Raw genomic sequence first — 115343 nt, 5'->3', positions numbered from 1 at the left:
AAAACTATCCTGCGGATTTGCTGCGACGCAGGAAGACGACTATTTTCCTTTTGGCTGTAGGAAGGATCTTTTTTTCGAAATAGCCCTCCAAGGACGCACAGCTATTGGCCAGACTCCCCCGGCCAAACCATCACAAGGAAGAGAACATGGCTGACGTAAAAGCACCGCAGCGACTGGATCCGCAGGACATCGTGAAGTTATTGGTGGCGTTGCGCAGGGCGTTGAAGGCCAGGGTGGCCTGAGCGCCCTGGCAGTTCTGGTAGCTCTGATAGCTCTGATAGCTCTGATAGCTCTTGATTTTGTGGCGAGGGAGCTTGCTCCCGCTCGGCTGCGCAGCAGTCGTAAAACCAGCCAACGCGATGTACCTGCCAGCAGTTATTGGGGTCGCTTCGCAACCCAGCGGGAGCAAGCTCCCTCGCCACAGATACCTCATTTGCAATAGAGTGTGCAGGCACAAAAAAACGCCGACGCTTTGAAAGCCGTCGGCGTTTGAAACCTTGAAGGGGTTCGATGCTGCGTCGAATCAGAACGCCGGCAATACTGCGCCGCTGTACTTCTTGGCGATGAAGGCTTTCACTTCAGGGCTGGTCAATGCCTTGGCCAGTTTCTGGATGGCTACGCTGTCCTTGTTGTCCGGACGAGCCACCAGGAAGTTCACGTAAGGCGAATCGGCACCTTCGATCACCAGCGCGTCTTTGGCCGGGTTCAGACCGGCTTCCAGCGCGTAGTTGGTGTTGATCAGGTCCAGGTCAACCTGGTCCAGAACGCGCGGCAGCATGGCCGATTCCAGTTCCTTGAACTTGAAATTGTGCGGGTTCTTGGCGATGTCTTTCGGGGTAGCCAGAGCGTTTTTCGGGTCTTTCAACTCGATCAGGCCAGCCTTCTGCAGGAGGAGCAGAGCACGGCCGCTGTTGCTGCCTTCGTTCGGCAGAGCGATGGTCGCGCCGTTTGGCAGATCAGCCAGTTTTTTGTACTTCTTCGAGTAGCCACCGAACGGTTCAACGTGAACGCCGATCACAGTCACCAGGTTGGTGCCTTTGCCTTCGTTGAAGTTTTTCAAGTACGGCAGGGTCTGGAAGTAGTTGGCGTCCAGACGCTTCTGGTCAACCTGTACGTTCGGCTGAACGTAGTCGGTGAAGACTTTGATTTCCAGGTCCACGCCTTCTTTGGCGAGGGTTGGCTTGATCAGTTCCAGAATCTCGGCGTGTGGGACCGGGGTCGCCGCGACCACCAGTTTCTCGCCAGCCTGGGCCAGGCCCGCGGTCAGGGCAGCCGCCAGTGCGGTGAACAACAGAACCTTTTTCATGCAGTGTCCTTATCGAAAATCACGGTCGTCATCGACGACGGCTTGTTTAGTACGAGTGCCAGTGAAGTGCTATCGCTGGCGTGAAGCGGACAATACCGGGATTTTTTATTCCCGAACAATATCTTTTATTCACTTTCATATTCCATTTTGTACATACAGCTCTAGCTCGCGCATCGACCGCATTTTTGCGTTTGCCATGAGCAAGCTTCGCTCCTACAGAAGCGCAGCGTTTTTGAGAAGTTTCTTCAGGGCGTCCTTTTCGGCGGCAGATCCGCTGCTGAGGATTTGCTTCAGTTGCTGCTCGATCTGCACCAGTGGCGCAGGCAGATTCAAATGCTCCGGCAAGATCTCGTCCCCGGTGCTCACCAGCAGCGCAAAGTGAATGACGTTCTCCAGCTCTCGGGTGTTGCCGGGCCAGCTATGCGCCTCTAACAACTGTTGAGCCGCTTCGCTGATCAGCGGCACTGGCAAATCGAGTCGCTGGCTGTAGATGCCCAGAAAGTACTCGGACAAAGACAGGATATCGCCCACTCGCTCACGCAACGCCGGCAGTTCCAACTGCCCCTCGCTGAGGTAGTGATAAAGCCGCTCATGGAATTTACCGGCGGCCACGGCTTGCGCCAGGTCAATGCTGGTTGCAGCCACAAGACGCACGTCCACCGGGCTCGGTTGAGGCGCACCGACGCGGGTGACTTCATGGTTTTCCAATGCGGCGAGCAACTTGATCTGAATCGGCAACGGCAGGTCGCCGATCTCGTCCAGATACAGCGTGCCGCCATTGGCCGAGCCGAACCAGCCGGCGCGACTGCTTGCCGAACCGCTGTAACTGCCGGCCGCATAGCCGAACAATTCGGCGTCGGCGTAGGTCGGGCTGATCGCGCCGCAATTGACCGAGACGAATAACCCACCGCGATCACTGGCGCGATGGATGTGCCGCGCCAACAACTCTTTACCGCTACCGGTTTCACCACGGATCAATACGGAAATCGAACGCGGCGCCAGTTGCTCCAGCTCCTCGCGCAATTGCCGCGAGCGCGGATCAACGAACACCAGCGCCTTGGCGCGGATGCTCAGTGGACTTTTTTCTGCGTCGGGAAAGGTCAGCAGCGGCTGACCGAAGGCTTCAAAACTCATGGCAGGCTCCCGGCCAAAACCGCCGGGAGGCGGGGGCCGTTTTTAAAAAAAGAAAATACTCAAGCGCGGCGCAGGGCGTGATGTTCCATGCGGTTTTGCAGGCGATACAGATAAGCAAAACCCTGCTCCCAACGCTGGTGACCGGACTTCACGTTGATGTGCCCGGCACCCGACAGAATCCCCGCCTCGGCGCCCCAGTTACGGGCCAGTTCCAGGGCACGCGGTGCGCTGACGGCATTGTCGTTGTCGGAGCTGACGACCTGGCTCGGAAACGGCAAAAGGTGGGTCGGGATCGGTGCGAAGTTGCGCAGCGCCGGCGCGCAGGCCGGGCGCTCGACGTCTGCCGGCGCGACCAGCAAGGCGCCGCGCACCTGACGCAGAAAATTCAGCGGTGCAGTGGCCGCCCAATGCGCGACCGTGATGCAACCCAGGCTATGGGCAATCAGGATCACCGGCGTGCTGTCGGCGGCAATCGCCTCGGCCAGCGCCGCGACCCAGTCTTCACGACGCGGCGTCAGCCAGTCGGCCTGCTCCACCCGCGCGCTGTTCGGCAGGCTGTTCTGCCAGTGGCTTTGCCAATGATCTTCTGGCGATCCTTGCCAGCCCGGCACAATCAGGTAGCGAATTGATTCGTTGCGCATGGGGAACTCTCCTGCTGCGTGTCTGTTCCCGGTCGAGTATAGGGAGGAGAGTTATATTCGTTAAGGAATAAGAAGCTATTTATTAAGATCTACATCGAATATGAGACACGATCCATGTGGGAGCTAGCCTGCTAGCGAAAGCGGACTATCAGTCAGCATCAATGCCGTCTGATCCGCCGCATTCGCTAGCAGGCTAGCTCCCACAAAGGGTTTGTGTTTTGCCTGAGGAATAAAAAAGGGGCCGCACCCTGCCAAGGAGACGGCCCCGGAAACTCAAAATCTGTAGCGCAATGATTGGCGGAAACGGTTATCTAATAAAGGAATATTTAATTACGTTATTAGGCCTAAATCACATATGCCAATCACTCCCTAAGTCACAACTTAACGTCCCTTTGGGTCAAATTGATGACCAGCGTTTGAGTTTCCGGAAGCATCGATCAAGCCCGAGCCGCACGCACTTCCTGCGGTTCGACGGTTTCCTTGCGGACAAAGCGGTTTGCCCGCGCAAACGTACCGATATCGTTGAAGCGCACGCCCATCTCGCGCATCACCCTATGCGCCACCGGTGCCGTCATCTGGCGGATGTAAAACGGCTCCTTCACCACAAAGTGATGAATGCCGTGGGTGCTGCCGAAGTTGAAGCAGAACGCCTGCAACGGCCACAGCCACCAAGCGTTCAACACTTGTGTCTGTTGCATGACGTTGCCCGGCTCCACGTCGCCGTAGTAGTGCATGTTGGAGCTGACAAAGTGCAGGCAGAACGTACGCAACACGTTCGGGCCGATGATCACCACCGCCGCAATGTCGATTACCTGCATCACCGAGAGCGTGGTCGCCGACCATTCAATCGGTGCCCCGATCAGATGCGCAATGCCGTTGGCGGCGTGGAAGCCAAGAAACACGTACCACGCGCCCCAATGCACCAGCGCGAGTGGCGCATACACCTTCAATGCGCGCTTGATGATGCTGAACTTGTGTTCCCAGGTCTTGGCCCGCAGCATGCGGATGAACGCCGACATCACGTTATCGCCGACCATCAACAGCCGCGCAAAACCCCAGGGCTCGCCGTTGGTGATCGCCCGTTCTTCCATGTCGGTTTCCGTGCCGGAGACCTTGTGATGGTTGAGGTGCAGATGCCGACGAATCCACGGGTTGATCGTGCTCGGCCGCGCCAGCCACACCAGGCCCATCATCAGGTTGTGCGGCACCCGCTGTTTACGAAAGTACATGCTATGAATCAGGTCGTGCTCCAGCTCGTGGGTCAACGAGGCAAAGAACGCGTTGAGCAGCAGGCACACCCACCAGGCCATGTACCCGGTGAGGTAGAGCGCCGCAGAGCCAATCATTCCGGCCAGGGCGAAGGCCAGGATGCCCGCACCCAAGGCGTCCTGATGGTTGAGAATCGGGTAACGCTTGCGCAGTTCGACCCCTTTGGCCAGCACCACTTCGCGAATATGCGCAGATCGTTGGGCTGCATTCAGTCGCTGGGGACTTGCAGAAGTACCTTCCATGCTTCCATCCTCTGGTTATTGATGTTCGCATCCTGCCTTGTGAACCCTCACAACGCGGTAGCCGTGGACGCCAACCTGTTGACCGGAAGCGCCAATCAGCATGACTGAACCGACCTCCCTCGCCAGCTGGACCCGCGCCCTGCGCAAGCAACTCGATGCGCTGGGCCTCGACAGCACCGCCCTGTGTCACCAGGCGGGGCTCGACCCGCAATTGATGGACGACCCGAACGCCCGTTACCCGTTGTCCGGCACCACGCGCCTGTGGGAAATCGCCGTGCAGGTCAGTGGCGATCCGGCGATCGGCTTGCGCGTCTCGCGGTTCGTCAGCCCGACCACGTTTCACGCGCTCGGTTATGCCCTGGTGGCCAGCGGCAGCTTGCGGGAAGTGTTCGAGCGCATCGTGCGGTATCACCAGGTGGTCAGCGATGCCCTGGAGCTTGAATTGAGCCGCGCCGAAGATCGTTACCACTTCCGCCTGAAAATCCCGCCAGGCAACCCGGCGCCGGCATTCGAAGCCATCGACGCCTTCGCCGCCATTTACGTGCGCACCTGCCGCAATCGCCTTGGCCGAGACTATGCACCGCTGGCGGTGTACCTGCGCCGCCCGGAACCGGCCGACGCGCATCAATGGCACAAAGTCTTCCGCGCTCCGGTGTACTTTTCGGCGGTTGAAGACCGGCTGGAATTTTCTCTGGTGGATTTCGACAGCCACCTGGACGACGCCAATCCGGAACTGGCGGAACACAACGAAACCGTGCTCAAACGCACGCTGGCGCAACTCAAACCCCTGACCTGGGAACGCAAGGTTCGCGACGCCATTGAAGAACAACTGCCCGAAGGCGAGCCCAGCGCCGAACACATCGCCAAGACCTTGCACCTGAGCCTGCGCAGCCTGCAACGGCATCTGGCAGACGAGGGTTACCGGTTCGACACGCTGCTCAATGAAAGCCGCGAAAACCTGGCACTGCTGCATCTGCGCGACCCGCAATGCTCGTTGAGCGAGATCAGTTATTTGCTGGGGTTTGCCGACACCAGCAGCTTCAGCCGCGCGTTCAAGCGCTGGACGGGGATGACGCCGGGGCAGTTTCGGGATGGGTTGCGGTGACAGGATCCTGAAGGTGTCTGCCTGGACCGGCCCCATCGCGGGCAAGCTTCGCTCCTACAGTGGTTCTATGTGGATCACAATATCGCGGCCAATCGAAAAACCTGTAGGAGCGAGGCTTGCCCGCGAAGAGGCCAGGCCAGACACCGCAGTAATCCCTAACGCCCCCGATCCCGCCGCAACAACTTGCGCACCCGCGCCACCAGCTCGCTCACGGCAAACGGCTTGAGCAAATAATCATCCTCATGCAACTCCAACCCGCGCAAGCGATCCTCGATACCATCCATGGTGGTGAGAAACAGCACCGGCGTCTCACCGAGCTTGCGGATCTGTTGCTGCAACTGCCAGCCGTTGAGCCCCGGCAGCATGACGTCAAGAATGATCAGCTCATATTCGCCGGACTCGATGAAGCGGCGGCCGTCCATGCCATTGAGCGCCACATCCACCGAGTAACTCGCCTCGCTCAGGCCTTTGGCCAGGAGTTTGGCGGTCTCCGGTTCGTCTTCCACTAACAGCACACGCATGGCACACCTCGATTATCGTCGTCACAGGCTAAGCGCCTTCGCAGACAAAGCCCACCTATAACGCTGTGTTTCAAAAAATCGCCAACGCCCGCAATCGCTCGGCATCCAGAATTTCGATCTCGCCGTACTTCAGATTCAGAATCCCCTGGCCTTGTAACTCCTTGAGGAGCTGATTGGTGGTCTGGCGTGACAGCGACAACATTGAAGCCAGTTGTTCCTGCGGCAGTTGCAACACCCGTCGCGGCGGGTCGATTTCGCCGTAACCCTTGGCGATCATCAGCAGGCGATGCGCCAACCGCGCAGGCGCAGGCATCAGGCTCAGCTGTTCGAGGTTGATGAAGGTCAGGCGCAGTTTCTGGCTCATCAGCAATGCCAGTTGCCGCCAGTACACCGGTTGCTCATCCAGCAAGGCCAACAGCGCCGTTTGCGGGATGTGCAACAGGATGCACTGGCCCAGACCGAACGCATCGTGGGTGCGCGGCTGGCCGTCGAACAGACAGATTTCACCGAACCAGTGCGGCGATTCCACCAGGCTCAGCAACGCCTCCTTGCCTTGCTCGCTCACCGCGCCGATGCGCACCGCACCTTCGATCACGGCGTACAGGCCACACGGCGGATCACCGCGCTGGAACAGCCGCTGCCCCGATGACAGGCGTCGCACCTTGGCCGCGGCCAGCAGACTATTCTGTAAGGGAGCAGGTAAATGGCTGAACCATTGCCCCGTCATCAGACGCGAACGCCAAACCTGCATGTCCATCAAAACTCCTGGAGATTGTCGCCTGGCTGACAGAGCGAGAGGTGAACCCGGGGCATGATCAATCACCCTACAGGAGGAATAACAATGAAAAGCCTCGTTGACCATCTCAGTCAATACGCCGCCTACCACCGAGACCCGCGCAATATTGCCAGCCACTTTATCGGTATTCCGCTGATTGTCGTGGCCGTGGCGGTGTTGCTGTCCCGTCCACAATGGGCCGGAGGCTGGCTTTCGCCGGCGGTGCTGGTGGCGCTGGCGTCGGCCTGGTTCTACCTGCGCCTGGAATTGCGCCTCGGGGTGTTGATGGCGGTGTTGCTCGGTCTGTGCATCTGGGCGGGTCAAGTGCTGGCACAGCAAAGCACGCTGGTGTGGCTGGCGAGCGGAATCGGGATGTTTGTGATCGGTTGGGCGATTCAGTTTGTCGGGCATCACTACGAAGGACGCAAGCCGGCGTTTGTCGATGATGTGACGGGGCTGATTGTCGGGCCGTTGTTTGTGGTGGTTGAGCTGGCGTTTTTGTTGGGGATGCGGCGGGATTTGAAAGAGCAGATCGAGGCGCGGGTGGGTGGGGTGCGAGTCAATCCGAATCGCGCTGCTGCTTAAGACGCCTTCGCGGGCAAGCCTCGCTCCTACAGGTGAACGCAATACCCTGTAGGAGCGAGGCTTGCCCGCGATGCTTTTGCTTTAGATGTTGGCGACTTTCTGCCAGACCTTCGGCTTGAAGAACAAGGTTTCGCCCTTCGCCAGCCCGATCAGGCTGTCGTGATCCTTCACCACTTCAGCTTCGATCAGCTCGCTCTGGCCTTCGACCTTCAACGTCACCCGCGTCGTCGCGCCCAGCGGACGAATATCCCGCACCTCGGCAGCGTGGTGGTCGTCCAGCTCATGCCGCGACAGCGACACTTCGTGCGGACGGAACAGCACGTGGTTGTCCTCCCCCAGATGCAGACGGTTCGAATCGCCGAGGAAGTGATAAACGAAATCGCTGGCCGGGTTTTCGTAGACGTCGCCCGGTGAACCGATCTGCTCGATCACGCCCTTGTTCATCACCACGATACGGTCGGCGACTTCCATCGCTTCTTCCTGGTCGTGGGTCACGAACACCGAGGTCAGGTTGATGTCTTCGTGCAGCCGCGCGAGCCAGCGGCGCAGTTCTTTGCGGACCTTGGCGTCGAGTGCGCCGAAAGGTTCGTCGAGCAGCAGGACTTTCGGCTCTACCGCCAACGCACGGGCCAGCGCGATACGCTGACGTTGACCACCGGAGAGTTGTTCCGGGTAGCGATCCGACAACCAGTCCAGTTGCACCATGTTCAGCAGTTCGTGGACTTTCACGGCGATCTGGCTTTCGCTCGGGCGCTGGTTTTTCGGTTTCATGCGCAGGCCGAACGCGACGTTGTCGAACACCGTCATGTGCCGGAACAACGCATAGTGCTGGAACACGAAACCGACGTTGCGATCACGCACATCGTGGCCGGAAACGTCTTCACCATGGAACACGATGCTGCCCTTATCCGGGGTTTCCAGCCCGGCGATGATCCGCAGCAGCGTGGTCTTGCCGCAACCCGACGGGCCGAGCAACGCCACGAGTTCGCCGCTCTGAATGTCCAGGCTGATGTCATTGAGCGCCTTGAACGCATTGAAATTCTTGCTGACGTTACGCACTTCGATCGACATAAATTATTCCTCCGCGGCGCTGGCGCGCAGGCGGTTAATACGGTTTTCGCTCCACTGCTTGAGCAGCAGGATGAAGAGCGCCAGGATCAGCAACAGGCTCGCCACGGCGAACGCGGCCACGTGGTTGTATTCGTTGTAGAGGATCTCGACGTGCAGCGGCAAGGTGTTGGTCACCCCGCGAATGTGCCCGGAAACCACCGACACCGCACCGAACTCACCCATCGCCCGCGCCGTGCATAGCACCACGCCGTAGATCAGGCCCCATTTGATATTGGGAACGGTGACGTGCCAGAACATCTGCCAGCCATTGGCGCCGAGCAGACGCGCGGCCTCTTCTTCCTGGGTGCCTTGTTCCTGCATCAACGGGATCAGCTCGCGCGCCACGAACGGCACGGTGACGAAAATTGTCGCCAGCACGATGCCCGGCAGGGCGAAGACGATCTGAATGTCGTGATCCTGCAGCCACGGCCCGAACAAACCCTGCGCGCCGAACATCAGCACGTAGACCAGACCGGCGATCACCGGCGACACCGAGAACGGCAGGTCGATCAGGGTCACCAGCATGCTCTTGCCACGGAACGAGTACTTGCTCACGCACCACGCGGCGCTGACACCGAACACCAGGTTCAGCGGCACCGAAATCAGCACGGCGATCACCGTGAGCTTCAATGCGGACAAGGCGTCCGGTTCGAAGATCGCGGTGAAGAACGCGCCCAAGCCGTTTTTCAGACCCTGGGACACGACGATAAACAGCGGCAACACCAAAAACAGGATGAAGACCAGCCAGCACAGGCCGATCAGGATTCGCCGCGAAGTCGCACTGCCACGGCGGGCAGCGTTGGCCGAAGAGGCGGCCGCAATAGACGATTGGGACATGGTTCGCGCCTCCTTATGGGGTTTCGATGCGGCGTTGCAGCAAGTTGATCAGCAGCAACAGGACGAAGGAAACCACCAGCATCAGTACACCAATGGAGGTAGCGCCGGTGTAATCGTACTGGTCGAGTTTGACCATGATCAGCAGCGGCAGGATCTCGGTTTTCATCGGCATGTTGCCGGCGATGAAAATCACTGAGCCGTACTCGCCGACCCCGCGGGCAAAGGCCAACGCGAAACCGGTCAACCAGGCGGGCAGTAGCGCGGGCACCAGGATATGGCGGAAAACCTGCAACGGTTTTGCACCGAGGCACGCCGCCGCCTCTTCCACTTCACGGGGGATATCGGCCAATACCGGCTGTACCGTACGTACTACGAATGGAAGCGTTACAAAAGTCAGCGCCAGCGTGATGCCGAGGGGGGTATACGCGATCTTGAAGCCAAGGTCCGCCGCGAACTGCCCCACCAGCCCGGTCGGGGTGTACAGCGCGGTCAGCGCGATACCGGCCACGGCAGTGGGCAATGCAAAGGGCAGATCGATCATCGCATCGATGACTTTGCGACCCGGGAAGGTGTAGCGCACCAGCACCCAGGCCAACAGCGTGCCGATGATGCCGTTGATGATCGCGGCATAGAGCGCGGTGCCGAAACTCAGCTTCAACGCCGCCAGCACGCGGGGCGCCGAGATGATCGCCCAGAACTGATCCCAGGTGAGTTGAGCGGCATGCACGAACATCGCCGCCAGTGGAATAAGCACAATCAGGCTGAGGTACACCAAGGTGTAGCCCAGCGTCAGCCCGAAGCCGGGTATGACGGGGGAGATACGACGCGACATAAAAGTCCTTGGTTGAGAACGCGCAAAGCCCCGACGGTTAAATCGGGGCTCGTTTATGACCTACAGCAGATTACTGCGCCGAGTAGATCTGGTCGAACACGCCACCGTCGTTGAAGAATTTCGGTTGCGCGGTTTTCCAGCCGCCGAAGTCCTTGTCGATGGTCACCAGGTCCAGTGTCGGGAACTGCTTGGCGTATTTGGCGGCCACATCCTTGTCACGTGGACGATAGAAGTTTTTTGCCGCGATTTCCTGACCGGCCGGGCTGTACAGGTGCTTGAGGTACGCTTCGGCGATCTGCTCGTTGCCTTTCTTCTCGGCATTCTTGTCGACGACAGCGACCGGCGGCTCAGCGAGGATCGACAGCGAAGGCACGACGATTTCGAACTTGTCGGCGCCACCGTCTTCTTTCAGGGCCAGGAAGGCTTCGTTTTCCCAGGCCAGCAACACGTCACCCTGACCGTTGTTGACGAAGGTGATGGTCGAACCGCGAGCGCCGGTGTCCAGCACTGGCACGTGCTTGAACAGGGTTTGTACGTATTCCTTGGCCTTGGCCTCGTCACCGCCGTTGGCTTTCAGGCCATAGGCCCAGGCCGCGAGGAAGTTCCAGCGTGCACCGCCCGAGGTTTTCGGGTTCGGGGTGATGACCGACACGTCGTTCTTGACCAGGTCGCCCCAGTCCTTGATGCCTTTAGGGTTGCCCTTGCGCACCAGGAACACGATGGTCGAGGTGTACGGCGTGCTCGCTTCCGGCAGACGCTTCTGCCAGTCCGCCGGCAGGGTCTTGCCGAGCTTGGCGATTTCGTCGATGTCACCGGCCAGGGCCAGAGTCACTACGTCAGCGCGCAGACCGTCGATGACCGCACGGCCCTGTTTGCCCGAACCACCGTGGGATTGCTGGATCTTCACGTTGTCGCCAGCGTGATCTTTCTGCCAGAACTTCACGAACTCAGCGTTGTAATCCTGATACAGCTCGCGAGTCGGGTCGTAAGACACATTGAGCAGCTCGTAATCCTTTGCAACCGCGGAACCCGCAAAAAGGGCACTGGCCAGGGCGGCCAAAGCGAAATGACGAATCGACGACATGGTGAAAGCTCCTGGAATTCTTAGTGTGTTGGCTTTTTTTTATGGTTGCGGGAATCGGGTTGCCGGTTGTTTAGCTCGGTTTGTTGCTCGGGTTCTGCAAACGGAATTTTTCTTTGCGTTCGATCTGGACCACCTGAGCGTTGTGCACGGTGATTTCCACGGCGCCGAACCGCAGGTCGCGCAAGGCGCTCTGGATCTCACGCAAGATGGTGGCTTCGTCTTGACCGTCAACGCTACGCAGGGATGCGCTCATGGTGCTGCTCCTTCGACTGAGAGGTTGCCTGGCAGTGTCCGGCACTGCTTGCGGCGTGAGGCCAATAGTAGATAGGTGCGGATATTCTTAAAAAGACTATTTAAGAATGTTTATATAACCAGAATAAAATGTTTGCCGGGACGAGGATTTACGTGTGCGTGACGCATCAAAGATTCAAAAATCGCAACCATCTTTTGCCCATACGCGATCCCTGTAGGAGCATGGCTTGCCAGCGAAGAGGACCTTGAAATTCATGCAGATATCGAGGTCGCCTTCGCTGGCAAGCCATGCTCCTAGAGGGGGTCTGTGTGTGGCGGTAATTTTTGCTTGGTCAGTGGATTTCGGGCGCACACATCCAATCGAGTTGCTCAGCCGGAACCGGCCGTCCAAACCAGTACCCCTGCCCCAGATCGCAACTCTGTTCAAGAAGGAAACTCGCCTGCTCGACCTGCTCGATCCCTTCAGCATGCACCTGCATTCCCATGCTCTGCGCCAGGGCGATGATCACGCGCACGATGGCCCCATCGTCCTCATCCCACGGTAACCCGGCGACGAAGCCCTGATCGATCTTGAGCTTCTGCACCGGCAAACGCTTGAGTCGCAACAACGACGAATACCCAGTGCCAAAGTCATCGATGGCCAGCCGCACGCCGAGCTCGCGCAAGCGATGCATCTGCTCCAGCGCTACTTCCGGGTCGTCCATCACCGCGCTTTCGGTGACTTCCAGTTCCAGATACGCCGGATCCAGCCCGGTTTCATGCAGCACCTGCGCCACCTGCTGAAACAGCTCACGGCGAGCAAACAGTCGTGACGAAACATTCACCGCGACAAACGACAACACCACTCCGGCCTGCTGCCAAAGGCACATCTGCTGACACGCCTGGCGCATGACCCAGGCATCGATCTCGGCGATCAACCCGGTGCGTTCTGCAATGGGGATGAATTCCGCTGGCGACACCAGGCCCCGTTGCGGGTGCTCCCAGCGCACCAGCGCCTCGACGCCCACCAGACGACGGCTCTTGAGGTCGTGCACCGGTTGGTAATACACCCGCAACTCCTGCTGCTCCAGCGCGCGACGCAGTTCGAACGCGGTCTCGACCCGTTGCTGGGCATGAGCGGTCAATTCTTCGGTGTAGAGCGCGTAACCATCGCGGCCAGCGCTCTTGGCCTTGAACAAGGCCGAGTCGGCGTTACGCAGCAGTTGTTCAGCGCTCAAGGCATCGCTGGGGAACAGACTGATGCCGATGCTGGCGTTGATGAACAGTTGATGGCCGTCAATGTGGGACGGCTCCTTGAGACCGTCGAGGATGCGCTGAGCCAATGCCGCGGCATGCACCAACTGCGGACAACTTTCAGCCAACACGGCGAACTCATCGCCGCCCAGCCGCGCCAACGTGATGCCCGGGCCGAACATGGCCTTCAAGCGTTCGGCCACGGCCTTGAGCAGCTGGTCACCAATCGTGTGCCCGAGGCTGTCGTTGATCATCTTGAAGTGATCCAGATCGATCATCAGCAACGCGCAGCCGCGCTTGTGGATCTGCGCCGACGCCAATGCCTGCTCGGCACGGTCGGTGAACAGCAGGCGGTTGGGCAGATCGGTCAGCGGATCGTGGTGAGCCAGGTATTTGAGCTCGTGCTCGGAATCCTTGATCGCGCTGATGTCGGAGAACACCGCAACGTAGTGACTGAGCAGGCCCTGGTCGTCGTGAATCAGGCGGATCGTCTGCCATTGCGGGTAGATTTCACCACTTTTGCGGCGGTTCCAGATTTCCCCGCTCCATTCGCCGCAACTGTTCAGTGCCGCAAACATCGCCTGGTAGAACGCTGCCGGGTGATGGCCGGACTTGAACAGGCTGGGCTGCTGACCCAAGACTTCTTCGCGCTGATAGCCGGTGATTTCCATGAACGCCCGATTCACGTGGACGATCACCCCCTTGCTATTGGTGACCAGCACGCCTTCGCGGGTGCAATCGAACACGGCGGCCGCCTGACGCAAACGCTCGCGATCTTCTTGGCGCTCACGCAATGTGGTGCCGATGCCCAGGCAACGGAGCAAGCGCGCTCGAGCAATAAAGATCAACCCGGCGCTCAGCACGACCCAGGCGTAACCGTTGATCAGTTGCCACCGCAGCAGCTCGTCAGAGCTATCGAAGAAACTGTTCAATAAATAACCACTGAACTGCAGCCAGACTACGGAAAACAACAGGTAAAGCAGCGCTGCACGCAAAGCGTCGCGATAGGTGGCAGACATTCGGCCGTCCATGTCCCTACAAAAGGGTTGGAATTATAGGTTAAAGAAACATCCAGCCACTCTTATCTGAAAGGGCGACTGGTTTTATCTGTGGGCTTAGTGATAATGCAACGGCTGTTCTTTTCTTTTTCGAGGGCCCTATAGCCTATGTGGTACGAAGGTTTTCTCGGCTTGTCGCCCTGGTCACTGGTGGCAGTCACCCTGCTGATGACCCACGTTACGATTATCGGCGTCACGGTCTATCTGCATCGTTATTCAGCCCATCGCTCCCTCGAGCTCAATGCAGGGCTGAAACATTTCTTCCGCTTCTGGCTGTGGCTGACCACGGCGCAGAACACCCGCGAGTGGACCGCCATCCACCGCAAGCATCACGCCAAATGCGAAACCGTCGATGACCCGCACAGCCCGGTCATCAAGGGTTTATCCACCGTCCTGCGCAAAGGCGCCGAGCTGTACCGCGCCGAGGCGGAAAACCCCGAGACGCTGCGCATCTACGGCAAGAACTGCCCCGAAGACTGGATCGAACGCAACCTCTACAGCCGTTTTCCGCTGCTGGGCGTGGCGATCATGGCCGTCATCGACCTGCTGCTGTTCGGCACCATCGGTATCACCATTTGGGCCATCCAGATGATGTGGATTCCGGTTTGGGCCGCCGGAGTGGTCAATGGCCTGGGCCATGCCGTCGGCTACCGCAACTTCGAATGCCGCGATGCGGCGACCAACCTGGTGCCTTGGGGCATCCTGATCGGCGGTGAAGAACTGCATAATAACCATCACACCTACCCTAACTCGGCAAAACTGTCGGTGAAGAAGTGGGAGTTCGACCTCGGCTGGGCCTGGATCCAGGTCTTCAGTTTCCTGCGTCTGGCCAAGGTTCAACGGGTTGCCCCGATCGCCCACCGGGTCGAAGGTAAAGGCAGCCTGGACATGGACACCGCCATGGCCATCCTCAACAACCGCTTCCAGATCATGGCCCAGTACCGCAAATTGGTGATCGCGCCGCTGGTCAAACAGGAACTGGAGAAGGTCGATCACTCGGTCCGTCACCAGTTCCATCGGGCCAAACGCCTTCTCTCCCGGGAAACCAGCCTGCTCGATGACAAGCACCACGTACGCATCCAGACCATGCTCGAGCACAGCCAGGCGCTGAAGGTAATTTACGAGAAACGACTGGCCCTGCAGCAGATCTGGGTCAAGACCAGCTCAAATGGTCACGACATGCTGGCCGCCATCAAGGATTGGGTACACGAAGCCGAAGCCAGCGGGATTCAATCCCTGCGCGACTTTGCCGATCAGTTGAAAACCTACTCCCTGCGCCCTGCCGCTGTCTGACCCTGCTGAGGGGCTTGCCTGTGGCGAGGGAGCTTGCTCCCGCTCGGCGACGAAGTCGCCGTAAAATTGGCGACGCGTTTTAACCGAATAAACGCGTCGCCAGTACCGCCCGGCAGGAGCAAGCCCCCTCACAACCCAAGGCGGGAACTAAGCTCCAAATCCCCTATCTCAAAGACACTTCGCCACTACGGCGGGCTTTGTTGCGACCGCTGTCGAATACGCGGCACGCCCTTTGAGATTTGTGTCGATGGTCACCAAGAACCTCCAAGACTCATCCCTACCCCAGTGGCCCGAGGCCGCGCAAACCCTGATGGCGCTGATGCACGCCCAAGGCGAAGTCGCACGCCTGAGCGAACGCGAACAGCTGTTCAGCTCCCTGCTGGTCAGCGTCAACGCGGTGCTTTGGGCATTCAACTGGGAAACCCGTCAGGTGCTCTACGTGAGCCCCGCCTATGAACGGATTTTCGGCCGTTCCGCAGGCCTGTTGCTCTCCGACTCCAACCAGTGGCGTGACAGCATTTACCCCGACGATCTGGAGTACGCTGAGCGCAGCCTCGCCGAAGTGCTGGAAAAAGGCGCCGTTGAAGACCGCGAGTACCGCATCATCGCCGCCGACGGCCAAGTGCGCTGGCTCAGTGACAAGTGCTTCATCAACCGTCAGGCCGAACCGGGCCAGCCGCTGATCATCGTCGGCATTGCTGAAGACATCACCGAAAAGAAGCAGATGGAAAGCGAGCTGCATCGCCTGGCCACCACCGACGTTCTGACCCAGAGCAGCAATCGCCGGCATTTCTTCGACTGCGCCCATCATGAGTTCGAACTGTCTCGCCAACAGGGCGCGCCGCTGGCGTTTCTGCTGCTGGACATCGATGACTTCAAGGTGATCAACGACACTTACGGTCACCCTGAAGGCGACAACGTACTGCAACACATCGCCGAGACCGGTCGCGGGGCGTTGCGTCGCGGCGATGTGTTTGGTCGGATCGGTGGCGAGGAATTCGCCGCGGTGTTTCCCGGCTGCGCGCCAGACATGGCCATGCAAGTGGCCGAGCGTCTGCAACGGGAGATTCAGCGATTGAGCTTCACCCATGACCACCAGACGTTCGGCATCACCGTCAGCCAGGGCTTGACCAGCCTGACCGCCGAGGATGAAAGCGTCGAGAACCTGTTTGCCCGGGCGGATGCGGCGATGTATGAAGCGAAACGCCAGGGCAAGAACCGGATCATCTCCGGCTGACAGCGGGCTTTTGTGACGAGGGAGCTTGCTCCCGCTGGATCGCGAAGCGGCCCTAAAAAACAGGACTGCTGCGCAGTCCAGCGGGAGCAAGCTCCCTCGCCACACTGGCCCGCTCCTACAAGGGATCGGCTTACTTTTTGCGCAAACGAATCAGCTCCGGCAAACCAATCTGGAGCAACCGCGCCGTCCGGCTCTTGGCCAGCGCCTCAATGCCCTCATGCTCGGTCAGACGTGCCATCTGCGCCGCCATGTTCATCACCAGCGCCTCGCGGGAGTAAACCCCGCCGCCAAGCTGATACACCGCCGCAATCAGCTCTCGCAGCTCCAGAGGCAAGCGCCAGCGGGTGCGCAGCGCGGAACCGTACGCCGCGCCGAATTCGGCGAGGGCATCACCCACCTCCTCCCATTCATCCAGCTCGCCACCGGCCTGTTTCCATTCCTGCAAACAAAGCAGCAACGCCAGATCACCCAGGCGATGCAACATCCCTGCGCAATAGCACCGCTCCTGATCCAGATCCAGCAAGCGCGCCAGTGTCCGGGCATATTCAGCGGTGTGCAGCGACAGTTCCCAATAGCGCTCGGCATAGTCCGCCAACAACGGATCGCTGAGCCGTGCACTGCGCTTGAGCGCCAACCCCAGAATCAGGTTCATGCTCTGCCCGGTGCCCAATCGATGCAACGCCTGGGACAGGGTTTGTACGGCGACGCCATGATGCTGGGCCGCGCTGTTGGCGGCGGCAATCAGGACTGCGGTGATCTGTGGATCAATGCGGACTTCTTCTTCCAGGAGTTTCAGGTCAAGGCCGTTGGGATTAAGGCTACGTTTGACCGCCAGTTGCACGTCGGTCATCAGCGGCGCACCGTCGGCAAACTCACGACGACGCTCTAGGTACCCCGACAAGGTCATGCCGGGCGCCAACGTCGGCACTTCACAAGACACCTCTTCACCGGCGTTCAGCAACAGATCCTGCAGACGGTGAGTCAGGCTTTCCATGTTCAGGGGTTTGGTCAGATACGCCGCAGGCGCCAAGGGCAACGCTTCGCGCACACTGGCACTGTCGTTGCGGCTGCTCATCAGAATAAAAGGCAGCGGCGGATTGCGTTTGCGCTGGCGGACACTGCGCAGGACATTCAAGCCATCGACACCGGGCAACTCCCAGTCGACGATCACCAGGTCATAAGGATTTTCCGCCAGCAACTCCAGCGCCTGCTGACCATCGGCACACAGGTCGAGACGTGCATCACAACGCACATTTAACAGCACCTGCTTGAGCAGGTCGCGGGACCAAGGGTCAGCCTCGGCGATCAGCACACGTGGTACGGCGGGTAAAACCACAGCAGTCATTTGCACACTCCCTCGGCAATGCATGCACCTTAGTCAATGCTGGCCATTCGATACAGTGCGTTGTGTTTCAGGTGGCGTAAAAAAACCCGCCGAAGCGGGTTTTTTGTCGATCAGCTCACAAATCGATCAGAGCTCCGAGAAGCACTCTTCGATGATCGCCAGGCCTTTGTCCAGTTGCTCGTCCGGCGAGGTCAGCGGTACCAGGACGCGCAGAACGTTGCCGTAGGTGCCGCAGGACAGCAGGATCAAGCCCTTGTCGCGAGCCTTGGCCACAACGGCGGCTACCGCTGGAGCGTTCGGCTTGTGGCTGTCGCCATCAACGAACAGCTCGACCGCGATCATCGCGCCCAGGGCACGGACTTCGCCGATCACCGGGTACTTGGCCTGGATGGCTTTCAGGCCAGTAACCAGACGCTCGCCGACAGCCTTGCAGCGATCCAGCAGGTGCTCTTCTTCGAACACTTCCATCACGGCCAGGGCCGCGGCGCAAGCGATCGGGCTACCGGCGTAGGTGCCGCCCAGGCCGCCTGGAGCAATGGCGTCCATGTATTCGGCCTTGCCGCACACACCGGCCAGCGGGAAGCCGCCAGCGATGGATTTGGCGAAGGTGGTCAGGTCGGCAGCAACGCCCATCTGTTCCATGGCGAAGAAAGTGCCGGTACGGCCAGCGCCGGTTTGCACTTCGTCAGCAATCAGCAGGATGCCGTGCTGGTCGCACAGAGCACGCAGGCGCTTCATGAACTCTTTAGGCGCGACGTAGAAACCACCTTCGCCCTGAACCGGCTCGATGATAATGGCAGCGATATCACGCGGCTCGGCGTCGTTCTTGAAGATGCGTTCGATGCTGGCGATCGAATCGTCGATGCTCACGCCGTGCAGTTCGTTCGGGTACAGCGCGCGGAAGATGCCGCCTGGCATCAGGCCCATGCCGGCCGAGTAAGGCACGACTTTACCGGTCAGGCCCAGGGTCATCATGGTGCGACCGTGGTAAGCGCCGGTGAAGGCGATCACGCCAGCGCGGCCAGTGGCGGCACGCGCAATTTTCACGGCGTTTTCTACAGCTTCGGAACCGGTGGTGACCAGCAGGGTTTTCTTGGCGAAATCACCTGGGACCTTGGCGTTGATTTTTTCGCACACTTCTACGTACGGCTCGTAAGCCAGTACCTGGAAGCAAGTGTGGGTCAGCTTGTTCAGCTGCTCGGTCACCGCGGCGATGATTTTCGGGTGCACGTGACCGGTGTTCAGCACAGCGATACCGCCGGCGAAGTCGATGAACTCGCGACCTTCAACGTCGGTCACGGTAGCGTTCTTCGCGGACTCGGCGAAGATCGGGTGAATCTGGCCAACACCGCGTGGTACAGCGGCTTCGCGGCGTTTCATCAGGGATGCGTTAGTCTTGCTCATAAAGTCCTCATTCACCGCTCATCGGGCGGCGTGGTTCAAGGAAAATGCGGCGGGAGATGACTGCGGCAGCATTCGATGATCGACTGCCACAGCGCTCCAGGCCACAGAGAAATTTCCGTTTGTAACGCAAAAAGGGTCAGCGCTCTCGTGCCCTTTCCGCTTATAGCAATGCCTAGCCGGGCTGATTAGATGCCCAGGCAGAGGTATTTGATTTCCAGGTAATCTTCGATGCCGTACTTGGAGCCTTCACGGCCCAGGCCCGACGCCTTGATGCCGCCGAACGGCGCGACTTCGTTGGAGATCAACCCGGTGTTGACGCCGACCATACCGTATTCCAGGGCTTCCGCCACACGGAACACACGGCCCAGGTCGCGAGCATAGAAGTACGAGGCCAGACCGAACTCGGTGTCGTTCGACATCGCGATCACTTCGGCTTCGTCTTTGAAACGGAACAGCGGCGCCAATGGACCGAAGGTTTCTTCCTTGGCCACGGCTGCGTTGTTCGGCACGTTGGTCAGGATGGTCGGCTCGAAGAAGTTGCCTTCCATGCTCTTGCCGCCGGACAGCACGGTGGCGCCTTTGGAAACGGCGTCAGCAATGTGCTCTTGAACCTTGGCCACGGCTTTTTCGTCGATCAGCGGACCGGTGGTGGTGCCGTCTTCCAGACCGTTGCCGATCTTGAGTTTGGACACCGCCACTTTCAGCTTCTCGGCGAATGCGTCGTAGACCGAATCCTGAATGTACAGACGGTTGGCGCAGACGCAGGTCTGGCCGTTGTTGCGGTATTTGGAAATGATCGCGCCTTCGACGGCCTTATCCAGGTCCGCGTCGTCGAACACGATGAACGGCGCGTTGCCGCCCAGTTCCAGGGACACTTTCTTGATGTCCTTGGCGCATTCGGCCATCAGCTGACGACCGATTTCGGTCGAGCCGGTGAAGGACAATTTGCGCACGATCGGGTTGCTGGTCAGCTCGCTGCCGATGTCGCCGGCGCTGCCGGACACAACGCTGAACACGCCAGCAGGAATGCCGGCACGCTGGGCCAGTTCAGCCAGAGCGAATGCCGAGAACGGCGTTTGCGAAGCAGGCTTGAGCACCATGGTGCAACCGGCGGCCAGGGCCGGGCCGGCTTTACGGGTGATCATCGCAGCCGGGAAGTTCCACGGGGTGATTGCAGCGGTCACGCCGATTGGCTGCTTGATCACGATCAGGCGCTTGTCTGGCTGGTGGCCCGGAATCACGTCACCGTAGATGCGTTTGGCTTCTTCGGCGAACCACTCGATAAAGGAAGCGGCGTAAACGATTTCGCCCTTGGCTTCGGCCAGTGGCTTGCCCTGTTCCATAGTCATCAGACGAGCCAGGTCGTCCTGGTTCTCGATGATCAGCTCGAACCAGCGACGCAGCTTGTTCGCGCGGTCCTTGGCGGTCAGTGCACGCCAGGCCGGCAGCGCCTTGTCAGCGGCTTCGATCGCACGGCGGGTTTCGGCAGCGCCCATTTTCGGCACGGTGCCCAGAATTTCGCCCGTTGCCGGGTTGTTGACCTTGATCGTCTGACCATTGTCCGCATCGACCCAAGCGCCATCGATGAAGGCTTGCTGGCGGAACAACTGGGTGTCTTTAAGCTGCATGTCGGCTTTCCTTAACAGCACCGCGGCACGCGCGGAGCAAATTATGATTGTAGAAAGGCGCCTTATAGGCTGCCGTCAGGGAAATCATTCACCGGGCTGAAGCACATAAATAGCGCACGGAATGAACTCGTGCGGTTCAGCACCCAGACAAGAGCGTTTGAAATCTCAAACGAATCCTAGGATCAAAGGGGGTAAAGGACAATAGGCTGTTCGAAAAAAAGAACGAAAACGCCGCATTTGCCCAAATTTTCTGATCAACGTAGCAAACGCAGGTTACGCTTTGGAAAAGCGCTGTTGATTCAGCAGCATGGACGCCCGCAGTGCATATGAGTATCATGGCGCCCGCTTGCACCAGTAGCTCAGCTGGATAGAGTACTGCCCTCCGAAGGCAGGGGTCGTGGGTTCGAATCCCGCCTGGTGCACCATCTACTTGTTTCTGCCTGTCTCAAACAATCTGCGAAGCACTCCGCTGAGGCAGGTTGTGTGCGAACACGCTGAAAAGCTTCAATCAAACGCCCCGACTTGTTCGGGGCGTTTGCTTTTGTGCGGCCAGCAGACGAAAAACGGCTTTTCAGCCCATCAACACCAACAATTGACGAGCACGTCAATCGACCGTCGAAGCAAAACAACCGCAAAAGGATGACATCTCGCGATACGTGAGCTGTAGGAACATTCCTGTTTTTGGTTGCGGTATTGAATATCGCCATTCAGTGAGGCATTTTGAATGCGAGTTATGTTGAGTTGTCTGTGCTGAGTGAACTTATATAGACACAAACAATTAAGACCGCATTGAATACAGCCAGATCACGAGCTATTCGCGCTTTCAGGGCATTAGACCATCATGTCTTAGAACAGGCACATGGTTTCCTAACCATGGAATTTCGATGCCTGTAATAACACTCTGCAGCAGCTGAAAACCGTTGACCTGTAGATTATCGGATCCGACTCGACATCACTACTCACCAATAAATTTAAGAATTTCTGCGTATCCGAATTGTTTATTCGGATGATTCTCTATGTTTAATGGTTTTTGAATCCCCCGCAGCCATGTCTTCTTCGCATGACTGTACAATTTCAAGGTGGATGACACTGATGACGTGGCGCTCTGGCTTTTCTCTGGTTAATTATAAGTACTCCGTTAACAGACTGTTCTATGGCGATGGTGATAAAACTCACCAAAAAAGAAAAATCATTTTATTTGCCATTGCATCCTTCCTGATCTTGCCGCTCTTTTTCCAAATATCGAATGGCGTATTCCACGACACTTCATTTTATTTCAACAGTGGCGGCGAGTTGGCTTTATTACCAATACCGTTGTCAACCATTATGAGTTTTGTCGGGATAGTGCTTTTGGGTGGACTGACAAAAGCACGATTAACCCTGGCCGTACTTCTCCTCACGTGCTTGGGTATGTTAGCGGCCACCGCATTGCTTGCCGTAGACCACGGGAGCATAAAAAAATCAAAACTCATACTGTTGGCGCAGTACGTCCTGCCGATGTGCGCCCTCGTCCTTGGACAACAGTATGGCGTCAGACCTGGCGCTATGAACATTATGGCCAAGGCTTTCACTCTGATTCTCGTGCTAGCCGTTCCCGCTCAGCTGATATCCACATTAGCGTCTGGTCTGAATATCCTTTCGCCATCCCTGTTTTTATTTAGCGCTTATCAACATCTGCAATACATCCCGGTAATCTTCGTCGGGGCATTTTTGGTGGCTATTTTTACGTTATGGGAATTTCATTCCTATCGGCTGTTGCTATCGATACTGGCCGGGTTGATGGGTGCCTATGTTTCCTTTTCCCTGTCTATCCTTGCCATTGTTTTTTTGATTTCAGGGATGGTATGTTTTTCCGGTCGTACAATTTTACTGCGTAAAAAAGGTCTTTATGCTTCCGTCGCAACGCTACTGACTATTCTTATACTGGCGTGCTCCCTCGCATCAAATGATTCAGAGGCTTTAAAAGAAAAGCTTGGTGACTATACGCCATCGAAAGTTTCACAGGAAATTGATGAGGTTAGAAGCAACACCGATGAGGTAATATTTGAAACCCCATCGGAAGCTTCACCGAAAGCTGACGAGGTAGTATTTAGTACTCCACGAAATCTGACAGAGCGCGCGATGTACTTAACGTTTTACATGGAAGAAATCGTTCAGAACTCGAGCTCCATCCTTCTCGGACACCTTGAGCCACCAGACAGAGGCAGCTATCCAAGCGCGCATAATTATTATGTGGATTTTATTTATAATTTCGGCGTGCTCGCTATTATTCCTTTGTTGGGTCTCGCCGGATTTACGGTGTATTCAGTGATTCGCAACTTCCCCAGGATATTTATATCATCGAAAACTTTAGGTATCGCAGGTGTTGTTTTGTTTCTGCTGTTCGCAGACAACATGTTTAAAGTGGGTATGCGTCAGCCGCACCCAGGACTCATGACTTTCTACTTGTGGGGAGTATTGCTAGCGCTTTTGATGAGACTGGAAAGACGCAAGTTGTAAATTGTCTCTTGGCTCCCGGTCGGGAGCCCAAGCGCACAAAAAAGCCGCCGAAGCGGTTTTTTCATTCTGTCGTCCAGTCAAACTCGTCGTAGTCATCGTCGTCCTCGAACTCTTCTTCATCAAGGACGTCCTCCTCCAGAGCTTCTTCTGCCTGCTTCGCCAGAAGAAACTCCTTACGACTCTCAGTCACTGCTCGCCGCAGTTCTTCGCCCTTTTCCGGGCAGTTGAGCATTTGGGCGATGCGGTCGATTTTTTTTGCCACGGCATCCTCCAACGCATCGGCTATAGGCCGATAGTGCGCGCTTTCGGGTGTTGATGCCAAATCGCGGAACATCGTTCTCTTCAGTTTTTCTTCAATTCCTTGAGTCGGGCGTTGAGGTTTTCCTTGGGAAAGCGTTTGTGCAATGTCGCCATCAAGTCATCCGCCGCGTGTGTCTGACCGGCGTTCTGCAGGCGAACCACTTCAAGCAATTGCTCATCCAGGGTTTTCGCTGGGGCGGCTGCGCGCTTGCTGACTTTTGCTTCATCGGCCATTTCGGCATTGATCGATTCGCTCTGCGCAGGTGCCGCAAAATCTGCCATTGGTGCGACCGGGGTCGGGGCTGCCAGCGAGCGCGCAACCGACGACGGGGCCTGTGCGGCCTCTTTTTTGGCGACCGGTGCGGACGCTTTGGGCACGAAGTCGTAACTCGCGGGCTGTTCTGGAGTTCGTTGCACCAGCGCCAGCATCAATGCAACGCCGACGAGGCTGGCAAAGGCCACTTGCCAACGTGGTCTCTGGCAAGCCTGAACCCAGCGTTGCCACAGGTTCGGTTTCGGCACAGGGACTTCACGATGTGCGGCGCCCAGAATGAAGGCATCAAGATGGACCGGTGGTTCGCCAGTCGAATGCTCGCGGAAATGCTGAAGCACTTCGTCTTCTGGTGGTTTGCGGGCGTCAGTCATGTCAGTACCTCCTCGGCCAGCAGCCGACGCAGTTTTTGCTGGGCGTAGCGCAAGCGGCTTTTGACGGTCTCCAGCGGTGTTTCGGTGAGGGTGGCGATCTGCGGCAGGTCGAGATCGCCGTGGGCGCGCAGCAGGAATACTTCGCGCTGGTCGGTGGGCAGGGTTTGCAGGGCAACTTCGAGGCGCTGGCTATCGCGGCTCAGACTCAGCAGTTGTTCGGGATCGGCGGCGTCATCAGCCAGGGCGTGGGTCTGTTCGTCATAGCTATCGTGCAAGGGGTTGTGGATTCCGTGTTTGCGCCAGTGATCGATCAGGCGATTGCGGGCAATCTGGTAGAGCCACGTACGAAAATTCGCCCGGCCTTGTGGCTGACTGGTGCTGCGGATCAGGCTCAGCCAGGTTTCCTGGTAAACCTCCTCGGCCAGTTCGGATTTGCCGCTCAGACCGAGGAGGAACCGGTAAAGACCTTGCCGGTGACGGGCGTACAGAATCTCGAACGCTGGCCCGTCGCCTGAGCGATAGCGGGCCAGCAGTGATTCGTCGCTCGATTCGGGAGCAGACATGTCAGTTGTAGCCTCCTTTAAGCGGCTCACTGTTGGCGGCGGTCGTGGTCCGCAGGCTTTGCGCCAGCTCCACCAATTGCACGAACTCTGCACGCAGACCAAAGCGATCATCGCCTCGCGCACCGCGAGCCAGTGCTTCGGTGTCCTTCAGGCTGAAATCACCGGTGTAACGGCCATCCTTGAGCTGCTGGGAAAACGCCGCCACAGCCGCGGCAAATCGCAGGTCGTCACTGGCCTTACCTTCCGAACCACCTGCAATCGGACGTTCGATCAAGCGACTTTTCCCACCTTCGGACAGCTGATAACGCACACGCAGCATCGCCAATTCTCCGTTCATCCCGGAAACAACCGAATCGGACTTGCCATACCGCAACGGCTCCAACCACCCCTTCTCACCCTTCGGCACAATTTCGTACAACGCCGTGACCGTATGCCCTGCGCCGATTTCACCGGCATCGACCTTGTCGTTGCTGAAATCCTCACGCTTCAATGCACGATTCTCATATCCCAACAACCGGTACTCGCTGACCTGCGCCGGGTTGAACTCCACTTGCAGCTTCACGTTTTTTGCCACGACCGCGAGGGTCGAGCCGAGCTGATCCACCAGCACCTTGCGCGCCTCACGCAGATTGTCGATGTAGGCGTAGTTGCCATCGCCGGCGTCGGCCAGTTGTTCCATCAGGTGTTCATTGTAGTTATCTACACCAAACCCCAGGGTGGTCAGGGAAACGCCAGTCTTGCGTTTATCCACAGCCATTTGCTTGAGGCTGTCGAAGTCGCTGATGCCGACGTTGAAGTCGCCGTCGGTGGCCAGCAGGATGCGGTTGATGCCTTTGGGGATAAAGGCTTGCTGCGCCATTTGATAGGCCAGCTCGATGCCCGACGCCCCGGCGGTGGAGCCGCCCGCAGTCAATTGATCGATGGCTGTGCGAATTTTCGCTTTTTCCCGTCCGGAAGTGGGTTCGAGCACCACACGCGAGTCGCCGGCGTAGACCACCAATGACACCCGATCCTGCTCGCGCAATTGATCGACCAACAATTTCAGGGTGCTTTTGACCAACGGTAACCCCTCGCGCCGGTCCATCGAACCGGACACGTCCACCAGAAACACCAGGTTTGCCGGGGCCAATTCTGCCACTGCGCGGTCCGACGCCTTGATGCCGATGCGCAGCAAGCGCGTATGCGGGTTCCACGGTGACGGCGCCAGTTCAGTGGTCACGCCAAACGGCGAGCCATCGGTGGGCAAGGCGTAATCGTAGGGGAAGTAATTGACCATCTCCTCCAACCGCACCGCGCCCTCGGGTGGCAGGCGACCTTGATTGAGCAGGCGGCGAACGTTGGCATAGGCGCCCGTGTCGACGTCGGCGCTGAAGGTGGAGACTGGCGCTTCGGCCACGCTGTGAATGGGGTTATCCGCCAGCGCTTGATATTGCTCACGCTGCTCATCCTGATAACCCGGCGGCAAAGACTCAGGTGCAAAACTCGCCATGGGAGCCGGACGTACGCTGCGCTTGGCCATGGTCACATCGGCCATGACCGCCTCACTGCGCACCAGCGCACCTTGTGCGGGAGGCGAAACCACAACCGGAACGGCAGCGGAATCAGGTTTGGACGAAACACCGCAACCGGCAACGGCCAGCAGCAACCCGGCGGCGAAACCCTGGGCGGCCGGGCGGAGGATATGCAGAGGGAGAGACATGGGAGCTGACCTCAGGAGGAAATTGATCCATTCATCCTCTGAGACGGGTAGCCCCACCGGTTCGGGTTAACCCCGCCGAAAAAAACTTCAGCGGTGATATCGCCGCACCACGCTGCTGTTTTTCAGCACATGGCCTTTGATTTTTTCCAGCAGCTGCGCGCGGGTCAGGCCGGCGGGCAAGGCGTCCGGAGCAAGGTCGAGGGCGTAGAGCTGGATGATGTAATGGTGGGAGCTATCGCCGACCGGCGGGCAAGGACCGATGTAGCCGGTGGTGCCTTTGCTATTGCTGCCACCCACGCCTTCGAGGGCGGATTTGGCGCCGACACCGGCCGGAATCTGGCGGGTCGCCGGTTTGATGCCGTAGTGAACCCAGTGATCGGAACCCAAGCCTTTCTGGCCATCCGGATCGTGCATGACGATGGCGTAGCTCTGGGTGCCCGCAGGTCCAGCGGTCCAGCTCAGGGCCGGAGACTGGTTCTTGCCGCCACAGCCAGCTGCATCGCTGGCCGCCGCCGAAGTGAACAGGCGGTTGTCCGTCACACCGGGAATGCTGACGGTGAAACGTTCCTGGGCCTGCGCCGGAAACTGCACGCAAAGGGCGACGGCAACGGCCGCCAGCCAAGGGTTCAGTGAGGTCAATCGGGTCATACCGGAGCACCTTGTGCGGGTGGGGCCGTGGTCGGCGTGCAAACTATAGCCAAACCGTTCGTGCGGTGGCAGTGGGAATTGGCTGAACCACAGGATAAGCGCCAAACTCTTAAATGAAACGCCTGCCTGGAGAACGATCATGGCACTGCACCGCGTTGCCCGTTTTGCCGATGTTCCCGATAACCGTGGCCTGGAAGTCCGGATTGGGGACACCAAAATCGTCTTGCTGCGGGTCGGCGATCAACTACGCGCCTATCAGGGCGAATGCCCGCACGCCGGGGCGCCGCTGGCCGAGGGTGCGCTGTGTCACGGACGCCTGATTTGCCCGTGGCACAAGGCAGCGTACCGGGTCGAGGACGGTGCGTTGTGTGAACCGCCGTCGCTGGACAGTCTCAAGCGCTACCCTCTGGAAATGCGCGATGACGAAGTCTGGGTCGACGAAAACCCGCTTCCGGATGCTCATACCCCGCCGGCCGATGATGAACGTACGTTTGTGATTATCGGCGCCGGCGCCGCAGGCACGGCGGGTGCGGCGGCGTTACGCGAAAAGGGTTTCGGCGGCCGCGTGCTGCTGATCGACCGCGAACCTGAGGCCGGTTACGACCGCACCGTGTTGAGCAAATTCGTGATCGCCGGGGAGATGCCGCCAGAGGAAGTCCCACCGCTGCGTGATGACAGCTTTTATCGCGAGCAGCGCATCGATCGCATAAACGGTGAAGTGGCGAGCCTCGATGCCAACGCCCGGACCGTGCAGCTCAAGGATGGCCAGACATTGAGCTATGACGCCGCGCTGATCGCCACGGGCGGCACACCCAAATCGCTCGATTTACCTGGCGCCGACCTGCCGCAAGTGTTCTTGCTGCGCTCGAAAGACCAGGCACAAAAAATCCTGGCCGCCGCCCAACCCGGCCAGCGTGCAGTGATCATTGGCGACAGCTTTATTGCGATGGAATCCGCATCCGCGCTACGCGAATACGGCCTGGACGTCACCGTCCTGGCCCGCCACGAGGTGCCCTTCGCCAAACAGTTTGGCGAAACGGTCGGCAAAGCGATTCTTGCCCGCCATGTGGCCCACGGCGTGGTGTTCCTCACCGACAGCGAAGCCGCGCAGATTGAGGGCACAGACAAGGTTGAAGCGGTGAAACTGAAGAACGGTCAGCGTCTGCCGGCGGATTTGGTTTTAGTCGGCATTGGCGTCAGCCCGGCAACCGGACCGTTTAAAGATCTGCCCATGGAAAACGATCATTCCCTGAAAGTCGACGGCGGCATGGGCGTGACCGAAGGACTATGGGCGGCCGGTGATATCGCGACCTTCCCGCTCAACGGCCAGCCGCAACGGATCGAGCATTGGCGCCTGGCACAACAGCATGCACGGATTGCGGCGGCGAATATGCTGGGCGGCGACGAGCATTACCTGGATGTGCCGTACTTCTGGACCTGGCACTTCGGCAAAAACTACGACTACCTCGGTCACGCCGAAACGGGGGACGAGGTCGAGTTCAAGGGCGATCCGTACCACCCACCCTTTATCGGCCTGTTCGGCAAGAACGGCGTGGTGACCGCCGCCATCGCCTGCGATGAAGAGCGGGCAATGGCGATGCTGGCCGAGCGAATGAAACAGCCGCTGCCTGTTGACGAGGCGTGGCGGCTGATTCGGGACGTTTAGGCGTTACTGGACGACGCCAGCACTACCGAGCTTGCTCATCACAAAGCCGACAAACTCTTCGACGGTCATTTTCTGGCCGTTGAATTCCACTTGCTTGTTGGCGTAATGCAGCTTGGTGATGATGTTGTTGCCGTCCAGTTTGGCGAACTGCGTGCCGACCGCCATGGCACCGAACATGTCGGCAGTGGCCTTGGCCTGATCGGCTATGACCTTGGCGTCGGTCTGACCGTCGATTTGCCCTTGGACACTGAGCAAATCAACCAGCATCGGCTTGGATACCTGGATATTGACGTCCAGCAGGGCGATCAGCTGTTGGGTCAGTTGATCCGGTGGCAGGTCCATGGATTGTGGTTTGGTCAGGTCGAGCACCAGATTGGCGCGACTTTCACCGTTAGCGGTGGTGAACGACAGGTTCTCCAGAGCGACCTGCGGACCGGCCGCCAGCAGTTTCTCCAGACCAGCTTTCACCTGGGCCTCTTCGGCCGGGGTCAAGACCAGCTCGGGTGCCGGCTCGCCAGCGGCAGCCGCTTCGGCAGCGGCTTTTTCGTAGGGTTGCAGTTTGGTCTGGTAGATCTGCATCAACGACATCGTCGCCGGAATGTCGAGATTCTTCAGGCTCATGGCCATCTGTGCAGAACCCACCGATTTACCGTTCAACGACACTTCACCGATCTTGTAATCGGCACGCCCGGAAGCGCTGGTGCCCGACTCCTCGGTCTGGTTCTTCATTTCGAATTTCTTGATGCCCAACACCGACTGTTGCGCGCCGAACGTGGTTTTGCTGTCGGTCAGCTCGACGGTGTTCTCGCCGGTGTAGTAGCCGTAGGTACTTTTCACCAGGTTGCTGGCCAGGGTCAGGCCGCTCAATTCGACTTTTACCGGTGTCTGGTCTTCAGCCACGGTGGTCAGTGTGAAGCTGTCCATGTAGCCGTTGGCTTTGACTTTCTGAGCCTGGGCGTTGGCCGCGACATCGAGGTTCAGGCCGGAGAATTTCAGGTGGGACTTGGCGTCCAGCGCGACATCCAGCGGCAGCAACTCTAGGGTGCCGTTGGTGGCGTTGTCGTAGCCGATGTTGACCACGCCGGTGAGCGGCGATTTGTCCTTGGCGGCGGCGAACCACTTCTCGGTGATCGGCGTCTTTTCCAGCTCGTAATGACTGGTGGCCAGGACCGGCAGCCACTTCAGTGACACCAGGCGTGAGAACGGCAGCGGGCCGTGTTCGATGCGATCGACGAAGAGCAATTCGACCGGCGCCTCGCCGAACATCTCGCCTTGGCCCTTGAGGCGGTAGTGCGCGGTGCTGCTGAACACGTGGCGCTCAAGTGACACCAGTTCCAGCGATGCAGTGCCATTGGAACCGACCAGCGCGGCTTGCAGTTCCTTGTTGGCGTCGGCGATCGAGGTGTTCAGCACCCCTTCGAGTTTGGTGCCGGTGAACCAGGCACCGCCGGCGCTGATTGCACCGATGGCCACGACAATTCCAAGAAGCACGCCTGCTGATTTATTCATGAATGACCCGATCAATGTCCGTTGTCTGAGGTGTGGTCGTCTTCCCTGAACCCTTGACGGGCTGCGGTCACGACTGCGTTTTAAAGTGCGATGGAGATTAGCATCAGGCGCACCGGGCGGCCCAATGTTTAAAGGTTAAAGAGTGTCTATGGACTGTGCGCAACGGTCGAGAGTTTCGGCGGACATGAAAACGCCATCGCGGGCAAGCCCGCTCCCACAGGTTCAGCGTGATCCTTGTGGGAGCGGGCTTGCCCGCGATGGCGTCAGTGCCGACGACATCGATTCAGGAATACTGAACCTCAATCTCATCCAGCTGATGATCAAAACTTTTCAGCCGCGCGGTCCACGTATAAACCAGCACCTCGAAATCCCGATTGATCACCGCGCCGCCCGTCACGTCCGCGCGCGGGTCGCAAAAGTCCAGCTGATAGCGTTCGCGGGCCATGGCGGAGGCGACATCGGAGAGTTCACGGGCGTTGTTCAGCCAATGCCAACCGTCGTCGGACACTTGCTTGTCCAGGGCCAGGCATTGCTTCTTCAAGGTTTCGAGGCTTTTTTCCAGGGGTGTTCCGGTGAGTTCGCCCATGACTTCCTGAAAGGTACGCCCCGGTTGCCAGTAACTGCCCCAGAAATACCGGTCGAACACCGTTTCGACCCGACGCAAAGCGACCTTGGTGTCCCAGATCAGCACCAGCGTCTTGCCTTGTTCCAGTTGTCTTTTTTTGATGCGCTGGCCCTGGAGCGAAGCCCAGGCCACCACCACGATGGCCATCACGGCGATCAGCGCGGCGGCGCTGTCGAGGAACACCAGCGCCTTGTCGATCTGGTGGGCCAGCATGATGCCGTAGAAATAGGTGGCCGACAGCAACACCAATGCCGCAATAGCGCACCAGAAGCCGGGAGCATAAGGGTTTTTCATTATTAGAGTCCCCATGACCAACGCGAGCTGATTGATGAGTTCGATCATCAAGTCAAAGCATAGCAACGGCCTCAGGGTTTGCTGGTGTTCGTCGCTTGCGTTCGTCCGCTTTCCCAGCCACCGCCCAGTGCCAGGAACAAATCGATCTGGCTCATGGCAACTTGCGTGTTGGCGGAGGCCAGTTGCGCCCGCACATTGGTGTAGGTGCGGGTCGCTTGCAGGTCTGCCAGGAACGATTCACGACCGGCCTGGAAGAACCGGTGCGTCTGGTCGGCCGCCAGTTGCGCCGACTGCTCGGCATCCGCCAGTGCATCGCGGCGTTGCAGCAGCGCGGAGTACTGGGCCAGACCGGTCTGGGTCTCGCGAATGGCGTTGAGCACCACGCCATCAAAGTGCGCCAGCGCGCCTTGGGTCGCCGCTTCGGCCTCGCGGATACGTGCCCGGGAGCCATTGGACGGTACGGTCCAGGTCAGCAACGGGCCGAAGCCCCAGCGATTGGTCGACGGTTTGCCGAGATTCTCCAGAATACCGACCGTGCCGACAGTCGCGCCGATGCTGATGTCCGGGTACAACTCGCCGGTGGCAATGCCGATACCCGCGGTCGCGGCGGCCAATCGACGTTCGGCCTGACGCACATCGGGGCGACGCTTGAGCAGCGTGGCGCCGTCACCGACCGGCAACAGTTGCGCAATTTTCGGCAACTCGGCGCAGTCGCTGGTGCCGGCCGGTAATTGGTCGACCGCTTTGGCCAGCAACATCGACAAACGGAACAAGCCCGCCTGACGCGCCGCCTCATAACGCGGCATGTCGGCGCGCAGGGATTTGAATTGGGTTTGCGAGCGAGTGACCTGGGTTTCATCGCCACGCCCCGCATCGCGTAAACGCTGGATCAGCGTGGTGCCCTGGGCTTGCAGGTCGAGGGAATGCTGAGCGATTTCCCGTTCTTCGTTGGCCGCGCACACTTGGGTATACGCTCGGACGACATCGGCCACCAAGGTGATTCGCGCCGTATCCGCCGCCGCTTGCGTCGCATCGGCATTGGCCTTGGCGGCCTCGATGCCGCGCTGCAAGGTGCCGAACAGGTCGAATTGATACGAGGTGGTGATGCCGATGTCGCCGACGTTGGCCACCGGGACTTTTTCCGGCAGCAGGAAGGCTTCGCCGGACTCCTGCAAACGCTGGGCGCCGAGCTTCACGCCGCCACTCCAGCCTCCTGCGGCCTGGGCCTCGTCAACCTGAGCGCGAGCGCGGGAAAGGTTCGCGGCGGCCACACGCAAGTCGGTGTTGGACGCCATGGCCTGTTGCACCAACTGGTCCAGACGCGGGTCTTGATACAGGCGCCACCAGTCGCTGGGCACCGGCGCCGAGACGACATTTTTGCCGTTTACCGCCAGGTCGCCCTGAAAGTCTTCACGGTGTACGGCGGCTTCGTCCGGCAGGTGATAATCCGGCCCGACCACCTGACACGCCGACAGCAGCAGACCTAATCCGGCAACCGCCAAACCCGAGGCCCTGCTCATTCGGCCAGCTCCTGCGTATGGTCGTCGATGATCGACACCGTCGCTGTCCGCCCGGCAATCATGCGGAAGTCGGCCGGCACGTCGTCGAAAGCGATCCGCACCGGAATCCGCTGCGCGAGCCGCACCCAGCTGAACGCCGGGTTGACGTTGGGCAACAGGTTGCTGCCGCTGCTGCGGTCGCGGTCTTCGATGCCGGCGACGATGCTTTCCACGTGGCCACGCAGACGAGCGCGGTCGCCGATCACCCGGATATCGACCGACTGACCGACATGGATGCCGTCGAGTTTGGTTTCTTCGAAATAGCCGTCGATGTGAAACGAATTGCTGTCCACCACCGACAACACCGGGCGCCCGGCGGTGACGAATTCCTGCGCACGCGGTGCACGGTCGTTGACGTAGCCATCGACCGGGCTGCGGATGGTCGAGCGGTCGAGGTTGAGCTGGGCGCTGTCCACCGTCACCTGCGCTTCCATCAACGCCACTTCGGCGCGGGCCACCCGCGATTGGCTCTCTTCCAGTTGCTCGCCCGGCACCAGGTTGCCGAGGCCGCGGTTACGCTTGGCCTCGCGTTGCGCCTGCGCCAGGGTTTCCTGACGGTCGGCGACCGCCGCTTTGGCCTGGCGCAGCGCGAGTTTGAAACGGTCCTGATCGATGCTGAACAGCACCTGGCCGCGTTTCACCAATTGGTTGTCGCGCACCTCGACTTGCTGGATCAGGCCGGACACATCCGGGGCGATCTGCACGATGTCGGCGCGGATATGCCCGTCGCGGGTCCACGGGGCGAACATGTAATACATCACCATGCGCCAGACCACGACGACGGCGAAGGTCACGATCAACAGGGTCAGGACCACACGGCCGAGGGTCAAAAAAGGTTTTTTCATGTCATCAGGTATCGACTGAGTGAGTCCACGGCGCCGAGCAGCAAAGCGTAGAGAGCCACGTTGAACAATGCCCGGTGCCAGACCAGACGGTAAAAGTGCAGGCGCGTCAGCAACCCGTGCACCAGCAGGTAAATCACATAGGTAATGCCCATCAGCACCAGCAGCGTGGGCAGAAACACCCCGCTGATATCCAGATCACCGATCATAAAGGCGCTCCATCGATACCATGGGGAAGCGGTTCTTCGAGGTCGCCGGCGCCGACGAATTCAACGCCGGGAAGTAATGCCAGACGCAGACCGCTCAACGCGTGCAACAGATGAAGGCGGGCGCCGTCATCGCATTCGCGGTTGAGGGCGCGGCGCGTGCGGTCCATGGTCATCAACAACGCACTGGGCGCCGGCAAACGCTCGCCAGCCTTGAGGCAGGCTTTGAAATACTCGCCGACTTCGGCCACCACCTGATGCAGCAGCACCTGCGGCACGCCGAGCACACGCGGTGTGTAGGCGAGCAGGTCGAGCAGGTTCAGCGCCACGCGCACTTCCCGCAGCGCAATCCCTGTGTCCTGGCCGGTCATGGCCAGACGCGGCAAATGCTGCATCAGGCGATCGAGGATCTGCACGCCTAACTGCCGGTGTTCGGCCAGCGAGGCGGGTTCAGTGAGGCTGACGATGTCGCGCCAGCTGAAACGGGTCAGGCGCTTGGCCGCCAGTTCCGCGCCGAAGGGCCGCGCGATCAGGGTCCAGACAAAGGCGAACAGCAAGCCGACCGGGCCGGCCAGGTTGGAGTTGGCGAAGCTGAGGAAATCCGCGTCGTAAGCACCCTGGATACTGATGAAGGACGAGGTGTTGACCAACGTCAGCAGCATGCCCAGGTAGAACTGCGGCTTGACCGTCAGGGTGCCGATGCAAATGAACGGCACGGCGAACGCCAGCACCAGCATCGGGAAATCATGCAGGTTGGGCAGGACCAGAAACAGGTAAAGACTGGCAAACAGCACCGACATCGCCGTCCAGAAGAAGAACCGGTAGATCTGCGGCGCCGGGTCGTCCATCGAGGCAAAGAAGCTGCACGCCACCGCCGCCAGAATCACCGCGCTGCCCCCGTCGGTCCAGCCGAGCAGAATCCACAGTACCGAGGCGACGATGATTGCGGTGACTGTGGACGCCGCTGAATAAAGCATCAGCCCACGGTCGAGAAATGGCGACAGGCGACCGAGGCGCCAATGCCGATACACCGCGCGCCAGCTGTCCTGGCTTTCGCACTGAATCGCGTATTGCAGGCTGCGGCAGTCTTGCCACAAATCGATCCATTCGCCGAGACGATACAAGGCGTTGGAGAACAGCAGTTGCTTGCGATCATCCAGCGCTTCGGCGGACGGTTGCAGCGCTTCGAGTTGATCTTTCTGCGCTTGCCAGCGGTCGAGGTCGGCGTCTTTGTGGTCAAGCCATTCCGTGGTGGCGGCCAGCAACGGTGCGAACTTGTCCACAAGCTCCGGCGTGCGGCGTTCGAGGGCGTAGAGCGCATCGTCGAGGGCATCGATCACCGGCAGCAAATGAATCATTCGCCCGCGCAGTTCCTTGGTGTTGCGCACGGTTTGCGGACGCGCGCCCTCGTGGGGCAACTGGCCGATCATCAGCTCAAGCGTGTTGAAGGTTGCGACCATCGAGGCGCGCAGTGCACTGACTTCTTCTGGCTGCACGTTGCGGCTGAGAAAACGCAGGCTATAGGTCGAGGCATCGGCGAACCATTTGTTCACCGAATCGTTGAACACCGGCGCCAGCCGGCGGGGCCAGAACATCGCACCGACCACTGCCGCGACGGCGATGCCGAGGAAGATCTCCTCAGTCCGCGCCTCGGCCACATCCCACACCGCCAACGGGTTATCCACCACCGGCAAGGCGATCAGCGGCAAGGTGTAGCCAGCGAGCATCAACGCGTAACTGTTGGCGGTGCGCAGGTGCAGCGACAGGAACAACAGGATCCCGGTCCACAACGCGATGACCACCACCAGCACATAGGGGCTCTGAACAAACATCGGCACGAAAAAAACCGCCGCCGCCGCGCCCAGAAACGTACCGACCGCTCGATACAGCGCCTTGGAACTGGTCGGACCGACGAAGGGACTGGAAACGATATACACCGTGGCCATCGCCCAATACGGACGCGGCATTTGCATGAGCATGGCGATGTACAACGCGATCATCGATGCCGCGAAGGTGCGCACACCGTAGAACCAGTCCCGCGCCGGGGGAACGCCGGTAAAAAATCCGCTCAAGGGCTCACCACCGACGGAGCGTTGGCCGCCTCAAACGCTTTCAATACCCGCAACGCCGCTTCCAGATCACTCGGGGCGATCCCTTCCAGCACTTCATTGCGCAAGCGCACCAGCTCGATTTCAACCGCCTGGACCAGCTCCCGGCCGGTGTCGGTCAGGCTCAGGCATTTGGCGCGGCGGTCATGCGTATCTTCGGTTCGACGAACGTAGCCGGCATGACACAGCTGATCGAGCAGGCGCACCATGGACGGGCTCTCCATCCCGGCCGCCTGCGCGACCGTCACCTGCCGCACACCCTCGCCCAGCCGCCCGATCATCAACAACGGGACGGCGCAGGCTTCGGAGATTCCATAGTTGACCAGCGTGGTCTGGCAGATCTTCCGCCAATGCCGGGCGGCCACCACCATGGAGCTGCTGATGTTCATCTGGAGAGCGTCGAGGTTTTTTGACACGGGAGAAAAGACACACTGTTAGTTTGCTAACTATCAATATGGCATTTGAGGCGAAAGTTGGTCAAGTTTTGAAACAATTTGGCAGCCACCCGTCGTGAGAGGCATTACTGAAAGAAGTGCGCGTACTGAAGATGTATATACTTCGTCAGTACGCGAATCGAGGACAGCGCTATGTCAAAACAAGCCGTTTTTACGATGAAACTTGAACCTGAGCTGCGTGAACAGTTCATGGCCGAAGCAGAAGCTTCTCATCGCCCTGCCTCGCAAATCGTCAGGGAAATGATGCGTCAGTTCGTTCAAACACAACGAGAGTCACGTGAGTACGAAGCGTTCTTGCAACGCAAAGTCGACAGCGCACGTGTTTCCATGCGGGCTGGCGAAGGCCTGACAAACGATGAGGTTGAAGCTCAATTCGCAGCCAGGCGTGAGCAGGTAATCAAAAAAGGATGAAGATAATCTGGACGCCCGCAGCAGCACAGGATCGTGCAGACATTTGGGATTATTTGCATGCGGTCAACCCAGTAGCAGCTCGATATGGACAACCGCTTCAAGGACGCGATATCCCGCATTTCCCGGTTTCCTGAAAGCGGCCCTGTTGGCATCATTTCAGGTACTCGCGAGTTATTTCCGCATCAAAACTATCGCTTGGTTTACCAGCTCGAATCGGATGCAGCCTGGATACTCGCGCTGGTCCACACATCCCGACAGTGGCCACCAGAAAGTTGATTTGTTACCCCCCTCGCCCCTTCCTCAGCAGCACGTTCAACTGATCCACCACCTCCGCCCAATCCGCGTCATCCAGAATATCGTCGCGCAAAAACTGCGCCTGGCTCTTGCTCCAGAAGAAAGCATCGGCCAAATGCAATTCGGGCTTGAGCGGTGAGTGGGTAGCGATGAATTTATCGATGCTTTCGGCGTCATCCGGCAGGCCGAGTTGCTTGAACAGAGAGGGGAGGCTGTGGGTTGGGGATTCCATGTCGGGCTCCTTTTAGTGGCAAATGATGGGTGACTGCTGCGCAGTCAATCGCGGGCAAGCCTTGCTCCTACAGGATCACGCAGTCTTATGTAGGAGCAAGGCTTGCCCGCGAAAGCGGTGTAACAAACGCCGCAAAACTCAATTGCTCAACTCCCGCACCTCCGCACGCGGAACCAGTTTCAAATACTCCGGCACGGTCATGTGCAGCAGATTGTTGTGGTTGCCGGCCTCCAGGTAGATGTCTTTCTGCCGGGTCAGCAAGGGGTCGATGACCATGTCCATGCCATAGGACTCACCCAACGCTGGCACCGCGCCGCGCTCGCAGTCTTCGAACAGATGCGCCAGGGTGCTTTCCCGGGTGACTTGCCATTCGCCGCTGCTACGCACTTTAGTCAGATCCAGGTGACGACTCGCCGGCAGCACGGCCATCAGGTAATGACCGTGGTGATCGTCGAGGATCACCGACTTGGCCACCCGTTCGGCAGGAATGCCCGCGACCCGCGCCGTTTCAAGGCTGCTGGCCGAGTGTGGATGGCTAACGATGTCAAATTCGCAGTGCGCCCTGTCCAGGCTGCTCTGCACGGTTTTTGCCATACGCATGATGCACCTCGGTGTCCGCAATATCGTTGGCGGACGATGGATAAACCTGTTCTCACCACTCAAAAGTCTAGGCCGGCTGACGCCACCGCGCGGGAAATCTGCCCACTGGAACATGGTCGACAACTGAGCAAAATTCGTACAACCCACGGCTCGACTAGACTGAATTAAGCGATGGGCGTTAACGGTAACGCGGACAACCTGAATCAAAGCGGTGCTCTCAGGCTCATCGCGAGCAGGCTCGCTCCTACAAGGAGGGTCAAGTGAACACTCGTTGCTGTGCAGTGGCGTTGCTGTTGGCCTTGAGCGGATCGGCGTTCGCGGCGGACACCATCGTGCTCATTCCCAACCCCGTGGGGATCTGGTTGATCACGTTCGGCATCGCCTTTCTGATTGCCGAGGCCGCGCTACCCAATTACGGCGTCATCGGGTTGGGTGGGATTGTGATGTTCGTCATTGGCGCGGTGATTCTGAGTAACACCGAGGTGCCAGTCCCGCTGATGATCGGCCTGGGCCTGATCAGTGCATTGTTGTTGATATTCCTGGTGATCCACGCCCTGAAAACCCGACCGCGCCAAACCGTCAGTGGCGATGCCGGGCTTGTGGGCAGCGTGGCGCCGGTGATGTCGCTGCAGCCCGGCAATGCCTGCAACGGCTGGGTGCATCTGCAAGGAGAAAAGTGGCAAGTCCTCAGCGCCACGCCACTGGAAACCGGGCAACAGGTCCGGGTAGTGGCACGCAAGGGATTACTGCTGCAAGTGGCCGCGACTGACGCGGCGCCGGGTGGAGAATAACCATGGGTCTGCAACTGGGTTTTGCCGCACTGCTGCTGTTGGTCATTGCGCTGGCGGGATCGACTTTTCGCATCCTGCGCGAATACGAGCGCGGGGTGGTGTTCCAGCTCGGCCGTTTCTGGCAAGTCAAAGGCCCCGGCCTGATCCTGCTGATTCCCGTGGTGCAGCAAATGGTTCGTGTCGATTTGCGGACCGTGGTGCTCGACGTGCCGCCGCAAGACGTGATCACCCGCGACAACGTCTCGGTCAAGGTCAACGCGGTGCTGTACTTCCGCGTCCTCGATCCGCAGAAGGCCATTATCCAGGTCGAAGACTTTCTCATGGCCACCAGTCAGCTGGCCCAGACCACCTTGCGCGCAGTGCTCGGTAAACACGAACTCGATGAGCTGCTGGCCGAACGTGAGCGGTTGAACATCGACATCCAGCAAGTGCTCGATGCCCAGACCGACGCCTGGGGCATCAAGGTCGCCAACGTCGAGATCAAACACGTGGACCTCAACGAATCAATGGTCCGCGCCATCGCCAAACAGGCTGAAGCCGAGCGGGAACGCCGGGCCAAAGTCATCCACGCCGAAGGTGAATTGCAGGCCTCGGAAAAGCTCATGCAAGCCGCCGAAATGCTCGGCCGTCAGCCGGGTGCCATGCAACTGCGCTACATGCAGACCCTGAGCTCGATTGCCGGGGACAAGAGTTCGACCATCGTCTTTCCGTTGCCGATCGAATTGCTCAAGGGCATGGCAGATCTGTCGCAGAAATCTTGAAGCTGTGATGACCTGTGGCGAGGGAGCTTGCTCCCGCTGGACTGCGTAGCAGTCCCCTGTTTAGGGCCGCTTCGCAGCCCAGCGGGAGCAAGCTCCCTCGCCACAAAAAAACCGGTTCATGGCTTGGGTAGCACCGCACACTCGCCGAGCCAGGTCAGCAAACGGTCGAGACAGGCCTCGACCGACTGCACCCCGGTGTCGAGTATCAGCGCAGCGGCAGGCGGCGGTTCATAAGGCGCCGAAACCCCGGTAAATCCTGGCAGATCACCGCGACGGGCCCGGGCGTAATGACCTTTTGGATCGCGCTGCTCACACACCGCCAGGGAAGCGCTGCACCAGACCTCGCGATAATCTTCGCCCAACCGCGTGGCGAACAGTTCACGCAACTCCAGCAGCGGCGCGATCATCGCCAGAATCACCACCTGCCCATTTTCCACCAGCAACGCCGCCAGTTCGCTGGCCCGGCGGATGTTTTCCAGGCGATCGCTGTCAGCAAAACCCAGATCGCGGTTGAGCCCGACCCGCAGCCCATCACCATCGAGCACAACGCTCTGCACGCCGCGTTCGAACAATTGTGCGTGCAGTGCCTGGGCCAGGGTCGACTTGCCCGCCGCCGGCAAACCGGTCAACAGAATCGCCGTGCCGCGATGGCCGTTACGGGCCTCCCGTTGTGCGCGGCTAATGCTCGCCGTTGGCGCCTGAAGGTTATTGAGTCTGGACATGAGACACCGGCACCGTGATGTTGCCCGCCGCCCACGCCGCTTCGCGATTGGCCAAGGCGGTGGCGATGGACTGGACTTCGGTGGACTGCACCTGATCCGGCAGCGGATCGAGCCCGGCACTGGCGAATATCTGCCCGTAGGCATTGCGCAGGTCGGCGTACGACAGGTCGCGACGCAAATCGGCCTGCAAGGTGTTCAACTCGCCCTGAATCAAGTCCAGTTCGCCCAGCCCCGCCGCCTTATAGCGATTGCGCAGCTGGCCGACAATCTGCCCGTCAATGTCCGACAGTTGCTGATTGGTCTTAAACTGCCGCAAGGCCTCGCGGTAGTTGGCGTTGGCCACATAGAGCTGCGCCAACACCGCAATCGACATTGCCTGACGACGCGCCGTGGCCACTTCTTCACCGGCCTTGGCGACGTTGATCGCCGCCGGCGCCGAGATCACGCTGAACAAGTTCCAGGTCACCTTCACGCCGTAGTCGGCCCAACCCTGCTCCACCAGGAACGAGTTGCTGTCGTAATGCCCGCCGGCGGAAAACTCCAGCCCCGGCAGCAGGCGCAACATGGCTTTGCGGGTTTCGGCGGCACTGATGCGGCTTTGGTAATCCTGCTCACGCAGCTCCGGGCGGCTGGTCAGGGCTTCCTGTTCGAGGCTGGCGAGGTCGACTTTGAGTTCGGGGATGACGTAGTCGTCCTGAGTCGCCAGCGTCAACTCGGTGCCCAGCGGCAGGTTGATCAGGGTCGCCAGTTCGGTTTTTGCCAGCGACAGCGCGCGGCGTTGTTCTTCCAACTGGCGTGTGGCTTCGATCAGCGAACGTTGATAACCCAACGCCTGGATCGGATCGCCGATGCGCTGCTCGCTCATGCTCTGGCTGTTGCCGCGAGCGGTCTCGACCCGAGCCATGAGGCTGTCGATCTGCTTGAGCAAACGTTCGGCGGCCATGGCCCGCCAATACGCCGAGCGCACGTCCTGAACAATGGTGTTGATGACTTTGCGCCGACGTTCCTGAACGATCAGTCGCTGGTCGCCCTGTTGCTTGGCACTGATGTAGCTGACGCCAAAATCCAGCACGTTCCAGACCATGGTCAGGTCGGCGACTTCACGGTCGCGGTCCTGTGAGGTCGACGGCTCCAACGACTGGGTGCCGGTCCGCACGCTCTGGCTGCTGGAGGCGCTGACGTTGTTGCGGCCGACGTAACCGGCGTCCAGCGCCATGCGCGGCAACATGTCGAAACTGGCAAGGTCGAGCTGGCGTTTGGCCAGGGCCTCTTCCATGATCTTGAGCCGGCCTTCAAGGTTGTATTTCACCGCGCGGGCCATGGCCTGATGCAGGGTCAACGGACCGCTGAGGGGTTCCTGGCCCTTGTACATGCTTTGCAGATCGCTCTTGGCGCGCTGCTCGCTGACGCTGCGTTCGATCGGTTCACTTTTGACTGCACATCCACTGACTGCCAGCGCGAGCAGGCTCGCGACGAACAACTTCTGACTTCTCTTCATCCTTGACTGCCCCTGGGTGTCGCACCGTTTTAACTGTTGTGTCAGGCCTGCATTTCGCTGATGCCGGCCTGTTTCAAAGCAGCGGCCAGGTCGTTGACCTGCAGTTGCTCGGTGTCCTTGAGCTGCTGCAATTGCTGGACGAGACTGGGCGCGCCAAACACGCCGCGCAGGCCCTGGGAAACATCACTGGCCTTGATCGAATGACTGCCGAATGAGTTGAGCGAATCCCGCTCGTTGCCGACGTCCTGATTGAACAGACTCGACAACGTGCTGGTGCTGAACACCCCGCCATCGCCGCCGCCGAAACCGAGGAAGCCGTGACCTGCACCTTCACCGCCGCTCTCGCTACTGGTGAACACTTGCGCGATAAAGCTCTGCGCCAGCGCGCCGTTGTTCATGAAAATGTCGCCCAGCGGCCGGATGCCGTTGCCGATGACCCGGTCTTCGAACAACGGCGCAAAGGTCAGCGGTGAACCGAGATCCCCGGTGGGAGGGATGAAAACGATCGGTTGCAGCGGCACGTTGGGTTGATCGGCCACGGTCACCGGGTCACTGCTGAGAAATTGCGGGTCCGGTGTCACCGACACGATGCCTATCGCGTAATTGTTGGAAACCGACACGCTGTCACCCGCGTTACCGGCCAGATCGGTGACGTTGCTGGTGTCGAGGGCGATGAAGTTGCTCGGGTCGCTGACATTGGCAGTGGGCGTGAAGGTGGCGGTCCACGTCTTGCCACCGTCGCTGCTGCTCAAGCCGGTCAAATCTCCGTTGGTCACGCTCAAATCCGACAGGTCGAAATTGCTCACCGCTTCGCTGAAGGTGAACGTCACCACCGTGCTCTGCCCGGCGCTCATGTTCGGGTTGGCGACCACGATGCTCACTGTCGGCCGCGTCGCGTCCAGTGCGTAGTTGTTGGAAATGGCGATGCTCGCGCCGACGTTGCCGGCGGCGTCCTGCACGGTACCGGTGTCGAGCACGATCAGGTTGGTCGCGTCGTTCATGCCGGCGGTCGGTGTCAGGGTCGCGGTCCAGGTGATGCCGCCGTCGCTGCTGTTCAGGTTCGACAGCGCGCCATTGGCGACGCTGATGTCCGACAGGTCGAAACCGCTCACCGCTTCGCTGAAGGTGATGGTCACCGTGGTGGTGTCGCCGATGCCCAGGCGATTGTCGGCAACCACGATGGTGGCGCTCGGCAGCGCGGTGTCGATGGCGAAATTGTTGGAGTTGGTGGTGCCAGTGCCGGCGTTGCCCGAGGCATTTTGCACACCGCTGTTGTCCAGTGTGATCAGGTTACTGGTGTCGGTGATGCTCGCCGTCGGAGTGAACGTCGCCGTCCAGGTGATGCCGCCATCGCTCGACGACACGTTGCTGAGCGTGCCATTCGCGATCGTCAGGTCGGCGTTGGAGAAGCCGCTCACCGCTTCGCTGAAGGTGATCGTGACCAGTGAAGTTTCACCCGCTTTCAGCGCCGTGTCGGCGACCACGATGGTGGCTGTCGGCAGCACAGTGTCGATCGTAAAGTTCGCCGAGTTGGTGATTCCGCTGCCCGTGTTACCGGCAACGTCGGTCACCCCGGTGTTGTTCAGGGTGACGACGTTGCTGGAGTCCTTGATGCCGACCGTCGGTGTGAAGGTGGCGGTCCAGGTGATACCGCCGTCACTGCTGCTCACCGCACTCAACGTGCCGTTGGGGATGCTCAGGTCACTGTTGTCGAAACCGGTCATCGCCTCGCTGAAGGTGATGGTCACCAGCGAGGTTTCGCCCGCGCTGAGGGTGCTGTCGGCGACCACGATCGTAGCGGTCGGGCGTTGGCTGTCGATGGCGTAGTTATTGGAATCGGTCGTGCCGCTGCCGGTATTGCCGGCCCCATCGATCACCCCGGTGTTGTCCAGGGTAATCAGGTTGGTCGAGTCGGTGATGCTCGCCGTCGGCGTCAGGGTTGCGGTGTAGGTGATGTTATCGCTGGTGCTGAGGTTGCTCAGCGTGCCATTGCTCACCGTCAGATCGGCGGTGGTGAATCCCGTCACCGCCTCGCTGAAGGTGATGGTCACCACCGACGTTTGACCCACCGCCAGCGCCGGATCCGCGACCACGATGGTTGCCGTTGGCCGCACGGTGTCGATGGTGTAGTTGTTGGAGTCGGTGGTGCCGCTACCCGCGTTGCCCGAGGCGTTTTGTACACCGCTGTTGTCCAGGGTGATCAGGTTGCTGCTGTCGGTGATGGCACTGGTCGGGGTGAAGGTCGCCGTCCAGGTGATGCCGCCATCGCTGCTGCTCACCGCACTCAGCGTGCCGTTGGCGATGGTCAGGTCGGCGTTGCTGAAACCGGTCACTGCCTCGGAGAACGTGACGGTGACCATGGACGTTTCGCCAATTTTCAGTGCGTTGTCGGCGACGACGATGGTGGCCGTCGGCGCCACGGTGTCGATCGTGTAGTTGCCGGAGTTGGTGGTGCCGCTGCCCGTGTTCCCGGAGAGGTCCGCCACACCGGTATTGTTCAGGGTGATGACGTTGCTCGAGTCATTCACGCCCACCGTTGGCGTGAAGGTGGCGGTCCAGGTGATGCCGCCGTCGCTGCTGCTCACTGCCGTCAGCGTACCGTTGGCGATGGTCAGGTCCGCGTTGGTAAAACCACTGACCGCTTCACTGAAGGTGATCGTCACCAGCGAGGTTTCGCCGGCACTCAGGGTCGGGTCTGCCAGGACGATGGTCGCGGTAGGCCGGACCGTGTCGATGGCGTAGTTGTTGGAATCGGTCGTGCCACTGCCGGCGTTGCCCGAGAGGTCGTTGATGCCGGTGTTGTCCAGGGTGATCAGGTTGGTTGTGTCGTTGATGCTGGCGCTCGGCGTAAATGTCGCGGTCCAGGTGAGGCCGCCATCGCTGCTGCTCACCGCGGTCAATGTGCCGTTGGCAATCGTCAGGTCCGCGTTGGTGAAACCGCTGACCGCTTCGCTGAAGGTGATCGTCACCAGCGAGGTTTCACCGATTCTCAGCGCAGTGTCCGCGACAACGACCGTCGCCGTCGGGCGCACGGTGTCGATGGCGTAGTTGTTTGAATTGCTGGTGCCGCTGCCCACGTTGCCGGAGCTGGCCGATTGCACGCCGCTGTTATCCAGGATGATCAGGTTGGTCGCATCGGTGGTGCTGGCGGACGGCGTGAACGTGGCGGTCCAGGTAATGCCGCCGTCGCTGCTGCTCACCGCGCTCAAGGTGCCGTTGGCAATCGTCAGGTCGGCGTTGCTGAAACCGGTCACCGCCTCGGAGAAGGTGATGGTCACCAGCGATGTTTCGCCGATTTTCAAAGCGTTGTCGGCGACGACAATGGTGGCCGTCGGCGCCACGGTATCGATCGTGTAGTTGCCGGAGTTGGTGGTGCCGCTGCCCGTGTTGCCAGAGAGGTCGGCCACACCGGTATTGGCCAGGGTGATGACGTTGGTTGCGTCATTCACACCCGACGTGGGCGTGAAGGTTGCGGTCCAGGTGATACCGCCGTCGCTGCTGCTCACCGCCGTCAAGGTGCCGTTGGCAATCGTCAGGTCGGCGTTGGTGAAACCGCTCACGGCCTCGGAGAAGGTGATGGTCACCAGCGACGTTTCACCCGCTGTCAGCGAAGTATCGGCCAGCACAATTGTGGCCGTCGGCCGCACGGTGTCGATGGCGTAGTTGTTGGAATCGGTTGTGCCGCTGCCGGCGTTGCCCGACAGGTCGCTGATGCCGGTGTTGTCCAGGGTGATCAGGTTGGTCGTGTCGTTGATGCTGGCGCTCGGCGTGAAGGTCGCGGTCCAGGTGATGCCGCCGTCGCTGCTGCTCACCGCCGTCAGCGTACCGTTGGCGATGGTCAGGTCGGCGTTGGTGAAACCGCTGACCGCTTCACTGAAGGTGATGGTCACCAGCGAGGTTTCGCCGATTCTCAACGCTGTATCGGCCACGACGATGGTTGCCGTTGGCCGCACGGTGTCGATCGCGTAGTTGTTGGAGTTGGTGGTGCCGCTGCCGGCATTGCCCGCCAGGTCACTGAGCCCCGTGTTATCCAGGGTAATCAGGTTGGTCGTGTCGTTGATGCTGGCGGTCGGGGTAAAGGTCGCCGTCCAGGTGATGCCGCCGTCGCTGCTGCTCACTGCCGTCAGCGTACCGTTGGCAATGGTCAGGTCTGCGTTGGTGAAACCGCTCACCGCCTCGGCGAAGGTGATGGTCACCAGCGACGTCTCACCGATTTTCAGCGCAGTGTCCGCGACAACGATTGTCGCGGTCGGACGGAGTGTATCGATGACATAGTTGTTGGAATCGGTGGTGCCGGTCCCGGCGTTGCCCGCCAGGTCGCTCACTCCGGTGTTGTTCAGGGTGATCAGGTTGGTCGTGTCGTTGATGCTCGCGTTCGGGGTGAACGTGGCGGTCCAGGTGATGCCGCCGTCGCTGCTGCTCACCGCCGTCAGCGTGCCGTTGGCGATGGTCAGGTCGGCGTTGGTGAATCCGCTGACCGCTTCGCTGAAGGCGATGGTCACCAGCGAGGTTTCGCCAATTTTCAGCGCCGTGTCTGTTACCACGATGGTCGCGGTTGGCCGCACGGTATCGATGGCGTAGTTGTTCGAATCGGTGGTGCCGCTACCGGCGTTGCCTGCCAGGTCACTGACCCCGGTGTTGTCCATGGTGATCAGGTTGGTCGCGTCCGTAATGCTGGCAGTCGGGGTGAAGGTCCCCGTCCAGGTAATGCCGCCATCGCCGCTGCTCACCGAGGTCAACGTGCCGTTGGCAATCGTCAGGTCGGCATTGGTGAGACCGGTGACCGCTTCGTTGAAGGTGATGGTCACCAGCGACGTTTCGCCAACCTTGAGGGCCGTGTCGGCAAATACGATGCTGGCGGTTGGCCGTGCCGTGTCGACGACGTAGTTATTGGAATTGGTGGTACCGACGCCAGCAGTGCCCAGTCCGTTGATCACCCCGGTGTTGTCCAGAGTGATGACGTTGGTGGTATCGGAGATACTGCCGGTCGGCGTGAAGGTTGCCGTCCAGGTGATACCGCCGTCGCTGCTGCTCACCGCACTCAAGGTGCCGTTGGCGAGGGTCAGGTCCGCATTGGTAAAACCGGTCACGGCCTCGGAGAAGGTGATCGTCACCAGGCTCGTTTCGCCGATGCTCAGTGTGGTATCGGCGACCACAATGGTCGCGGTCGGCGGCGGTGAATACGCGGTGTTGAGTACACCGCCGTCGTTGTAGATGCTCGCCACGGCGGTTGGCGATAAGCCCGTTGTCCCCCCGCCCAGCGCAGCGCCACCGGCACCACTGCCGGCGGCGTTACCGGCCAGCGCCGCGAAGTTGGCGGCTGTGATCAGCAGCGTGCCTTTGTTCCAGATCGCACCGACGCCCCGGCCACCGATGCCGCCGTTGGAGGCGTTGCTGCCATAGCCACCCCCACCGCCGCCGCCACCACCGGCGCCGATGTTGTTGCTAATGGTCGACGTGCCAACGATGGTCATGGTGCCGGTGCTTGCGTTGTAGATCCCACCCACCGCGTTACCGCCCGCGCCACCGACCTTGTCCCAACCGGCGCCGCCACCACCGCCGCCAATGGAAATCGTGCCATTGCTGGCGGTCGCGCCGTTACCGCCGTTGCTGTAATAGGCAACGCCCACCCCACCCGCACCGCCCGTGCTGGTACCGCCGCGACCGCCCATGTGGGTCGCGTCATAACCGCCGCCGTAGCCACCGGCATTGGCACTGCCCGGACCGCCGCCCAACGTGCCGGTGCCCGGTCCTGCCGAGCCACCATGTCCGCCGTTCTGGCCGCCCAGACCGCCGCCACCGCCACCGGCTCCGCCGTAAAACGCCCCGGTGACACCGCCGCCACCACCGCCACCAGAGGCCGCGTTGGAGGTCACGGTCACGTTTTTCAGGGTTAGAATCCCGGCGTTGAAAATCCCCCCGGCCATCGAGCCCGTGGCCCCATAGCCCCCGTTGCCACCCGTGCCCGTTACCAGGCCACGAGTGATCACCAGACCATCCAGGGTCACGGTTCTGCCCGCCGCGACTTCAATCACCCGGGTCCTGTACTGACCGTCGAGAATCACATCCGCCGCACCGTCATTGTTCAAGTCGCCATCAACGGTGATGTTCTTGTTGATCAGCAGTTCAGAGGTCAGCTGCACCGTCATGCTGGCGTTGAAGGTGACGATATCGCCGTTCTGCGCCGACGCGATGGCGGCACGCAACGAGCCGACGCCGGCGTTGGCGTTGTTGTTGGCCGTCCAGGTTGCCAGGCCCCACTGATAGTCGCTCATGGCCATTTTCGACAGCACGTTGGCGCTTTCAATGTTGCCGGTAGCGATCTCCAGATCCCAGTCGCCGCCCACGCCGGTGCGGTTGCTGGACGCCGCCACATCACGGCCGGTCAGTTGCGCCAGGGAATCGACGAAACTTAAACCCCGTTCACCCTCGGCGGTGTAGCAGCCGTAGATCATGATGTCGCCACCGACGTTCATGTCCTTGCCGATTTCCGCCAGCACCGCACTGCGGGCCGCGACGTTGTCGGCCGACAGGTAACTGTCCCCCAGCCACAGATCGCCCGCGTTGCCATGGGCGATGATCTGCACCGAGCTGATGCCCTGATGGGTGTCCAGATAGTCGGCTATCTGCTGCAAGCCGTCCTTGGTGGCGTCGAGTTGAACCACCTGAGTGCCGGGCGCCACACCTTTGAGCAGGCTGTCGGCATCCTTGACCCGGGAATCGACGAACACCACGCTCTGTCCCGGCACGGCAACGGGCGCCACGGCAGGCGTGGCATCGGCCTGGCCGTGGGTGTCCTGACTGGCGACGGGTTTCTCGGCGACCGGTGGCTTCGCCGCGTCAGCCGTGGTGTGGCTGTCAGCCTGGACGGTTTCGGCAACAGTGGCCGCCACCGCGCCGTCGAACAGCATGCGCGGCTCCAGGGACATGATCATCGGAGAGGCCAGCGCTCGTGCGCCATTGGTAACCCGCGACTTGCCGTTGCTCCACCACATGTTGCTCACCCGGACTCGAACGTTCTTTCTGCGTAAACGAAAATGCCGCGATCAACTGATCGCGGCATCGGCTTTCATACGAATGACATTGGCGGCGCTGGCGGAGCCATCGAGCCAGAAGGACAATTCTGCGTACTGCTTGAACAAATCCGGCGGCAGAATCGTGCGCCGCGATTGCAACTCGACTTTGGGTTTGACCTTGTGCAGGCCCGATACACCCAAGGCTTGATCGAACTCCGGCGCGTCGTAGGCCAGGTTGTCGAAATCGTGCTCGAACCAGGGTTCGCCAATGAAGTCGTAGACCAGCCGCATCACCCGGTCAGGCGCCTGGGTCAGCAGGTCGTAATCGACGATCAGCAGCGAGTCGGCGTGCTCACCGTAATAGGCTTCCTTGAGCGCAGCCCAGGCGAAACCGACCAGGCGATTGCGTTGGACCAGGGTTTCGCAGCGGCTGTAGACCGTATTGCGTTCGACCGCATCGCCAAACAGCTTGGTGTTTTCGAACGGGTTGGCGCGATAAAGACGTTCGATGCTGTCCATGACCCAAGCGACATTGCGCACACAGGCAATGACCTTGGCTTGCGGGAACAGATCGCTGATCGCCGGCAGGCGCGAACTCCACAAGCGGTTGGTGTCGAACACCACCGGCTTGTCGGCCTTGTCGGCGTAATAGGAATCGAACAGACCGCGAAGCAAACGGCGGCGCAGGGGAGTATCGATCACCGCGCCGAACTCGCTGCCGGCGCTGCACTGTTCCAGGACACCGGAAAAGAGCGCGCCAACGGGGCTGGTCATGCCGGCATGGAAACGCGGGTTCTGCAAAAGGATTGCAGAAAGCAGGGTCGAGCCTGAACGCGGCAAGCCGGAGATAAAATGGAATTTGTGCAATCCCTTCACCCTGGTCATAAGTCCTTTATGTATGACGGAGCGTAGACCATGAATGGCCTTACGAGCAGTGGTGCTTTGATATCAAATCGAAGCTAAGCCAACGGGGAAATGCAATTTTCGTTACAGCCTCAAGGCCGCACGAACAAGCGCGCGTTGGCGCCGCCCGCACGGGTTTCGCCAACGCGCTGCCAGCCGGCGGGCAACGGCGCGAATTCGTCCGGCGCATCGACGGTGCCGATCAGCCAGACTCGACCACTGCCCTTGGGCAAACTGTCGAGGCTGTCGAGGTAAGTGTCCTGGGTTACCAACGTGCCGAAACCATAGGCATTCGGCCGGCTCGACACACCATTGGCCAACGGCGGCGTGTACAGCAACGGTTGGGTGTCGGTGCGGTTGTAATAGACGTAACTGAGGTACCAGAGCATATCGCTGGTGACGATCCGGTCACCGGTCACGAAGTGCTGGTTGACGTAATCGACCATGACGTTGATCTGATCCTGGGTGTCCACCGTGGCGTTGTTCTTCAGGCCCACCAGCTCAACGCCGACAAACAGCACCAGCACCGTCACGGCCAGCACCCGAAAGCCTGAATACAGGCGATCCACCGCCAGCGCGACCATCATCGGCAGCCCCAGCGCATAGGCCGTCAGGTAGCGCTCGATAAACACCGGCGTGATAAACGACACCCCGAACACCAGCAGCAACGGCAACGCTGTGTAGATCACCAGCAGGACACTGCCACGAAAGACACTGCGGTCCCGCGCCACCCCCACGCCAGCAATGACCGCCAACACCAGCGGCATTGCGATGAAAAGCAGGGTCGGCAGATTTTCGCCATCGTCCTGGATCAGGAACGACCAGAGCATCGAAGGTAACGAGCCGAACGTGACCGGTGTTTCCCAACCCACGTCGCCATTGGCCTTGAGCTGATCCATGTGCTGGAGCAGATCGATCAGGCTCGGCACCCACGGCAAGTACAACAACACGATCGCCGCGTTCGCCAGCCACCAGCCGGGGCGTTGAATATGCCGCAAGCGATAACCCGGTTGTACGCGGATCAACCCCAGGTACAACCAGTGGCAGAGCACGCACAGGGCAGTGAAGTAATGGGTGTAGAACGCAGCCGTCATCAACAGCGCATACGCCACCAGGTATCGCGTGCGATGGGGGCTTCTGATCCAGTAGACCAGGGCAATCGTGGCGCCGATCAGCCACATCCCCAGCAATGAATACATGCGCACTTCCTGGCTGTAACGCACCGCCGTGGGCAACAGTGCCAGCAGGAAACCGGCCAGCAGCGCCGCACGGCGAGTGGCGAGCAAGTCCATCAGCCAAACGCCGAGCCACACCGTGGCGATGCCGGGTAAAGCGCTGAGGCTGCGGATCGAAAAAATGCCATCGCCGAACAACTCGACCCACCCATGCAGCAGCAGGAAATACAGGGGTGGATGCACGTCGCGTCCGGCGTGCACCCAGATGTCGGTCAGTGAAAACTGGCTCAGCAGCAGGCTGGACCCTTCGTCGCCCCAGATGGCCGCCGCCGTCAGGTCGTAGAAACGCACCAGCGTCGCCAACGCCAGGATCGGCAACAGCCAATGCTCCCGCGCCCATCGCAACCAGCGCTGAACAATCGCCCAGACGCCGGGTGCTGCGTGCGGTTCCTGGGTGCCGCCAAGCGGTGTTTCTCTGCGCGCCTCCATTGCTTCCCCCCTGAAACGAGCCCCGACCACAACACCTGTTGATCACTGTAGGACGGCGCACGATCGACGTCGATGCTGGCTTTGCGACCAACGACATTCGGCCGTGATACGCATCAACTACGCTCTGCTTTGGCGTGACTCAGCCAGGGAAATGAATGGAGTCGGCTGATCGCAACGATGGGCCCGGAAGTCCGGGCTACCCTTGCGGCGCGCCAGACAACTAACCTGAGGGATGAGGAACTATGGAAGTATTCATCGGCACAATTCAGCCTTTCGCCTTTAACTACGCGCCCAGCGGCTGGGCGTTGTGTAATGGCCAGACGCTCTCCGTCCAGCAATACAACGCACTGTTCGCGCTGCTGGGGGTCAACTTCGGCGGCAATGGCTCGACCAATTTCATGCTGCCCAACCTGCAAGGCCGAATGCCGGTTTGCATGGGTGACGGGCTGAACCTGACCCCACGGGTCATCGGCGAATTCTCAGGGACCGAGAACGTCACCGCGACCATCACCAACCTGCCCAATCACACCCACGCCCTCTCCGGGCTGACGGCCACCACCACCCTGCAACTCGCCAGCCCGGCGAGCAACCCGGTCACCAATCCCACCGCGACCAACTCGTACATCGGCGCCTCGGGCGGCGGACCTGGTTCGGCGAGCATCTACTCCGATCAGCAAGGTGCGACGGCCGTGCCGGTCAAGGGGGTGGCCACGACGGTTACCGGGGAAATTTCTTCCGCCGGCAACGGCCTGCCCATGGAAACCATGAACCCGTTCCTGGTGCTCAACTTCAGCATTGCCCTCGAAGGGCTGTTCCCTTCGCGCGGTTGAGGTTCGGCCGGGGGACTCAAATCCCCCGGTCACTTTCATTTTTGGGAGTGACGCCATGCTGCAACAGGTTCAACGCCAACACTTTCAGACGCTGCTGGGCAAGACTGTCACGCTGCGGCTGCCGGATGGCAGTGAGTTGCCGATTCATATCGACAGCCTTGAAGAAACACCCCGGTCGCGGATGCCAAACAGCGAGCGCATGCCGTTCCTGGTCGAGTTCAACAGCCTGCTACCCACGGAGTTCATCGATGGGTTGTGTGCGCTGGAGTTACCGGAACTTGGCCAAGTGGAGGATATTTTTGTCTCCCGGGTGCCCGTCATGGGCCGCGATCCAGGCGTGGGTTACTTCTACATCGCATTCAACTGACTCACCGGGATCAAAATGTGGGAGCGGGCTTGCTCGCGAATGCGGTGTTTCAGTCGACATCAATTTTGAATGTCAGTCCGCATTCGCGAGCAAGTCGAATCGTCGCACCGCCGCTCCCACATTGGCTCTGCGTTGTGCTCAAGTCTGCGGATACCACACCAACCGCTCCGCCGCCGGATTACGCTCTTCAACCTGAAACCCCAGCGCCAGGTAATGCTGGCGTGCGTGGGCATTGTTGGCCCAGACCACCGTGGCGACCGGGCAACGAATCTGCTGCGCGGCTTTCTGCACGCCTTGCAGCACCGCGCGACCGTAACCCTGCCCGCGAGCCTGCGGGATGAACGCCAGGTACAGCACCCGAATTTCATTGGGGCCGAAATCGGTGGTCAACGCGCCGATGGCCGTGCCGAGCTTCTCGATCACGTAGTGCATGGCATTGGGGAAGTGCTCCCCCAGCCCTTGCTCCTGTACCTGGAATTGTTGGGACACCACCTGTTCGACGACTTCTCGCTCACCGTCGATCCATTGCAGATCCGGTCGTGCCGACTGATAGAGACTCTGTAGAAAAGGTCCATCGTCAGTGCGCGACGGTCGCACCACCAAACCCTCGGCCGCCACGGAATCCGTATTCGTCATCGCTGCTCTCCCTAGAAACCGCTTTCTCTGACACCCAGCGCTACCATGCGCCGCCACGCAACGCCCAGCACCGACTCGCCGCGCCCTTGCAACACCACCACGCCGCGCAACGGTTGCACAGGCGTTGGCGCCTCATCGAGACTGCTCATACGCGCACCATATTGCCCTTGCACCGGCTCGGCCCGTTGCTGCGGATCCCGGCGCACGGCAATCGGCCCGTGGTGGTCGGACGTCAGCGCTTCCTGATCGACATAGGCCGCACCGTTGGTGTCGACTTCAGTCAGTTGCACAGCGATCGCCGGGTGCATCGGGTCATCGGCGATGAACCGACCGCGAGCGCCCGGTGCCACACGCCACAACTCGGCCTCGGCCAGATAACCACGCAACCGCACGCCGTCCTCCACCACCCGCGCCAGCGGCTCCTTGGTCGCCAGCCAGCGGCCGACGGCCAGTTGCGGCAACAGGTCGCGCACGCTACCGGCATGGGGTGCGCGCAGCAGCAAACGTTCTCGCTGGGCCGCCAACCCGCGGTATTCGGCCACCGCTTCAGCCAGACGCTGCTCGACGATACCCGCGTCCGCCGCGGTCTCGCTACGACTCGCCTGCCGACGCATCTGCAATTGCTGGATCTGGATTTCGCGGCGCACGATCGCCTGGCGCGAGTCCAGGTCCGGCGATTCCAGTTCGATGAGCACATCACCCTGAGCGACCTTTTGCCCATCGTGCACATTCACCACTTTGACCCGCGCCGCCACCGGCGCATGTAACGCACTGACCCGTCCCGCCTCGAGCATCGACGGCAACTCCACCGCACTGCGCCAGGGCAGCGCCAGAAACAGCACGAAGGCGAGCAGTCCCAACGTACTCAACAACACCCGCGGTGCATGGGCCTGATCCCGGCGGCTCCACCACTCCCGCCATTCGCGCACGATCGGCAGAAAGATGAACCACACCAGTTCAACCAGCATCAGGAAGATGCCCAGCAGCTTGAAAAACAAGTGATACACCGCCAGCGCAATCCCGAAAAACAGAACCGCGCGCCACAGCCATGAGCCGTAGCCCCACACCAACAGACGTCGCTGCATCCTCGGCGACAAAGGCTCCGGAGCCGGTTCGCCATAGCCGAACAGGGTTTCGCGCAGGTGCCAGCGACACAGGGCAAAGGCGCGCCCCTGCAGGTTGTCCACCTCCCAGAAATCGCTGAGCAGAAAATAGCCATCAAAACGCATGAACGGGTTGAGGTTGATCACCAGCGTGGTCATCCAGGTCGCGCTGGCGAGCATGAACGCCGCCGTGCGCGCCGGCCCGTCGGGCAGCAGCGACCAGGCCAGCAGGGCGATACTCGCCAGCAGCAGTTCGGCCAGTACGCCACCGGCGCCGATCAGCAATCGGGCACGTCGATCGTTGACCCGCCAGGCATCGCTGACGTCGGTGTAAAACATCGGCAACATCACCATGAACGCCACGCCCATGCTCTGCACCCGACACCCCGCGCGCTTGGCCATGAACGCGTGGCCGAATTCGTGGCAGAGCTTGGCAAAAAACAACGCCACGCCGAAGGCCAGTGCACCACCGAGGCTGAATAAATGAGGGAAGGTCGCGATAAATCGCTGCCAGTCCCGGGATACCAGAAACACCCCGAGGCCCAGCGTTGCCGGAAGCCCGAAGCGCAGCACTCTCGGGCCGAAACGCGCCAGCCAGGGCCAGGCTCGATTGAGAAACGCATCCGGTCGCCAGAGCGGGATCCGGAAAAACAGGTACTGATGCAACAGAATCTGCCACAGCGACTGACGCTGGGCGGCGGCCTTCAGGCTGTAACTGTCGCGCTGCTGCGGGTCGAGGGCACTGATCAGATCATGGCTACGCAGAAAGCCCAGCAGTTGTTCCAGATCGCTGCCGCCCAACGGCAAGCCCGGCTCGCGATTGGCGGCGTGCAGGACCTGCTCGGGATCACCCAGGGACCAATGGCGCAGCAAGCGCATCGCCGCCACGCCGAGTTTGAAATAGCGGCCGCGCACCGGGTCGGCCAGGGTCCAGCGCGGCGAGCCGTCCAGCGCCGGTGAAGCGGGGGTCAGCTGCAAGTCCGCACGCAGGCTCGGCAAGCTCATCTACAGCCCCACACTCTGGCGCAAACCGGCCAGGGGTTTGCGCAGCAGGTAGAGCGCCAGCGGCGCACGATCACCGAAGACTTTCGCCGTGCCGCGCAGGCCGATACGCGGTGGCGCCTGATCGAAACTGGCATCGAGTCGATAGGCCAACTGGCCGCCGGCCGTGGGTTGCGCTTCGTACGCCGCGCGCTCGAGCCGGGCCAGATGCCGCTGCAACGGATCGCTGTCGAGGAACAGCGCGACTTGCGCGCCGGGCTCCAGAGAGATCGCGTCGCCAACGGCCAGTTCGATGCGCAGTTCGGCCTGGGTCGGATCGGCAATTTCCATCAACCGCTCGCCGGTCTGCACCGGTTTCCCGGTCCAGCGCTCGGCGTCGGCGAACACGGCGATACCGTCGCGCTCGGCGCGCACTTCGCTGCGTTTGAGCAGCTCACGGGCGTAGTCCCGTTCGGCGCGTTTTTGCTCGACGCGCGCGGCCAGCAGATCAATTTTCGAACTGGACTCGGCATCGGCAAACGAACGCTGGGAATTGGCCTTCAATTCAGCTTCGGCCACGCCCAGGGCACGTTCGGCCACATCGGCCTGAGCCTTGAGCGTGGTGCTTTCAAAGCGCAGCAGCAGGTCGCCGGTTTTCACCGTCTGGTTGGGTTTGACCAGGAACTCGGCGATCACCCCGTCCAGCGGCGCTGCGACGACCCGGCCGCCCAATGGCACCACTTCCGCCGGCGCCAGCACCGATTGGCGCACCGGGATCAACAGCCCGAGCAACAGCACGGCCAGCAGTGCCACCTGACGTTTTCGGGTCCAGCGCAATCGCCACGGTTGGCGCGGCTGCAGCGCCAGCCAGGCATGGCTGTACGTGTCGCCGAGTTGCGACAGCAGCACTTGCTCCGGCGGGTTCCACGGCAGATCCCGGGCCAGCCACAGGCCGCCGAACACTTCACCTTGATGATCGATCAGCGGCAACCAGAACACCTGGGCAGGAGACAGGCTTTGCCAGTCCGCCTGGATCGATTCGCTGAGAAGATCGGGCGAAATCACCCGCGCCTTTTTCAACACATCGCCCTTGAACAACTGCGCCACCGCCTGCTCGACGAACGCCACGAACGGCGCATTCGGGTCCACGGCACTGACGCCCGTCACCGCCTGCACCTTGCCGGCAATCAATAACGCGGCATGGCGAAAACCGAACAGCGCCTGAGCGTCATTGACCAGGCTGTAGGCCAGTTGCGACGGATTGCGCGCGGCGCGGGTCTGGCGTTCAAGATCAAGAAAACGGGCGAAGACCTGTTCCACGCCGCCAGTTACCGGGGCGTTCACTTAAGCTCCGCGAAACGCGCCGTGCCGCTCATGCCGGCCAACAAACCTGAGGCGCTGGGCAGCGTCGCGACCAACAGCAAGGTCTGGCTGCCTTCGTCAATTCGCGCGCCCAGCCGTTTGACCGTGGCATCCAGCGGCTTACCGGTTTCATCGGGGACAAAACTGAAGGTCTGGCCGGGCTTGAGTTTGCCCATCCAGCGCGACGGCACCAGCAAATGGATTTCCAGCGTGCGGTTGTCGACCACATCCAGCAACGGCGCACCAGCGGCGACGCTTTCATAACGCTGAACCTTGCGTTCAACGACCTGACCATCAAACGGCGCCACCACGCTGCAGCGTTTGACCTGAACCTGATACACCTGGGATTGCGCCTGCGTCTCGCTGAGCCTGGCCTCGGCCCGCGCCACTTCGAACCGCCCGACCGAATTCAATGCCGCTAGCTGTCTGTTGTGAGCCAGCTCTTCATTGGCCCCACGGCTGGCCGCCTGCGCCGCATTGAGCTGCGCCTGATAGGCCGAACAATCGAAACGCGCCAGCGTATCGCCCTTCTTGAACGACTCGCCCTCACTGAACGGCAACTCGACAATCCGCCCGGACAACTCACTGGCGAGCATCGCCTGATCCCGAGCCCGCAACACACCACGGGCCTCACTGCTGGCTGCCGAACTACTGCTGCCGACGCTGCTGCTGTCCAACAGCGGATCGTCTGCTACGGGCGTTTGCGCCTGAGCGGTACACGTTACAAAGGTCAATCCGATAACCCACACACGAACTCGTCGCATAACCGTAACTCCCTGACGGATGAGCGGAGTCTATGACAGCGTGGGTGAGCGTCAAGGTGATGGAGTTTTTTACCTGAGTTGCGCCATCTCCCCCACCGGATACACCGACTCCCATCCCCCACCCAACGCCTTGTACAACCCGACCATCGCCAGCGACACCCCGGTCGAACTCTCGACCCATTGCTGCTGGGTCGCCAGCAACTCGCCTTGCACAGTGAGGACGTTGACGAAGTCCACCACCCCTTCCACGTACTGTTGTTGCGCGGTACGCAGGGCGATCTGGTTTTGGCGTACGGCTTCGGCGAGGCTGTCGCGGCGCAGTTGGCTGGCGTTGTAGGCGGTCAGTTGGTCGTCGATTTCATGCCAGGCCCGCAGCACGGTTTGCTGGTAGGCGATGGCGGCTTCCTGTTGCTGGGCTTCACGCAAGTTCAGCACGCCGCGCAGGCGGCCGCCATCGAACAGCGGCAGGCTGAATTGCGGGCCGATGCCGAAAGCACGTGAGCCCCATGAGCCGAGATCGCTCAATTGCATCGCTTGGGAGCCGACGTTGCCCGACAGGGTGATGCGCGGATAGAAATCACCCTTGGCCACACCAATGTTCGCCGTGGCGGCATGCAGGCGAGCTTCGGCCTGACGGATGTCCGGGCGGCGTTCGGCCAGTTGCGACGGCAGGCCAATGGCGACCTGGCGCGGGGTTTGTGGCACCGGCGCGTCTGTGGATAACTCGGCATGCAGCGCCTGGGGCGGTTCGCCCATCAACAGGCTCAGCGCATTGATCAGTTGCGACTGACGCTGCTCCAGCGCCGGCAGGCGCGATTCGATGGCGGCGACTTGCGCGGCGGCTTCGGCGACATCGAGGTCGGTGGCGACACCGTCGGCCAGGCGCAGCTGCGACAGTTTCAGGCTATGGCGGGCGACGTCGAGGTTCTCTTCCGTGACGGCACGCGTACTTTGCACGCCGCGTAGCTGAATGTAGTCCTGAGCGGTTTCGGCAAGGACAGACAACAGCACGCCGCGCTGGTCGTTTTCCGCGACTTCCAGCGTGGCATCCGCCGCTTCGGTTTCGCGGCGCACCCGACCCCAGAAATCCAGTTCCCAGGAGGCGGAGAAGCCGGCATCCCACAAATTGAACGCCGAGTTACCATTGTGCCCCGAAGGATCGCTCAGACCTTCGCCGCTGTTGCGTTTACGCACGTAGCTGCCCGTGGCGGCGGTGTTGGGGTAGCGGTCTGCGGTGATCACCTGGCGCGCGGCGCGACTTTGCTGCAGGCGGCTGCTGGCGAGTTTCAGGTCGAGGTTGTCGGTCAGGGCACGCCGGGTCAGGGCCGAGAGTTTCGGGTCGTGGAAGACGTCCCACCAGCGTTCGTCCATGGTTTCGGCGACGGCTTGGCTGGCGGCCGCTTTTTGTGGTTTTGACCATTCGCTGATTTGTGGTGCCTGCGGTTTCTGGAAGTCCGGGCCGACGGTGCAGGCGCTCAGGGTCAGGAGGCTCAGCACCAAAGCCACTGAATGACCGCTGACCTTGTGGCGAGGGAGCTTGCTCCCGCTCGAGTGCGCAGCACTCGCAAATTTTGGGTCCGCTTCGCGGCCCAGCGGGAGCAAGCTCCCTCGCCACACAGGTGCGTAATTAACGAAGTTCATCGTTGCGCAACCTCATGCTCACCGGTGTCAGCCGTATCAATACTCGCCTCCACCGACATCCCCACGCGAAGCCGTTCAGCCAACGCTTGCCCTGGATCCAGAACGATTTTCACCGGAATCCGCTGCACAACCTTGGTGAAGTTGCCGGTCGCGTTGTCCGGTTTGATCGACGCGAAAGTCACGCCAGTCGCAGGCGCAATACTCTCCACGCGACCGCGCAACGCTTCGCCGCCAAGACTGTCGACGCGCACCTGCACACTCTGGCCCGGTTGCACATCGGTCAGTTGGGTCTCCTGAAAATTGGCGACCACATACGCCTGCGTCAGCGGCACCACCGCCAGCAACTTGCTGCCCGGCGTGACATACGCGCCAACCCGCACCGCGCGCTCACCGACCATACCGTCCTGCGGCGCGACGATGCGCGTATAGGACAGCTCGTAGCTGGCCATTTCCAGCGCCGCTTGCGCCCGCTTCAATCCACCGTCTGCCGCATCACGCTGGGCGGTGAGGATGTCCACCTGCTTGCGTTCCGCCGCCAACACCGCTGTCGCATTGGCCAACCGGGCGCTGGCCTGATCGATACGCGTACGGGCTTGCTGAGCGTTCTGCACCGTACCTGCGCCAACACCAGCGAGGTGGTTGTAGCGGTTCAATTCATGTTCGGCGAACGCCATCTCCGCCTTGGCCGACACGACCGTGGCTTGCGCCTGAGCAATCACCGACGTCTGGCGCTCAAGGGTTGCACGAGCGTTTTGCAGCTGCGCCCGCGCCACCAGCGTTTCGGCGTCGGCGGCTTGAGCGGCGGCGCGCAGGTCCCGGTCATCGATCAGCGCCAGCAATTGCCCGGCCTTGACCTGCTGGTTGTCTTCCACCAGCACTTCTTTGATGAACCCGGCGACGCGGGGCACCACCAGGGTGAAGTCCGCGGAGACAAAGGCGTCATTGGTGTTCTGTTGCGTGCGCTTGCCGAACATCCCCGGCGCGATCAGATAAACCAGCACGCCGACCGCCACCAGGGCGACGACGCCCACGGCCACTTTTTTCGTTGATTGAGTCGTCATAAAACCCTTCTGTTTCAGTGGAGCATTCAGGTCGGCGCACGCGGCGGAAAGATCCGCGTCGGCAGCCAGAAAATCAGCAGGATCAGCGTCAGGGCGACGCCGCTCATGCACAGATAAAGATCCGAGGCCGTCAGCACCACGGCCTGCTCATGTAACCGATGGGCAAGCCCCGCGTTGTCACTGTCGGCCAGCGGCGAGTTGCCGAGGCGGTCCACCAACATGGTCGAATGAAAGTGCAGCCGCGACGTGGTCAGCGCGTCGATCACACCGGTGGCGATCACCGCTGACAGGCCTTTTACGGTGTTGAACCAGGCCGAAGCGAACGGCCCTTCCATCGGGCTGATGCTGCCGGTCGAGAGCATCAACAGCGGCAACACCGCCATGGGTTGCCCGAAGATTTGCAGCAGTTGCAGCACGTAGAAATCGTCGCGAATCCACACCGAGGTCAGCTGCGAACCGCCGATGCACGACAGCGCCAGCATGCTCAGGCCGATCCCCAGCACCCAGCGGCAATCGATCCAGCGCAGGTTGCACAGCGCCGCTACCAGCGGCAGCGCGATCAACTGCGGCAGCGCTGCCAGCAGCATGATCGGGGCGGTCTGCACCGGGCGATAACCCTGCACCTGCGCCAGGTAACTGGAGGGAATGATGATCACCGCCAGCAAGATCACCAGCACCCCGGCCAGGGTCAGCAAGGCGAACGACAGGTTGCGGATGCCGAGCATCTGCATCTTGAAAAACGGGATCGGTTGCAACCATTCGTTGATCAGGAACAGCACCAGCAACACCACGCCACCGCCGAGCAAGCCGCAGATCAGGTTCGACTCGAACCAGTCCAGCCGGTTGCCCTGCAGGATGCCGATCACCAGCATGCAAATCGCCGGAAAACCCAATAACAACCCGCGCCAGTTGAATTGCTTGAAACGCTCCAGGCGCAGTGGGTCCTGGGGCAAGCCGTAGGCCACCGCCGCTATGGCGATCAGGCACGGCGCGATGATTTGCCAGAACGTCCATTGCCAGCCGACATGCTCGGTCCACAACCCGGCCAGCGGCGTGCCGAGCCCGGGGCCGAACGTCGCCGTCAGGGCATAACCGGCCAGGCCGTAGAGCTTCACGTTGGCCGGCAAAAAGCGCAGGGCGACGGTCATCAGCATCGGCGGCAACGCACCGCCCGCCAGACCTTGCAAGGTACGCATCAGCAGCAGGCTTTCGTAGTTCGGCGCGAAGGGGCACAGAACGCCCAACAAGGTAAACACGCTGATCGCACAGAGCGTGAAGCGTCGCAACGAGAACGTCACCGAGCACCACGGCGCGAATGCCATCGCGGCCACCGAGGTCGCGGTGTAACTGGCGACCAGCCAGGTGCCTTCGTCATAGCCGATGGCCAATGCGCCGCGAATGTCGGCTAGGGCGACCTTGGTCACCATCTCGTTGAGGCCCGATACCAGCACCGCCAGCAACACGCCCACCAGACCGATGATGATCCGCGGGCCGAAGACCGGTGGTGTCACGGCGGTAGGGCTGGCCGCGGCGAGAGGTGCCGGGGCTGTGAGGGAAGTCATGGACTGCAAGCTCCGGGAATGGATTCCGAAGCATTTTAAGAAGCGTGGAAGGTGACGAAAATCAACTTATTGGCAGGTTATAAGTGCGTTCCATGCAGCAATACAGAACCCTGTGGGAGCGAGACCGGCTTGCCGGCCTCGCTCCCACAGGGATTTGCTATTCGCTTCAAGTGGGCTGTGCAGCCAGCCACGTCTCGTCGCAACACGCCTTGAGCGTTTCACGCATCCAGCGATGCGCCGGGTCTTTGTCGAAACGCGGGTGCCAGGCCTGGGTCAGCATAAGGGTCGGCAACGGGATCGGCAGTGTGAATGAACGCAGCTTCAACCCCAGGCGCCTTACGCTCAGCAGCGCTTCCTTGGGCACCGGCAGAATCAGATCGGAATCCGGCAACGCAAACATCGCCGCATGGAAACTCGGCGCGATCACCGCGACCCGCCGTTCCAGCCCCAAGGCATTCAGCGCCGTATCGATCGGGCCGCGAGCAATGCCGCGACGGGACATGCTGATATGAGAAAACCCGGCGAAACGCTCGGCCGTGATCTCTTCGTCGAACAGCGGATGGTCGTCGCGCACCAGGCCGACAAAGTGCGTGGAGAACAGGTTCTGCACCTTCACTTCCGGCATCAGCGGCCGGTTGTTGCTGACACTCAAATCGATGCGTCCTTCACGCAACGCTTCGTCATCCCCATCGCCCTCCGGGACAAAGCGCAGTTCGCAGTGCGGCGCCTGACGCTCCATCGTGTCGAAGAGCTTGCCGCCGTAGACGCCGACAAAGAAATCGTTGGCGCGAATGCTGAAGCGTCGACGCAAACTGCCCAGCTCCACGTCGTCGGCAGATTGGAACAGCAGCGCGGCCTGCTCAACCAGATCCCGCACCTGCTCACGCAACGCCAGCGCCTTGGGCGTCGGCACGAGGCCACGGCCGGCGCGCACCAGAATCGGATCGCCGATGGCCTCGCGGATTCGTGTGAGCGTGCGGCTCATGGCCGCCGGGCTGAGGTTCATTCGTCGCGCGGCGCCCACCACGCTGCCTTCGTCGAGCAAGGCGTCGAGGGCGACCAGAAGATTCATGTCCGGGAGTTGCATGCTGAGCACTCGTGGCTGATCTGGATTGATTCAGACGCAATGCTAGCAAACATCCCTCAAGTGATGTGTTGGTAGTCCCGGCCCCATCGCGGGCAAGCCCGCTTGTGTCTAGATCTAGGAATAAGCTCTGGGGTGAGAGGGGTGAATGGCAAGCTGTGAGTCCGCGGTGCTTAAAGCACGTGTGGGAGCCAAGCTGCCATTCACCTTTCCACTCTGGCCCATAAGCCCGAACAGTTGGACGAGCAGCCACTCGAAATCACAAGCGTGGGCAAAGCCAGAGCACTCTCACTCCTGAGTGTAAGAGGGTTTTGCCATGATTTCCTGGGTCGGCATCGATATCTCCAAATCAAACCTCGTTGTTTGGGTTCAACCAGACGGTGAAGGTTTTGAGCTTTCAAACACCTCAGAAGGCTGTGTTGAGCTTCTTCAGCGCTTGAGCCAGTACGAGGTTGGCCGAGTTCTGCTGGAGGCCACGGGAGGCTACGAACGCAAGGTCATGGCCGCATTGCTAGGTGCCAACTTCAATGTCCTCAGGATCAATCCTCGCCGGGCCAGGGCTTTCGCCGTGGCGATGGGCAAAAATGCCAAGACCGATCTGATCGATGCAGCTGTGTTGGCCGATTTCGCCGAGGTCTTGAAGATGGACGGCGACAAGGTCATTTCGCCTGAGCGTGAAGCGTTGCGCGAGCTGGTTCAGCAACGCGAGCACTTCGTACAGCAACGGGACGACAATAAGCGCCGGCTTCAGCAGGCTCAGCTACCCGCTGTTGTGGCGGCAATCAAAGGCCATATTCATTATCTGCAAGTTCAGATCAAGCAGCTCGATAAAACCATCCACCAGAGCATGCACGACCTGGACGCAGAAAAAACCGAGCGGCTCATCTCTGTTAAAGGTATCGGCACGGTCGCCACTGCCAGTTTGCTGGTTTACCTGCCCGAATTGGGCAAGCTTGACCGTCGTGAGATCGCCGCACTGGCAGGAATTGCACCCTGCAACGATGACAGCGGCAATCACAGCGGGAAACGCCAAATCTATGGAGGAAGAGCCCGTGTGAGGCGTGCGCTTTACATGTCCTGCTGGGTGGTGATCCGCTATCAAGCTGACTTTAAAGCACGCTATGACGCTCTTCGGGCGCGAGGCAAGAGCGCGAAAGTCGCGCTCATCGCCTGCATGCGAATATTACTGATCAGACTGAATGCCATGCTGAGAGACGGCACCGAATGGCGATGACGAATGGCAGGGTGAAGACAGTTGCTCCCACAAGAATCTTCAGTGGATGCAGATTTTCTAAACGGCAAAAAAACCTGTGGGAGCGGGCTTGCCCGCGATGAGGCCAGACCAGACAAAACAGGTCTACCGCTGCATCCCCCACCGCTTCACCGTCACCCGCTCCAGCGAATCAAACACCAGATTCTCCACCAGCAACCCAATCAAAATCACCACCGCCAACCCGGCAAACACCTTGTCGGTGTACAGCTCATTACGATTCTGAAAGATGTACCAACCCAAACCACCCTTGCCACTGGTCGCGCCAAACACCAACTCAGCGGCAATCAGCGTGCGCCAGGCAAAGGCCCAGCCGATTTTCAGACCGGCAAGAATCGACGGCAGCGCTGCCGGGATCAGGATGAACAACACGAAACGCATGCCCTTCAAACCGTAATTGCGCCCGGCCATGCGCAACGTTTCCGAGACGCCCAAAAAACCCGCATAGGTATTCAAGGCCAACGCCCAAAGCACCGAATGCACCAGCACGAAAATCAGGCTGTTCTGCCCCAACCCGAACCACAACAGCGCCAGCGGCAACAGCGCAATCGCCGGCAGCGGGTTGAACATCGACGTCAGTGTGCTCAGCAGATCGCGACCGAACTGCGTCGACACCGCCAGCGTGGTCAGGGCAAACGCCAGGACGATGCCGATCAGGTAACCCTTGAGCAACACCACCAGGGAAATCCACACTTTGCCCAGCAATTCGCCGCTGAGCAGGCCGTCATACAGCGCGCTGGCGGTTTGCAAAAAACTCGGCAGCAACAAGTCGTTGTTCTGAATGCGCGCAACCACTTCCCACAGCACCGCGAGCAAAATCAGGATCAGGCTTTTGCGAATCCAGCCCTGTTGCCACAGGCGTTGACCAAGGGGCAACTCACGCTCCAGCGGTACGCTGGTCAGCGGCTGCAAAACGGTTTCAAATTCTTCACGCGCAGATGATAACTGGCTCATCGGGCACTCCTCTCAATGGCTCAGTAAGCGATGCGAATGTCGGAAAAATCCAGCTCGCGCGCGATTTCCGGCGACTGGCCTTCATCGAACAACAACCGATGAATCCGTCGCGCCGACTCCTGAAACGCCACGCCGCCGAGGCTGTGCAAATCGTATTGATGGCTGTGGACTTCCGCCCGTACCCGGCCGGGATGCGGCGACAGCAGCAGAATGCGATTGCCCACCACCAGCGCTTCTTCGATGGAGTGCGTGACGAACAGCAGCGTGAAACGCACCTCCTCCCAGAGCAGCAGCAATTCTTCCTGCATCTTGCGGCGCGTGAGGGCGTCGAGGGCAGCGAAGGGTTCGTCCATCAGGAGGATTTTCGGCTGCATCGCCAATGCCCGTGCGATGGCAACGCGAGCCTTCATGCCGCCCGACAAGGTGTGCGGATACGCATCGGCAAACGCTGCCAGACCGACCTTGTCCAGATAGTGCAGCGCCCGCTCTTCGGCCTCTTTGCGCTTGAGGGTTTTCGATGCAAGCAGTGGAAACATCACGTTCTGTTTGACGGTTTTCCACGGCGGCAGTTGATCGAATTCCTGAAACACCACGATCCGGTCCGGCCCTGGCGCGTGGACCGTTTGCCCTTGCAGACGAATCTCGCCTTCAACGGGCTGAATGAACCCGGCAACCGCCTTGAGCAAGGTGGACTTGCCGCAACCGGACGGCCCGAGCAGCACGAAGCGGTCCGCCGGATCGATTTCAAAACTGACTTGGTGGGTCGCCCGAACCACACGTTGCGGCGTGCGGTATTCGAGGCTGACATTATCGACCGACAGCAGCGCCTGGGCTGTGGCGTTCGGTTTGCTGACCGTGTGGCCTTGCAAAGGGGCGTTCATGTCGATCAGCTCCCTTGCAGTGGTTTGGCGTCCTGGAAGAAGTAATCCTTCCACGAATCCGGTTTGTTTTTGATCGCGCCGACGCGGTAGAGGAATTCGGCGAGCGGGTAGGTATTTTTCGGCGTGACGCTGAATTCGAACTGCGGGTTGTCGATGATTTTCAGCAGCGCAGCACGATCGATTTTCGCCTTGGTCACGCGGATGTAGGTATCGGCGGCGGCGCCTTTATCGTTCTGGGCAAATTGCGCCGCTTCGGTCAGCGCCTCGACGAACGCCTTGTAGGTTTTCGGGTTCTCGTTACGGAATTTCTCCGTGGCGAACAACACCGTCGGCGAGTTCGGGCCGAGCAGATCATAGGTGTTCAGCACCACATGCACGTTTGGGTTGGCCAGCGCCTGATCCTGGAACGGCGGGTTGGAAAAGTGCCCGGTCAGCTCAGTGCCGCCGGCAATCAACGCCGCCGTGGCGTCGGGATGCGGAACGGCGATGGTGTACTTGTCGAGGCGATTGAATTCCTTGTCGCCCCACTGCTTGGCGGCTGCGTATTGCAGGAAGCGCGACTGTACCGACACGCCCACCGCCGGCACCGCGATGCGGTCCTGCTCGGTGAAGTCGGCGATGGTTTTGACCTTGGGATTGTTGCTCACCAGGTAGTACGGAAAGTTGCCGAGGGACGCCACGGCCTTGACGTTCTGCTTGCCGTGGGTGCGGTCCCAGATGGTCAGCAGCGGACCGACGCCCGCACCGGCGATATCAATCGAACCGGAGAGCAGCGCATCGTTAACCGCCGCGCCGCCGGACAGCTGAGTCCAGTCGACCTTGATGTCGATGCCTTCCTGCTTGCCGTACTTTTCGATCAGGTTCTGGTCGCGCACCACGTTGAGCAACAGATAAACGATGCCGAACTGCTCGGCGATGCGGATTTCACCTTCAGCGTGGGCCACGGTCGGCGCCACCAGGCTACCGGCGATGAGGCTGAAACCCAGGCCGATGGCCGCAGCCAACGGTGCAAATGGAAGACGTCTGGACATGAAAATTCTCCGACAAATCAGAAAGGCGCGTCGCCCTGAATGGTGGTGCGATACAACTTGCGGCGCAGATGGCTGGGGCATCCGGCGGCGAGGTGAATCAGCGAGCGGTTGTCCCAGAACACCAGGTCGTGGGGCTGCCATTGATGGCGGTAGATGTTGTGCGGCAGCACGCTGTGGGCGTAGAGCTCATCCAGCAGTTGCTTGCTCTCATCGTCTGGCAAACCAACGATGCGGGTGGTGAAACCCTCGCTGACGAACAACGCCTTGCGACCGTTTTCCGGATGCGTGCGCACGATCGGGTGGACGACTTCGGCAACCTGAGCCAGTTGCTCCGGCGTCAGCGTCGGACGCCAGTTGCCTTCGAATTTGGTCTCGCTGTAGCGCGCGGTGTAGGAGTGCGCGGCAAAGCGGCCATCGACGGCTTTGCGCAACGCTTCGGGCAGGTTTTCCCAGGCTTTGTGCATGTCGGCGAACAAGGTGTCGCCACCTTCGGATGGCAATTCCTGGGCGTGCAGCATCGAGCCCAGGCTTGGCAATTCTTTATAGGACAGGTCGGAGTGCCAGAACTTGCCGGCGTCACCGAGGCCGATGGATTGGCCGTTTTCGATAATATTGGAAACGATGAGGATTTCCGGGTGCCCGGTCAGCAGGAACTGCTTGAGCACATGGATCTGCAACACGCCGAAGCGACGGCTGAAGTCGATTTGTTGTTCGGGGGTAATCCGCTGGTCGCGGAACACCACGACATGGTGATCAAGGTGCGCGCGATGGATGCGGGCGAAGTCCTGGTCATTGACCGGGCGAGACAGGTCGAGGCCGATGACTTCGGCACCGACGGCGCCGCTGAACGGGCGAATTTCGAAAATTTGCGGCGCGATGCTTTGAGTTGCAGAGACGACAGACATAAATCACTCCCACGCACGGCACGCTCAAGGGCGCGCGCGTCGATCAGAAACTCACGGAGGTCCCGTGTTGGTTCGTGTCGTGCGGCGCGCCGATTGGTCGGCAGGTACGCAGGAGGTTGACTTTATAGATATAAGAACGTGAATTTAAATACCGTTAGCGAATAACCATATGGCTTATTTCGCCTATGCTGCTGACAGGATGACGCTGCTCAACGCTTGAGGGACGCTCAATGTTCTACGTGCAACGCAATGCAGAAGGCCAACTGACGCGCGTGGAAGCCGAGGCCTATGCCGAGTCCACCGAAAGCCTGCCCACCGATCACCCGGACCTTCAGGCCTGGTTCGCCAGCAAAGTCATGGCCATCAACCACAAGCAACTGCAACAAACCAATCAGCTCAAGCAGTTGAAGCAGAGCGACCTGGACATGATCCGGGTACTGGACGACCTGATTCAGGTGCTGACGGATAAGGGCGTGATGCGCATTACCGACCTGCCGGCCGCTGCACAGGACAAACTCATGGGCCGGTCCCAGGCCCGGGAGGAGTTGGGTGGGTTGAGTAATCTGGTGGATGAGGATGAATCGGGGTTGATCTAGCCCTCAATTTCTCTGTCGTCTGTTCCGACGCCATCGCGGGCAAGCCCGCTCCCACAGGTTTTGTGGTCGGTCACAAGTGCGTGATCTACCCCGTTCCTTGTGGGAGCGGGCTTGCCCGCGATGGCGGCCTCACAGACAAAGCAACTTCAGAGCCTTATTCCCAAGGCTTCGGCTCCCCAAACAACTGCCCCTGCACGCCATAAACCCCCAGCTCACGAATCACCGACAACTCCCCTTCGGTCTCGACCCGCTCGGCAATCAGCGGCAGATCAATGCTGTGCGCCGCCCGCTGAATCGCCTCGATAAACAAACGCTTGTCGCTCTCCTGATCAATCGCGCGGATGTAAACACCGTCGATCTTCAGATACGCCAACCCGAGCCGCGCCAGGTTGCCGATCATGCTGAAGCGTCCACCAAAATGTTGCAGACTCAACGAGAAGCCGATTTCTCGCAGGCGTCGCGTCAGGTCTTCCAGCTTCGCTTGCTCCCGCAGTTGCTCCTCGCCGATTTCCAGGATCAGCCGCGGGCCGAAGCTGGAATGCGCGCGCAAAATATCCAGGATTTTGCCCAGCGCCTGCGGATTGATCAGCGTCGCCGATGACAGGTTCAGCGCCAGCGACGCTTGATGGTCGGCCATTTGCTCAAGCACCTTCTCCAGCATCAGGCGATCCAGCCGCGCAGCCCAGCCGAAACGCTCGAGCCACGGCAGGAACCGGCCGGCAGGAATCGCCTGGCCCTGCTCGTCAATCAGGCGCGAAAGTACTTTGTAATGCAGCACCAGCGTCGCGTCCTGGCTCGCCACCACCGGCTGGAAATACAGCTCGAAACGGCGCTGATTCAGCGCCTCATCGAGCAAGCTGTGCCAGGCATGATGATCGTCGCCAACGTTCGCCGACGCCGCGTGATCCAGGCAGACCCACCTCGAATCGCCCTGGCCTTCGGCCTGCGCCAGCGCCTGATCCGCCAGCCCGAGCACCGCTTGCGGTAAGTCGCCATACATAAACGGCGCCAGCCCGATGTACGCCACGGCGGCCACATCGGTGGCGCCGGTTGCATGCAGGCTCGCCAGGGCACTGTCGAGGCTTTGCGCCAGTTGCAATGCTTCGGCGCGCACCAGCCCCGGCGCCAGCACGGCGAATTCGCCGCCGCGGATCCGCGTGACGAGGTTCAGCGTTTCGGGGTATTTGGCGCACTCACGGGACAGCTGCTCGCCGACCGCGATCAGTAAATCATCGGTGTGTTGGCCGCCCAGACGCTGATTCAACCCAGCGAGGTCCCTGACCCGCAGCAACAGCAAATAACCTGAACTCGCCTTTTCCGGATTGCTCACCCGCGCATTTAATTGCATCTCGAAATAGCGCCGGTTGGCCAACCCGGTCAACGTGTCCCGATAGGACTCGTCGCGCAATTTTTCACTGCGCTCGGCCTGTTCCTGAAATAACGCCTTGAGCTTCTCGACCATCTGGTTCATGGCCTGCACCACGCGGCGCAATTCAGGTGTGCGCGGCAGATCGGGCAGGCTGAGGAATTCCCGGCGGGCGATGGCGTGGGATTGCTGGACCATGTACTCCAGCGGTTTCAATTGCCGGCGCAACAGCAACGCGCCCAGTGCCGCACTCACCGCGCCGCAGAGCAGCAGCCAGCCGAGGCTGCCCAAGGCGCTCTGCCAAAGTTTGGCCAGCGCGAACATTGGGTGGCTGACCACTTCGACCCGGGCCGCCTGCTCCCAGCCACGGCTGACAATCGCATCGCCACCCGCCGGCTCCAGACCGATCAGTTTAACGAACCAGTCCGGCACGTTTGTCACCGCCGGAATGCCGCTGCGCTCCACCAGCGTCTTGTCGTTCGACAGATCGACGACGCGGATACTCGCGTAATAACCGCTGTCGAAAATCGAGCTGACCAGCAACTCGACCATCGCCGGGTCGTCGATGTTCGGCGTCAACGACAGCGCCAGCGCCGTCGCGGCGTCCTGTGCGTGGGAACGCAACTGGTTGACGTACTGGGCGCGCGAGCTTTCGAGGCTGACCATGAAGCTGCCGGTGAAGGCGACCACCAGGAACAGACAGATTGCGATCAACAGCTGTTTGAACAAAGACATCTGAGCGCGTGCTCCTAGTTAATCGTCTCGACCGGAAAACCTTCCGCCTGCATTTTCTTCAACACATCCTGCCAACGGGACAAGCGTTTGGTGTCCCCCACTTTTTTATTGCCCTTGGCACCGGGCAACCACAGCCCTTCGGCATTGAAAGCGTAGACCGGCAGCAGATCGGTTCGTTGGCTGGCGGGTTTGATCGCATCGACCAGGCTGTCGAGCACCAACGGCATGGCGTCGGGGCCGGCGTAGTAAGTCAGCACCATGTGCGCGCGGTTCAGGCTCACGGCCTTGACGTAGGTAATGCGTAGCTTGTCGCTGGAAACGCCGAGGTGGCGCAGGCTGAAATACTTGGCGATGGCGTAGTCTTCACAGTCACCGGCGCCCTTCCACAAGGCTTCGATCGGGGTTTCCCAATAGTCGACCTCGTGCCACAGGTCGATGTCCTCTTCGTAGCGCATCTGTCTATTGAAGAACAGGTTGACCACGTTGAGCTGCTCCAGCTCGCTGATCTGCTTCTGCGTGGCCAGCAAATGCTGCCAGGCATCAATGCGCTGCTGCCCTGCACCCAATGGCCCGTACAATGCCTGCGCCCGGCGGCTGATCAGGGAAAAATCCCAGTCGGCATGCAGACTGCCCGGCATGACGCCGGCCAGCAGCAACACGCAGCACAGCCAGCGCAACGTCCAGGGGATCGCGAAACGTACCGCCAATGCGTGGCATCCAGGTAGGCAGGTGGAATCGATTGATGGTGAAGGGTAGCCGGTTAAAAGACAATGGCACGGTGAGATCACCGGAGCGGGCTAAACTTTGGGGGTGTGAGCTGTTTAGCCTGCGTGTTTGACAACCTGCCGGGCAGTCACTAGTGTCCTCTTGGATCCAAATTCTTTCAGTCATTCAGGGTGAGTAGTAGTGCCACAGAAGCCCAGCCCTCTCAGTAGCATCAAGGTCAACGGTCCGATTCCCGCTCATGTGGCACGCTCGGTCATCGAAGAAACCCTGCGTGCCGCCATTCTCGATGGCCGTATTCCTTGCGGCACAGCCCTTCGTCAGCAAGACCTGGCCGACCTGTTCGGGGTCAGCCGCATGCCGGTCCGTGAAGCCTTGCGTCAGCTCGAAGCGCAAGCGCTGCTTAATGTGGTCGCCCATAAAGGTGCGGTGGTCGCGCCATTGGTTCAGGGCGACGCCGTCGAAACTTACGCTCTGCGGATCCTGCTGGAGTCCGAAGCCCTGCGCCTGTCGATTCCTTTGCTTACTAATGAGGACTTTGAACAGGCCGCCCGCTACATCGACGAACTGGAAACCGAACACGACTACACCGAAATTGGCCGGCTCAACCGCCTGTTTCACATGGCGATGTACTGCAAGGCACCTAATCGTCGGCTCTTGAAACTGGTCGAAGACGGGTTGAACGAAGAGGAACGCTTCCTGCGCTTCAATCTGGAAGCCATGGGCCTGGGCAAACTGTCCCAGGAAGATCACCGTGCGCTGTTGCGCGCAGTGGAAGACCGCGACATCGAGCACGCGGTGAAGCTGCTCGAACATCACCTCAACCGGGGCGTCGAGGTCATCACGAACTACCTCAACAGCCCCGAAGCACAAAGCAGAAAAACCTCGAAATAAATCATATCGGCAACCGGAGCGAGCAGATCAACCTGCTCGCCTGCGCTTGCCGCGCCTGCGTTTCTGTTATCCCAAGTCAGACCATTGCATCGACCGTATGACGTGTCGGTGATAGCGGCTGCCTTGATTTACGCTCACTCTTGGCCTGCCAACAAATAATAAACGGGTGACGTACCGCATGAGCGGCGCAGTCCCCGCATCAAGAACCTACGGAAGGAGTCTTGCCACGGGAAAGGAAGCATCGGCATCCCGGCCAACTTCCACCCCTCAAATCACATTAACGATCACCCTTGGAAAGTTGCTTCGAGTGAGGCATTCACTCTTTACTTCAATTTCGACTTATATAAGCCGGAAGGAGCAACTACGCCCAAATAAAACTTTAATCAAAAGTCTTATTGAAACTTGTCACGCCCGGAAAAGCCGAACTTGAAAATAGTATAAAAATAACTTGCCCGGAACTTTATTCGTGTATTAGTTTTTCTCCGCCACTACTGGGCGAGGCCGCACGCCGCGACCACACGACTTATATGCAACTAATAACAATCAATTCATTTGAGGTACTTGCTCGCCATCAAAATATTTAAATCGCCATTAATTACTGATTACACCTCATTCCGGATCACTTATAGGCTCGCCATGAAATCGACTAAAGACCGTCTTAATCAGAAGAAAGCAGAACTTAGTGCGCACCCGATTTTTTCTGAAATACATTCGCTTTCAGTACTCCAACGCTTCATGGAATCCCATGTTTTTGCGGTGTGGGATTTCATGTCGCTGACCAAGCGCCTGCAACAGGAGCTGACCTGCGTCCAGTTGCCCTGGCTGCCGCCAAGAGATCCGCAGGCTGCCCGACTGATCAACGAGATTGTGCTGGGTGAAGAGTCCGATGATCGTCCGGCCCACGGTCATTACAGCCATTTCGAGTTGTACCTGGATGCGATGCGCGAGGTGGGTGCCAGCACCGTCGCCATCGAGCGCTTCGTGGCGCTGCAGCAAGAAGGCGTGAGTTACGACGTGGCGTTGCAAAGCGTGGACGTCGACCCGGCCGCTGCGCAATTCGTGCGCCACACCTTGCACACCGCGCTGCATGCGCCCGGCCACAGCGTGGCGGCGGCGTTTCTGCACGGACGCGAGAGCGTTATTCCACAGATGTTCCAGCGCATTCTCGACGATTGGGGCATCGGTTTTGAACAGGCGCCGACCTTCCGTTACTACCTGGAGCGGCACATCGAAGTCGATTCCGAAGACCACGGTCCGGCAGCGGAAAAACTCCTCGCGCGGCTGGTCGATGGCGATCCGCAACGGGAAGAAGACGTCTACGCCAGCGCCCTGGCGGCCGTGGAAAGTCGCATCGCGCTGTGGGACGGCCTGCGCCTGAGCATGAGCGAACCGGTGGCGGAGGTGAACGCATGAACGCCGCCGACTACCAATCCTTCGCCGACGCCTGGGAAAGCCGCGCGACCATTCGCACCCGCCCGCGACGCGTGTTGGAGAACGACGAAAAGCTGATCTATCCGCTCAGTCGTCAGCCGCTGGTGTTGAGCGAAACCTTTCTGCGCGAATGCCCCGAGCAACGGGATTTCGCCCTGGTGCAGACGCTCTACAAATTCATCAACGACGTGGTGATTTTCGAAACCGAGATCGTCGACAAAACCGCGCGCAGCATCGCCAAGAATCGCTTCGCCGTGGCCTTCCCGTTCGCCTGCCGTTACGACGCCATGACCGTCGTGGTGGACGAGGATTACCACGCGCTGGTGGCGATGGATTTCATGCAGCAAACCATCGCCATGACGGGCATCACACCGATCAAGCTGCCGGATGAAATCGAGCTGAGCCGGTCGATTCCGGCGGCTGTTGCGCTGGCACCGGAGCATTTGCGCAGCGCCGTGGAATTGATCTGCGTAGCCATCGCTGAGAACACCGTGACCGGCGACGTGGCGGCATTCGCCAAGGACGACACGGTCAAGCAATCGATCAAGGGTCTGATGGCTGATCATTTGCTCGACGAGGGTCGTCACTCCGGATTCTGGGCGCGGTTGGTGCGCATCTACTGGCACACCGCAAGCGAAGACGACCGTCAGTGCATCGCGCAGATTCTGCCGGTGTTCATCGGCCATTACCTGACCAACGACATCCAGAAATCCTTCGACTTCCGCTTGATCGAGTCCTTGCAGATCAGCGATTCCGCGCGCCGCGCACTCAAGAGCGAAGTGTCGGGGCTGGCCTTCCCGATCAACCGCCATCACCCGCTGGTCGCCAACATCGTGCGGTTTTTCCACAGCAGTTCGCTGCTCGATTCGCCGTGTGTTCAAGAAGCCCTGAGCAACTACCTGGTTTAACGAGGAGCACATCATGAGACGTCTCGACATTCTGCTCATTGGGCAGAGCCAGGCCCTGACCGACCTGGCGCTGGAACTTGAACAACACGGTCATTCACTGACGCGGCTGACGGCCCTCGACCAACCACCGTCGGGCAATGCTGACTTACTGATCGACGATGCCAGCCTGTCGTACCAGCCGTTGGGCGATGTACCGCGACTGACGTTGAGCCTGGGTGTCGGAGTCCGGGGTGATTCAGGTTTGCCGCCGCTGGACCTGCTGTGCCTGTACGGTTCGACGCTGCTCACCCGCGTGCCGATTGCCGACGAACCTTCGGGTAACGGCCAGGCGTTGCGTCTGCGAGCGGTGGCGCAACTGGTGGATCATGCAGCCTTGCTGGTCAGTCGCTTCTCCCGGGATGCGGACTATTTTCTGCTCGTCGAACCGGTGACTCCCGTTGATTTCGAACAGGTGGAAAGTCTGCTGTTTTTAGAAAGCCTGGCCTTCGTCCACCGACTCAACGCAACCGCTAACCCCGGCGTGCTGCAACTCGCTCAGTTGCCGATGATCGAGCGCCTTGAGCAGCGCTTCATTCAGTCCGCCGAAAGACCGGCGTTGAACCTTGCCGGCACCTCCCTCAGTTATCGCCAACTGCATGCTCATAGCCGCGCCATTGCGCAGCGACTGCAACCGTTGCTCGAACAGCACGACAAGCCGTTGGTGGTCGGCATCTGCCTGCCAAAATGCAGCGCGTTGTATGCGGGGATTCTGGCGATTCTTGGCAGCGGCGCAGTTTACCTGCCGCTTGAGCCGAGCCATCCGTTGCAGCGCCAACAATACATTTTGTCGAATGCCGGCGCCGTGTTGTTGCTGCACGACGGACAGCATCCGCTCGCGTCCGAGATGCGCAGCCTGGACATCAGCGCAATCGACATCGAGCACGTGCATGTCGATCAAGCGTTGATGCGCCAGCGCCCGGACCTCGATGCGCCGTGCATGGCGCTCTACACCTCGGGCACCACCGGTCATCCCAAAGGCGTGTTGCTCAGCCAGGCCAACCTCGCGCACTTCACCGCGTGGTACGCCGACTATGTGCAACTGACTGAACAGAGCCGCGTATTGCAGTTTTCGTCATTGAGCTTCGACTCCTCTCTGATCGACATCTTCCCGACGCTGTTACAAGGCGCCGAGCTGATCGTACCCAGCGACGATCAACGCCGTGACCCGCTGCAACTGGTGGAACTGATCCGGCACCAACAGTTGAGCCATGCGTTTTTGCCACCGGCCTTGCTGAGCATTCTGCCGCTGGATCAGTTGCAGGTGCTGGACCACGTGATGACCGGTGGCGATGTCTGCGAACCCTACGTCATCGAGCAACTCATCCGTCATAGCAATCTCTACAACCTCTATGGCCCGACCGAAGCCACGGTGCTGATCACCGCGCGGCCACTGCGCGCCGGCGACAGCAATCGCACCCTCGGCGCGCCGATCGCCAACAGTCAGGTACTGATTCTCGACGAAGATTTTCAACCGGTAGCCGAACAGACCGTCGGTGAGTTGTACATCGTCGGACCGGGCGTTTGCCTGGGATATCTGAACGACCCGCAACAGACCGCCGAACGTTATATGAACCTGAGCCTGCCGAACGGTGAGAGCTTGCGCGCCTATCGCACCGGCGACATGGCGAAGTGGACCGGCGCAGGCATCGAGCTGTGCGGACGTCGGGACAATCAGGTAAAGATTCGCGGCTTTCGCGTCGAACCGGAAGAGATCGAACGCTGCCTGCGCGACAGTCAGCTGTACCGCCAGGTCGCAGTGGTGATCGACAGCCAACGGCGGATTCTCGCCTTCCTCGCCCAGCCTCAGGAGGATCAACCCGGCGCCGCACGCGAAGCGCTGAGGGCGCACGCCACTCGCTTTCTGCCGAACTACATGCAGCCCACCGCCTGGACCGAACTGGCGAGCATGCCGTTCGCCAGCAATGGCAAGGTTGACCGTAAAGCGCTGCTGGAGCTGCCGGTCAGCATTGCCGAAAACGCGTCACGGCGTTTACCCGCCAGCGCCGATGAAGCGCTGCTGCTGGAAATCTGGGCCGAACTGCTGGAGCTGCCGGCCAGCGATATTTCCACCGACGAAAGCTTCTTCAATCTGGGCGGCCACTCGATCCTGCTGTCGCGCATGCTGCTGCGTCTGCGTGAAGAGTTCGGGCGCAGCATCTCGATTAACCGCTTCATCGAACTGCCCACCATCGCAAAACTGGCGACGCTGGTGCGCGGCTCCGGCACCGAAGAGGTACTGAGTGTGCAGGCCATGGCGGATGCCTTCCGTGAGTTGGATGTGCAGCCGTTGCCAGTCAGTCGCATGGGCGATGTACACAAGGTCATCGTCACCGGCGCCAACAGTTTTGTCGGCGTGCACATCGTCGAGGCGTTGCTGGCCTGGGGTGCCAGCGAAGTGGCTTGCCTGGTGCGCGATGGCGGCGGGCAATCGGCGGCCGAGCGCTTTGCTCATGCACTGCGCGAGAACCGTCTGGAGCATCTGGATCTGAGCCGGGTGCGGGTTTACGCGGCAAACATCACACGGCCCTCACTCGGGCTCGCAGTGGAGGTTTACGAGCGCCTGGATCGCGAGTTCGGCGCACTCGTGCACAACGCCGCCAACGTCAATCACGTGCTCGATTACGAGTCGCTGGCGCGGGACAACGTCGAGCCGATTTTCGAGTGCCTGCGCCTGTGCGAAGGGCGCAGTAAAAAGATCTTCAATTTCGTTTCGACATTGTCCGCGTCGAGCACGATTTCCGACGACGGCCGGGTGCTTGAATTGCCCGCCGCACAGACCCCGCCGATCTATATCAAGAACGGCTACAACCTGTCGAAGTGGGTCGGTGAACGCATCCTCGAGCGGGCGCGGGAGCGTGGGGTTCGGGTCAATGTGTATCGCCCTGGCAACATCAGTTTCAACAGCCTCACGGGTGTCTGCCAGCCACATAAAAATCGATTGATGCTGATGCTCAAGGGCTCGATCCAGCTCGGTCAGGTGCCGGAATTCGCCCTGAATTTCGACCTGATGCCGGTGGATTTTCTCGCCCGTTTCATCGCGTTCCACGCCAGCCGTTATTCAGCGGAAAAAGCGGTGTTCAACCTGCACAACCCCGAACCCTTGAGTTGGGACGATTACGTCGCCTCGTTCCGTGAAGCGGGTCGCAAATTCTCCATGGTCAGCGTTGCCGACTGGCAGCAGCAACTGGGCCGGGTCGACAGCGACAACGCGCTGTTCGGCGTCCTCGGTTTCTACCTCAACGGCTTCGAGGAAGACATCGGCGACATCTCGATGATCGGCCACGACAACGCCCAGGCCGGCGTGCGGCAGATGGGCGCGCACTACCCGGAAAAATCCCCGGCACTGCTGCGTCGCGGCTGCGACTACCTCAAAGAAATCAACTTCATCTGATTCACTCAACCGGAGCAAAACCATGGAAACCCTGCAACCCGATACCCTGATCAAAAACCCTCAAGGCTGCCATGTCGTGTCGTCGGTGGACGTGCCGGCCGAGGCCAGGAAAGTCTGGGCGGTGGTCGGCAACTTTGCCGGCTTCGATCGCTTCATCCCGGCGCTGTCGCACATCGAGATGACTGGCGAAGGCGTGTCGTCCCTGCGCAAGAAATTCTTCAAGGATGGCAACCTGGTGGTTGAGCAACTCAACTCGCGGGATGACCAGGCATTGAGCATGACCTGGACCACGATTTACAACACGCTGGGCGTGGCTAATTTGTGGGCGGCGATGAGGGTTGAAGCGCTGGGTGAAGGCAAGTCCCGAGCGACGTGGACCATCATCGCTGAACCGGCTCAGGGCGGCGCGGAGGCACTGCCAGGGTTCAAGGATTTTGTGCAGGGGTTTGCCGATGATGCGATGAATAATGTGCTGAAGCTGTTTGTGTAGGACTGTCGTTTGGCGGTGACTGATGCACCGCAATCGCGAGCAAGCCCGCTCCCACATTCGATCGCATTCCTACTGAAGGAACCCGGTCAGAATGTGGGAGCGGGCTTGCTCGCGATTGAACGATAACGCGGTAGATCTGACCTGAATCAGATCTTGAAACTATCAACCAACTGCTTCAACCGGTTCGCCTGCAACGACAACGCATCGCAATCCTTCAACGTTTCATTGAGGTTGGCCACGCTCTGCTGGTTCAGCAGGTTGATCTGGTTGACGTCAACGTTGAGGGTCTCTACTACCGCGGTCTGCTCCTCGGTCGCAGCGGCCACCGACTGGTTCATGCCGTCAATTTCGCCTATACGCCGGGTCACGCTGACCAGACGCAAACCGGCCTGGTTCGCCACTTCGACGCTCTCTTCGCTGGAGACCTGACTGGCGTTCATGGTGGTCACCGCTTCGCGTGAGCCGATCTGCAGCGAAGTGATCATCTTGTGAATCTCCTCGGCCGACTCCTGCGTGCGATGGGCCAGGTTGCGCACCTCGTCCGCCACAACGGCAAAACCACGCCCGGCTTCACCGGCACGGGCCGCTTCGATGGCCGCGTTGAGCGCCAGCAAGTTGGTCTGCTGAGAGATGCCTTTGATCACATCGAGAATGTGCCCGATATTATCGGTGCTGGCGTTGAGGGTTTCGATCTGCGTGCAGGACAGGCTGATTTTCTGCGACAGCTCGGTCATGGCCAGAATGGTTTTTTCCACCACCTGACGACCGTCATCCGCCTGCTCGCTCGCGCCGCTGGCGTGCTGCGAGGCATCGGCGGCGTTGCGAGCGATTTCCTGGGTTGCGGCGCCCAATTGGTTGATCGCCGCCGCCACACTGTTGGTGCGCGCACTTTGCTCGTCAGAGCCGACGATCGAGGCGTTGGACGATGCCATCACCCGTTGCGACAGGTCATGAACCTGGCGAGTGGCCGACGACACCTCTGAAATCGACGCATGAATCCGCTCCACGAACTGGTTGAAAGAACCGCCCAGTTCACCGAATTCGTCTTTGCTTTCAACGGCCAGACGACGGGTCAGGTCGCCTTCGCCCTGGGCGATGTCCTGCATCGCTCGACCCATGGTGGTCAGCGGTCGCATCAGCACATTGATCAACAGGCTCAACAGCACTGCAATCACGGCCACGGCGATGAACATCGCGATCAACGCCGAGGTGCGGAACTGGCTCAATGGTGCGTAGGCCTTGTCCTTGTCGATCGACAGACCTATGTACCACGCCGCATTCGGCAACCCGTTGACCGGGGTGAACGAGAGGATGCGTTCCTGGTTGTTCAGGGTGACTTGCTGATTGCCCTTCTCGATGCGCAGGCCTGCGTTAGGGTAGATGTCCTTCAGGTTTTTCATGACCTGGTCTATGTCCGGACTGACGATCACCTGACCGTCGGCGCTGACCAGAAACGCATGGCCGATGCCGCCGAAATCCACCGAGTTGATGATCTTCACCAGGGTTTCCAGGCTCAGGTCACCGCCGACCACGCCGAGCAATTCGCCGTTCTTTTTCACCGGTAGGGCGATGGTTACGACCAAGCCGCCGACGGCGGCCATGTAAGGCGGGGTCAGCATGGTTTTGTCAGCGGCAACCGCTTGCTTGTACCAGGGACGCTGACGCGGATCGTAGCCGTCCGGCATCTTCGCGTCGGGGCGCTGGGTGAACACGCCATTGGTCTGGCCGACGTACGTGAACTGAAAGTTCGAGGTGAAGGCCGGCTGATCAACCAAGCCCGGCAGATCGGCATTGGCGCCCTGATGAGCGACGTTCTGCGCGAGGTTTTCCAGCACCAGTACGCGGCCGCTCATCCAGTTCTGCACACTGCTGGCGGTCAGGTCGCCGGCCTGTTGAACAGAGGATTCGAGGTTTTGCCGAATGGTATTTCGCTGCAGATAGTCGTTGTACAAAGTGAACAACGCAAAAGCCAGCACCACGACGCCGGAGGCGGCCAACAGGATTTTATGGCTGAACTTAAGATTCATTTCATGGGACTTCTATGCAGAAAGTGGGGATGCGTTCCGGGTTGCAACATTCCATGTAAAGCTCAAGTGGCTTCTGTGGCCGCTCTACTTTGGTGCACGCATGTCTCACCAGTCTGTCGGCACAAACGGGATTAATCTTAGGGACATGTACGAAATGGTCGGCACTTCCGTCAGATACCCGCCGAACGGCGTGCTAGAGCGCCTGAGTAGCATTTCCGTGATGACGGTTGTGCGAGCGGCGGTTGCAAATTCCCCAACCCTTGATGACAATGCGACTAATTATCATTTGTGACGTCCGGGCTGTCGCGTTCATGTCCTCACCTGAGTTTGCTGTACAGTCGCTTTACAGTAGCCATCACGGTTGGCTCAACACGTGGCTGCGCGCGCGACTGGGCAACGCCGCCGATGCGGCGGACCTGGCCCAGGACACGTTTGTACGCCTGCTGCAAAGAACCGAACGCCTGGAACTCAAGGCCCCTCGCGCGTTTCTGCGAACGATTGCTCGCGGCCTGGTGATCGATCATTGGCGCCGCGAAGAAATCGAGCGCGCGTACCTGGAAACCATCGCCCATTTGCCAGAGGCCGAAACGCCGAGCACGGAAGCCCGGGCGCTGGTGCTTGAATTGCTGGAAAGCATCGCGCGCATGCTTGAAGGACTGAAGCCAAAAGTGCGTCAGGCGTTTCTGCTGGCACAGTGCGAAGGGCTGACTCACAAACAGATTGCCGAACAGATGGGCTTGTCTCTCCGTTCAGTGGAACGCTACGTCGCCGACGCCCTGTTTCACTGCTACCTGCTGCGGTACGAAGCATGATGCCTGTGGATAATCTGTCGGTGAACCGCCGTGGCGAGCCTCATCAACAGGTGGTCAAACAAGCCATCCACTGGCTGCTGCGCCTGCGAAACAACGCGAACAATGCCCGGCTGCGTCAGCAATGCGATGTCTGGCGGGCGGAACACCATGAGCACGAGGTGGCTTGGCAACGGGTGCAATCCCTGCAGGCCGAACTGAGCAGCAACCTGCGTGCGGTGCCCGGTGCTCACGTCGCCTTCAACACCTTGGAAAACAGTGTTCAAGGATTGGGCAGACGCCAGGCCTTGAAGCTGCTATCCGGCGCAGTGCTGATGGGGTCGGCTGCATGGTTGGGCAGGGATGTGACCGGCTGGCAGCAGTGGACCGCCGATTTCGCCACCGCCACTGGCGAGCGTCGTGGTTTCCAGCTACCGGACGGCACGCGGCTGGAACTGAATACGGCGAGCGCGGTGGATCTGGACTACACCGCGCACCAGCGATTGATCAAACTGGCCCGCGGCGAAATCATCGTGACGTGCGGCGGTGCCGATGAAGGAGCTTCGTTTGATCGACCGCTACGGGTGCAAAGTCGACAAGGTGTGTATGAGGGTGTGGCGGCACGTTTCATCCTCCGCCAGGAAGCGGACTGCACGCGGCTCAGTGTGACCAGCGGCATGGTGGTAATCCACTCGCCAATGCCTGCCGATGGCGTGCCTACTCAGGTTCATGCCGGACAGAGCTATCTGATCGATCACCAGCGGGCGCGCCCGGCCCCACCGCTGAGCATGGATGCCGGCGCCTGGGTCGATGGTCTGATCATCACCCGCAACATGCGTCTGGGCGATTTCCTGCAGGAGGTCGGACGCTATCGGCCCGGATATCTGACGTGCGCAGCGGACATTGCCGACCTGCGCCTGTCCGGTGTTTTCCGCCTGGAAAACACCGACAAGCTACTGGCCATCCTTCCGCAAACCTTACCGGTGCAATTGCGTTACCGCACACGCTGGTGGGTGACGCTGGAGCGGCAGGCATGAATTTTTTTGGCGGGTTTTCCGTGCAAGGCCGGCTTAGTCAGTAAGCACTTCAACTCTGACTTCAGCGACTTCCTACGGAAACCTACAATGTCTGTCCGCAACATCAGTAAGAACCTTCCTAATTTCGCCGCGGATTCCGGCGCCTTGCGTCACGCCATTCGCGCAGCGTTGTTCTCTACCGCGCTGGGTGTGGGTCTATTGCCGATATCCGCTGTGGCAGCAGGGAGCAGCGCGGTCAGCAGCCATCGCTACAACATTGCCGCCGGGCCATTGAGCGATGTACTCAATCAGTTTGCGCGTCAGGCGGGCATTACGTTATCGACCACGCCTTCGCAAACGGCGGGACTTCAGTCCCCCGGCGTGCAAGGAGAGTACTCAGCGGATCAGGCGCTAAGCCACTTGCTCAGCGGTTCGGGCCTGGAGGCGGTGAGTCAGGATGGTAGCAGCTACGTGCTGCGCTCCGTCACCGAAGCGTTGGCACTGCCTACGACCGACATCAAAGGCTTTGCCCTCGGTAACGCACTGGGCAGCATGGACGGCTACAACGCGACGCACAGCCAGATCGCCACCAAAACCAGCACCGCGCTGCTGGAAACCTCGCAAAGTGTGTCGGTGGTGACTCGCGAGCAAATGGACGACCAGGGTTCGCAAACCGTTGCCCAGGCCATGCGCTACACCCCCGGCGTGCTGACCAATCCCTACGGCGCTACCCATCGTTATGACTATGTGGCGATGCGCGGCTTCAACGACGGCTCGGTGGACAACATCTACCTCGATGGCCTCAAATCCATGGGTGACAGCGGCACCTACAGCACCATGCAGGTAGACCCGTATTTCCTCGAACGCGTCGATATCCTCAAGGGACCGTCATCGGTGCTCTACGGCCGCAGTTCACCGGGCGGTCTGGTGGCGCTGACCAGCAAGAAGCCGCTCTACGAGGCCTATCATCAGGTTCAAGCCACGGCGGGCACGCAGGGCCAGCGCGGCATGGGTTTCGACTTCAGTGGCCCGGTGGATGATGACAAACGCATCGCCTATCGCCTGACGGGGTTGGCGGATCAGTCCGACACACAGTTCGACCACAACAAGGAAAAGCGCTTCGCGTTGGCACCGACGGTGAGTATCGACTTCACCGAAGATACGTCGCTGACGTTACAGGCCTATCTGCAACACGATCCGGAGGGTGGTTATCACGGTGGCGTGCCGGCCGACGGCACCCTGCACCAACGCAATGGCAACCGTATCTCGCCACACTTCTTCGAAGGCGAGCCGGGCATTGATGGTTACCGGCGTGATCAGCAATCCTTCGGATATCAGTTTGAACACCGCTTCAATGACGTCTTCACCGCGCGGCAGAACTTCAGGTATCTCGACTCCAAGGTGAAGATCGATCAAGTCTACGCCTATGGCTGGACGACTCCGACCAGTAATGAGTTGAACCGTTACTACACCGGCGGTGATGAAAAGCTTCACGCCTTCATTGTCGATAACATGCTGCAAGCGGAGTTCTTCACCGGGGCAAGCAAGCACACCGTGCTGTTGGGGTCGGATTATCAGCGCCGCAAAACCGTGGTCGATTGGTCCAGCGGCGGGCTTGCGCCGATTGATTCGTTTAATCCGGTGTACGGCAATTCGGACATCGATTTCTACAGTCCGACCAGCTATCTGCGACGCCTGGAGCAAACGGGCGTCTACCTGCAAGACCTGATCGAGATGGATAAGTGGCGCTTCTCCCTTGGCCTGCGGCAGGACTGGGTCGAAACCTCGGATGAGAATCGGCTGGCTGAAACCGGGCGCCCAGCGGGCACTGAAATCAGCGACAAACGAACCAAGCTGACGGGGCGTGCAGGTGCACTTTATTTGTTTGATAGCGGTCTGGCGCCGTACATCAGCTATTCCGAGTCCTTCAACCCAAACTCCTACGCGGACAGCGCCGGTAATCCACTGGCACCCACCGATGGCACACAGTGGGAAGTCGGCCTGAAGTATCAGCCGCCGGGTACCGACAACTTGTTCACGGCATCACTGTTCCGCATCGATCAGGAAAACCTGGCGACGAAACTGCCTCAGGAAAACTTCTATCGCGCCGTTGGCGCCGTGCGCTCTCAAGGCCTGGAGCTGGAAGCGCACTTGCAGCTGACCGACAACCTCAAAGTGCTCGGCAGCTACACCTTCACGGACATCGAATACTCGAAGTCGATGATCAGCACTTTGAGCACACCTACGAACGTGATCGAGAACAAGGGCAACTCGCCAACCCAGGCACCACGGCATATGGCGTCGGTCTGGGCTGACTATAAGTTCGACAGCGCGGCACTTGATGGTTTGCGGCTCGGCGGTGGTGTGCGTTATGTCGGCTACAGCTGGGCCGATGCTGAAAACACCATGAAGGTGCCGTCCTACACCTTGTTCGATGCGTCTGTTGGTTATGACTTGAGCAAGGTGGGCCTGAAGGGTGTTGACGTACGCCTGAATGCCAACAATCTGACCAACGAGTCCTACGTGGCCTCCTGTGCCAGCCTGAACTTCTGCTACCTGGGCGAAGAACGCAACGTCGCCGCTACGATTAGCTACCAGTTCTAAATACCCGGCCTACAAAAAAGCCAGCCCTTGATTTCCAAGGGCTGGCTTTTTTGTTTCTCCGAGGCGGACTATCAGGTTTTTAACGAGCCCGAAACGACGAAACCCCTGTCTGCGTTAGCAGATAGGGGTTTCGGAATTCAATCTTGACGATGACCTACTCTCACATGGGGAAACCCCACACTACCATCGGCGATGCATCGTTTCACTGCTGAGTTCGGGATGGGATCAGGTGGTTCCAATGCTCTATGGTCGTCAAGAAATTCTGTGACCAGCCCGTTACGCGGTAACGTGCCAGCAAAATTGGTGACTTCTACTAAAACAAAACCCCTACCTGCATACGCAGATAGGGGTTTCGGAATTTAATCTTGACGATGACCTACTCTCACATGGGGAAACCCCACACTACCATCGGCGATGCATCGTTTCACTGCTGAGTTCGGGATGGGATCAGGTGGTTCCAATGCTCTATGGTCGTCAAGAAATTCGGTAGCCAGCTCGTGTACCTTGCGGTTCACGCTCCAGCGAATGGGTATGCGATAGTTTGTGTGTTTGTTTCTCGAACTTTCGGTTCGTTTCGTCTTCACACACCGCAATCTGATGCTCTTTCGAGTAGTCAAATTGCTTGGGTGTTATATGGTCAAGCCTCACGGGCAATTAGTATTGGTTAGCTCAACGCCTCACAGCGCTTACACACCCAACCTATCAACGTCGTAGTCTTCGACGGCCCTTCAGGGGACTCAAGGTCCCAGTGAGATCTCATCTTGAGGCTAGTTTCCCGCTTAGATGCTTTCAGCGGTTATCTATTCCGAACATAGCTACCCGGCAATGCCACTGGCGTGACAACCGGAACACCAGAGGTTCGTCCACTCCGGTCCTCTCGTACTAGGAGCAGCCCCTCTCAAATCTCAAACGTCCACGGCAGATAGGGACCGAACTGTCTCACGACGTTCTAAACCCAGCTCGCGTACCACTTTAAATGGCGAACAGCCATACCCTTGGGACCGGCTTCAGCCCCAGGATGTGATGAGCCGACATCGAGGTGCCAAACACCGCCGTCGATATGAACTCTTGGGCGGTATCAGCCTGTTATCCCCGGAGTACCTTTTATCCGTTGAGCGATGGCCCTTCCATACAGAACCACCGGATCACTAAGACCTACTTTCGTACCTGCTCGACGTGTCTGTCTCGCAGTCAAGCGCGCTTTTGCCTTTATACTCTACGACCGATTTCCGACCGGTCTGAGCGCACCTTCGTACTCCTCCGTTACTCTTTAGGAGGAGACCGCCCCAGTCAAACTACCCACCATACACTGTCCTCGATCCGGATAACGGACCTGAGTTAGAACCTCAAAGTTGCCAGGGTGGTATTTCAAGGTTGGCTCCACGCGAACTGGCGTCCACGCTTCAAAGCCTCCCACCTATCCTACACAAGCAAATTCAAAGTCCAGTGCAAAGCTATAGTAAAGGTTCACGGGGTCTTTCCGTCTAGCCGCGGATACACTGCATCTTCACAGCGATTTCAATTTCACTGAGTCTCGGGTGGAGACAGCGCCGCCATCGTTACGCCATTCGTGCAGGTCGGAACTTACCCGACAAGGAATTTCGCTACCTTAGGACCGTTATAGTTACGGCCGCCGTTTACCGGGGCTTCGATCAAGAGCTTCGCGTTAGCTAACCCCATCAATTAACCTTCCGGCACCGGGCAGGCGTCACACCCTATACGTCCACTTTCGTGTTTGCAGAGTGCTGTGTTTTTAATAAACAGTCGCAGCGGCCTGGTATCTTCGACCGGCATGGGCTTACGGAGCAAGTCCTTCACCCTCACCGGCGCACCTTCTCCCGAAGTTACGGTGCCATTTTGCCTAGTTCCTTCACCCGAGTTCTCTCAAGCGCCTTGGTATTCTCTACCCAACCACCTGTGTCGGTTTGGGGTACGGTTCCTGGTTACCTGAAGCTTAGAAGCTTTTCTTGGAAGCATGGCATCAACCACTTCGTGTTCTAAAAGAACACTCGTCATCAGCTCTCGGCCTTAGAATCCCGGATTTACCTAAGATTCCAGCCTACCACCTTAAACTTGGACAACCAACGCCAAGCTGGCCTAGCCTTCTCCGTCCCTCCATCGCAATAACCAGAAGTACAGGAATATTAACCTGTTTTCCATCGACTACGCTTTTCAGCCTCGCCTTAGGGACCGACTAACCCTGCGTCGATTAACGTTGCGCAGGAAACCTTGGTCTTTCGGCGTGGGTGTTTTTCACACCCATTGTCGTTACTCATGTCAGCATTCGCACTTCTGATACCTCCAGCAAGCTTCTCAACTCACCTTCACAGGCTTACAGAACGCTCCTCTACCGCATCACCTAAGTGATACCCGTAGCTTCGGTGTATGGTTTGAGCCCCGTTACATCTTCCGCGCAGGCCGACTCGACTAGTGAGCTATTACGCTTTCTTTAAAGGGTGGCTGCTTCTAAGCCAACCTCCTAGCTGTCTAAGCCTTCCCACATCGTTTCCCACTTAACCATAACTTTGGGACCTTAGCTGACGGTCTGGGTTGTTTCCCTTTTCACGACGGACGTTAGCACCCGCCGTGTGTCTCCCATGCTCGGCACTTGTAGGTATTCGGAGTTTGCATCGGTTTGGTAAGTCGGGATGACCCCCTAGCCGAAACAGTGCTCTACCCCTACAGTGATACATGAGGCGCTACCTAAATAGCTTTCGAGGAGAACCAGCTATCTCCGAGCTTGATTAGCCTTTCACTCCGATCCACAGGTCATCCGCTAACTTTTCAACGGTAGTCGGTTCGGTCCTCCAGTTAGTGTTACCCAACCTTCAACCTGCCCATGGATAGATCGCCCGGTTTCGGGTCTATTCCCAGCGACTAGACGCCCTATTAAGACTCGCTTTCGCTACGCCTCCCTATTCGGTTAAGCTCGCCACTGAAAATAAGTCGCTGACCCATTATACAAAAGGTACGCAGTCACCCAACAAAGTGGGCTCCCACTGCTTGTACGCATACGGTTTCAGGATCTATTTCACTCCCCTCTCCGGGGTTCTTTTCGCCTTTCCCTCACGGTACTAGTTCACTATCGGTCAGTCAGTAGTATTTAGCCTTGGAGGATGGTCCCCCCATATTCAGACAAAGTTTCTCGTGCTCCGTCCTACTCGATTTCATTGATAAGAGATTTTCGCGTACAGGGCTATCACCCACTATGGCCGCACTTTCCAGAGCGTTCCGCTAATCTCAAATCAACTTAAGGGCTAGTCCCCGTTCGCTCGCCACTACTAAGGGAATCTCGGTTGATTTCTTTTCCTCAGGGTACTTAGATGTTTCAGTTCCCCTGGTTCGCTTCTTAAGCCTATGTATTCAGCTTAAGATACCTAACTTATGTTAGGTGGGTTCCCCCATTCAGACATCTCCGGATCAAAGTCTGTTTGCCGACTCCCCGAAGCTTTTCGCAGGCTACCACGTCTTTCATCGCCTCTGACTGCCAAGGCATCCACCGTATGCGCTTCTTCACTTGACCATATAACCCCAAGCAATCTGGTTATACTGTGAAGACGACATTCGCCGAAAATTCGCGATTAAACTCACAAATTTTACCTTAGCCTGATCCGTTACCAGTGAAAGTAACGTTCAGTCTATCTTTCTATCACATACCCAAATTTTTAAAGAACGATCTAGCCAAAGACTAGAAATCAACATTCATCACCATCACGATGGAATGCTCATTTCTAAGCTTTATACAATCAGAAGCAGTAGTGGTGGAGCCAAACGGGATCGAACCGTTGACCTCCTGCGTGCAAGGCAGGCGCTCTCCCAGCTGAGCTATGGCCCCGTATTGCTACAGGATCCCACACAAAAATTGGTGGGTCTGGGCAGATTCGAACTGCCGACCTCACCCTTATCAGGGGTGCGCTCTAACCAACTGAGCTACAGACCCAATTTCGGGCTGCTTCTTATCGTCTTCTTCAATGAATCAAGCAATTCGTGTGGGAACTTATGGAGCAGCTGATGTCGTCGATTAAGGAGGTGATCCAGCCGCAGGTTCCCCTACGGCTACCTTGTTACGACTTCACCCCAGTCATGAATCACACCGTGGTAACCGTCCTCCCGAAGGTTAGACTAGCTACTTCTGGTGCAACCCACTCCCATGGTGTGACGGGCGGTGTGTACAAGGCCCGGGAACGTATTCACCGCGACATTCTGATTCGCGATTACTAGCGATTCCGACTTCACGCAGTCGAGTTGCAGACTGCGATCCGGACTACGATCGGTTTTCTGGGATTAGCTCCACCTCGCGGCTTGGCAACCCTCTGTACCGACCATTGTAGCACGTGTGTAGCCCAGGCCGTAAGGGCCATGATGACTTGACGTCATCCCCACCTTCCTCCGGTTTGTCACCGGCAGTCTCCTTAGAGTGCCCACCATTACGTGCTGGTAACTAAGGACAAGGGTTGCGCTCGTTACGGGACTTAACCCAACATCTCACGACACGAGCTGACGACAGCCATGCAGCACCTGTCTCAATGTTCCCGAAGGCACCAATCCATCTCTGGAAAGTTCATTGGATGTCAAGGCCTGGTAAGGTTCTTCGCGTTGCTTCGAATTAAACCACATGCTCCACCGCTTGTGCGGGCCCCCGTCAATTCATTTGAGTTTTAACCTTGCGGCCGTACTCCCCAGGCGGTCAACTTAATGCGTTAGCTGCGCCACTAAGAGCTCAAGGCTCCCAACGGCTAGTTGACATCGTTTACGGCGTGGACTACCAGGGTATCTAATCCTGTTTGCTCCCCACGCTTTCGCACCTCAGTGTCAGTATCAGTCCAGGTGGTCGCCTTCGCCACTGGTGTTCCTTCCTATATCTACGCATTTCACCGCTACACAGGAAATTCCACCACCCTCTACCATACTCTAGCTTGTCAGTTTTGAATGCAGTTCCCAGGTTGAGCCCGGGGATTTCACATCCAACTTAACAAACCACCTACGCGCGCTTTACGCCCAGTAATTCCGATTAACGCTTGCACCCTCTGTATTACCGCGGCTGCTGGCACAGAGTTAGCCGGTGCTTATTCTGTCGGTAACGTCAAAACAGCAAAGTATTAATTTACTGCCCTTCCTCCCAACTTAAAGTGCTTTACAATCCGAAGACCTTCTTCACACACGCGGCATGGCTGGATCAGGCTTTCGCCCATTGTCCAATATTCCCCACTGCTGCCTCCCGTAGGAGTCTGGACCGTGTCTCAGTTCCAGTGTGACTGATCATCCTCTCAGACCAGTTACGGATCGTCGCCTTGGTGAGCCATTACCTCACCAACTAGCTAATCCGACCTAGGCTCATCTGATAGCGCAAGGCCCGAAGGTCCCCTGCTTTCTCCCGTAGGACGTATGCGGTATTAGCGTCCGTTTCCGAGCGTTATCCCCCACTACCAGGCAGATTCCTAGGCATTACTCACCCGTCCGCCGCTCTCAAGAGAAGCAAGCTTCTCTCTACCGCTCGACTTGCATGTGTTAGGCCTGCCGCCAGCGTTCAATCTGAGCCATGATCAAACTCTTCAGTTCAAACATCTTTGGGTTTTTAAGAAACCCTAAACTTGGCTCAGCAATCGTTGGTTACATCTTTGATTTCTCGCGGAGTAACTTGTGATGCTGATAATCTTGTTGACTATCAGTCTGACTCCACAAGCACCCACACGAATTGCTTGATTCAGTTGTTAAAGAGCGGTTGGTTAAGATCTTTCGTCTCAACCGAGGCGCGCATTCTACAGCGTCCTCTGTATCTGTCAAGCGGTTATTTTCAGAAGTTTTCAAAGTTTCCTTTGCAACTTCAACCACTTGCGCTTCCGATCTCTCGTTAGCGGGAGGCGAATTCTACAGCGTTGTTCGCTGCTGTCAACACCTCTTTTTCTCCGCTTTCGACCGAGACGATCGAACCGTCAAAAGAGCCCAACAACACCGCTCTTTCAACTCCTTCCAGGCCTCGATGAACTGAAGCAACTCGCTACCGAAAACTGCGTAACTCTTTGTTTACCAAGGAGTTTTCCGTTTCGACTGCGCCGGAAGTGGGGCGAATTATAGACTTCCAGAATCTGCCGTCAACCCCTGATTTGGCTTTTCTATCAATAACTTGCAGAAAGCCAGGAAACAGCCTGTTTCCCTCTATATAGGAGAGGGAAACCACTCCCCCCTATATAGAAGGAATCCTCAGAGCACCCCAGCCTCTTTGAAAGCAGCTACCACACCAGCGTCCAGACCCAACACCCGCTGCAATACCTCCGACGTATGCTCACCCAGTAAAGGAGGCGCATTGCGGTATTCCACAGGAGTCACGGACAAACGAATCGGACTCGCCACCTGCGGCACCATTCCAGCCAGAACATGAGGCAGCTCGATTGCCAGCCCGCGTGCCTTCACCTGAGGATCGGCAAACACCTGAGCCAGATCATTGATCGGGCCACACGGCACGCCTGCCTGCTCCAGCTGCGACACCCACTCAGCAGTGGTCTTGAACACCGTAGCCTGGCGGATCAACGGAATCAGCAGCGCCCGATTCGCCACCCGCAACTTGTTGGTCGCAAAGCGCGGATCATCCGCCCACTGCGACTGTCCGGCCACTTCCGCAAATTTGCGGAACTGCCCATCATTACCCACAGTGAGGATGAAATCGCCATCTGCCGTAGGAAAGTCCTGATAAGGCACGATGTTCGGATGCGCATTACCAAGACGCTTCGGCGCATTGCCGGTCGTCAGATAATTCATCGCCTGGTTGGCCAGACAGGCCACCTGAACATCCAGCAACGCCATATCGATATGCTGACCGCCACCGTCATGATCCCTATGAGCCAGTGCTGCAAGGATCGCCACAGTCGAGTAAAGCCCGGTCAAAATGTCCGTTAGCGCCACTCCGACTTTCACCGGCCCCGCCCCCTCATCTCCTTCCGGCCGACCTGTAAGGCTCATCAGGCCGCCCAAGCCCTGGATCATGAAGTCATAACCCGCGCGCTTGGCGTAAGGGCCAGTCTGACCAAACCCCGTGATCGAGCAGTAGATCAGATTCGGATTGGCGGCCTTGAGCGACTCATAGTCCAGCCCATAAGCCGCCAGACCGCCAACCTTGAAGTTCTCGATCAGGATGTCCGACTTGGCCGCCAGCTCACGCACCAACTTCTGCCCCTCCGGGCGCGTGAAGTCGATGGTTACGGATTGCTTGTTGCGATTGGCCGACAAGTAATAGGCGGCCTCGCTGGTGTTCTCGCCATAGGCGTCTTTAAGGAACGGAGGCCCCCAGGCGCGCGTGTCATCGCCATTGCCGGGACGCTCGACCTTGATCACCTCGGCGCCAAGGTCCGCCAGTATCTGCCCGGACCAGGGCCCGGCCAGCACCCGCGATAAATCCAGTACCCGTAGATGCGAAAGCGCGCCCATGGTCGTTCTCCTATTAATAGAACGCCTGGAGGCCGGTCTGCGCACGACCGAGGATCAGCGCGTGGACGTCATGCGTACCTTCGTAGGTATTCACTACTTCCAGGTTGACCAGGTGACGGGCCACGCCGAACTCATCGGAGATACCATTACCTCCCAGCATGTCGCGCGCCATCCTGGCAATGTCCAGAGACTTGCCACAGGAGTTGCGCTTCATCATCGAAGTGATCTCGACCGCCGCCGTGCCTTCATCTTTCATGCGACCCAGACGCAGGCAGCCTTGCAGCGCCATGGTGATCTCGGTCTGCATGTCGGCCAGTTTCTTCTGGATCAGCTGTGTAGCGGCCAGCGGGCGACCGAACTGCTGACGATCCAGGGTGTATTGGCGAGCGGTGTGCCAGCAGAACTCCGCAGCGCCCAAGGCGCCCCAGGAAATGCCGTAACGCGCAGAGTTGAGACAAGTGAAAGGGCCTTTCAAACCACGGACGTCAGGGAAGATGTTTTCTTCAGGGACAAACACGTTGTCCATGACGATCTCACCGGTGATGGACGCACGCAGGCCGACCTTGCCGTGGATCGCCGGAGCGCTCAGGCCTTTCCAGCCTTTTTCCAGAACGAAGCCACGGATGTCGCCCGCATCATCCTTGCCCCAGACCACAAACACGTCGGCGATCGGGCTGTTGGTGATCCACATCTTGCTGCCGGTCAGGCTGTAGCCGCCTTCCACTTTGCGTGCACGAGTAATCATCGAGCCCGGGTCGGAACCGTGGTCAGGCTCGGTCAGACCGAAGCAACCGATCCACTCGCCCGTTGCAAGTTTTGGCAGGTACTTCTGCTTTTGGGCTTCAGTACCGAATTCATTGATTGGCACCATCACCAAAGAGGACTGCACGCTCATCATCGAGCGATAACCCGAGTCGACGCGCTCGACTTCACGGGCAATCAAACCGTAGCTGACGTAGTTCAGGCCGCTGCCGCCATACTGCTCAGGAATGGTTGCGCCCAGCAGGCCGACTTCGCCCATCTCGCGGAAGATTGCCGGATCGGTTTTCTCATGACGGAATGCTTCAAGAACACGCGGCGCTAGCTTTTGCCGAGCGAACTGCTCGGCGGTGTCGCGGATCATGCGTTCTTCTTCAGTGAGCTGTTGATCCAGCAGCAGGGGATCAATCCAATTGAAGCTAGCTTTACCGCCCATGAGTGTGTCCTCTCGAATCGGGTCAAATAACGTGGACTGATCCTAGGCCCGGTTCGGCGTCACGGCAAACGAGGATTTTGCATACTGTTGTGCTAATTTCTCACTCCGTAACGTCGCGAAAAAGCTTTTGTGCGATGTATTAGTGAGGTTGATGTACATGCGCAGAAAAATTCCCAGCACAACAGCCCTGATCAGCTTTGAAGCGGCTGCACGCCACGAGAGTTTTACCAAGGCAGCCCAGGAACTTTCACTCACCCAAGGCGCGATTTGCCGACAGATCGCCAGCCTTGAGGAGTTCCTCGGCGTGGAACTGTTCCGACGCTCCCGGCGCGGGGTCAAGCTGACGGAAGCAGGACTTTCCTACAGCCGCAGGGTCGCCACCCAACTGGACGCCGTTGAGCGCGACACGTTGTCGGTCATGGGCCAGCAAGGCGCCAACGTGATCGAACTGGCCGTCGTGCCCACCTTCGGCACCCAATGGCTGTTGCCAAGACTCAAGGATTTCCAGCAAAGACATCCGGAAGTGACCGTCAATCTCACCAACCGCACCCGCCCCTTCCTGTTTGCCGACACCGTCTTCGATGCGGCGATCTATTTTGGCGATGCAGACTGGTCGGGTACTGAATCCCACAGGCTGATGGGCGAAAATCCGATGCCCGTGTGCAGCCCCACCCTACTGGGCAAAAAGACAAACCTCACACCCGCTGAAATTGCCGAACTGCCACTACTGCAACAGACAACCCGCCCCTACGCCTGGCGTCAATGGTTCAACTCACAAAACCTAAATATCCCGCGCGACATGACAGGACCGCGCTACGAGCTATTCTCCATGCTTGCCCAAGCGGCGATGCACGACATGGGGATAGCCTTGATCCCGCCGTTCCTGATTCAGCGCGAACTGGCGGAGAAGCGACTGGTGATTGCCAACGCTCAGGCACTGTCCAGCATCAAGGCGTATTACTTGATGATCCCTGAGCGAAAGGTCGAATCTGCGTCCTTGAAGGCATTTCGAGACTGGTTGGTGAATCAGGCGCAGAGCTACAGCCTAGAAGGATAGAGGCTTAGCGCCGTTAACTGACCCCGTAGTCAGCAAATTGAAAGCCCTACAGATATAAGTATTTGTCGCATATTCGCAGACTGTACCAAAAAGCGGTACAAACGTCCCACAAGCGCCTGAAGACGTGGCCTTGAGCCGCTATTGAGCAGCAATACCACCTCATTCACCGTGCCGATGTGTAAATTCTTGAAATTCGGCCAAAATCCTTACAAGGCACGGCCTGCAAGGGATTGAGGCGGTCGGTTGCGACATTCGGTCACGGGGTGACTTGTAGTTAATTTTCCGTCACCCGTCATAATCCCTTGAAGGGCACAAAGTTCGCCTGCAAAATGCCGCGCCCCGCCCAGATTTGGCGGGATCGTGCTGATCGGCCGCCCCCAGCCGCACCATCCGAAGTGCCTGGGTTTACTCAATAAGATCACGCAGGAGATTTGACGTGCACATTGGTGTTCCTCTCGAAACCCAGACCGGTGAAACACGGGTTGCTGCAACCCCTGAAACCATCAAGAAGCTGATCGGCCAGGGTCATAAGGTCACTGTGCAAAGCGGCGCCGGCATTAACGCCAGCGTTGTCGACAGTGCTTATGAAGCGGCTGGCGCAATTATTGGCAGCGCCAACGATGCATTTGGCGCCGAGCTGATTCTCAAGGTGGTCGCCCCCAGCGACAGCGAGCTGACGCTGATTAAAAGCGGCACCGTTGTGGTGGGCATGCTCAACCCGTTCAGCAATGAAACCATTGCCAAGCTGGCTGAGTGCGGCATTACCGCGTTCGCACTGGAAGCTGCGCCGCGCACCTCCCGCGCCCAAAGCCTGGATGTGCTGTCCTCCCAGGCCAACATCGCCGGCTACAAAGCCGTGTTGCTGGCCGCTCACCATTATCCACGCTTCATGCCGATGCTCATGACCGCGGCGGGTACCGTTAAAGCGGCACGCGTGCTGATTCTTGGCGCTGGTGTAGCCGGTTTACAGGCAATCGCTACGGCGAAACGTCTGGGTGCGGTGATCGAAGCGTCTGACGTGCGTCCTGCGGTTAAAGAGCAGATCGAATCCCTCGGCGCCAAGTTCGTCGATGTGCCTTACGAGACCGATGAAGAGCGTGAATGCGCCGTCGGTGTTGGCGGTTACGCACGTCCAATGCCAGCAAGCTGGATGCAGCGTCAGGCCCTGGCCGTGCACGAGCGCGCCAAGCAGGCTGACATCGTCATCACCACCGCACTGATTCCCGGCCGCAAGGCACCGACACTGTTGAGCGCGGAAACCGTCGCGCAAATGAAACCCGGTTCCGTGGTCATCGACCTCGCAGCGGCTCAGGGCGGCAACTGCCCGCTGACCGTGGCGGATCAGGTGGTGGTCGAGAATGGCGTGACCATTTGTGGCCCGACCAACCTGGCCGGCGCGGTCGCGGCAGATGCTTCGGCCCTGTACGCACGCAACCTGCTGGACTTCCTGAAGCTGGTCTTCAATAAAGAAGGCCAGTTCGAAGTGAACCTCGAAGACGACATCGTCGCCGCGTGCCTGATGTGCCGCGACGGCCAAGTCATCCGCAAAAACGCCTAAGCAGGGATTCAGACGATGGAAGAGCTTATCTCCCCCGGTATCTACAACCTGATCATCTTCGTGCTGGCGATTTATGTCGGTTATCACGTGGTCTGGAACGTTACACCTGCACTGCACACGCCGTTGATGGCCGTGACCAACGCCATCTCGGCGATCGTAATCGTCGGCGCCATGCTGGCGGCGGCATTGACTGTCACGCCTCTGGGCAAAACCATGGGCACCCTGGCGGTGGCTCTGGCGGCGGTGAACGTTTTTGGTGGCTTCCTGGTAACTCGCAGGATGCTTGAGATGTTCAAGAAGAAAGCCCCGAAAGCGGTAAAAGAAGAGGCGTCCAAGTAATGAGCATGAACCTTGTCACGACGCTCTACTTGATCGCGTCCATCTGCTTCATCCAGGCCCTGAAAGGCCTGTCGCACCCGACCACGTCGCGGCGCGGCAATCTGTACGGCATGCTCGGCATGGCGTTGGCGATCCTCACTACCGTAGGCCTCATCTATAAGCTGGGCGCAGAGCTTGCCACCGCCGGCATCGGATATGTCATCGTCGGCCTGCTGGTCGGCGGCACGGCCGGTTCGATCATGGCCAAGCGCGTAGAAATGACCAAGATGCCGGAACTGGTCGCCTTCATGCACAGCATGATCGGGATGGCCGCGGTATTCATCGCCATTGCGGCGGTGGTCGAGCCGCAATCGCTGGGCATCGTCAAACAACTGGGTGATTCGATTCCTGCCGGTAACCGCCTGGAGTTGTTCCTCGGCGCTGCGATTGGTGCAATCACCTTCTCCGGTTCGGTGATCGCGTTCGGCAAGCTCTCTGGCAAGTACAAGTTCCGTCTGTTCCAGGGCGCACCGGTACAGTTTAGCGGTCAACACAAACTGAATCTGCTGCTGGGTTTGGCGACGCTCGCGCTGGGCATCACCTTTATGATGACCGGTAACCTCAGCGCTTTCGCGTTGATGCTGGCGCTGGCCTTCGTGATGGGCGTGCTGATCATCATCCCGATCGGTGGCGCGGACATGCCGGTGGTGGTATCTATGCTCAACAGCTACTCCGGCTGGGCAGCAGCGGGTATCGGCTTCTCGCTGAACAACTCGATGCTGATCATTGCAGGCTCGCTGGTGGGTTCGTCCGGTGCGATCCTCTCGTACATCATGTGCAAGGCGATGAACCGCTCCTTCTTTAATGTGCTGCTCGGCGGTTTCGGCAATACGGCTGAAGCAGGCCCGGCTGGCGCCAAGGAAGCCCGCCCGGTGAAATCCGGTTCGGCTGACGATGCGACCTTCCTGCTGACCAATGCCGATACCGTGATCATCGTTCCGGGTTACGGCCTGGCGGTAGCACGGGCGCAGCATGCTCTGAAAGAGCTGACCGAGAAGTTGACCCACCGCGGCGTGACCGTGAAATACGCGATTCACCCGGTGGCCGGTCGGATGCCTGGTCACATGAACGTCTTGCTGGCCGAGGCCGAAGTGCCTTATGACCAGGTGTTCGAGATGGAAGACATCAACTCCGAGTTCGGTCAGGCCGACGTGGTGCTGGTGCTCGGTGCGAACGACGTGGTCAACCCGGCCGCGAAGAACGATCCGAAATCTCCGATTGCCGGCATGCCGATTCTCGAAGCGTTCAAAGCCAAGACCATCATCGTCAACAAGCGTTCGATGGCCAGCGGTTATGCCGGCCTGGACAACGAACTGTTCTACCTCGATAAAACCATGATGGTCTTCGGCGACGCCAAGAAAGTCATCGAAGACATGGTCAAAGCCGTCGAGTAAAAAATGCTCCAACGCAATACCCAAAACCTCAGCCTTTAGTAGGCTGGGGTTTTTTTATTCCCCGTGAAACCCGACCAAAGGCTCTAAATCAGGGCTCGGCATTCGACCATGGTAGCGGGACGGATTTTTTTCAAGCCACTAGACTGCACACCTTGCTTCCGTTACCCGAGATAACAACCCATGTACCGTGATCGTATTCGCTTGCCTTCGTTGTTGGATAAGGTGATGAGCGCCGCCGATGCTGCCGCTCTGATTAAGGACGGCATGACCGTCGGCATGAGTGGTTTCACTCGCGCCGGTGAAGCCAAGGCCGTGCCTCACGCGTTGGCCGAACGCGCCAAAGTCACCCCGCTGAAAATCACATTGATGACCGGCGCCAGCCTGGGCAACGACCTCGATAAACAGCTCACCGAAGCCGGCGTTCTTTCGCGACGCATGCCATTCCAGGTCGATAGCACTTTGCGCAAGGCGATCAACGCTGGCGAAGTGATGTTCATCGATCAGCACCTCTCGGAAACCGTGGAGCAACTGCGCAATCAGCAGCTGAAACTGCCCGACATCGCAGTGATCGAGGCCGTGGCGATCACCGAACAAGGCCACATCGTACCGACCACTTCGGTGGGCAACTCGGCCAGCTTCGCGATTTTCGCCAAACACGTGATCGTCGAGATCAACCTGGCGCACAACCCGAACCTCGAGGGTTTGCACGACATCTATATCCCGACGTATCGCCCGACCCGCACGCCGATTCCGCTGGTGAAGGTCGACGATCGCATTGGCAGCACCGCCATTCCGATCCCGCCAGAAAAAATCGTCGCAATCGTCATTACCAATCAGTCCGACTCGCCGTCGACTGTGCTGCCGCCAGACGTTGATACTCAGGCCATTGCCGACCATCTGATCGACTTCTTCAAGCAGGAAGTAGCGGCCGGGCGCATGACCAACAAACTCGGCCCATTGCAGGCCGGCATCGGCACTATCGCCAACTCGGTGATGTGCGGCCTGATCGACTCGCCGTTCGAAGACCTGACCATGTACTCCGAAGTGCTACAGGATTCGACCTTCGACCTGATCGACGCCGGCAAGCTGAGTTTTGCCTCAGGCAGCTCGATCACCTTGTCGAGCCGTCGTAACGCCGATGTGTTCGGTAACCTGGAGCGCTACAAGGCCAAGCTGGTCCTGCGCCCGCAGGAAATTTCCAACCACCCGGAAGTGGTGCGCCGGCTCGGTATCATTGGCATCAACACCGCGCTGGAGTTTGATCTGTACGGCAACGTCAACTCCACCCACGTGTGCGGCACGCGGATGATGAACGGTATCGGTGGCTCGGGCGACTTCGCGCGCAACGCGCACCTGGCCATTTTCGTGACCAAGTCGATCGCCAAGGGCGGCGCGATCTCCAGCGTGGTGCCGATGGTCAGCCACGTCGATCACACAGAACATGACGTCGACATCCTCGTGACCGAGGTCGGCCTCGCGGACTTGCGCGGGTTGGCGCCGCGGGAACGGGCTCGCGTCATCATCGACAACTGCGTGCATCCCGATTACCGCCAAGCCCTGGATGGCTACTTCACTGCCGCCTGCGCACTCGGCGGGCACACGCCGCATATCCTGCGTGACGCACTGAGCTGGCACATAAATCTGGAAGAAACCGGGCGGATGCTCGCCGTGTAATTGGTACAGATAGCGGCTGACGCAAACACAGTTTCGTCAGCTTGCTATTGCCAGGCAGAAAAGTGCTTAAAACTGTACTGCTGTACCGGTCATTTCCTACCGTATTTGCCTACCTTACCGACCTTAATCCTAATAAATGCACCACATAAGTGCAGATAGGTACAGTTGCCTCAATTTTGACCAGTACACCACTCTTTAACAGTTAACTGGTCCCTCACAATACAGGTGAACTGTATCTAGAGAGACTGGCCAAACGAGAGGATCATTGGCATCAGTTAAACCACTACCTAATCCCGCCACAAGCGGAAGGATGAAAACCATGGAACGTACACTCAGTTCCGATCTGTTCTTCGAAGACACCGCTGCAAAAACCCAGGCTTCCATGCCTCTTCGCGTTATCGCCAACCTGATGCTGTGGCAGCGCCGCATCTCCAGCCGCCATCAACTGGCTCGTCTGGATTCGCGTCTGCTGGCTGACGCCGGGATTAGCGAAGCACAACGCTACGAAGAGCTGAGCAAGCCGTTCTGGCGCTAAGTTAGCGTCGCTGGCTCTGACCTGTAGGGTCAACCGCCAGCACCCGAATTGAATAAACAAGACCCGTCGTGGGAAACCACGACGGGTTTTGTCGTTTTGGGCCACGGAATCCTCAAAACAATAATCACAACCCTGAACAGGTACAGTTATCAAGAATACCAAACTGAACCAGTACAATTTCACTTGAGTGTGTCTGTCTCGAGATGTCAGTCGGGATCATCATGAAGTCCCGACCTGCCAGCAAAAGGACTGCACATGGATCACTTACTGGATCTTGCCGCTACCACCTCGCAATCCAAACCTCGGTTTACTTCGCTTAGACGTCTGATCAGAGGCTTCACCGACAGCCTGGAGAGGGCCAGAACCCGTCGGTTACTGGCGCAACTCGATGGCAGGCAGCTATCGGACTTGGGCATCAGTCAGTCCGATCGTGTCAGGGAACTGGATAAACCGTTCTGGCGTTGATGTCCGCTTCAACAGACGGGACAGTGCGAACCGTTGCCTACGGGCCTAATATCAACTCAGAAAGTGGCGATGACTGCGCGACAGGCGTCTGACTCAACAGATACCGCGCCACCTCTCAATTGATTTACCCAAAGGAGTTACACCATGTCCCGTCTTCGTCTGCTCAGCGCTGCAGCCCTGCTTGCCGTGGCTGCCAATTCCCACGCCACCAGCTTCATCGTGACCACCGATGCCGTCGTCGGTGCGCTCAAGGCAACGTCCGACGCCACTTCCGATGTCACGTCGTCCTTTCGCGATGACAAAATCGTCCGCGCCGCCCGTGACGACGCCGCCAGCTTCGTCGCCAGCGAAGGCGCCATTCGTGGCGTGAAACTGGAAAGCGCACTCGACCACATTCGCCATCAGGTGCCAGGGTTGAACGCAACGGACGCTCAACTGGCTCAGGCTATTCTGACTATCTAAGCGTCTTCTCTGACGTGGGACACGTCCAACGTGTCCCAATGTTTCGGCGCTGGCTCTAAACCGGGCGTTGCGCTAGCCTTTGGACTCGCTTTCAACTGTCGAGTCCCATGCGTTTTCCTACACATCTATTGATTACACCGGTTTTCATGGCAGCCTGCTGGGCTGGCCCGGCCCATGCCTTTGACCTGACGACGCAGGGTCTCGTCGCCACTGGCTACGCCACAAGCATGGTGACCTCCGCCCCCTTCGACCGTAAGCTGCTGCTGGCCGCCCGGGATGACGCCGCGTCATTCATTGCCAGCGACGGACAATTGCGAGGAGCACAACTGGAATCCGCGCTGGTTTACCTGCGTAGGGCCCAGCCAAAACTTCATGCAAGCGATCTTGAACTGGCGCAGGCTATTCTCGTCCAATAGTTATCCTCGTTCGTCCGGAGTCGTTCCATGCGTAGCCCACTGATTGTCGCCACCCTTGGCCTTCTGTTATTGGCCGATCTGGCCCAGGCACACACCCTGGTTGCCACCAGTAACATGATCATCAACGCCACCCAACGCACACTCAATTTCACGTCCGACACCACCACGTCTATCCGTGATTCAAAAATCGTTCGTGAAGCCCATGACGATGCAGCCAGTTTCGTCGCCAGCGATGGCGAGATTCGTGGCGCGCACCTGGAAGCCGCCCTCAACACATTGCGCACCCGCGTACCGGAAGCCCGGGACGCCAGTGATCAGGTACTCGCCGAAGCCATCCTCGCACTGTGAGGTCGTTAGGTGCCTGGCTCCTGGCCGGGGTCGTGTTGCTGCTCGGCAATACGGCCCAGGCCGGTCTGCAATTACATCTCAAGACAGAAGGTTTGAGCCCTGCGCAACAACAGGCCAGCCAGGCGCTGCTTGATGAAACCATGCAGGCGTTGCCACCGCGGTTCATCGAGCAACTCGACCGGCGCATCGACGTCGGCTGGACCGATGACATGCCGAGCAACGCCTACGGCCAGGCGTCGCTGGTGTCCGAGCTTGACCTCAACCGCAACCTGCTTGCCAGCCTCACCGACGGCAGCGCTGCAACCAAAAAGACGTATCGCCCTCACGGCACCGTCCGCCGCGAAATGCTGGCCACGGTGCTGCACGAACTCACCCACATTTATGACCGCTCGCGTTTTTGGCCAGTTGCCGAACGCACGCTGATCCAGCGCTGCACCCGACGCAACAACAGCTCCGGGCTGATCGGCATTCCGGATGAATGCCGTGGCCAATCCTCCCGACGCTTTACCCTCAGCGATGACCCGCGCCTGCTCGACCTCGCTGGCTGGCCGCAATACGTCGGCCGTCGTGGCGAACGCGAACAGTACAACCGACAGGTCGCCCGCAGCCCGGACATCTACGAAACGAGCAGTCCCAAAGAGTTCGTCGCGGTCAACATGGAGTATTTCCTCCTCGACCCGAGCTACGCCTGTCGCCGCCCTGCGCTGTACCGCTACTACAAAGAACATTTCGGCTGGGCACCCGCTGCCAAAGACACCTGCGGCAAATCCTTCGCATTTCTCAACGCCGGCAATGACTTCGCCAAACAGCCCTTGGGTCAGGTCGACCCGGAACGGGTGTATGCCGTGGACTATCTGCTGGCCGAAGCCAACCAGAACTGGGTCAGCCGCTGGGGCCACAGCATGTTGCGCCTGGTGATCTGCGCCCCGGGCCGGCCACGTGGGCCGGATTGCCGGCTGGATCTGGATCAGCACCTGGTGTTGTCCTATCGCGCCTTTGTCGGTGACGTACAGCTGTCGAGCTGGGACGGACTGGTAGGCAAGTACCCATCGCGCCTGTTCGTCCTACCCCTGGCCCAGGTCATCGACGAGTACACCAAGACCGAATTGCGCAGCCTCGCCTCGGTGCCGCTGAATTTGTCGCGCAACGAGATCGAAGACGTGGTGGAACACGCCGCCGAGATGCACTGGAGCTACGACGGCAATTACTTCTTCCTGTCCAACAACTGCGCGGTTGAAGGTTTGAAGTTGCTACGCAGCGGCACCAACAACGCGAAACTGGTCGGGCTGGACAACATCATGCCCAACGGCTTGCTGGAAGTGCTCAAGGGACGCGGACTGGCGGATACCAGCGTGCTGGACGATCCTCGCGAAGCGCTGCGGCTTGGCTATCGCTTCGACTCTTTCCGTGATCGCTATCAAGCGATGTTCGAAGTGCTGAAGAAGCACCTGCCGATCAAACAGGACAAGGTCGAAGACTGGCTGGCATTGAAGGCTGAAGAACGTCGCAAGTGGATTGACCAGGCTGACTTGCGCACCAGCGCGGCGTTGCTGTTGCTGGAACAGGCCGCTTTCCGGCAACAACTGGTGCTGGCCCAGGACGAAGTGAAGCAACGCTATCTGGGCGCTCGGGAGTTGAAGAACGGCGGCATGGACAAGGCCAACGCGACCTTGCAGCAGATTCTCGCCAACAGCGGCTTCCTCAGCCGTCCGGCGGAGCTGCTCGGCACCGGCGGTTATGGATTGCCCCAACCCAGCGAATGGCAACGCCTGGAATCGGAAAGCAGCCTGCGGCAGAAACAGCTTCAGGCATTGACCGGTGATCTGGACAAGGAAGTGAGAGCGTTGCTCGAACCAAGCCGAGCAGCGGAGATGGCCGCCAACGAAGCCAACCTGAAGCAGGTTGGCGAACATTTGCGGAAATTGCATAAAGCGGCGGGCGGGTTGGAATTGCCTTGAAACTTCAGACCTCTGAAGACACAAAGAACCTCCGTGGCAAGGGAGCTTGCTCCCGCTGGAGCGCGAAGCGGTCCCCCAAATCGGCCAGACACCGCAGACGACGGCTTCGCCGCCGAACGGGAGCAAGCTCCCTCGCCACAACCTCGCCCTGAAAAGTGGACCGTTACAAAACCCCTTCCAGAATTTCATAGACGATGCCGGTACCCACGGCGATCAGCACAATGTCGCCACCCGCGCGCCGCCATTCATAACCCGGGTAATACGGCAGCCGACTTAGCGCGCGATTATCCAGGCGTTCTCCGTAATAACCGCGCGGCAACGGCCGACCACGTTCCAGATGAATGCCGGGAGGTGGCGGCGCACCGCGTACGAAATAGCCATGATTGTCGTGGATCGTCTGGCGTACCGGGCCAAAGTCCCGTGGCGGAGGGCCGCCGCGATGGTTGTCCTGCGGGCCACGGTGGTCATCGCCGTGGTTGTCGTAATGGCCTTGTTGCTGGCCACCGCGGTCGTGATCGTCGCGCTGATCGGCGCTGGCGTGCAGCAACGGGGTGGCACTGAGCATCAGCACGCCCAGGCTTGCAATCAGACGTTTCGGCATTTTCATCGGGGCTTTCCTCACTGCACCTACAGCAAAAAGGGCTTCAGAACGTAGTCCTGAAGCCCTCGGTCTTGCTGTTTAGTCTGTGCCGCGAGGCTCTAATTCCTCTGTATCAGGAACTTTACCTTCAGCTGACGCGGGCCTTACGCACGCCATCAGCCAGCGCCGAACAAAGACTCAACACGCCATCAATCGCCTGTTCTGGCGTCGATGCATTGGCGATGTGATCGATCAACGCCGAACCCACCACCACACCGTCGGCGAGACGCGCGATGGCCGCCGCTTGCTCCGGTGTACGAATACCGAAACCGATGCTGATCGGCAGATCGGTATGGCGACGCAAACGCGCAACTGCCTCTTCAACATGCTCCAGCGTTGCCGCACCGGCACCGGTCACACCGGCCACAGACACGTAGTAGACGAAACCGGAGCTGCCGTTCAGGACTGTCGGCAGGCGCACATCATCGGTCGTCGGGGTAGTCAGTCGGATGAAGTCCAGACCCGCAGCCTGGGCAGGGTCGCACAGTTCACCATTATGCTCGGGCGGCAGGTCGACCACGATCAGACCATCCACACCGGCCTCTTTAGCGTCGGCGATGAAACGTGGCACGCCGTACATGTGGATCGGGTTGAAGTAACCCATCAGCACCAGCGGCGTATCACTGTTGCCTTCACGGAACTCGCGCACCATTTGCAGGGTTTTCGCCAGGTTCTGTTTGGCACCCAGGGCGCGAATGTTGGCCAGCTGGATCGCCGGGCCGTCGGCCATTGGATCGGTGAAGGGCATGCCCAGCTCGATCACGTCGGCGCCAGCACCGGGCAAGCCTTTCAGGATCGCCAGCGAAGTGTCATAGCTCGGGTCGCCGGCGGTCACGAAGGTCACCAGGGCGGCGCGGTTCTGTTCCTTGAGTTCGGCAAAACGCGTTTGCAGGCGGCTCATCAGTGTTTCTCCTGCGTGGATTGTTCCATGTGGTGCATCACGGTTTGCATGTCTTTGTCGCCACGGCCGGACAGGTTGACCACCATCAGGTGATCTTTCGGCAAGCTCGGTGCTCGCTTGAATACTTCAGCCAGGGCGTGGGCGCTTTCCAGTGCAGGAATAATCCCTTCCAGACGGCAGCATTTATGGAATGCGTCGAGGGCTTCATCGTCGGTCACCGAGGTGTACTGAACGCGACCGATGTCATGCAACCAAGCGTGCTCCGGGCCGATGCCCGGGTAGTCGAGACCGGCGGAGATCGAGTGAGCGTCGATGATCTGGCCGTCGTCGTCTTGCAACAGGAAGGTGCGGTTGCCGTGCAGCACACCCGGTACACCGCCGTTCAGGCTGGCGGCGTGTTTGCCGGTTTCGATGCCGTGACCGGCCGCTTCAACGCCGATGATCTCGACACTTTTGTCGTCGAGGAACGGATGGAACAGGCCCATGGCGTTGGAACCACCGCCGATGCACGCCACCAGGCTGTCGGGCAGACGACCTTCCTGAGCCTGCAGTTGATCGCGGGTTTCCTTGCCGATAACGGCTTGGAAGTCGCGAACCATGGCTGGGTAAGGGTGCGGACCGGCGACAGTGCCGATCAGGTAGAAGGTGCTGTCGACGTTGGTCACCCAGTCACGCAGGGCTTCGTTCATCGCATCTTTCAGAGTGCCGGTGCCGGCGACCACTGGGATCACTTCGGCGCCCAGCAGTTTCATGCGGAATACGTTGGCTTGCTGGCGCTCGATGTCGGTGGTGCCCATGTAGATCACGCAATCGAGGCCAAAACGCGCGGCCACGGTGGCGGTTGCCACGCCGTGCATGCCGGCGCCGGTCTCGGCGATGATGCGTTTCTTGCCCATGCGCCGAGCCAGCAGGATCTGGCCGATGCAGTTGTTGATCTTGTGCGCGCCGGTGTGGTTCAGCTCTTCACGCTTCAGATAAATCTTCGCGCCACCACAGAACTCGGTCAGGCGTTCGGCGTAATACAGCGGGCTCGGACGTCCGACGTAGTCGCGCTGGAAGTAGGCCAATTCCTCTTTGAATGCCGGATCTTCTTTGGCCGCTTCATATTCGCGGGCCAGATCGAGGATCAACGGCATCAGGGTTTCGGCGACGTAGCGGCCACCGAACGCGCCAAACAGGCCGTTGGCGTCGGGGCCGTTGCGCAGATTAGTCTGGGTCATGGGTCGCTCCGGTTGAATGCGTGAGATGACAATGGGCTTAACTCTACCCCTGACGCCCCAGGCTGAAAACCGATAAGATCGCCGCAACCTGTCAGGAAAACTCACAGATACCATGAGCCATGACCTTCCCCCGCTGAACGCCCTTCGCGCCTTCGAAGCCACTGCCCGCCTGAACAGCGTCAGTCAGGCCGCCGAACAGCTGCACGTCACCCACGGAGCAGTGAGCCGGCAACTGAAAGTGCTCGAAGAGCATCTCGGCGTGAGTCTGTTCATCAAGGATGGGCGCGGCCTTAAACTCACAGATGCCGGTGTGCGATTGCGCGACGCCAGCGGTGAAGCGTTCGAACGGTTGCGCACCGTTTGCGCCGAATTGACACAAAGCACTGCCGACGCACCGTTCGTGCTCGGCTGCTCGGGGAGTCTGCTGGCGCGCTGGTTTATTCCACGCCTGGGGCGATTGAATGCTGACTTGCCGGACCTGCGCCTGCACCTGTCGGCCGGAGAAGGCGATCTCGATCCTCGTCGACCGGGGCTGGACGCGTTGCTGGTGTTTGCCGAGCCGCCTTGGCCAGCGGACATGCAGGTCTACGAATTGGCCAGCGAACGTATCGGCCCGGTCATGAGCCCACGCATCGCCGGTTACGACCGACTCGAAAAAGCACCGGCAAGCGCGCTGTTGAGCGAGCCGTTGTTGCACACCACCTCACGTCCGCAGGCCTGGCCAAGCTGGGCACAGCAAAGCGGCCTCGACGCCAGTGCGTTGAAGTACGGGCAGGGTTTTGAGCATTTGTATTATTTGCTGGAGGCCGCGGTCGCCGGTCTGGGCGTGGCGATCGCCCCTGAACCGCTGGTAGCCGAGGACTTGAAGGCCGGTCGCCTGGTTGCGCCGTGGGGTTTCAGTGAGACCCCGGCGCAACTGGCGTTGTGGCTGCCCAAGCGCGCCGCGGACGGGCGCGCTCGGCAACTGGCGCAGTGGCTCAAAAATGAGCTGCGCCAGACGGATTAGTCGCCGCGTTTAAACAGCAGGTAAGCCGCGAGCAGACCGAGCGCACCGACAGCGACACCGGCTGTGGTCCAAGGGTGTTCCTGGGCGTAGTCCCGAGTGGCAATCCCGGTTTCACGGGTTTTGACTTTGACTTCTTCGTACGCATCACTGAGCAGATGACGCGAATGTTTCAGGGCGCTCTCGGCGTTGATTTTCAAGGCCTTGAGGGTTTTACGCGACTCGTCCGAGGCGTCGTCCTTCAGGTTTTCCAAAGACTTCAGCAAACTCTCGATCTCGGCTTCCATGCTTTGCAATGAGGCTTTACGTAAAGAGGTGTTGGCCATGGTGGCTCTCCTGCATTGATGATGAGTGGCGTGTGTTGGTTGGGACTTCGGGGGTTCGAGAAAGTGCAGTAAATCTGAACTTCTGTGTTGGATAGACCGACAGAAGTAATACGAAAAATCACTGCTAGGCTGTATTTCACACCCCAAGGAGAACGCCCATGACTGACCATCACACTTACAAGAAAGTCGAGCTTGTCGGCTCATCCACCACCAGCATTGAAGACGCCATCAACAACGCGCTGGCCGAAGCCAACAAGAGCATCAAGCACCTGGAATGGTTTGAAGTGACCGAAACCCGCGGGCACATCAAGGACGGCAAGGCAGCACATTTCCAGGTAACGCTCAAAGTCGGGTTCCGGATTGCCAGCAGCTGAGTTTGAGCTACTCTCCTGAACTTGCGCGCTGGCCGAGTGCCATAAGGAATGGCAAAGCGCTACGTGAGTGCATCCGGCTGATGGCTGGATGCTCCCTTTGATCCGACCAGGGAGTGCGACCGATGAAGAAGTTTATGTTGGCGGTAGGTTTGTTGAGCCTTGCGGGGACAGCCTTTGCTGAAGGCAAGTCGTGCGAAGAGCTCAAAGCCGAGATTGCTGCGGGACTTGATGCCAAGGGCGTATCAGGTTATTCGCTGGAGATCGTCGATAAAGGCACTCCTACTGACGGAAAAATCGTCGGCACCTGTGAAAAAGGCACCAAGGAAATCGTCTACAAGCGGTAGGCTGATTCCATCGTTAATGAAAAAGCCGACGCAATGGCGTCGGCTTTTTTGTGCGCGCTGTTTCAGCGTCAGCCTTTCATGACCTGCGCCAGCAGCTCGTAGGAGTGCACGCGATCGGCATGTTCGTACAGGTCGCAGGTAAAAATCAGCTCGTCTGCCTGGGTCTGCTCAATCAACACGTCCAGCTTGGCGCGGATTTTTTGCGGGCTGCCGACCATCGCCAGCCCGAGGAAATCATGGACCGCGTCTTTCTCATGAGGCAGCCACAGGCCATCCATGGTTTTCACCGGCGGACGTTGCACCAGGCTTTGGCCACGCATCAACGCGAGAATGCGCTGATAGACCGATGTTGCCAGATACTCGGCCTGCTCGTCGGTGTCAGCCGCTACCAGCGGAACGCCCAGCATCACGTAGGGCTTATCCAATACCGCTGAAGGCTTGAAGTGATTGCGATAGACGCGAATCGCCTCATGCATGAAACGCGGTGCGAAATGGGAAGCGAAGGCATAGGGCAAACCGCGCTCACCCGCCAGTTGTGCACTGAACAGGCTCGAACCCAGCAACCAGACAGGGACATTGGTGCCGGTGCCCGGCATCGCGATGATTCGTTGGTCCGGCGTGCGTGGGCCGAGGTAGCGCATCAGCTCCGCCACATCTTCAGGGAAATCGTCGGCGCTGCCGGAGCGCTCACGGCGCAGGGCGCGGGCGGTCATCTGATCGGAACCGGGGGCGCGGCCCAGACCGAGGTCGATCCGACCCGGATAAAGGCTTTCAAGGGTGCCGAACTGCTCGGCGATCACCAGCGGTGCGTGGTTGGGCAACATTACGCCACCCGAGCCGACCCGAATGGTGGACGTGCCGCCGGCCAGATAGCCAAGCAACACCGAAGTCGCCGAACTGGCGATGCCGTCCATGTTGTGGTGCTCGGCCACCCAGAAACGGTTGTAGCCGAATTTTTCGACGTGCTGCGCCAGGTCCAGAGAGTTACGCAGGGACTGGGCTGCGCTGCCATTCTCGCGCACAGGCACCAGATCAAGGGTCGAGAATTTGATATCGGACAGTCGTTTCATAAACCTGCTTCTCCAAATTGAGGACGCAGGTTTTTTCTTGAAAACGAAAACCTGCCGAATCCATAAGCGTGTTTCATGCAATGAGGGCATATACCCGAGTTTCAATAGCCAAGGCAAAAAATCCTACGAAAACGGTAGGATTAATGAGATCAGGTGAACTTTGCACCACCGTCTATCCTCAGAACCCTAGCAACCGAAAACCACGAAGGCGCGACGCTTCGCGCCGGATCCTGAGGAGGCAGACATGGCTATTACCAAGAAAGCATCGGCGCATTGGGAAGGTGATCTGAAAACCGGCATCGGCTCGATTTCCACGGAAACCGGTGTTCTCAGAGAAGCGCCCTACGGCTTCAAAGCCCGTTTCGAGGGCGGTAAAGGCACTAATCCGGAAGAACTGATCGGCGCGGCCCACGCCGGTTGTTTCTCCATGGCATTTTCGATGATTCTCGGCGATGCCGGTCTCAAGGCTGACAGCATCGATACCAATGCCGAGGTCACACTGGACCAGGTGGACGGCGGATTCGCGATCACGGCGGTGAAATTGATCCTCAAGGCAAAAATCCCTGGTGCGACTCAGGCGCAATTCGAGGAGCTGAGCAATAAAGCCAAAGAAGGCTGCCCAGTGTCCAAAGTGTTGAATGCGAAGATCAGTCTGGATGCCACACTGGTCAGCTAGATCCGCGTTGTCGCGATAAATGATCGCAGCCTTGCGCAGGCTGCGATTTTTTTGCGCTGAAACAAAACCCGGCTGGCGTGACTGTGGTCGAATAAATGACAGCAGCGAAAACGCATCAACCTGCGTGCTGCCTCAGTGGAGTTTCAACCATGAAACGTTTTGCCTTGATGGTTATCTGTTGCGCGCTGGCCACATCAGCCCTCGCGGCACCGAAATCCTGTGAAGAACTCAAGAATGAGATCGAAGTGAAGATTCAGGCGAATGCCGTGCCCTCCTACACACTGGAAATCGTGTCGAAGGAAGAGGCCGACAAGCATGATGCCGCCATGGTGGTCGGCACCTGCGACAACGGCACCAAAGCCATCATTTACCAGAAGAACGACCGCTGATACGCCTCACATGAGGCAATAGGACTCTCGGTCTTCAGCGACGATTTCCCGCTTGGCGTTGTACAACCGAGCGCCGGGAGTGAACGCTATCGAACGGCCTTCCAGGACATAACGCTGGCCTGCTTCGAAATGATCGTAGTTGATGGTCAGGTAGCACAACCGTTCCGAGGGACCGCTCATCACACCCAAGCCCCCGCCACCGGGCACTTCAAAGTCGAAACGAACGATCAGCTCATGGCTGCCGGGCGTCACCTGGAAGAAACGCCCATCGCGTAATCGCTGCTTGTCCAGTCGTTCCGCCATCAGCAACTTATCGTTGGGGAATGGCGTAGAAAATTCGACCCACGCCATCTGTGGATTGACCGCCGGCAGCGGGCTCTGGCAACCGGCGATGGCGATGGCGACTGCCGCGAGCAATAGCAACAACCTGCGCATGATGAATGTCCCGTGGATTGGTCATTCAGCATAACGCCGATCAAGTGCGTTGGCAGCCCGCCGGTGTGCCCTGGCCTATCACTTTTCGCTGTCGATCATAGAGCTTGGCCCACGGCCGAAAACCGATATTCCCTGCTTGCAGCTGATATTTCTCACCGGCGTTGAAGCTGTTGAATTTCACATTCAGTTGGCAATCGCGCCACAGCGGCTCGGCGTCAGGCCCGATGTTGCTCGGCTCGACCGGGAATTGATAACGCACGGTCAACTCATGGCTGCCGGGCTGAACCTCGAAATAGCGCTTGTCGGTGGAGGCCTTGTTATCGACTTCCAGCGCCTGCAGCGTAGTGTCTTCATGCTGTGAGTCGAGATCGATCCACGCTTGAGCGGGATCATGGTGAGGTAATCCGAATCCTGCACAGCCTGTCAGCATCAACAGGCCTCCCGTCAGCATCATCTTGCGCATAGCGGAGCTCCAGTCAGGCGGGATAGTCTTGCGGGCAGACTCTCCAGGGATGATTTTATTTTGATCAGGCCGCTTCCAAGCCTTGGGTTACTTGATCGCGTTTTGCGCGTTTTGTTTCCGGGTGTGTTGTTTTTGTTGCTCAATGGTTGCGCCAGCGTCAGCTACTACGGCCAATTGGCCAGTGGTCAGTTGAAACTGCTGCGGGCTCGGGAACCGGTTTCCGACGTGATTGCCGATCCTGCTCGGGATCAGAAGCTGCGTGCGCATCTGGCCCAGTCGCAGAAGGCACGAACGTTCGCCAGCCAGCAGCTGCACCTGCCGGATAACCAGAGCTACCGTTTGTACGCTGACATTGGCCGACCGTTCGTAGTCTGGAACGTGTTTGCCACGCCGGAATTTTCCCTCATACCGCAAAACCATTGTTTCCCCGTCGCCGGTTGCGTGGCCTATCGCGGCTATTACAGCCAGAGCGCGGCCCGTGGCGAGGCAGCAGTGCTGCGACTGCAAGGTATGGACGTGTCGATCGGCGGTGTCGAGGCTTATTCGACGCTTGGCTGGTTCAACGATCCGATCATCAGTTCGATGATGGGTTGGGGGGATGAACGGTTGGCGACGTTGATTTTCCATGAGTTGGCGCACCAGCGCTTTTATGTGAAGGACGACACTGAATTCAACGAGTCTTTCGCCACTTTTGTGGAGCAGGAAGGCACTCGGCAATGGCGTGCCCATCGCGGGTTGGCGCCGGACAATGGCGCCCTGGCGCAGCGGCGGGATCAGTTTATTCAGTTGGTGCTGGACACCCGCTCGCGGCTTGAAAAACTTTACGCCCTGCCACTGCCAACCGAGCAGATGAAGCAACGCAAAGCCGCTGAGTTCGACCGGTTGCGCGCCGAATACCGGCAGTTACGCGACAGCCAATGGTCTGGGGACAAACGTTATGACGCCTGGATCAACGCTCCGATGAACAATGCACGGCTGTTGCCGTTTGGTTTGTACGACCAATGGGTGCCGGCGTTTGCGGCGTTGTTCCGGCAAGTGGGTGGTGATTGGTTGAAGTTTTATGCGGCGGTGGAAACGCTTGGCGCATTGCCCGTAGGTGATCGGAAAGCGGCATTGAAAGCATTAGCGGAATCGAAGACTTCCGGCGATTGAACGGGCCTCTTCGCGGGCAAGCCTCGCTCCTACAGGTTCGGTATTTCCCTGTAGGAGCAAGGCTTGCCCGCGAAGGCATATTCATCAGCGCCGCAAAAACGCCTGATGCATCTCATCCAGCGTTTCAAAGTGATACGTCGGCGCTTCTGCGCTCAGCTCTTCCTGGCTGCCAAAACCATAACCCACCGCCGCGGCATCAAGTCCGTTGCTGCGCGCGCCGATGAGGTCGTGTTTGCGGTCGCCAATCATCAGGGTGTTGGCCGGGTCCAGGCCTTCTTCGGCCATCAAGTGGGCAATCAGCTCGACCTTGTTGGTCCGCGTGCCATCCAGTTCGCTGCCGTAAATGACTTTGAAGTGTTTGGCAAAGTCGAAGTGCCGGGCGATTTCCCGGGCGAAGATCCACGGCTTGGAAGTCGCGATGTACAGCTGGCGCCCTTGCCCGCCGAGGGTTTCCAGCAGCGGCGTAACGCCATCGAACACGCGGTTTTCATACAGGCCGGTGACCTTGAAGCGCTCGCGATAAAAATTCACCGCCTCCCAGGCCTTGGGTTCGTCGAAGTCGTAGAACTGCATGAACGCCTGTAACAACGGCGGGCCGATGAAGTGTTCCAGTTTGGTCAGGTCAGGTTCATCGATCCCCAGTTTGCTCAGGGCGAACTGGATCGAGCGGGTGATGCCCTCGCGCGGGTCTGTCAGGGTGCCGTCGAGGTCGAACAAAACAGTTTGGTAATGCATGAAAATTCCTGAGCAAGTAAGACGCTTTCCGTTACTAAAGTCTTAGAGCTGGTCGTAGCCTTCAGCCAGATGCAGATCCTTGAGCTTCACGTAATTCGCCGCGCTGTAGGTGAAAAAGGCTTTCTCCTTGTCAGTCAGTGGACGGATCTGTTTCACCGGGCTGCCGACATACAGAAAGCCGCTTGTCAGGCGTTTGCCCGGCGGCACCAGGCTGCCGGCGCCGATGATCACATCGTCCTCCACCACAGCGCCGTCCATGACGATGCTGCCCATGCCGATCAGCACCCGGCTGCCCACGCTGCACCCGTGAAGCATGACTTTATGCGCGATGGTCACATCGTCGCCGATCAAACACGCAAAGCCATCAGGGTTGAACGGCCCGGCGTGGGTGATGTGCAACACACAGCCATCCTGAACGCTGGTGCGCACGCCAATACGGATGCGGTGCATGTCGCCGCGGATCACCGTCAGCGGCCAAACGGAGCTGTCATCGCCGATTTCGACGTCGCCGATCACCACCGCCGAGCTGTCGACAAAAGCGCCTTTGCCCAGCAGAGGCGTGTGGTTCTGATACTTGCGAAGGGTCACGATAGGGTTTCTCTCTGTTGCCGATAGCTGCGGTGAGCGTCGATTGTAATTAAGATGGGGCAATGTTTCTTCCAGCCAAGGTGCCAACCGTGAGCGTGAACAACCCTCTTCTGCAGTCCTACGACCTGCCGCCGTTCTCGGCGATCCGTGCCGAACACGTGCAACCGGCCATTGAACAGATCCTGGCTGACAACCGCGCCGCGATTATCGAGATCCTCAAAACCCAGGGCAAACAACCGACCTGGGCCGGCCTGGTGCTGGCGATGGACGAACTCAACGATCGTCTGGGCGCTGCCTGGAGCCCGGTCAGCCACCTGAATGCCGTGTGCAACAGCGCCGAATTGCGCGAAGCCTACGAATCCTGCCTGCCCGCCCTGAGTGCCTACTCTACCGAGCTGGGCCAGAACCGCGAATTGTTCGAGGCCTTCGAAGCCCTGGCCAGCAGTCCGGAAGCCGCCGGTTACGACGTGGCGCAGAAAACTATCCTGGAACACTCCCTGCGTGACTTCCGTCTGTCGGGTATCGACCTGCCTGAAGCCGAGCAAAAACGTTACGCCGAAGTGCAAAGCAAATTGTCGGAGCTGGGCAGCCGCTTCTCCAACCAGTTGCTCGACGCGACCCAAGCCTGGACCAAGCACGTTACCGACGAAGCCGTCCTCGCCGGCCTGACCGATTCGGCCAAGGCGCAAATGGCCGCCGCTGCCCAGTCCAAGGGGCTGGAAGGCTTCCTGATCACCCTGGAATTCCCGAGCTACTACGCGGTGATGACCTACGCCCACGACCGCGCCCTGCGCGAAGAAGTCTACGCCGCCTACTGCACCCGTGCGTCGGACCAGGGCCCGAATGCCGGTCAGAACGATAACGGCACGGTGATGGAAGAAATCCTCGACCTGCGTCAGGAGCTGGCAAAGTTGCTCGGCTTCGCCAGCTTCTCGGAGTTGAGCCTGGCCACCAAAATGGCCGAATCCAGCGATCAGGTACTGAGTTTCCTGCGCGACCTGGCCAAGCGCAGCAAGCCGTTTGCCGCCCAGGATCTGGAACAGCTCAAGGCCTACGCCGCCGAACAAGGCTGCCCGGACCTGCAAAGCTGGGACAGCGGTTTCTACGGTGAAAAACTCCGAGAACAACGTTACAGCGTTGCCCAGGAAGCCCTGCGCGCCTACTTCCCCATTGATAAAGTGTTGAGCGGTCTGTTCGCCATCGTTCAACGTCTGTACGGCATCGAAATCGCCGAGCAGAAAGGCTTCGACACCTGGCACCCGGACGTTCGCCTGTTTGAGATCAAGGAAAACGGCGAGCATGTCGGCCGCTTCTTCTTCGACCT

Annotated in this window: 99 protein-coding genes, 3 tRNA genes, 4 rRNA genes and 1 pseudogene (1 of these 107 only partly in view); 41 read left to right on the top strand and 66 right to left on the bottom strand. The window is 59.2% G+C overall.

Annotated features, from left to right (window positions below):
* Positions 1-523: 523 nt before the first annotated feature.
* The 4 genes from KJF94_RS27515 to KJF94_RS27500 form a co-directional block, all read right to left on the bottom strand.
* Positions 524-1306 (bottom strand): MetQ/NlpA family ABC transporter substrate-binding protein, encoded by a 783-nt coding sequence (locus KJF94_RS27515; RefSeq protein WP_008032521.1) that lies wholly within the window; start codon positions 1304-1306, stop codon positions 524-526.
* A 213-nt stretch (positions 1307-1519) separates the two neighbouring features.
* Positions 1520-2440, bottom strand: a complete 921-nt coding sequence (locus KJF94_RS27510) for a sigma 54-interacting transcriptional regulator (protein WP_214380140.1) — start codon at positions 2438-2440, stop codon at positions 1520-1522.
* Positions 2441-2499: 59 nt separating this feature from the next.
* Positions 2500-3081, bottom strand: coding sequence for an alpha/beta hydrolase (locus tag KJF94_RS27505; RefSeq protein ID WP_214380139.1), 582 nt, complete (start codon positions 3079-3081; stop codon positions 2500-2502).
* A gap of 437 nt (positions 3082-3518) precedes the next feature.
* The gene (locus KJF94_RS27500; protein WP_214380138.1) at positions 3519-4592 is read right to left on the bottom strand and encodes a fatty acid desaturase; all 1074 of its coding nucleotides are present in this window, start codon (positions 4590-4592) and stop codon (positions 3519-3521) included.
* 100 nt (positions 4593-4692) lie between these two features.
* On the opposite strand from KJF94_RS27500, the gene KJF94_RS27495 reads away from it, so the two are divergent.
* Positions 4693-5697 (top strand): AraC family transcriptional regulator, encoded by a 1005-nt coding sequence (locus KJF94_RS27495; RefSeq protein ID WP_214380137.1) that lies wholly within the window; start codon positions 4693-4695, stop codon positions 5695-5697.
* A gap of 155 nt (positions 5698-5852) precedes the next feature.
* On the opposite strand, the gene KJF94_RS27490 is transcribed toward KJF94_RS27495, so the two are convergent.
* Both KJF94_RS27490 and KJF94_RS27485 read right to left on the bottom strand, forming a co-directional pair.
* The gene (locus KJF94_RS27490; RefSeq protein WP_214380136.1) at positions 5853-6218 is read right to left on the bottom strand and encodes a response regulator; all 366 of its coding nucleotides are present in this window, start codon (positions 6216-6218) and stop codon (positions 5853-5855) included.
* Between the two features lie 70 nt (positions 6219-6288).
* Positions 6289-6975, bottom strand: coding sequence for a Crp/Fnr family transcriptional regulator (locus KJF94_RS27485; RefSeq protein ID WP_214380135.1), 687 nt, complete (start codon positions 6973-6975; stop codon positions 6289-6291).
* Positions 6976-7059: 84 nt separating this feature from the next.
* Between KJF94_RS27485 and KJF94_RS27480 the strand changes: the two genes are divergently transcribed.
* Complete coding sequence (locus KJF94_RS27480) at positions 7060-7578, top strand: Mpo1 family 2-hydroxy fatty acid dioxygenase (protein WP_214380134.1); 519 nt, start codon at positions 7060-7062, stop codon at positions 7576-7578.
* Positions 7579-7659: 81 nt separating this feature from the next.
* Here the strand turns inward: KJF94_RS27480 and KJF94_RS27475 are convergent, their stop codons facing one another.
* The 6 genes from KJF94_RS27475 to dibA form a co-directional block, all read right to left on the bottom strand.
* A complete protein-coding gene (locus KJF94_RS27475) occupies positions 7660-8649 on the bottom strand; it encodes a sulfate/molybdate ABC transporter ATP-binding protein (RefSeq protein ID WP_214380133.1) in 990 nt (329 codons plus the stop codon).
* A gap of 3 nt (positions 8650-8652) precedes the next feature.
* A complete protein-coding gene (gene cysW / locus KJF94_RS27470) occupies positions 8653-9525 on the bottom strand; it encodes a sulfate ABC transporter permease subunit CysW (RefSeq protein WP_214380132.1) in 873 nt (290 codons plus the stop codon).
* A 13-nt stretch (positions 9526-9538) separates the two neighbouring features.
* Entirely contained in the window at positions 9539-10357 is an 819-nt protein-coding gene (gene cysT / locus KJF94_RS27465; RefSeq protein ID WP_033058556.1) for a sulfate ABC transporter permease subunit CysT, read from the bottom strand.
* A gap of 70 nt (positions 10358-10427) precedes the next feature.
* Entirely contained in the window at positions 10428-11441 is a 1014-nt protein-coding gene (locus KJF94_RS27460) for a sulfate ABC transporter substrate-binding protein (RefSeq protein WP_214380131.1), read from the bottom strand.
* Positions 11442-11511: 70 nt separating this feature from the next.
* A complete protein-coding gene (gene oscA / locus KJF94_RS27455) occupies positions 11512-11694 on the bottom strand; it encodes a sulfur starvation response protein OscA (protein WP_007945260.1) in 183 nt (60 codons plus the stop codon).
* 331 nt (positions 11695-12025) lie between these two features.
* Positions 12026-13945 carry a phosphodiesterase DibA gene (dibA, locus tag KJF94_RS27450; protein ID WP_214380130.1) on the bottom strand — a complete coding sequence of 640 codons (1920 nt, stop codon included), beginning with the start codon at positions 13943-13945 and terminating at the stop codon, positions 12026-12028.
* Positions 13946-14092: 147 nt separating this feature from the next.
* On the opposite strand from dibA, the gene desA reads away from it, so the two are divergent.
* Both desA and KJF94_RS27440 read left to right on the top strand, forming a co-directional pair.
* Positions 14093-15277: a delta-9 fatty acid desaturase DesA gene (desA, locus tag KJF94_RS27445; RefSeq protein WP_214380129.1), complete on the top strand. Its 1185-nt coding sequence runs from the start codon at positions 14093-14095 to the stop codon at positions 15275-15277.
* Positions 15278-15524: 247 nt separating this feature from the next.
* Complete coding sequence (locus KJF94_RS27440; protein ID WP_214380128.1) at positions 15525-16514, top strand: GGDEF domain-containing protein; 990 nt, start codon at positions 15525-15527, stop codon at positions 16512-16514.
* A 130-nt stretch (positions 16515-16644) separates the two neighbouring features.
* On the opposite strand, the gene KJF94_RS27435 is transcribed toward KJF94_RS27440, so the two are convergent.
* The 3 genes from KJF94_RS27435 to gabD form a co-directional block, all read right to left on the bottom strand.
* Positions 16645-17859 carry an HDOD domain-containing protein gene (locus tag KJF94_RS27435; protein ID WP_214380127.1) on the bottom strand — a complete coding sequence of 405 codons (1215 nt, stop codon included), beginning with the start codon at positions 17857-17859 and terminating at the stop codon, positions 16645-16647.
* Positions 17860-17985: 126 nt separating this feature from the next.
* Positions 17986-19263 (bottom strand): 4-aminobutyrate--2-oxoglutarate transaminase, encoded by a 1278-nt coding sequence (gene gabT / locus KJF94_RS27430; RefSeq protein WP_090177104.1) that lies wholly within the window; start codon positions 19261-19263, stop codon positions 17986-17988.
* 185 nt (positions 19264-19448) lie between these two features.
* Positions 19449-20891, bottom strand: a complete 1443-nt coding sequence (gene gabD / locus KJF94_RS27425) for an NADP-dependent succinate-semialdehyde dehydrogenase (RefSeq protein ID WP_214380126.1) — start codon at positions 20889-20891, stop codon at positions 19449-19451.
* A gap of 348 nt (positions 20892-21239) precedes the next feature.
* Between gabD and KJF94_RS27420 the strand changes: the two genes are divergently transcribed.
* Both KJF94_RS27420 and KJF94_RS27415 read left to right on the top strand, forming a co-directional pair.
* A tRNA-Arg gene (locus KJF94_RS27420) sits at positions 21240-21316 on the top strand.
* A gap of 667 nt (positions 21317-21983) precedes the next feature.
* Positions 21984-23390, top strand: coding sequence for a hypothetical protein (locus KJF94_RS27415; RefSeq protein WP_214380125.1), 1407 nt, complete (start codon positions 21984-21986; stop codon positions 23388-23390).
* 61 nt (positions 23391-23451) lie between these two features.
* Here KJF94_RS27415 and KJF94_RS27410 read toward each other — a convergent pair whose 3' ends face one another.
* The 5 genes from KJF94_RS27410 to KJF94_RS27390 form a co-directional block, all read right to left on the bottom strand.
* Positions 23452-23712, bottom strand: a complete 261-nt coding sequence (locus KJF94_RS27410) for a hypothetical protein (protein WP_214384964.1) — start codon at positions 23710-23712, stop codon at positions 23452-23454.
* 20 nt (positions 23713-23732) lie between these two features.
* Entirely contained in the window at positions 23733-24335 is a 603-nt protein-coding gene (locus KJF94_RS27405; RefSeq protein ID WP_214380124.1) for a hypothetical protein, read from the bottom strand.
* A complete protein-coding gene (locus tag KJF94_RS27400) occupies positions 24332-24898 on the bottom strand; it encodes an RNA polymerase sigma factor (RefSeq protein ID WP_214380123.1) in 567 nt (188 codons plus the stop codon). The genes KJF94_RS27405 and KJF94_RS27400 overlap by 4 nt, the downstream gene beginning before the upstream one ends.
* Position 24899: 1 nt before the next feature.
* A complete protein-coding gene (locus tag KJF94_RS27395; RefSeq protein WP_214380122.1) occupies positions 24900-26597 on the bottom strand; it encodes a vWA domain-containing protein in 1698 nt (565 codons plus the stop codon).
* A gap of 87 nt (positions 26598-26684) precedes the next feature.
* A complete protein-coding gene (locus tag KJF94_RS27390) occupies positions 26685-27245 on the bottom strand; it encodes a YbhB/YbcL family Raf kinase inhibitor-like protein (RefSeq protein ID WP_214380121.1) in 561 nt (186 codons plus the stop codon).
* Between the two features lie 139 nt (positions 27246-27384).
* Between KJF94_RS27390 and KJF94_RS27385 the strand changes: the two genes are divergently transcribed.
* On the top strand, positions 27385-28911 hold the full coding sequence (locus KJF94_RS27385) for an FAD-dependent oxidoreductase (protein WP_214380120.1): 1527 nt from the start codon (positions 27385-27387) through the stop codon (positions 28909-28911).
* Positions 28912-28914: 3 nt separating this feature from the next.
* Here KJF94_RS27385 and KJF94_RS27380 read toward each other — a convergent pair whose 3' ends face one another.
* From KJF94_RS27380 to KJF94_RS27350, 7 genes are all read right to left on the bottom strand, one after another.
* The gene (locus tag KJF94_RS27380) at positions 28915-30420 is read right to left on the bottom strand and encodes a YdgA family protein (protein WP_214380119.1); all 1506 of its coding nucleotides are present in this window, start codon (positions 30418-30420) and stop codon (positions 28915-28917) included.
* A gap of 283 nt (positions 30421-30703) precedes the next feature.
* On the bottom strand, positions 30704-31339 hold the full coding sequence (locus KJF94_RS27375; protein ID WP_214380118.1) for an NADH:ubiquinone oxidoreductase subunit N: 636 nt from the start codon (positions 31337-31339) through the stop codon (positions 30704-30706).
* Positions 31340-31410: 71 nt separating this feature from the next.
* A complete protein-coding gene (locus KJF94_RS27370; protein ID WP_214380117.1) occupies positions 31411-32859 on the bottom strand; it encodes an efflux transporter outer membrane subunit in 1449 nt (482 codons plus the stop codon).
* The gene (locus KJF94_RS27365; RefSeq protein ID WP_214380116.1) at positions 32856-33743 is read right to left on the bottom strand and encodes an efflux RND transporter periplasmic adaptor subunit; all 888 of its coding nucleotides are present in this window, start codon (positions 33741-33743) and stop codon (positions 32856-32858) included. Before KJF94_RS27365 ends, KJF94_RS27370 begins: the two co-directional genes overlap by 4 nt.
* The gene (locus KJF94_RS27360; protein ID WP_008034684.1) at positions 33740-33949 is read right to left on the bottom strand and encodes a DUF1656 domain-containing protein; all 210 of its coding nucleotides are present in this window, start codon (positions 33947-33949) and stop codon (positions 33740-33742) included. The genes KJF94_RS27365 and KJF94_RS27360 overlap by 4 nt, the downstream gene beginning before the upstream one ends.
* Complete coding sequence (locus KJF94_RS27355) at positions 33946-36018, bottom strand: FUSC family protein (RefSeq protein ID WP_214380115.1); 2073 nt, start codon at positions 36016-36018, stop codon at positions 33946-33948. The genes KJF94_RS27360 and KJF94_RS27355 overlap by 4 nt, the downstream gene beginning before the upstream one ends.
* Positions 36015-36443: a MarR family winged helix-turn-helix transcriptional regulator gene (locus KJF94_RS27350; RefSeq protein ID WP_214380114.1), complete on the bottom strand. Its 429-nt coding sequence runs from the start codon at positions 36441-36443 to the stop codon at positions 36015-36017. Before KJF94_RS27350 ends, KJF94_RS27355 begins: the two co-directional genes overlap by 4 nt.
* 198 nt (positions 36444-36641) lie before the next feature.
* On the opposite strand from KJF94_RS27350, the gene KJF94_RS27345 reads away from it, so the two are divergent.
* Both KJF94_RS27345 and KJF94_RS27340 read left to right on the top strand, forming a co-directional pair.
* A complete protein-coding gene (locus KJF94_RS27345; protein ID WP_214380113.1) occupies positions 36642-36920 on the top strand; it encodes an antitoxin of toxin-antitoxin stability system in 279 nt (92 codons plus the stop codon).
* Positions 36917-37196 (top strand): annotated as a pseudogene (locus KJF94_RS27340) (type II toxin-antitoxin system RelE/ParE family toxin). Before KJF94_RS27345 ends, KJF94_RS27340 begins: the two are co-directional and overlap by 4 nt.
* 4 nt (positions 37197-37200) lie before the next feature.
* Here the strand turns inward: KJF94_RS27340 and KJF94_RS27335 are convergent.
* Together KJF94_RS27335 and KJF94_RS27330 are read right to left on the bottom strand one after the other, a co-directional pair.
* A complete protein-coding gene (locus KJF94_RS27335; RefSeq protein ID WP_214380112.1) occupies positions 37201-37446 on the bottom strand; it encodes a DUF2789 domain-containing protein in 246 nt (81 codons plus the stop codon).
* Positions 37447-37584: 138 nt separating this feature from the next.
* Positions 37585-38046: an aminoacyl-tRNA deacylase gene (locus KJF94_RS27330; protein ID WP_214380111.1), complete on the bottom strand. Its 462-nt coding sequence runs from the start codon at positions 38044-38046 to the stop codon at positions 37585-37587.
* Between the two features lie 260 nt (positions 38047-38306).
* Between KJF94_RS27330 and KJF94_RS27325 the strand changes: the two genes are divergently transcribed.
* Positions 38307-38837 (top strand): NfeD family protein, encoded by a 531-nt coding sequence (locus tag KJF94_RS27325; RefSeq protein WP_214380110.1) that lies wholly within the window; start codon positions 38307-38309, stop codon positions 38835-38837.
* Between the two features lie 2 nt (positions 38838-38839).
* Entirely contained in the window at positions 38840-39598 is a 759-nt protein-coding gene (locus KJF94_RS27320; RefSeq protein WP_084318361.1) for a slipin family protein, read from the top strand.
* Between the two features lie 116 nt (positions 39599-39714).
* Here the strand turns inward: KJF94_RS27320 and cysC are convergent, their stop codons facing one another.
* From cysC to KJF94_RS27295, 5 genes are all read right to left on the bottom strand, one after another.
* Positions 39715-40320 carry an adenylyl-sulfate kinase gene (cysC, locus tag KJF94_RS27315; RefSeq protein WP_214380109.1) on the bottom strand — a complete coding sequence of 202 codons (606 nt, stop codon included), beginning with the start codon at positions 40318-40320 and terminating at the stop codon, positions 39715-39717.
* Positions 40304-41818, bottom strand: a complete 1515-nt coding sequence (locus tag KJF94_RS27310; protein ID WP_214380108.1) for a TolC family protein — start codon at positions 41816-41818, stop codon at positions 40304-40306. The genes cysC and KJF94_RS27310 overlap by 17 nt, the downstream gene beginning before the upstream one ends.
* 41 nt (positions 41819-41859) lie before the next feature.
* The gene (locus KJF94_RS27305) at positions 41860-48813 is read right to left on the bottom strand and encodes an Ig-like domain-containing protein (RefSeq protein WP_214380107.1); all 6954 of its coding nucleotides are present in this window, start codon (positions 48811-48813) and stop codon (positions 41860-41862) included.
* Between the two features lie 51 nt (positions 48814-48864).
* Positions 48865-49710: a sulfotransferase family protein gene (locus tag KJF94_RS27300; RefSeq protein WP_250548325.1), complete on the bottom strand. Its 846-nt coding sequence runs from the start codon at positions 49708-49710 to the stop codon at positions 48865-48867.
* A gap of 119 nt (positions 49711-49829) precedes the next feature.
* Entirely contained in the window at positions 49830-51401 is a 1572-nt protein-coding gene (locus KJF94_RS27295; RefSeq protein WP_214380105.1) for a glycosyltransferase family 39 protein, read from the bottom strand.
* Between the two features lie 242 nt (positions 51402-51643).
* On the opposite strand from KJF94_RS27295, the gene KJF94_RS27290 reads away from it, so the two are divergent.
* Positions 51644-52231 (top strand): phage tail protein, encoded by a 588-nt coding sequence (locus tag KJF94_RS27290; protein ID WP_214380104.1) that lies wholly within the window; start codon positions 51644-51646, stop codon positions 52229-52231.
* Between the two features lie 55 nt (positions 52232-52286).
* Positions 52287-52598 (top strand): DUF6916 family protein, encoded by a 312-nt coding sequence (locus tag KJF94_RS27285; RefSeq protein ID WP_214380103.1) that lies wholly within the window; start codon positions 52287-52289, stop codon positions 52596-52598.
* A gap of 138 nt (positions 52599-52736) precedes the next feature.
* Here the strand turns inward: KJF94_RS27285 and KJF94_RS27280 are convergent, their stop codons facing one another.
* From KJF94_RS27280 to KJF94_RS27245, 8 genes are all read right to left on the bottom strand, one after another.
* A complete protein-coding gene (locus KJF94_RS27280; protein ID WP_214380102.1) occupies positions 52737-53234 on the bottom strand; it encodes a GNAT family N-acetyltransferase in 498 nt (165 codons plus the stop codon).
* A gap of 11 nt (positions 53235-53245) precedes the next feature.
* Positions 53246-55342, bottom strand: a complete 2097-nt coding sequence (locus KJF94_RS27275) for an efflux RND transporter periplasmic adaptor subunit (RefSeq protein ID WP_214380101.1) — start codon at positions 55340-55342, stop codon at positions 53246-53248.
* Entirely contained in the window at positions 55343-56662 is a 1320-nt protein-coding gene (locus KJF94_RS27270; protein WP_214380100.1) for an efflux RND transporter periplasmic adaptor subunit, read from the bottom strand.
* The gene (locus KJF94_RS27265; RefSeq protein WP_214380099.1) at positions 56659-57444 is read right to left on the bottom strand and encodes an efflux RND transporter periplasmic adaptor subunit; all 786 of its coding nucleotides are present in this window, start codon (positions 57442-57444) and stop codon (positions 56659-56661) included. The genes KJF94_RS27270 and KJF94_RS27265 overlap by 4 nt, the downstream gene beginning before the upstream one ends.
* A 69-nt stretch (positions 57445-57513) precedes the next feature.
* Complete coding sequence (locus KJF94_RS27260; protein ID WP_214380098.1) at positions 57514-59085, bottom strand: efflux transporter outer membrane subunit; 1572 nt, start codon at positions 59083-59085, stop codon at positions 57514-57516.
* A complete protein-coding gene (locus KJF94_RS27255; protein ID WP_214380097.1) occupies positions 59082-60146 on the bottom strand; it encodes an HlyD family secretion protein in 1065 nt (354 codons plus the stop codon). The genes KJF94_RS27260 and KJF94_RS27255 overlap by 4 nt, the downstream gene beginning before the upstream one ends.
* 26 nt (positions 60147-60172) lie before the next feature.
* On the bottom strand, positions 60173-61708 hold the full coding sequence (locus tag KJF94_RS27250; protein WP_214380096.1) for an MFS transporter: 1536 nt from the start codon (positions 61706-61708) through the stop codon (positions 60173-60175).
* 166 nt (positions 61709-61874) lie between these two features.
* A complete protein-coding gene (locus KJF94_RS27245; RefSeq protein ID WP_214380095.1) occupies positions 61875-62795 on the bottom strand; it encodes a LysR family transcriptional regulator in 921 nt (306 codons plus the stop codon).
* Positions 62796-63108: 313 nt separating this feature from the next.
* Here KJF94_RS27245 and KJF94_RS27240 point away from each other — a divergent pair, with 313 nt between their 5' ends.
* Positions 63109-64026, top strand: coding sequence for an IS110 family transposase (locus KJF94_RS27240; RefSeq protein WP_214378008.1), 918 nt, complete (start codon positions 63109-63111; stop codon positions 64024-64026).
* Between the two features lie 123 nt (positions 64027-64149).
* Here KJF94_RS27240 and KJF94_RS27235 read toward each other — a convergent pair whose 3' ends face one another.
* Genes KJF94_RS27235 through KJF94_RS27220 form a run of 4 tightly spaced genes read right to left on the bottom strand, consistent with a single transcriptional unit; the run spans position 64150 to position 67833 of the window.
* Positions 64150-65016 carry an ABC transporter permease gene (locus KJF94_RS27235; RefSeq protein ID WP_008024502.1) on the bottom strand — a complete coding sequence of 289 codons (867 nt, stop codon included), beginning with the start codon at positions 65014-65016 and terminating at the stop codon, positions 64150-64152.
* A gap of 20 nt (positions 65017-65036) precedes the next feature.
* Complete coding sequence (locus KJF94_RS27230; RefSeq protein ID WP_214380094.1) at positions 65037-65897, bottom strand: ABC transporter ATP-binding protein; 861 nt, start codon at positions 65895-65897, stop codon at positions 65037-65039.
* Between the two features lie 5 nt (positions 65898-65902).
* On the bottom strand, positions 65903-66928 hold the full coding sequence (locus KJF94_RS27225) for an ABC transporter substrate-binding protein (RefSeq protein WP_214380093.1): 1026 nt from the start codon (positions 66926-66928) through the stop codon (positions 65903-65905).
* A gap of 17 nt (positions 66929-66945) precedes the next feature.
* Positions 66946-67833 carry a TauD/TfdA dioxygenase family protein gene (locus KJF94_RS27220; RefSeq protein WP_214380092.1) on the bottom strand — a complete coding sequence of 296 codons (888 nt, stop codon included), beginning with the start codon at positions 67831-67833 and terminating at the stop codon, positions 66946-66948.
* A 230-nt stretch (positions 67834-68063) separates the two neighbouring features.
* On the opposite strand from KJF94_RS27220, the gene KJF94_RS27215 reads away from it, so the two are divergent.
* Complete coding sequence (locus tag KJF94_RS27215; RefSeq protein ID WP_214380091.1) at positions 68064-68429, top strand: tryptophan synthase subunit beta; 366 nt, start codon at positions 68064-68066, stop codon at positions 68427-68429.
* Between the two features lie 154 nt (positions 68430-68583).
* Here the strand turns inward: KJF94_RS27215 and lapD are convergent, their stop codons facing one another.
* Together lapD and lapG are read right to left on the bottom strand one after the other, a co-directional pair.
* Entirely contained in the window at positions 68584-70530 is a 1947-nt protein-coding gene (lapD, locus tag KJF94_RS27210) for a cyclic di-GMP receptor LapD (protein WP_214380090.1), read from the bottom strand.
* 14 nt (positions 70531-70544) lie between these two features.
* Positions 70545-71237 carry a cysteine protease LapG gene (gene lapG / locus KJF94_RS27205; RefSeq protein ID WP_214380089.1) on the bottom strand — a complete coding sequence of 231 codons (693 nt, stop codon included), beginning with the start codon at positions 71235-71237 and terminating at the stop codon, positions 70545-70547.
* Positions 71238-71436: 199 nt separating this feature from the next.
* Between lapG and KJF94_RS27200 the strand changes: the two genes are divergently transcribed.
* The 5 genes from KJF94_RS27200 to KJF94_RS27180 all read left to right on the top strand — a co-directional run bounded on the left by KJF94_RS27200 (position 71437) and on the right by KJF94_RS27180 (position 78406).
* The gene (locus tag KJF94_RS27200) at positions 71437-72147 is read left to right on the top strand and encodes a GntR family transcriptional regulator (protein WP_214380088.1); all 711 of its coding nucleotides are present in this window, start codon (positions 71437-71439) and stop codon (positions 72145-72147) included.
* A gap of 636 nt (positions 72148-72783) precedes the next feature.
* Positions 72784-73560, top strand: coding sequence for a DUF3050 domain-containing protein (locus KJF94_RS27195; RefSeq protein ID WP_214380087.1), 777 nt, complete (start codon positions 72784-72786; stop codon positions 73558-73560).
* Entirely contained in the window at positions 73557-74486 is a 930-nt protein-coding gene (locus tag KJF94_RS27190; RefSeq protein WP_214380086.1) for a diiron oxygenase, read from the top strand. Before KJF94_RS27195 ends, KJF94_RS27190 begins: the two co-directional genes overlap by 4 nt.
* Before the next feature lie 13 nt (positions 74487-74499).
* Positions 74500-77916, top strand: a complete 3417-nt coding sequence (locus KJF94_RS27185) for a non-ribosomal peptide synthetase (protein ID WP_214380085.1) — start codon at positions 74500-74502, stop codon at positions 77914-77916.
* Between the two features lie 22 nt (positions 77917-77938).
* Positions 77939-78406 carry an SRPBCC family protein gene (locus KJF94_RS27180; protein ID WP_214380084.1) on the top strand — a complete coding sequence of 156 codons (468 nt, stop codon included), beginning with the start codon at positions 77939-77941 and terminating at the stop codon, positions 78404-78406.
* A gap of 146 nt (positions 78407-78552) precedes the next feature.
* Here KJF94_RS27180 and KJF94_RS27175 read toward each other — a convergent pair whose 3' ends face one another.
* Positions 78553-80433, bottom strand: a complete 1881-nt coding sequence (locus tag KJF94_RS27175) for a methyl-accepting chemotaxis protein (protein WP_214380083.1) — start codon at positions 80431-80433, stop codon at positions 78553-78555.
* Positions 80434-80744: 311 nt separating this feature from the next.
* Between KJF94_RS27175 and KJF94_RS27170 the strand changes: the two genes are divergently transcribed.
* From KJF94_RS27170 to KJF94_RS27160, 3 genes are all read left to right on the top strand, one after another.
* Positions 80745-81245 (top strand): sigma-70 family RNA polymerase sigma factor, encoded by a 501-nt coding sequence (locus tag KJF94_RS27170; RefSeq protein WP_214380082.1) that lies wholly within the window; start codon positions 80745-80747, stop codon positions 81243-81245.
* Complete coding sequence (locus KJF94_RS27165) at positions 81245-82258, top strand: FecR domain-containing protein (protein WP_214384963.1); 1014 nt, start codon at positions 81245-81247, stop codon at positions 82256-82258. Before KJF94_RS27170 ends, KJF94_RS27165 begins: the two co-directional genes overlap by 1 nt.
* Before the next feature lie 87 nt (positions 82259-82345).
* On the top strand, positions 82346-84841 hold the full coding sequence (locus KJF94_RS27160) for a TonB-dependent siderophore receptor (RefSeq protein ID WP_214380081.1): 2496 nt from the start codon (positions 82346-82348) through the stop codon (positions 84839-84841).
* Between the two features lie 141 nt (positions 84842-84982).
* Here KJF94_RS27160 and rrf (KJF94_RS27155) read toward each other — a convergent pair.
* From rrf (KJF94_RS27155) to KJF94_RS27120, 8 genes are all read right to left on the bottom strand, one after another.
* Positions 84983-85098, bottom strand: a 5S ribosomal RNA gene (gene rrf, locus KJF94_RS27155).
* A 106-nt stretch (positions 85099-85204) separates the two neighbouring features.
* Positions 85205-85320, bottom strand: a 5S ribosomal RNA gene (gene rrf, locus KJF94_RS27150).
* 154 nt (positions 85321-85474) lie between these two features.
* Positions 85475-88364, bottom strand: a 23S ribosomal RNA gene (locus KJF94_RS27145).
* A 236-nt stretch (positions 88365-88600) separates the two neighbouring features.
* A tRNA-Ala gene (locus tag KJF94_RS27140) sits at positions 88601-88676 on the bottom strand.
* A gap of 28 nt (positions 88677-88704) precedes the next feature.
* A tRNA-Ile gene (locus KJF94_RS27135) sits at positions 88705-88781 on the bottom strand.
* Between the two features lie 82 nt (positions 88782-88863).
* A 16S ribosomal RNA gene (locus KJF94_RS27130) occupies positions 88864-90400 on the bottom strand.
* Together the 16S, 23S and 5S rRNA genes with 2 tRNA genes alongside form the textbook arrangement of a ribosomal RNA operon.
* A gap of 642 nt (positions 90401-91042) precedes the next feature.
* On the bottom strand, positions 91043-92263 hold the full coding sequence (locus KJF94_RS27125; RefSeq protein WP_214380080.1) for a CaiB/BaiF CoA transferase family protein: 1221 nt from the start codon (positions 92261-92263) through the stop codon (positions 91043-91045).
* Between the two features lie 13 nt (positions 92264-92276).
* Positions 92277-93458 carry an acyl-CoA dehydrogenase gene (locus tag KJF94_RS27120; RefSeq protein WP_214380079.1) on the bottom strand — a complete coding sequence of 394 codons (1182 nt, stop codon included), beginning with the start codon at positions 93456-93458 and terminating at the stop codon, positions 92277-92279.
* 157 nt (positions 93459-93615) lie between these two features.
* On the opposite strand from KJF94_RS27120, the gene KJF94_RS27115 reads away from it, so the two are divergent.
* The 11 genes from KJF94_RS27115 (at position 93616) to KJF94_RS27065 (ending at position 103703) form a co-directional block, all read left to right on the top strand.
* Positions 93616-94515 (top strand): LysR family transcriptional regulator, encoded by a 900-nt coding sequence (locus KJF94_RS27115; protein WP_214380078.1) that lies wholly within the window; start codon positions 93616-93618, stop codon positions 94513-94515.
* Between the two features lie 436 nt (positions 94516-94951).
* Positions 94952-96073 (top strand): Re/Si-specific NAD(P)(+) transhydrogenase subunit alpha, encoded by a 1122-nt coding sequence (locus KJF94_RS27110; protein WP_214380077.1) that lies wholly within the window; start codon positions 94952-94954, stop codon positions 96071-96073.
* Positions 96074-96088: 15 nt separating this feature from the next.
* A complete protein-coding gene (locus KJF94_RS27105; protein WP_017335806.1) occupies positions 96089-96412 on the top strand; it encodes an NAD(P) transhydrogenase subunit alpha part 2 in 324 nt (107 codons plus the stop codon).
* Positions 96412-97845, top strand: coding sequence for an NAD(P)(+) transhydrogenase (Re/Si-specific) subunit beta (locus KJF94_RS27100; RefSeq protein ID WP_214380076.1), 1434 nt, complete (start codon positions 96412-96414; stop codon positions 97843-97845). Before KJF94_RS27105 ends, KJF94_RS27100 begins: the two co-directional genes overlap by 1 nt.
* Positions 97846-98025: 180 nt before the next feature.
* Positions 98026-99519, top strand: coding sequence for a succinyl-CoA:acetate CoA-transferase ScpC (scpC, locus tag KJF94_RS27095; RefSeq protein WP_214380075.1), 1494 nt, complete (start codon positions 98026-98028; stop codon positions 99517-99519).
* Positions 99520-99838: 319 nt separating this feature from the next.
* Positions 99839-100054: a DUF1127 domain-containing protein gene (locus tag KJF94_RS27090; protein ID WP_007947887.1), complete on the top strand. Its 216-nt coding sequence runs from the start codon at positions 99839-99841 to the stop codon at positions 100052-100054.
* A 255-nt stretch (positions 100055-100309) separates the two neighbouring features.
* Entirely contained in the window at positions 100310-100519 is a 210-nt protein-coding gene (locus KJF94_RS27085; RefSeq protein WP_214380074.1) for a DUF1127 domain-containing protein, read from the top strand.
* Positions 100520-100663: 144 nt separating this feature from the next.
* Positions 100664-100981 (top strand): DUF2388 domain-containing protein, encoded by a 318-nt coding sequence (locus KJF94_RS27080; protein ID WP_214380073.1) that lies wholly within the window; start codon positions 100664-100666, stop codon positions 100979-100981.
* 107 nt (positions 100982-101088) lie between these two features.
* Complete coding sequence (locus tag KJF94_RS27075) at positions 101089-101397, top strand: DUF2388 domain-containing protein (protein ID WP_214380072.1); 309 nt, start codon at positions 101089-101091, stop codon at positions 101395-101397.
* 27 nt (positions 101398-101424) lie between these two features.
* Positions 101425-101745, top strand: a complete 321-nt coding sequence (locus KJF94_RS27070; protein WP_214380071.1) for a DUF2388 domain-containing protein — start codon at positions 101425-101427, stop codon at positions 101743-101745.
* Positions 101742-103703, top strand: coding sequence for a DUF7844 domain-containing protein (locus KJF94_RS27065; protein WP_214380070.1), 1962 nt, complete (start codon positions 101742-101744; stop codon positions 103701-103703). The genes KJF94_RS27070 and KJF94_RS27065 overlap by 4 nt, the downstream gene beginning before the upstream one ends.
* A 163-nt stretch (positions 103704-103866) precedes the next feature.
* On the opposite strand, the gene KJF94_RS27060 is transcribed toward KJF94_RS27065, so the two are convergent.
* The 3 genes from KJF94_RS27060 to trpB all read right to left on the bottom strand — a co-directional run bounded on the left by KJF94_RS27060 (position 103867) and on the right by trpB (position 106464).
* Positions 103867-104310 carry an anti-virulence regulator CigR family protein gene (locus KJF94_RS27060; RefSeq protein ID WP_214380069.1) on the bottom strand — a complete coding sequence of 148 codons (444 nt, stop codon included), beginning with the start codon at positions 104308-104310 and terminating at the stop codon, positions 103867-103869.
* A gap of 121 nt (positions 104311-104431) precedes the next feature.
* On the bottom strand, positions 104432-105244 hold the full coding sequence (gene trpA / locus KJF94_RS27055) for a tryptophan synthase subunit alpha (RefSeq protein ID WP_214380068.1): 813 nt from the start codon (positions 105242-105244) through the stop codon (positions 104432-104434).
* On the bottom strand, positions 105244-106464 hold the full coding sequence (gene trpB, locus KJF94_RS27050; protein ID WP_214380067.1) for a tryptophan synthase subunit beta: 1221 nt from the start codon (positions 106462-106464) through the stop codon (positions 105244-105246). Before trpB ends, trpA begins: the two co-directional genes overlap by 1 nt.
* 112 nt (positions 106465-106576) lie before the next feature.
* Between trpB and KJF94_RS27045 the strand changes: the two genes are divergently transcribed.
* Positions 106577-107470: a LysR family transcriptional regulator gene (locus KJF94_RS27045; protein ID WP_214380066.1), complete on the top strand. Its 894-nt coding sequence runs from the start codon at positions 106577-106579 to the stop codon at positions 107468-107470.
* Here KJF94_RS27045 and KJF94_RS27040 read toward each other — a convergent pair.
* Positions 107467-107793 (bottom strand): ElaB/YgaM/YqjD family protein, encoded by a 327-nt coding sequence (locus KJF94_RS27040; RefSeq protein ID WP_214380065.1) that lies wholly within the window; start codon positions 107791-107793, stop codon positions 107467-107469. The genes KJF94_RS27045 and KJF94_RS27040 overlap by 4 nt on opposite strands.
* A 158-nt stretch (positions 107794-107951) precedes the next feature.
* On the opposite strand from KJF94_RS27040, the gene KJF94_RS27035 reads away from it, so the two are divergent.
* Positions 107952-108167 carry a dodecin gene (locus tag KJF94_RS27035; protein WP_057011580.1) on the top strand — a complete coding sequence of 72 codons (216 nt, stop codon included), beginning with the start codon at positions 107952-107954 and terminating at the stop codon, positions 108165-108167.
* Positions 108168-108289: 122 nt separating this feature from the next.
* Positions 108290-108511: a DUF1161 domain-containing protein gene (locus KJF94_RS27030; RefSeq protein WP_214380064.1), complete on the top strand. Its 222-nt coding sequence runs from the start codon at positions 108290-108292 to the stop codon at positions 108509-108511.
* Positions 108512-108579: 68 nt separating this feature from the next.
* Here KJF94_RS27030 and KJF94_RS27025 read toward each other — a convergent pair whose 3' ends face one another.
* The gene (locus KJF94_RS27025; protein ID WP_084317486.1) at positions 108580-109581 is read right to left on the bottom strand and encodes an LLM class flavin-dependent oxidoreductase; all 1002 of its coding nucleotides are present in this window, start codon (positions 109579-109581) and stop codon (positions 108580-108582) included.
* Between the two features lie 244 nt (positions 109582-109825).
* Here KJF94_RS27025 and KJF94_RS27020 point away from each other — a divergent pair, with 244 nt between their 5' ends.
* Positions 109826-110257, top strand: a complete 432-nt coding sequence (locus KJF94_RS27020; protein WP_008152515.1) for an OsmC family protein — start codon at positions 109826-109828, stop codon at positions 110255-110257.
* Positions 110258-110406: 149 nt separating this feature from the next.
* Positions 110407-110646 (top strand): DUF1161 domain-containing protein, encoded by a 240-nt coding sequence (locus KJF94_RS27015; protein ID WP_214380063.1) that lies wholly within the window; start codon positions 110407-110409, stop codon positions 110644-110646.
* A gap of 6 nt (positions 110647-110652) precedes the next feature.
* Here KJF94_RS27015 and KJF94_RS27010 read toward each other — a convergent pair whose 3' ends face one another.
* On the bottom strand, positions 110653-111081 hold the full coding sequence (locus tag KJF94_RS27010; protein WP_214380062.1) for a PA0061/PA0062 family lipoprotein: 429 nt from the start codon (positions 111079-111081) through the stop codon (positions 110653-110655).
* A 40-nt stretch (positions 111082-111121) separates the two neighbouring features.
* The gene (locus KJF94_RS27005) at positions 111122-111544 is read right to left on the bottom strand and encodes a PA0061/PA0062 family lipoprotein (RefSeq protein WP_214380061.1); all 423 of its coding nucleotides are present in this window, start codon (positions 111542-111544) and stop codon (positions 111122-111124) included.
* Between the two features lie 60 nt (positions 111545-111604).
* On the opposite strand from KJF94_RS27005, the gene KJF94_RS27000 reads away from it, so the two are divergent.
* On the top strand, positions 111605-112696 hold the full coding sequence (locus KJF94_RS27000; protein ID WP_214380060.1) for an aminopeptidase: 1092 nt from the start codon (positions 111605-111607) through the stop codon (positions 112694-112696).
* Between the two features lie 84 nt (positions 112697-112780).
* On the opposite strand, the gene KJF94_RS26995 is transcribed toward KJF94_RS27000, so the two are convergent.
* Together KJF94_RS26995 and KJF94_RS26990 are read right to left on the bottom strand one after the other, a co-directional pair.
* Entirely contained in the window at positions 112781-113431 is a 651-nt protein-coding gene (locus KJF94_RS26995) for an HAD family hydrolase (RefSeq protein ID WP_214380059.1), read from the bottom strand.
* A gap of 42 nt (positions 113432-113473) precedes the next feature.
* Positions 113474-114019, bottom strand: coding sequence for a gamma carbonic anhydrase family protein (locus tag KJF94_RS26990; RefSeq protein ID WP_214380058.1), 546 nt, complete (start codon positions 114017-114019; stop codon positions 113474-113476).
* A gap of 89 nt (positions 114020-114108) precedes the next feature.
* Between KJF94_RS26990 and prlC the strand changes: the two genes are divergently transcribed.
* Positions 114109-115343, top strand: partial view of an oligopeptidase A gene (prlC, locus tag KJF94_RS26985; protein WP_250548198.1) — the 5' portion only. It continues 817 nt past the right edge of the window; only the first 1235 of its 2052 coding nucleotides appear in the window; its start codon is at positions 114109-114111; its stop codon lies beyond the right edge, outside the window.

This window comes from Pseudomonas hormoni, from assembly GCF_018502625.1.
In the GTDB taxonomy this organism is placed as follows: Bacteria; Pseudomonadota; Gammaproteobacteria; order Pseudomonadales; family Pseudomonadaceae; genus Aquipseudomonas; species Aquipseudomonas hormoni.
The sequence above is the reverse complement of the archived record's forward strand: the minus strand, read 5'-3'. Positions and strand labels throughout refer to the sequence as shown.

Coding starts and splice junctions, on each gene's coding strand:
- KJF94_RS27250 (WP_214380096.1), bottom strand. CDS start 61,708: ATGACTTCCCTCACAGCCCCGGCACCTCTCGCCGCGGCCAGCCCTACC.
- KJF94_RS27025 (WP_084317486.1), bottom strand. CDS start 109,581: ATGAAACGACTGTCCGATATCAAATTCTCGACCCTTGATCTGGTGCCT.
- KJF94_RS27435 (WP_214380127.1), bottom strand. CDS start 17,859: ATGACTGCTGTGGTTTTACCCGCCGTACCACGTGTGCTGATCGCCGAG.
- cysC (WP_214380109.1), bottom strand. CDS start 40,320: ATGTCCAGACTCAATAACCTTCAGGCGCCAACGGCGAGCATTAGCCGC.
- KJF94_RS27015 (WP_214380063.1), top strand. CDS start 110,407: ATGAAACGTTTTGCCTTGATGGTTATCTGTTGCGCGCTGGCCACATCA.
- KJF94_RS27275 (WP_214380101.1), bottom strand. CDS start 55,342: ATGAGCTTGCCGAGCCTGCGTGCGGACTTGCAGCTGACCCCCGCTTCA.
- KJF94_RS27005 (WP_214380061.1), bottom strand. CDS start 111,544: ATGCGCAAGATGATGCTGACGGGAGGCCTGTTGATGCTGACAGGCTGT.
- KJF94_RS27195 (WP_214380087.1), top strand. CDS start 72,784: ATGAAATCGACTAAAGACCGTCTTAATCAGAAGAAAGCAGAACTTAGT.
- KJF94_RS27335 (WP_214380112.1), bottom strand. CDS start 37,446: ATGGAATCCCCAACCCACAGCCTCCCCTCTCTGTTCAAGCAACTCGGC.
- KJF94_RS27030 (WP_214380064.1), top strand. CDS start 108,290: ATGAAGAAGTTTATGTTGGCGGTAGGTTTGTTGAGCCTTGCGGGGACA.
- KJF94_RS27380 (WP_214380119.1), bottom strand. CDS start 30,420: ATGAATAAATCAGCAGGCGTGCTTCTTGGAATTGTCGTGGCCATCGGT.
- KJF94_RS27310 (WP_214380108.1), bottom strand. CDS start 41,818: ATGAAGAGAAGTCAGAAGTTGTTCGTCGCGAGCCTGCTCGCGCTGGCA.
- KJF94_RS27505 (WP_214380139.1), bottom strand. CDS start 3,081: ATGCGCAACGAATCAATTCGCTACCTGATTGTGCCGGGCTGGCAAGGA.
- KJF94_RS27415 (WP_214380125.1), top strand. CDS start 21,984: ATGACGTGGCGCTCTGGCTTTTCTCTGGTTAATTATAAGTACTCCGTT.
- KJF94_RS27390 (WP_214380121.1), bottom strand. CDS start 27,245: ATGACCCGATTGACCTCACTGAACCCTTGGCTGGCGGCCGTTGCCGTC.
- KJF94_RS27070 (WP_214380071.1), top strand. CDS start 101,425: ATGCGTAGCCCACTGATTGTCGCCACCCTTGGCCTTCTGTTATTGGCC.
- KJF94_RS27345 (WP_214380113.1), top strand. CDS start 36,642: ATGTCAAAACAAGCCGTTTTTACGATGAAACTTGAACCTGAGCTGCGT.
- KJF94_RS27160 (WP_214380081.1), top strand. CDS start 82,346: ATGTCTGTCCGCAACATCAGTAAGAACCTTCCTAATTTCGCCGCGGAT.
- desA (WP_214380129.1), top strand. CDS start 14,093: ATGTGGTACGAAGGTTTTCTCGGCTTGTCGCCCTGGTCACTGGTGGCA.
- KJF94_RS27080 (WP_214380073.1), top strand. CDS start 100,664: ATGTCCCGTCTTCGTCTGCTCAGCGCTGCAGCCCTGCTTGCCGTGGCT.
- KJF94_RS27485 (WP_214380135.1), bottom strand. CDS start 6,975: ATGGACATGCAGGTTTGGCGTTCGCGTCTGATGACGGGGCAATGGTTC.
- KJF94_RS27285 (WP_214380103.1), top strand. CDS start 52,287: ATGCTGCAACAGGTTCAACGCCAACACTTTCAGACGCTGCTGGGCAAG.
- KJF94_RS27170 (WP_214380082.1), top strand. CDS start 80,745: ATGTCCTCACCTGAGTTTGCTGTACAGTCGCTTTACAGTAGCCATCAC.
- KJF94_RS27500 (WP_214380138.1), bottom strand. CDS start 4,592: ATGGAAGGTACTTCTGCAAGTCCCCAGCGACTGAATGCAGCCCAACGA.
- scpC (WP_214380075.1), top strand. CDS start 98,026: ATGTACCGTGATCGTATTCGCTTGCCTTCGTTGTTGGATAAGGTGATG.
- KJF94_RS27350 (WP_214380114.1), bottom strand. CDS start 36,443: ATGAACATCAGCAGCTCCATGGTGGTGGCCGCCCGGCATTGGCGGAAG.
- KJF94_RS27240 (WP_214378008.1), top strand. CDS start 63,109: ATGATTTCCTGGGTCGGCATCGATATCTCCAAATCAAACCTCGTTGTT.
- KJF94_RS27255 (WP_214380097.1), bottom strand. CDS start 60,146: ATGACGACTCAATCAACGAAAAAAGTGGCCGTGGGCGTCGTCGCCCTG.
- dibA (WP_214380130.1), bottom strand. CDS start 13,945: ATGTCTGCCACCTATCGCGACGCTTTGCGTGCAGCGCTGCTTTACCTG.
- KJF94_RS27010 (WP_214380062.1), bottom strand. CDS start 111,081: ATGCGCAGGTTGTTGCTATTGCTCGCGGCAGTCGCCATCGCCATCGCC.
- KJF94_RS27290 (WP_214380104.1), top strand. CDS start 51,644: ATGGAAGTATTCATCGGCACAATTCAGCCTTTCGCCTTTAACTACGCG.
- KJF94_RS27125 (WP_214380080.1), bottom strand. CDS start 92,263: ATGGGCGCGCTTTCGCATCTACGGGTACTGGATTTATCGCGGGTGCTG.
- KJF94_RS27185 (WP_214380085.1), top strand. CDS start 74,500: ATGAGACGTCTCGACATTCTGCTCATTGGGCAGAGCCAGGCCCTGACC.
- KJF94_RS26995 (WP_214380059.1), bottom strand. CDS start 113,431: ATGCATTACCAAACTGTTTTGTTCGACCTCGACGGCACCCTGACAGAC.
- KJF94_RS27490 (WP_214380136.1), bottom strand. CDS start 6,218: ATGCGTGTGCTGTTAGTGGAAGACGAACCGGAGACCGCCAAACTCCTG.
- KJF94_RS27215 (WP_214380091.1), top strand. CDS start 68,064: ATGTTCTACGTGCAACGCAATGCAGAAGGCCAACTGACGCGCGTGGAA.
- KJF94_RS27115 (WP_214380078.1), top strand. CDS start 93,616: ATGCGCAGAAAAATTCCCAGCACAACAGCCCTGATCAGCTTTGAAGCG.
- KJF94_RS27370 (WP_214380117.1), bottom strand. CDS start 32,859: ATGAGCAGGGCCTCGGGTTTGGCGGTTGCCGGATTAGGTCTGCTGCTG.
- KJF94_RS27460 (WP_214380131.1), bottom strand. CDS start 11,441: ATGTCGTCGATTCGTCATTTCGCTTTGGCCGCCCTGGCCAGTGCCCTT.
- KJF94_RS27265 (WP_214380099.1), bottom strand. CDS start 57,444: ATGCGACGAGTTCGTGTGTGGGTTATCGGATTGACCTTTGTAACGTGT.
- KJF94_RS27230 (WP_214380094.1), bottom strand. CDS start 65,897: ATGAACGCCCCTTTGCAAGGCCACACGGTCAGCAAACCGAACGCCACA.
- KJF94_RS27365 (WP_214380116.1), bottom strand. CDS start 33,743: ATGAAAAAACCTTTTTTGACCCTCGGCCGTGTGGTCCTGACCCTGTTG.
- KJF94_RS27280 (WP_214380102.1), bottom strand. CDS start 53,234: ATGACGAATACGGATTCCGTGGCGGCCGAGGGTTTGGTGGTGCGACCG.
- KJF94_RS27260 (WP_214380098.1), bottom strand. CDS start 59,085: ATGAACTTCGTTAATTACGCACCTGTGTGGCGAGGGAGCTTGCTCCCG.
- trpA (WP_214380068.1), bottom strand. CDS start 105,244: ATGAGCCGCCTGCAAACGCGTTTTGCCGAACTCAAGGAACAGAACCGC.
- gabD (WP_214380126.1), bottom strand. CDS start 20,891: ATGCAGCTTAAAGACACCCAGTTGTTCCGCCAGCAAGCCTTCATCGAT.
- lapD (WP_214380090.1), bottom strand. CDS start 70,530: ATGTCTTTGTTCAAACAGCTGTTGATCGCAATCTGTCTGTTCCTGGTG.
- KJF94_RS27515 (WP_008032521.1), bottom strand. CDS start 1,306: ATGAAAAAGGTTCTGTTGTTCACCGCACTGGCGGCTGCCCTGACCGCG.
- KJF94_RS27295 (WP_214380105.1), bottom strand. CDS start 51,401: ATGGAGGCGCGCAGAGAAACACCGCTTGGCGGCACCCAGGAACCGCAC.
- KJF94_RS27320 (WP_084318361.1), top strand. CDS start 38,840: ATGGGTCTGCAACTGGGTTTTGCCGCACTGCTGCTGTTGGTCATTGCG.
- KJF94_RS27045 (WP_214380066.1), top strand. CDS start 106,577: ATGAGCCATGACCTTCCCCCGCTGAACGCCCTTCGCGCCTTCGAAGCC.
- KJF94_RS27375 (WP_214380118.1), bottom strand. CDS start 31,339: ATGAAAAACCCTTATGCTCCCGGCTTCTGGTGCGCTATTGCGGCATTG.
- KJF94_RS27035 (WP_057011580.1), top strand. CDS start 107,952: ATGACTGACCATCACACTTACAAGAAAGTCGAGCTTGTCGGCTCATCC.
- KJF94_RS27360 (WP_008034684.1), bottom strand. CDS start 33,949: ATGATCGGTGATCTGGATATCAGCGGGGTGTTTCTGCCCACGCTGCTG.
- KJF94_RS27305 (WP_214380107.1), bottom strand. CDS start 48,813: ATGTGGTGGAGCAACGGCAAGTCGCGGGTTACCAATGGCGCACGAGCG.
- KJF94_RS27040 (WP_214380065.1), bottom strand. CDS start 107,793: ATGGCCAACACCTCTTTACGTAAAGCCTCATTGCAAAGCATGGAAGCC.
- KJF94_RS27385 (WP_214380120.1), top strand. CDS start 27,385: ATGGCACTGCACCGCGTTGCCCGTTTTGCCGATGTTCCCGATAACCGT.
- KJF94_RS27105 (WP_017335806.1), top strand. CDS start 96,089: ATGGAAGAGCTTATCTCCCCCGGTATCTACAACCTGATCATCTTCGTG.
- KJF94_RS27085 (WP_214380074.1), top strand. CDS start 100,310: ATGGATCACTTACTGGATCTTGCCGCTACCACCTCGCAATCCAAACCT.
- oscA (WP_007945260.1), bottom strand. CDS start 11,694: ATGAGCGCATCCCTGCGTAGCGTTGACGGTCAAGACGAAGCCACCATC.
- KJF94_RS27020 (WP_008152515.1), top strand. CDS start 109,826: ATGGCTATTACCAAGAAAGCATCGGCGCATTGGGAAGGTGATCTGAAA.
- KJF94_RS27400 (WP_214380123.1), bottom strand. CDS start 24,898: ATGTCTGCTCCCGAATCGAGCGACGAATCACTGCTGGCCCGCTATCGC.
- trpB (WP_214380067.1), bottom strand. CDS start 106,464: ATGACCCAGACTAATCTGCGCAACGGCCCCGACGCCAACGGCCTGTTT.
- KJF94_RS27235 (WP_008024502.1), bottom strand. CDS start 65,016: ATGAGCCAGTTATCATCTGCGCGTGAAGAATTTGAAACCGTTTTGCAG.
- KJF94_RS27395 (WP_214380122.1), bottom strand. CDS start 26,597: ATGTCTCTCCCTCTGCATATCCTCCGCCCGGCCGCCCAGGGTTTCGCC.
- KJF94_RS27405 (WP_214380124.1), bottom strand. CDS start 24,335: ATGACTGACGCCCGCAAACCACCAGAAGACGAAGTGCTTCAGCATTTC.
- cysT (WP_033058556.1), bottom strand. CDS start 10,357: ATGTCGCGTCGTATCTCCCCCGTCATACCCGGCTTCGGGCTGACGCTG.
- KJF94_RS27075 (WP_214380072.1), top strand. CDS start 101,089: ATGCGTTTTCCTACACATCTATTGATTACACCGGTTTTCATGGCAGCC.
- KJF94_RS27330 (WP_214380111.1), bottom strand. CDS start 38,046: ATGCGTATGGCAAAAACCGTGCAGAGCAGCCTGGACAGGGCGCACTGC.
- KJF94_RS27475 (WP_214380133.1), bottom strand. CDS start 8,649: ATGTCGATCGAAGTGCGTAACGTCAGCAAGAATTTCAATGCGTTCAAG.
- KJF94_RS27060 (WP_214380069.1), bottom strand. CDS start 104,310: ATGAAAATGCCGAAACGTCTGATTGCAAGCCTGGGCGTGCTGATGCTC.
- KJF94_RS27440 (WP_214380128.1), top strand. CDS start 15,525: ATGGTCACCAAGAACCTCCAAGACTCATCCCTACCCCAGTGGCCCGAG.
- KJF94_RS27480 (WP_214380134.1), top strand. CDS start 7,060: ATGAAAAGCCTCGTTGACCATCTCAGTCAATACGCCGCCTACCACCGA.
- KJF94_RS27495 (WP_214380137.1), top strand. CDS start 4,693: ATGACTGAACCGACCTCCCTCGCCAGCTGGACCCGCGCCCTGCGCAAG.
- KJF94_RS27120 (WP_214380079.1), bottom strand. CDS start 93,458: ATGGGCGGTAAAGCTAGCTTCAATTGGATTGATCCCCTGCTGCTGGAT.
- KJF94_RS27190 (WP_214380086.1), top strand. CDS start 73,557: ATGAACGCCGCCGACTACCAATCCTTCGCCGACGCCTGGGAAAGCCGC.
- KJF94_RS27220 (WP_214380092.1), bottom strand. CDS start 67,833: ATGTCTGTCGTCTCTGCAACTCAAAGCATCGCGCCGCAAATTTTCGAA.
- KJF94_RS27175 (WP_214380083.1), bottom strand. CDS start 80,433: ATGAATCTTAAGTTCAGCCATAAAATCCTGTTGGCCGCCTCCGGCGTC.
- KJF94_RS27090 (WP_007947887.1), top strand. CDS start 99,839: ATGGAACGTACACTCAGTTCCGATCTGTTCTTCGAAGACACCGCTGCA.
- cysW (WP_214380132.1), bottom strand. CDS start 9,525: ATGTCCCAATCGTCTATTGCGGCCGCCTCTTCGGCCAACGCTGCCCGC.
- KJF94_RS27245 (WP_214380095.1), bottom strand. CDS start 62,795: ATGCAACTCCCGGACATGAATCTTCTGGTCGCCCTCGACGCCTTGCTC.
- KJF94_RS27510 (WP_214380140.1), bottom strand. CDS start 2,440: ATGAGTTTTGAAGCCTTCGGTCAGCCGCTGCTGACCTTTCCCGACGCA.
- gabT (WP_090177104.1), bottom strand. CDS start 19,263: ATGAGCAAGACTAACGCATCCCTGATGAAACGCCGCGAAGCCGCTGTA.
- KJF94_RS27100 (WP_214380076.1), top strand. CDS start 96,412: ATGAGCATGAACCTTGTCACGACGCTCTACTTGATCGCGTCCATCTGC.
- KJF94_RS27180 (WP_214380084.1), top strand. CDS start 77,939: ATGGAAACCCTGCAACCCGATACCCTGATCAAAAACCCTCAAGGCTGC.
- KJF94_RS27225 (WP_214380093.1), bottom strand. CDS start 66,928: ATGTCCAGACGTCTTCCATTTGCACCGTTGGCTGCGGCCATCGGCCTG.
- KJF94_RS27165 (WP_214384963.1), top strand. CDS start 81,245: ATGCCTGTGGATAATCTGTCGGTGAACCGCCGTGGCGAGCCTCATCAA.